Below are 115,343 nucleotides of genomic sequence, written 5' to 3' on the forward strand. Positions count from 1 at the left end.
ACAACAATCAAGCGTCGGAGTCGCCATCGCCGTCGTCATCTGCCGCTGCAACGGAAGCGCCGAGCGGAGAAGCAAAAATTTCCGGCGATTTCGAAATCCAATACTTTGTCGGCGGTTACGGCGATGCGTGGTGGAAAGAAATGATCGGCGAATTCAAGGCGATGTATCCGGATCTGAACATCAAGGAGTCGGCCGGTTCCCAGATTAACGAACAAATGAAACCGCGCTGGATTCAAGGCGACCCGCCGGATGTTGTCTACATCGACGGCGCCGGCTCGAACGAAACGCAGATGGTACAGGACGACCAGCTGATGGACATTACGGACTGGGTGAAGGACGCGCAAAATGTGGATGGCGAAAATCTGGTCAGCAACTTAATCGCGCCTCCGCAAGACTACAACGGTAAAAACTACACTATCCCTTTAGTATTCGGCTCGTGGGGCACCTTCTATGACGCCAAGCTTTTTGAGGACAAAGGCTGGACGGTTCCAACCGATTGGGACAGCTTCCTGGCGACGAGCGAAAAAATTAAAGCGGAGGGCATTAACCCGTACATCCACACGGGCAAATATCCGTACTACATCGTCGGCGGGCTTCTAAACTCCGGATTTGTCTCCGAGAATGGCGATAATGCGCAAATCTTAAAGGATCAAGAAGCGGCCAAAGAAAACTCCTTCAATAATGACGCGGTTAGAAAAACGCTGGAGAAGGTCGTTGAGATGCGCGATAAAGGCCTTATCGATAACGCCTCCTTCGGCATGAACCATACGGATTCCCAAATGCTGTTCCTCCAGCATAAGGACGCGATGATCCCTAACGGGCTCTGGCTGGAGAACGAAATGAGCAAGGACACGCCGGAAGGCTTCAAATTCGGCTTTATTCCTTCCGTGATGCAGAACGCAGGCGGCAAATATGTTGCGATTCCTTATACCAGCAATATCGCTATCGCGAAAAAGGCGAAAAACCCCGAGGCGGCAAAAGCATTTATCGAGTTCATCTTCACGAAAAAAGCGGCCGTTCGCTGGGCTGAGCTGACAGGCGCGCTAATGAACGTAAAGGCCGACCTTGAAACCTCGAGCGCAAGCGATGTTGTAAAAACAGCCATGAATTATTTTAACGGAAGCGACACGATCGTTGCCCCGGTCTTCAAATTGAATGCGGATCTCGAGCAGGCGCAGAATGACGCGACGATCGCGCTTCTCCAAGGTACCATTACCGCGGATGAGTGGATCGACAGGATGGAAAAAGCGGCGGCTAAAGTCCGCGGTTAATGCGACCTCTCAACCTTCTAACAATCAGAGGACGATGCTCCTCTGATTGTTCTTTCAAATCTTAAGGGAGGCATTAAACATGGCTGCGATGACGAAAAAATTAAGGCCCGCAAGCTCTTGGAGGCGGAAGCTGTTTATGGCCAGTTTCCTGCTGCCGACATTCGTGTTATTCTCCGTGTTTACGATTTATCCCCTACTCCGCGGACTCTATCTAAGCTTCTTCGATTGGTCAGGCGGTTCGGAAACGATGAGTTTTATCGGTATGGATAATTACAAAGAGCTTTTCACTGATCCGATCATACCCACTGCGATCGCTAATGATTATTTTCTGATCTTTTGGAAGGTTATCCTCATCCTATTGTTTGCCGTGTTTTTCGCTGTGGCTCTGACGAGGCTGAAGCTGAAAGAATACGGATTTTACCGCGTTGTCTTTTTCCTTCCGAACATCATTTCCGTTGTCGTTATCGGCGTATTATGGAGCTTTATTTATAACCCGAGCTTAGGCTTCCTGAATGCTTTCCTCTCGCTGTTCACCGATACGCCGGTCACGACGAACTGGCTGGGCTCCGCCGGATCCGCGATATGGTCATTGCTTCCTCCAAGCGTATGGGCGGGAATCGGATTTTATATGCTGCTTATTATCGCTTCCATTCTAGCGATTCCGAGTTCCCTGTACGAGGCGGCCAGCATTGACGGGGCGGGGGAATGGAAGCAGTTTACAACCATTACCATGCCTCTCATTTGGGAACAGTTCAAAACATCGGTCATCCATATTACGATTACGACGCTTAACGGTTCTTTTATTATCGTAAAGCTGATGACAGAAGGCGGGCCAGATAATCAAACGCAGGTGCTTGGCTACTACTTGTACCAGATGGGCTTCAAACAGTTCCATATGAGCTACGGCGCGACAATCGGCGTTTTAATATTAATCCTATCCCTGTTGACAACCTTGATTCTGCAAAGAATTCTTCATCGGGAGACAATCGAAATGTAATGAGGTGTACAAATGAATGAGCTGTCAATCAACAGGCCGAGGCGGCGGATCGTTTCGAAAACGATCGTTCGTTTTTTCCTCTTGCTATGGTCTGCGGTTGTCCTATATCCGGTGATATGGACGTTTCTAACTTCTCTGAAGGACAATCAAATGGTTATGCTGGGCAAGCCTTGGGATTTGCCAAGCGCGCTCCGCTTCGAAAACTATTCGAACGTATGGAACCGCGCGCATTTCGGCGATTATTTCTTCAATTCGCTGATCGTTACGGTCGGAAGTATCGCCTTGTCCATGGCGCTCGCCGCCACGACAGCGTATATATTGGCCCGATTCCGGTTTAAGGGAAGAGGCCTCCTCTACTTCGCCTACATCGCCTCGATGATGATCCCGACAACGCTCGGATTGATTCCTTTGTTTTTTTTGCTGAGCGATCTGCAGCTGGACAATACGTTAACGGGGCTCGTTCTCGTTTATTCCGTTGGCACAATCGGAATATTGCCTTTTGCTATTTTTTTCTTAATCGGCTTCTATCAATCGCTGCCCAAGGAACTAGAGGAGGCGGCAACGATAGACGGCTGTACGGATTACGGCATCTTCTTCCGCATCATGCTGCCTTTATCGAAGCCGGGATTAATTACGGTTGGCATTATGAATACGCTGACCGTGTGGAATGAATACATCATGGCTACTGTATTGACCAATAATCCGGAGAAATACACCGTCCCGGTAGGGATCGCCATTATGCAGGCGGAAATGCAATATCGGACCGAATGGGGGCCGCTGTTTGCCGGACTTGCGATTTCAATGCTCCCTGTTATTCTGATGTACATGATTTATCAGAGACAAATTACAGGCGGGCTGACGGCCGGCGCTTTGAAGGGGTGATCGAATAAACGAATAGCGGCGCGGCAGTTCTCCAGTAACCGTCACGCCGCTTATTTGCGGTCAGGCTGTGCTAATAATAGGACGGAAAGGTTGAGATGAAATGTCCAAAAAGACGTTCAGTCTTCTGGCCGGTATCCTCATGTTTACAGGCGTATTCACCGGCTCGGCGGGCGCAACGCAAGGCGCGGTGAATAATGAACCGGCCTCGGCCCCTTACGAAATTTATCCTCTCCCGCAGAACAGCGTTTACAGCGGAGCCGCCTTCACGATAACCGATGAACTAAACGTCGTTATTGAAAGCGCTATCGACGATTATACCGAGGACTTTCTGGCGGACATCTTGCGCGAGAATGCGATCGAAGCAACGGTATCGGCTGCCGTTGTCCAACATAAAACCAATATTCTAATCGGCGTAAAAGATTCCGAGGGCTACGTTGATGCTTACTTTGACGACCAAATCGATTATGACGCCGGCATCTTTGCGAATCAGGATGCATACGTGCTGGAGATTGACGATCAGGAGGAAGCGGCGGACCATATCGCGATTCTAGGCGCGGATACGGATTCCGCTTATTATGCGCTCGCCACGCTCAAAATGATTTTGGATCAGACACCGGACCGCGAGGTTCAAGAAATAAAAATTGAGGATTTCACCGACACCCGTTTCAGAGGCTTCATTGAAGGCTTCTATGGATTTCCGTGGTCGCACGAGGACCGGATAAGTCTTATGCGTTTCGGCGGGACGATAAAGATGAACTCGTATATTTTCGCGCCGAAGGACGACAAGTACCACAACTCGGCGTGGAGAACGCTATATCCTGCGGAGGAGCTCGCCAAAATTAAAGAGCTGGTCGATGTCGGACACGAATCCAAAACGCAGTTCGTATGGGCGATCCATCCCGGCTTTAATATGATCAACTGGAACAATTACGAGGCTGAGCTTGCAACGCTGGTTGCGAAGCTGGAGCAGCTTTACGGCATCGGCGTTCGCCAATTCGGCTTGTTCATGGACGATATAAGCACGTCCCAATCGTTAACGGACAAGGATAAGCATGTCAAGCTTATAACCGACGTGGCGAATTGGGCGGCAAGCAAGGAGGATGTCAGGTCGCTCATCTATTGTCCGCCGTTCTATAACCAAAGCTGGACGGGTGAAGGAGGCAAGCCTTATCTGCAGGCGCTTAGTCAAGTGCCTCAAAATGTAGAGATCATGTGGACGGGCAGAGGCGTCGTCGGAACCGTCAACACGGCCGATATGCAATGGCCGAAGGACGCGCATGGCAGAGATCCTTACGTATGGCTCAATTGGCCGGTTAATGACTACAAAGATTCCAGGCTGATGCTCGGCAAGGGAGAGGTTCTTGTGCCAGGCGCTCATAATATTGCCGGTGTCGTATCGAACCCGATGGGGCACGCCGAGCTGTCCAAAATTGCCTTGTTTGCCGTTGCGGACTACACCTGGAATGTTGATGGCTTTAACGCCGACAAGAGCTGGGCCGATTCCTTCGATTATGTAGCCCCCGAAGCTGCATCAGAGCTTCATGCCATCGCCAATCATCTTAGCGATCCGTCGCCAAGCGGTCATGGTCTTGTCGTTGGAGAGTCGGAGAATATCAAGGAAGAGCTTCAAGCATTTCTTGCCCGGTACGCGAACGGTCAATCGGTAACGGAGGCGGGCCGAACCTTAATCGAAGAGTTCGACCGTGTGCGGGGCGCGATCGAATCCTTCCGGGCGAACAGCCAAAATCCGGCGATGCTGGAGGAAATCGAGCCCTGGCTGGGCAGCCTTGTTTATGTTCTTCAAGCGGATAAATCGGTTGTCTTGTCTGCCATGGCGGTTCAAGCCGGGGAGCTGGACAAAGCGTGGCAGGAGCTGGCTCAAGCGACCAGCGCGATGGCCGCGTCGAAGTCGTTCAAAATTAAAAAGCTGAACGCTCCGGATGTCACCGTCGAAGCAGGCGCGAAGCGTCTCGTTCCGTTCGCGCAGGAACTGCTGAGCAGGCTGGATGCGCAGATTTATTCCTCGATTGATCCGGGCTTTGTCATCCCGACCGCGATAAGCTCTTACGGTTCGGTTAACGGTCTGAACAGAATGGTGGACGGCGACCTAAGCACGATTGTGTATATGCAAATTCTTCAAAAAAATGGCGACTGGTTCGGCGTTGACTTAGGAAAAACCATTCAAGTAAACGACGTTACCATTACGCAGGGGCGTACGGACAGCGATCATGACATTTTCCAACGCGGGATATTGGAGTATTCCGCCGACGGTCAGACATGGACGGCGATTGGAGAGGAAAGATCCGGCTTCAAAATTGCCGTGAAGGAGCTTGAGCTGGAAGCAAGGTACGTTCGATACCGGTTGACCCATGCGGGCGTTCCCGGCGGAAAGCCCGATCTGTGGACCGCTGTCAGGGAATTTACGGTCAATGAGAATAGAGGAAAAGCCAGCGTCTACACGAATGTGCCCGCGCTAAAGGATACGGCCGTTATTTCATCGCCGGTATCGGCAGAGCTAGCGGATATCGGCTCGCTTACTTTGCAGCCTTCGGAATATATAGGCATGAAGCTCCCAGCCATTGAACAGATCGTAGAGATTACGTCGGCAAGCGGGAATGCGAATATCGCTCTGGAATCATCCGAGAATGGCGTAGAATGGACTTCGGTTCCCGCTGCTCAGCCATACAGTAATGCCGCGTATTTCCGGCTCATCAACAAAAGCGATCAGGCGGTTACCTTCGATCTCGGCCGATTGTCGGTGAGGATGAATACGTTCGCTGAGCCGGCCGTTTCGCATAATTACGGAAGCGTCTATCAAGGCAATATCGCGCAAGTTTACAATGCCGATTTGGTCAATAAGGTATGGTTCGGCAGCAACCAAACAGCCGGAAAATACGTGCAGATCGATCTAGGCGGCGTCGTGAACGTACACAACGTTGCCGTCGTCATTAACGACGGCGAAGGCGATTACTTCCGCCGGGGAGACCTTCAGCTGTCGTTGGATGGTCAGAACTGGACCACCATTCACAGCTTCAACAACCCTGGCGACCGAAGCTTGAATTTCCCCGAGCACGAGGTCCCTTATCGTTACAAGCGAGTACAAGTTGATGAAGTCAATGCCAGATATGTCCGGCTCCTTTCAACGGAGACGCATAACGTATGGCTCGCGTTAAACGAAATTATCGTGAACGAAGGGCTCGAACGCCCAGGCGCGGAGAACCCGTCCATTCGCGCGAACCCGCAGGGCGGGGCGGGCAATGAAGGTGTGTATGCGATCGATCGTCGATTATCCACGTTCTACACGCCTGCAGGCGACCCGGCGTCAGGTCAACTGGCCTACAAGCTGTCCAATGAAACGAAGCTGAAAGAAGTCATTATTTTGCAAAGCCCATCCCACATTTCCAATGCGGCGGTATCGGTGAGAGATGCGAACGGCTGGCATCAAGCAGGCGCGTTATCGGAATCGTTTAATCGAATCGATACGTCCGGCTTCGAACATGTGCTTGAGTTAAGGCTGCAGTGGGATGGGGCGGCGAAACCTCAGATTTATGAAATCATTCCCGTGAAGAGAGAGGGCGGTGTCGTCATACCCGAAGGACCGGCCGCAAGCTTAACAGGGGATGAGACCATCGCAGGAGGTCAGGAGTTTGACGTTCGATTCGGAGTCAGAAATGTAGAAGGCCTCGAATATGCGGCTAATATTGTCGTGACTTATGATCCGGATGTCATGTCGTTCGTTTCGGCGGCCGCGCTTCAAACGGGAATACCGATTATCGAGACGGTGTCTGAGACGCCGGGACAACTTCAATTGATTATGGCTTCCGAAGGGGCGAACCATCCCATAACAGGCAACGTCCAGCTGGCGAAGCTGACTTTCCGCGCATTGAACGTGCAGGAGTCTGTGAAAGGGGAAATTGCGGCAGCCCAGACCGTCCTTGGTGACGCGGAAGGTAAAGAAACCGAGCTTGAAGCAGCCGGCTTCCGTATCCACATTACAGCAGCTCCAACGGGCTTGGAGGGAGATGTTAACGGCGACGGCCGCATCTCGATCGGAGATCTTGCGCTTATCGCCGCGAATTACGGCAAAGACGAGAACAGTGCGGATTGGGCGCTGGTGAAGCATTTGGATGTAAAAGCCGACGGCGTGATCGATTTGCTCGATTTGGCGCTGGTAGCGAATGCGATGCTGAAATAAGACTTGAGAGTATCCTGTCGAATGCCGGCAGGGTACTTTTTTGTTTTCCCTTCCATTCCTCGCTAAACAAAAGTCAAATTTATGGGAGATATATAAAATATGTGATCTAATTTCGATGATCCGTTCCAGGAGTCGATGGATTTGATCAAATGGCTCCTTAACGATCCGCATACATTTGGTAACTGTATTTTACTCAGAGGAGGGGTATAGAGTGGTTGTGCGACAAAACCGAAAAGGAGAATGGGGTAAGCTGTCAGCCTTCATGGCCGCGTTTATAGCGCTATGCTGGCTGTTAAGCGCTTCAAATGCAAGCGCCTCAGCGGCAGATGCCGCAACGGATACCGAAGCCGGTCAGGGTAACGGGGCCGGCGGCATCACATTGTCGTCGGCAGGAGGAGTGACCTTAACCAGTATCGCGAACAATGGCGGCAATTACGGATCGAGTACGCTTAATAAGGCGATTGACGGAGACCCGGCCACGCATTGGGAGACAGGCACGCCGAATTCCTCAAGCTTTACTAACACGGTCACCGTGACCTTCGATCAGGTGTACACGTTATCGCGTATGGAGTATCTCGTCCGTCAAGGCGCTTCGTGGAAAGGGTTCCCTCTGCATTATAGGCTGTACGCAAGTCTAACCGACTCGGGCGAAAATTTCATTTTGTTCAAGGAAGACACTTACCTGTCAGCCATCGGCACGACTGTCGAGTTCGAATTCCCCCATACCGATGCCCGCAGAGTCCGCATGGAGTTCGTTCAAGCGAAAGAGAATTGGGCCAGTATCGCGGAAATCTCCTTCCACCAGCCCGATGCCTTCCTCGAAGCATTCAATCAGGTGTTCACGGATAAAACCTACTCCAAACTAACCCCGGCCTACAATAACACATCGTCAATTGAACATTTAATTCTTATGGCTTCAGGCCGTCCCGACGAGAGCAAATATGTGCCAGTTCTGAATGACGCGCTCACTTTGGTCAATCAGCCAGCGGCGTTTGACCATAAGATTTTTACCGCCATACAGCGGGGCAATATTAATCAAGAGGCCAGCCGCGGACAAACGGATGCGAAGCACACGATGGTTCCCACAGGCTACTATGTCACGCCGGGAGAGACGATTCGCGTCTATGTGAAAGCCGACGACAACGGCATTCTGCCACAGCTCGTGTTCGGGCAGGCGCTCACCATAGGGGGCGGTTGGGGCAGCTGGATCAAAATGTACGACTTGGCGCCCGGCATCAATATCATCGAGGCTCCTCCTTTAGCCGTCGATGATACGGACGCAAGCAAGATCAGACCGGCGGCGATCTATTTGCAGAATCAGGCCTATCCGAACCAGCAGCCGTTCGCGCCGCAAATCCGGCTTGCAGGCGGGACGAAGTTCCCGATGTATGTCCATGGAAAAACGAACGTGAACGATTTTATGGCAGAGCTGACGTCATACGTCAATAACGTGGAGAACAATGACCTCTATTTCGATTTTGACGCCATCGTCAACTCGGGACAGCCGCCTAAGTTTTACAACATCATGGAGCTGGTCACCGACAATACCATCACGACCACGAGCGCTAGAGCCGCGCTAGCCGGGCTGAACGAACAGTTTGCGGCAAGCGGGCTGACAATCGCCGATACCGCCGAGACTTGGGAAAGATTCTACCGGGTCATGAACGACTATTCCGGTTATGCGGCCAATGATCCGAATCCTGTTCACCAAACGCCGAACAGCATGCTGATGTCCAGGTTGTTTACGAAGGGCGCTCACGCTTGGGCAGGCGGCGGTATTACGGGATATCAGGCTTACGACGACCTGAATAACGGTCCGCGCACAGGCGGGTTCGCCAAAGAGCTGGTTCAGGCAGCAGGTCCGGGCGGAGGCTGGGGCGAAGCGCATGAATGGGGTCATATTTATGACAACCATGCGATTGAAATCGCGGAGATCACGAACAACATGTATTCCTTGCGCATGGAGCGGGAGTTCGGCATTCCATCAAGGATAGAACGGGAAAACCGCTGGGATACCATTCGAAGGTTCAATGAGGGCGAAGCGGTGGAGCTCGGCGTATTTGAACAGACGGCGATGAACTATCAGCTTGAAATGAAATACGGTTTGAATACGTTATATCCTCAGGTGAACCGGCATTTGCGCGAAGAGTCGTTAAAGGGGACGTTTGCCGGTTTGGACAAATGGCAGACGATGGCTGTCGCGATGAGTCAAGTCACCGGGGTTGATGTTACGCCGCATTACGCGCATTACGGCAAGTCTATGGACCTTCAGAAGGTCCGTGACCTCGTAAGCGGGCTGCCGGTACTGCAGGACAAAACGTGGCTGATAACCGACAAGTCCCGTACGCTTGGTTCATTCGTAAACGGAGCTAAGCCGCAAATGACGTCCGTCGACCGCTTTGATGTAGGCGTACAGCTGACCTTCGGAATTAACGAGCCTCAGAACACCGTGCTCGCCTATGAGATTTACCGAGACGGCGCTCTGCTAGCGATAACCTACGGAACGACTTATGTAGATACGACTGCAGAGCCTAATCAGGTGTATGAATACGAGATTATCGCTTATGACGGCAAAGCCGCTGCTTCACCGAAGAGCGATAAATACCTGCTTCGCGGCAAAGCGGCTTCCATCTTTGCGGCGGACTGGACATTCACGGCTTCGCCGGCCGCGCAATCGGCATTTCCGCTGGCGAGAGCTTTTGACAAAAACACGGGCACCTTCTTTGAATCGCTCAAACAAAGCGGCAGCAAAACCGTTACCATTGATATGAAGAGAGCGTTTTATATTAAAGGTTTTTCTTACGTGGCAAGGCCGTATGATCAGTGGAATGAGGGCATGATGAAGACTTACAATTTCTATGTGAGTCTGGACGGCACGAACTGGACGAAGGTGATCGATAACGGCATGTTGCCGAATCCGAATGCCCGGGGAGAAAACTACAACAATATTAATCTCCCTGCCATCACCAAAGCGAGATACGTCAAGCTGGAGTCCTTGTCCGTCGTGAACGGCACCGCGCTTGCGATAACGGAGCTCTCGATTACGGGCAGCGAGACCTTATTCGACCCGGGCGGCACGTACAAAATTGTATCGAAATCCAGCGGCAAGGCGATCGGCGTGCAGGATGGCGCAACCGGCAACGGCGCGCAGGTGAAGCAGTTTGCTTACACGAACCATGACAGCCTGCATTGGACGGTCGTAGAGAACGCGAACGGCACCTACAAGCTCGTTCATAAGCTGAGCGGCAAGGCGGCGGATGTGTACGGCAGCTCGACGGCAAACGGCGCGAATATTATCCTTTACACCGATTCGGGTTCGGCTAACCAGCAATGGATTATTTCCGCTAATGCGCAGGGCTATTACACCATTACAAGCCAGCATAGCGCCAAAGCGATGGATGTGAACGCCAACTCTATGCAGGACGGAGCGAACATTATTCAGTTCACGCCAAGCGGGGCGAGCAACCAGCAGTGGAGCATCGTGCGGGTGGACTAACGGAATAGAAGCGGCCCGATTAGCCGAAATACGGCTGATCGGGCCCTTTGCAGTCCTTAGCCGATTTCCTCGACAGGTTCATCCAGCACGGCAAGCTGCAGTCTGCGAAGCTCCTGCTTAAGCGATTTGGTGATATCGCCATATGCGTCATAGCCGTACACATTGTTCAGCTCGTACGGATCGAGCTCCAGGTCGAACAGCTCCCACTCAGGCGAACGGTTCTCGTCGATCGAGCCGGAGGTGCCCAGCGCTTCCCCGTAATAGTAAATAAGCTTGTATCGTTCAGTCCGTATGCCGTAATGGGAGTAGACGTTGTGATGCTCGTCTAAATGCATCCAATAGCGGTAATACATGGAGGTGCGCCAATTATCCTGCTTCCCGGCGCCTTCCCAGACCGGCCTCAAGCTTCTGCCCTGCATGTCTTCGGGAACTGGAATGCCGGCGTAATCCAAGAAGGTCACGGGAAAATCGATGTTGAGCGTCATCGCGTCCGTCTTCGAGCCGGCCCGGATGTTGCGCGGGTACCGGACGATAAACGGCATCCGAAGCGATTCCTCATACATGAACCGCTTGTCATACCAGCCGTGATCGCCAAGGAAGAACCCTTGATCGGATGTATAGATGACGATGGTGTCTTCTGCTATGCCATCCTCCTCCAGATAGTCGAGCAGGCGCCCGACGCTTTCGTCGATGGAGGCGACGCAGCGCAGATAATCCTTGATATACCGCTGGTACCTCCATTTTTTCGCGTCAACCGGCGAGAGACCGTCGGGAGGCGAGCCTTTTAGATCAACGGCATCATTCATATGGCTGTCTATACGCATTTTCGCATCGGCTGCGGCTCTGGAGCGCGTGGCGTAATCGTCGTAGAAGGTTTCAGGTTCCGGAATATCCGTATCCTCATAGAGCGATGCATATTTCTCGGCCGGGACCCAAGGTCGGTGCGGGGCTTTATGGTGACACATAAGCAGAAACGGGCGATCCCTGTCTCGCTTGTCCATCCAATCGATCGAGAAGTCTGTAATGACATCGGTCACGTAGCCTTTAAATTGTTTCAGCTCGCCCATTTCGTAGAAGCGGGGATCATAGTATTCCCCTTGGCCGGGTACGACCGTCCAATAATCGAAGCCCGTTGGGTCGGCGTTGCCGCCATGCCCGAGATGCCATTTGCCGATCATCGCGGTCTGGTAGCCGCCTTCTTGCAGCAGCTTAGGAAAAGTCATCTGTCTGCCATCCAGCTCGTCCTCGATCGACTTTACGCCGTTCAGATGATTGTATTTGCCGGTCAAAATGGCCGCCCTGCTTGGCGAGCAAATGGAGTTCGTACAGAAGCAGTTCTCGAACAGCATCCCCTCATTCGCAATGCGGTCCAGCTGAGGCGTCTGGTTAATGCGGCTGCCGTAACAGCCCATGGCGTGCGAAGCATGATCGTCCGACATAATAAACAGGATGTTTGGTTTCCGTTCCGTATGCATAAATCGTTTCACCTCTATTCGAATATAAACGAGACGTTCAACTCGCGGACAAGGCTTGCAATTTCCTTGGTGCGCTTCATTCGGAATTTTTTGAGCAGCGTGTTGATTTGGGACTTGATGGTGACGGGTTCCACCATGCGAAGGCGCGCAATCTCCTCTACTTTGCATCCTCCGAGCAGGAGCTTAATAATTTCGCGCTCGGCCTGCGTAAGCTGGGACAAGATGCCCATAAAGAAAATGAGCTTGCTCTCCGTCTGCTTTAGCCTGGAAAACTCGCTTTTCAGCTTAGACGACATCGAGGAGGAGCCATGCTTCTGTTCAACATAAGCGGATTCAATGCTTCGAATGATTTCTAGGTGCTCGGCAGACTTTACAAGATAGTCTTTGGCGTTGCTTAACGTATAGGCCTTATAAATCGTTTCGTCGTCTTCGTGAACGGTCAAGAAGATAATGCCAAGCTCGGGTTTCAGCAGGGACAATCGGTTCGCGGCTTCGATACCGTCTTGATGCGACTCCATTTCGATATCCATAAGCAAAATGTCCGGATTCGCCCGTAGCGCAAGCTCCACAGCCGCATTGCCGCTAGCCGCGGCGCCGACCCACTCCATATTGGGACGGCTCTCGATCATTTCCGAGAAGTCCTGTCTGAGAATGTCATGATCCTCAGCGACGGCAACCTTTATTGGGCGAGACGCCTGACGGTTAGTCTGCTGCTCTGTATATGGGTAAGTAAACATAAAATGTCGTTCCCTCCCCGAGTTTGCTGTCGAACCGCACATAGCCGAAGTGGGCTTTGACCGTTTGCTGCACGTAGGACAAGCCCAGTCCCCAATTCGTATCCGAATTTTTGCGGGTGTAGAACGGATCGAATAATTGATGGCGCTGGCTTTTGTCGATACCGACCCCGTTATCCTTGATTTGCAAGACGGCATAATGGCCGGCCAGATAACCGTACAAGCTGACATAAGCCGGCCGCGCGAGGCTCTTGTTGTCGCGAACGGCATCGAAGGCATTGGAAAGCAAATTGTATACGGTCTGAACGAGATAAGGGAGATCGGCCAAAATCAGCTGGTCTTTGAACGGCTTGGTCTGAATCAGCGCGCGCTGCTCCGGATCGAGCTTCGTCAGGACCTGCTCGCAAATCAGCTGGAGGCTCGTCGGCCTAAGCCGCATCCGATTCGTCTTGAATGCGCTGTACAGCTCGTCCATCCGCTGCAGGATTTGGTCGTTGCTCGCCGAAAGTCGGTCGATATCATCGCGAATAAGAGACGTTCGTCCAATCCGGCTTGAATCCCGTTCATCGTCATCAGAGGCCGCCGCCAACTGTTTTTTTAAATTCCGAATCAGCACGCGCTGGGCCAGAATCTGGTTTTTGATCCCGTGCGTAAAAACGCGTACGCCCATGTCGCTCTGGCGGATTTTTTTCTCCACCAGCATCTCCGGCTTGCCGATCTGCCCGATCAGCTTGTTGTAACGCCACAGAGAGAAGGCGCCGAATATCGTGACGACGAAGCTTACGCCGATAAGCGCGTACCATTGAATAATCGAAAGGGGGTTGTTGTAGTAGAGAGACCCCATATAGAAATAGGTCGCCGTGATCGCATGGCTGACTTGCAGCGGGGAAAACACGCCGAACAGCAAAAAGATGACGGCCAGGTTGACGACCGTGACGAACACGATCATAAATTTGTTCCGGAGCCACGGCGTTCTCATTCTTCGGAGCTCGCGGGTAAGCAGAGTTAGCAGCGCCAGCTCATGAAGCAAATAGGAGGCCCGCATGATGAATGCCGTACGATGATGGAAGCTGTCGGGCGAATGCTCGGCGAGGCGCGCATAAACGATAGGTTCATAAATCAGATAGCTGGAGAGCGCGAACAGGAATGCCGCGGCATAAACGAACGGCTTGATCCTAGGCTGTATGATTGTGCTTGCGTTGATCACGAACCCGGCTAGAAAAAATAAAAAAACGGCGCGTCCAATCGAAAGAAGACGGCTCATCTCGTCGATCGTGATGGTTGAATACTGGAAAAAACGATGAATATCCGGGTGCAGAAAAAAAATAAATTCCATTTGAAACGGCAGTCCGCCGCTTTTGGCGAAATAGTACATAAATCCGACGATGAGCAGGATGCTGCCGGCAAAGCAGCCGGTTAACCAGGTCGAGGAGGATTTCATGCTGGTTGTAACGAGCAGAATGCCGGTAATCATCATGACGGCTAATATAAATAGAATCATGCTTGCCAGCCCCTTGGAATAGTAACGACGTACCCGTCGCTACTATTCTAGCATAGGTGCATACGCACATTTTTTCGAACTTTTATAAGCCGGATCGGATTATTCCGCGACTTTGCCCATCAAGTCGAAGGTGACATAGCTTTCGACCGGAGCTCCTTTCTCGAGCTTTCCGCTCGATAAGAACAGCTCTTGCTGCTGCTCGTACCATTTTTTTGCGGTACCGTCCGCGAACAGCCCGCGAACCTCCGTGCCCGTCATCCAAACGCCGCTTTCCACCTCTTCCTGAACCGACTCGACAGGCGTTGCATTCAGCTCGGCCACATAGCCTACAACCTCGTCCAGATGCTCGGCGCGGTAGTCCATCGCTTTGTGCAGGCCTTTCAAAAAGCGCACGACTTTGTCTTCATTTTTGTCAAGGTAGTCGGGTGTTACGATCCAGCTGGAAGGGAATACAAATTCCTCGCTGAAGCTTGCGCTGTTCGCAAGCACCGTAATGTTGTCCTTGCCGATTTCTTTTTTGATTTCAGTAGAGTACGGCGCCCAGACGATGACGGCATCCACCTTGTCGGCAATAAACGCGGAGACGGCGCCGGCCATGTCCATATTGACCAGCTTCACGTCGTCGCGGGTCATCCCCTCCTTCTTCAATGCCAGATCCAGCACAATTTCCCCCGAGGTGCCGAGCTGCGTCGCGATCGTTTTGCCTTTCAAATCCTTCACTGCCGCAATCCCGGAATCGGCGCGGACCATCAGCTCCTCGGCTTTGCTCAGCACATCAAGCGAGATGATCTTCACCTTGCCTTCCACCGCAAGGAAGTGCGCGCCGTGCCCGACGTATCCGAGATCGATGTCTCCGGAGATCATGGCGGCAACCTCTGTCGGCCCGCTTGTAAATTTGACAAGCTCGATTTCAATGTTTTGTTCGTTGAAGAAATCCTTTTTCATCCCGGTAATGATAGCGGAGGAGCCTCCCATGTTCGGGTGGTAGGCGATCCGAAGCTTATCCGGCTTAGGCGCATCGGTGGGCTCCGGGCTCAGTGCGGGCGATGCTTCTTCGGTTCCATTCGGCGAAGCGCTTGAGCCGGTGTTTCCGTTATTCCCGCCATTTGAGCTGCCGCAGGCGGTCAGCGCAAGCAGAAGAGTAGAGGCAAGTGCAATCGTGAACCATTTTTTCATTTCGATCCCCTCATTTTTTATTATTTTTTTGCGTCTAAGTACTCTTGATAGACGAGGCTCCAAATATCGTTTTTCAAATCGTTAAACGGTTTGGACATCCGGGTTTCTTGCGTCCGAGGGTGCTTCAAGTCAATGGGAACAATCGCCTTGATTCGCCCGGGTCTGGCGCTCATGACCACAACCCTGCTGGCGAGAAGCACGGCTTCTTCGACATCGTGGGTGATAAAGAAGCAGGTTTTTTGCTCCTGCTCCCAAGTGTTCAGCAATTCCACCTGCAGCTGCGTTCGCGTCTGCGCGTCGAGCGCTCCGAACGGCTCGTCGAGCAGCAGCAGCTGCGGATTGACGGCATAGGCGCGGGCAATCGCGACGCGCTGCTTCATGCCGCCGGAAAGCTCCTTCGGGAAAGCGTTTGCGAAATCCTTTAGTCCAACCGACTCGATATATTTTTCCGCGATGGATCTGCGCTCGCCTTTACCGATACTTTTCAGCTTGAGTCCGAACTCCACGTTCTGTCTCACGGTGAGCCAAGGAAACAGCGCGTATTGCTGGAAGACGACGCCCCGTTCGCTGCTCGGCCCGTGGATGGACGTTCCATCGATACGCACTTCGCCGGAGGTCGGCGCGTCCAGCCCGGCGAGAATGTTGAGAAGCGTTGTTTTGCCGCAGCCCGAAGGACCGACGACACAAATGAATTCGTTATTCGCGATCGTTAAGCTGGTATCATGAAGCGCCACTACTTCTCCGCGCGAGGTTTGAAAAACTTTCCGGATCGCGTCGATTTCTACCTTCGCGTGCTCCGGCTCCGATTGGCCTTGATTTGCTTGTCCCAGCGTGACTATACGCTGCGCACTTCCTGCCATCCCGCCAGCCTCCTCTCCAGGAACAATAAGAGCTTATCAAGCAGAAACCCGATGATGCCGATCATCACAATGCCTAAGATGACGATTTCCATCCGGAAGTACAAGCTTGCTTCCTGAATCATCTGGCCTAGTCCGACTTGAGCGCCCGTCAATTCCGCTGCGATCAGCGTCGTCAGCGCCGCGCTTAATCCAAGCCTCAGCGCGACCAGAATAAACGGGAAGGACGCCGGGATAATGACGTGAAAGAAGATATCCCGGTCCTTGGCTCCAAGCACGCGAGAAGCTTTGATCAGCGTCACGTCAACATTACGCACGCCCTGGTAAATGGAGACGACCATGACGAGAAAAGAGGCGACGAAGATGACGGTTATTTTAGCGCTTTCCCCCACCCCTTGCGCCACGATGACGAGCGGTATGTAAGCGATGGGGGGGATGGTCCTAAGGAATTGAATCCAGGGCTCGACGAGCATGCGGCATACCCTGTACCATCCCATCAAGAAAGCGACCGGAATGGCGATGACCAGCGCAAGCGCGAACCCGCCGAGCACGCGGAATAAGCTTGCATAGATGTGCTCGAGCAGCCTTCCGCTCTTTGCTTCTTGAATGAAGGCGTCGAACGTGTCGACCGGTCCCGCGAATACGGCGCCGGCTTTCGTCATCGATACCAGCTGCCAGACGAGAAGTCCGAGCAGGAAGGAGACGACGAGAAATACTTTCCCGTCGATGCGGTCTATCATCTGTCCGACTCTAGTTGCAGGTTTATTGTCCATGCCACTCCACCTTTGCTGTGATTTAGGGTGTGTTTCTGGTTTCATTGTACGGATTCGCCCAAAGGTAAAATAGTATGAAATTTTTTATAACCTCTCTGCCGCGGCCTTGCTAAACGTACCTATAAGTCTTCATAGAGCGGGCCGATTGCCGATTGCCTGATGGACGGGAAAAGCTCTGCGGTCGCAAAAAAACGCCGATACCGTTCAAGGTATTGGCGTTCATGCTGAAAGCCCGGCGAGGGCCTCTTCTCCAGCTAGATCGATAATCTATTATAGTTTGGCTTCGCTTCGATAGGCGCCTGGGGATTGCCCGGTCATTTTTTTAAATGAATATGAGAAATGATGCTCATTGGCAAAGCCGCAATAAGCTGCGATTTCATGAAGGGTCAAAGCCGACCTTCGCAGGAGCTCCTCCGCATGCTGAATACGCATATGGAGCAAATAGCGGTAAGGCGAAACCCCGAATTGCTGACGGAAGACAGCGGAGAATCGGGAGGGAGACAGCTGCGCGCGGTGCGCCATGTCCGCTAAGGTAAGGGGATCCGACAGGCGGCTTGAAAAATAGGACGTGATCCATTTCAAATCATGCGAACGCGAGTGCGAAGGGGGCGATTCCTTGACGCTCCGATAGTGCCTCAAAAGGACAGCGACGAGCTCGGTTGCCGTGATCTGCGTTTCGAGCCGATCGATGATGTCCGTATGCCCAAAGCCCCCGACCAGCTTCATGATCGCGTCCTTGCATCGCGCGGCTAGAGAAGCGCTCAGCTTCAACGGAATGTGAACGCCGCTCAGATCGTTTAAGCGGGGCTGCATGAAATGGGCGTAGGCCGACAAATCGACCTGGCCCGGCTTTGTCATGAAGCTTTGCTCCCGCCGCTCATTATAGAAAATATCCAGATGGACGTAAGGCGTTATGGTAGGGGAAGCAATGTGAAATTCATGCAGATCATTGGGCTGGAGCACGCAAATATCCCCTGCGCCGAACGAATGCTTAATCCCTTCTGCCGTTACCCATAATTGCCCCTCCTGTATGTAAATGAACAAATAATCGAGTAATCGCCTTTCAGGAAAATGCCACTTGTCGCGGACGGCATATTCGGCATAACGGATATAAGGGAGCAACGGTTGAGTGGGAGAAACGTCCATCGTTTAAGCGTCCTTTCCTTCTTTTGTCTGTCCATTACGGAAGCGCTACCCCCTAGTGTAACGCTCGGCTCGCATAAAAAACAGTCGTTTCTCGCAACATTTCAGCAAGTTTGCGAAAAGAAAATGATTAATCTCACAAGCTATAATGATGTGGAGATTAAACGCTTGGTAAAAATTTATTGTTGATTGGATGATGACGATGCCTTTAATTGACATGCCTCTAGCTGACTTGAATATGTATGAAGGGCGCAACCCGAGGCCGGAGGATTTTGACGCTTATTGGGAAAACGCGCTTGAGGAAATGAGGAAGACGGATCCGGATGTCCAGCTCGTACCTGCCGAATTTCAGCTTCCTTTCGCGGAATGTTACCACCTGTACTTTACGGGGGTGAACGGTGCACGTATTCACGCGAAGTATGCTAGACCGAAATCCTCCGGCGGTCAGCACCCGGCTGTTCTGCTGTTCCACGGCTATAAAGGCTGCAGCGGCGATTGGTCGGAGATGATGATGTATCCGGCTCTCGGTTTCTCGGCTGCATGGCTCGATGTGAGGGGACAAGGCGGAAGGTCGGAGGATACCGGCGGCGTATTCGGCAATACGTTCCGCGGCCACATCATACGGGGGCTTTCGGACGCCGATCCGAGCAAGCTGTTCTTCCGGCAGGTGTTTTTGGATACCGCGCAGCTGGCTGCGATAGTAATGGGGTTCGATGAGGTGGATGCGGGCCGGGTTGGGGCGGCAGGCTGGTCGCAGGGCGGAGCGCTGACGATAGCATGCGCCGCGCTTGAACCGCGGATTCGCAAAGCCGCGGCCGTATACCCGTTTCTAAGCGATTATAAAAGAGTTTGGGAAATGGATTTGTGTAAGGACGAATATTTCGAGCTCCATACCTATTTCCGCTATTTCGACCCGCAGCATAAAAGGGAAGAGGAGATCTTCACGAAGCTCGGCTATATCGACATCCAGCATCTGGCGCCTCGGGTTAAAGCCGATATGCTGGTTGGAGTCGGTCTCATGGACACGATCTGTCCGCCGTCGGCTCAATTCGCTGCTATTAATAAATTGCGGACACCGGTGCAGCTGGAAATTTTTCCGGACTTTGCGCATGAAGCTTTGCCGAGTATGAACGATAAAATTATTCAATTTTTGAGCCGGTTATAGCTCCTAGGGGAAAAAGGTAAAAATACTGCCCCAAAAGTAATAATAGAGGGATTTAGACAAACCGCATTCATGTGTATCCTCTAACTAATGAGTACGGAAATAGAAAGCCCTGCCGATTTCAATTGCGGAAGGGCTTTCCTTCATTTTAGTGGGAGGACGGGATGATATGGCTGAAATCCAAAGAGCTTCGATAATCGAACGTCTTTACTCTATTCTTAGGCGAGTTACGATCAAGCATAGGCTGCTTGCGGCTTTCCTTATCACATCTTTATTGCCGGTCGTTTTTGTCGCGTTTTATTCCTATTCCAAATATACGGAATCCATCAGTCAAAAGCTTAGCGCTTCCACGGAACAAACCTTGTCTGAGCTTTCCCGCAATATGACCAGAGAGATTAACCAATATGCGACATTAAGCGAGTCGATTATCGTGAATGAGGTCATACAGTCCGGCCTGCCTATGTACAATAGCATGTCCGGGAACGATCGCTACCAGTTCCTACTAAATTATCGCGACGCCGTTCGCGGGCAAGTATTCCAAGTCAGCAACGTCTTTAATGTGGTCATTTTTACGAATGACGGCGAGACGGTTTTCGATTTCGGCTATGAATCGTTCCAAAGCGAGAAGCTTTTCCAAATGGTCAAAGAAGCGCCGGATACGCCTGGAAACGCGCATTGGGCTTACCTCAAATCAAATCGGGGAACAAATCTATTGACGCTTAGCAGGGTTATTTATTCGGAACAAAGCTCCAGCGAACAAATAGGTTATCTCATGATTATGGTTGAGGAGAAGGTTTTTTCCCGCAACACCTACCGGCATGTCCATTTGGGAACCGGAAGCCAGATATTTCTTTACAATTCGCAAGGCCTGGTCATCTCCTCGACCTCCTCGGCTATCGAAGCAGGCAAGCCCTACGCCAACAATGCCATATTCAGCAAATTGACTAGCGCTGCAGAACAAAGCTCCTTTTATGCGGAAGTCGGGCGAACAAAATGGCTGGTTACAAGCGACTATGTGCGCTCTGCGGATTGGCGTCTTGTCGGCATGCTCCCGCAGTCGTTTCTCGTATCGGAGATTTCGGAAATGAAAACGGACATTTTTATGATTTGTATCATGACGCTGCTATTCTCCGGACTTATTGCCATGCTGATCTACCTAAGCATTAGCAGCCCCATGCGCAAGCTGCTGCATTACGCCAAGCTGGTCCGCTTGGGCCAGCTTGAGACCAAGCTTGGGCGAACGTATTCGGATGAAATGGGCAAGCTGGCCGAGACAATTGATCAGATGGTTATGCGGCTGAAGGAACTGATTTCCCGGGTCGAAGCGGAGCAGCAAGCCAAACGCGATGCGGAATTAAAAATGCTGCAGGCGCAGATTAACCCGCATTTCTTGTTCAATACGCTAGGCTCGTTGAAGTGGAGCGCGATGATGAGCGGTAATGAAACGGTCTTCAAAGGAATGGAGTCGCTGTCCGAGCTTCTCCGCAACACCATTCTCGAGAAAGACGATTTAATTCCGCTGGAGAAAGAAATTGGAAATCTGCTTCATTACGCCACGATCCAGCGCATCCGATATGGGGATTCGTTTAAGCTTTCATGCCAAATGAGCGACGACCGCCTATTCGGTTATCTCGTCCCGAAATTTATTCTCCAGCCTATCGTAGAAAATTCGATTTTGCATGCGGGCGGAAGTGACGGACGGCGAGTGAAGATTTCTGTGTATGGATATGATGACGGCGTTAACCTGTATATTCGTATCGCGGATGACGGTAAAGGCTTTGATACGAGCAAGGCGTATGCCCGCGGGAATTCGAACGCGAAGCTGTCCGGCATCGGAATAGCCAATGTGAACGAAAGGCTGAGCATCTGCTACGGATCGTCCTACGGGCTTGAAACGCGCAGCAGGGTAGGCGAAGGGACGGAAACGGTCATTACGCTCCCAATCATGATTGAAGAGGGTGGGGAACATGTTTAAAGTCATCATCGTCGATGACGAATTGATCGTCCGCCATGCGGTGAAGACCTTAATTCAGTGGGAGAACAGTCGATTCGAGTATGGAGGATCGGCGCCGAACGGCGTCGGCGCGCTTGAGCTGGTAGAGCGGACGAATCCGGATATCGTCATTACGGATATCAAAATGCCGGAGATGGACGGTCTTTCATTCATTAGACAGTTAATGAAAGCAAGGTTTCAAGGGGAAGTTCTTGTCTTGAGCAATTATAACGATTTTGAGCTGGTGCGTGAGGCGCTCAAGATGGGCGCTCACGACTATTTGCTAAAGCTTACGATGAACACGGAAAGCTTCATGCAGGTGCTGGAAGAAATGGCCGCCAAGCTGGATGAACGAAGAGTATCCGAAACGGTTCTCCCAATTTCGGCTACGCCTGAGCTCGATGGATTTCAAGTGCGGGTGGGCAGGCTTCTGGAGATGGCGGACCAGGGGATAGATACGGATGATGGCCTTATTAATGAACAGCTGGAGGACAGCCTGACGAAGCAGGGCATCTGGTTTTATTCCTTTATCATCCGCGCCCTTGCCGAGCAAACATCGTCAGACCGCCGCCCCGGACTTCCGGATATGCTGGAGAGACTCGCGGACAGCATATGGCCGGACTCCCGTGTAAGGGTCGCTGTTCAGCGTGGTCCGGAGCGAGCTTTGCTGGTCATTGGATGCCAGGCGGGCCAGGCGGTTGCTCCGCCGGAGGAGATGGCGCGCAGGCTAAACAGCTTGGCAGGCATGTATTATAACGTGCCGCTTTTTATCGTATATGCTCAAGCTGCGATCGGAATGGCTGAGCTTGCGGGCGAAATTAAAGCGAGCCGCGATACGGAGGCTCGGCTCATTGGCGCGCCAGAGCGGACTCGCGCCGCTTGTATGCCGAACCGGGACAAGGCTGAGAAGGCGGGACCGCCGAACGCGGTGTATAGGGAAGAAGTCCAAAAGGCGCTGGCCTACTTAGAGGAGCATTATACCGAACGGATTTCTATAGCCGATATCGCGGCTAAGGTCGGGTTATCAGAGCCTTATCTTTGTCAGATATTTAAGGCGGAGACGAATGTCAGCATCATGACGCGGTTAAATGAAATACGGATGGATAAAGCCTATGAGCTGCTCGCTACGGGACAATACCTAGTGAAGCAAGCGGCGCTCGAGGTTGGGATATCAGACCCGTTCTATTTCAACCGTTTATTTAAAAAGCGATTTGGTATTTCGCCGAAAAACGTCATAAAATCCTAGACCCTTTTAAGATCGCCTATCATAAAATCGTACAGGAAAAAATGCGGCTTAAGCGGTGAATGCTGAAGATTGTCCATCATCATCATTGGAATCGTATATGTTCGCTGCAAGCCCTTACATTTTATACTTAGAGCATCAAACGTAAGGGGGTAACAATATGAAGAGAAGTTGGCTAACCGTAATCGCAGTAGTGTTTGTGGTTTCATCGGTTCTTGCGGGATGCAGCGGCAACAACGTTAATAACGGCGGAAACGCGTCACCGGAGCCTTCCGGCAGTCCTGAAACGACCGCCTCTGCCGATCCGACGGGCGGAGGCAAGACCTTCGAGAATATGGAGCTGGAGGTGGCCGTATTCCAGGGCGGTTACGGCCGGGAATACTGGGACGCAGTGGCAGACAGCTTCATGAAGGATTATCCGGGAACGAAAATTAATATTACAGCAAGCCCGCAAATTGCCGAGCTGCTAAGACCGAAGATTGTGGCGGGCAATCCGCCGGATTTTATCTATCTGCCTCAAGGCGGGGACAACCAGCCGATCATTGACGGATTCATTAAAGACAATGGCTTGCTTGAGCTGAATGACGTATTCGAGTCGCAAGGAGAGAATGGAACGCCGATTGCAGACAGCATTCTGCCGGGCGTTCTGGAATCCAAAGCCATGTCTCCTAACGGCGACGGCAAAGTTTTGTTTGCGCCTTATAATTATGGAGTTATGGGGATGTGGTATAACAAAAATCTGTTTGACACCAAAGGCATTACGCTGCCTAAAACATGGGACGAGTTCTTTGCTTTGAACAGCGTCGCCAAAGAGAACGGCCGCGCTTTGTTTACTTACCAAGGCCTGCATCCCGGCTACTTGGAGGAAATCATTATTCCAGCTATCTTCAATGTCGGAGGCAAAGAAGCGCTCGATCAATTCTTTAATTACGACCCCGAATTCTGGAAAAGCGAAACATTCAAGAAGGTGTTCGGTCTATTCGAAAAAATTGCAAATGAGGACAATGCGCTTATGAACGGCACGGTTGCGCTGAATCATACACAGTCGCAGACGGACTTTCTAATGGGTAAGTCGATGTTTATACCGAACGGCAGCTGGTTCGAGGACGAGATGAAGGATGCGCCGCGCGAGGACGGCTTCCAATTCGGATTTTTAGGCGTACCTTCGTTTGACGCCGGGAAGCCGGTGATGGCTCTAACAAGCGTCGAACTGTTTATGATTCCGGCAAAAGCCAAAAATCCCGAGCTCGCGAAGGAATTTTTGAAATACTTGTACACGGAAAAAAGCGTAAAGCTTAACGGTGAAAAAGCCAAAGCCGTTATGGCGGTCAAAGGTGCGCCAGACCTTGTAAAGGAATACATTTCAGCGACAACGTACGAAATCTTTAAAGCGGTTGACGGGGGAATGGAAGCCTTGAACGGCGCGTTTAAGACGCCGGCGCAAGGCAGCAAATTTAATCCGGGCGATGAAGTGTACCAGCCGTTGTCTTCCATTATGAACAAACAAATGACGCTTGAGGAGTATGGCGACAAGCTGTACGAGGTTTATACGAACATTCAGAAGGAGTACCAATAATTCGGGCGAGGGAATCATTCGACCGGCTTGATAGGAAACCTGCCGCGATATGGAGATGTACCGGCAGGTTTTCCTGCTTGATAGAGAAAGGATGGTTACGGCCATGAGTACAAAAATGAAGCGAACCGGATTTATTCTGGCCTGCCTTATTCCGGGACTGGCGCTATTTTCCTTGTTTCGCATCTATCCCACGCTGCAAATTTTCCATAAGTCGTTTTTTATGTGGAGCGCAATCGGGGACGAACCGAAATTTATTGGGTTTAAAAACTTCGTCGATATGTTCCAGGATGAAGTGTTCCTGCTGTCCCTGCGTAACACGGGCATACTGATGCTCATCGTCCCTGTGCTAACGCTAGCCATTGCGCTCATAAACGCGTCGATTCTGTCGAAATCGAAGTTAAGGGAAAGCGGCTTCTATCGTACGGTATTTTTCTTTCCCAGCATCTTGTCATTTGTCGTCATCGCGATCCTATGGTCGTTTATTTATCATCCCAGCATCGGTTTTCTTAATGCCAGTATGGAGCTTATCGGCCTCGACGAATTTGTCATGCCATGGCTGGGGCACGAGAAAACAGTGCTTTGGGCGCTGGCGGTAACGATGGTCTGGCAGGCTGCCGGGTATTACATGGTGATGTATATAGCGGGGATCGACGGCATTTCCCCTGAATATTATGAAGCGGCCAGCTTGGACGGAGCAAGCCGCATTCAACAGTTCTTTTCTATTACAATCCCAATGTTATGGGAGATTATCCGAGTAACGATCATCTTCATTATTAATGGCGTCATCTCCATCAGTTTTATCCTGGTGTCGATCATGACAGCCGGCGGGCCGAACCGGCACTCGGAAGTAGCGATTACTTATTTATACGGTCAGGCATTCAAAAACGGAAATTTCGGTTACGCGATGGCGATCGGCGTAGTCGTCTTTATCATATCCCTCCTGCTGGCTCTGCTGAGCAACCGATTAACGGAAAGGGAGGCGAGCTAGCATGTCAGGTATGCAATTCACAGCAGCGAGCAGCGGCACCGCCCATACGAATACTTCGCTTAAATCGCGGATCGGCAGGCTGCTGCTACGAGTTATTTTGCTTGCGCAATCTCTATTCGTTATTTATCCTCTAGTATGGAATGTATTGGCCTCGTTTAAGACAAATAAAGAGGTTTTGTTGAGCCCATGGTCGCTGCCGGGCTCGCTGAACTGGGATAATTTCGTTCGCGCCTTCACGACAGCCAAAATGGGAGACTACATGTTCAACTCGGTGATGGTTGTGGCGCTCTCGATGGCGATTACGCTTGCGGTTGTTGTGCCAACCGCGTATGTTCTAGCCAGAATGAAGTTTCCCGGAAGAAAATTTCTTACAAACGTTTATATGGCTGGGCTATTTATACAAGGCGTTTATGTCGTCGTGCCGATCTTCCTTGTTATGAATGATCTTCATATGCTGGATAACCGGTTCTGGCTGAGCGCCGTGTATGCCGCAGGAAGCATGGCGTTCTCCGTATATCTTCTGATCGGTTTTTTGAAATCGATTCCGCGCGAATACGAAGAAGCGGCGATGATCGATGGCTGCGGTTATTTCGGCACCTTGTTCCGGATTATCGTTCCTATGGCGCGTCCGGGCATTATCACAGTCGTCATCTTCAGCTTTTTTGATTTCTGGAACGAATACGTGCTGGCGATGACCTTTATCTCCAGCGAGCATAAAAAAACAATTCCTGTCGGCTTGTCGAATCTATTTGAAATTCAACGGTACGCGACGGACTGGGGCTCCCTGTTCGCCGGACTGGTGCTGGTCTTAATTCCGACCATTGTGGTCTACTCCCTCTTGCAGAAGAAACTGACGGAGGGGATGATGCTTGGGGGATTGAAGGGGTGAAATTTTAAAGCAGAAAGGGGAGGCAGCCTGTGTCTCCCCTTTGTTGTCTCCAATTACCCAACTGCACCTTCCCGCTTGCGGAAAAACGATTTCAGCGCATTGTAAACCTCGCCTTTTTCCTTGATGACATAATACATGAAGTTCTGAAGATTAATATGCTTATAGGCTGACATTAAAGTGCTGGAGCGGTTGTATTGGTTCACTTCCCCGTAGCCGAACAGATTGGAGCGCTTGAGCAGCTCCCCGATCAGCTTGACGCAGCGTTCGTTGTCGCTGGTCAGATTGTCGCCGTCCGAGAAGTGGAACGGATAAATATTGTATAGGCTCGGACTGAACCGGCTGTCGATGATTTCCAGCGCCTTCATATAAGCGGAGGAGCAGATCGTGCCGCCGCTTTCGCCGCGCGTAAAAAATTCCTCCTCGCTGACTTCCTTCGCTTCCGTATGATGCGCGATAAACACGATGTCGACCTTCTCGTATTGATGCCGCAGGAAACGGGTCATCCAGAAAAAGAAGCTTCTGGCGACATACTTCTCGAAGGAGCCCATCGAGCCGGACGTATCCATCATGGCGATAATGACCGCGTTCGAATGCGGCTTTACGATCTCTTCCCAAGTCTTGTAGCGCAGATCGTCCGGCGTAATGCCGTGAATGCCGGGGTTGCCGGAGGTCGCGTTGCGGCGCAGGTTTTCGATGATCGTGCGCTTCTTGTCGATGTTGGACATGATTCCTTTTTTGCGAATATCGTTGAACCGGATTTCCTTCGTCTCCAGCTGATCCTTGTCTTTGCGCTTCAGGAACGGAAGCTCCAGCTCTTCGAACAGCATCGTCTCCAGCTCGGCAAGCGAGATTTCCGCTTCGATCACATCGTCGCCCGGCTGGTCGCCGGCCCCTTCGCCTTTGCCGCCTTTTTTGGCTGCCTGCGGGTCTACGCCCAGCACGTCGCCAACCTGGCTGTCTCCGTCTCCTTGGCCCACATGTTTGTTTTTATTGTAATTGTAAACAAAGCGGTATTCATCCAGGCTCCGAATCGGCACTTTAATCACTTGCTTGCCGTCTGACATGACAATGCTTTCTTCGGATACGAGATCCGGCAGGTTTTGTTTGATCGCCTCGCGCACCTTCTGCTGATGCCGGGCTTGATCTTGATATCCTTTGCGATGCAGAGACCAGTCCTCCCGTGAAACAATAAACATGCCTTTGTCCGATGGACGCATTTCGGAGCACCTCCTCGCTTATTTCTTTGTTGTTAATCAATATATTCAAGCGGCGAGCGGTTATGTGAACGAATTGCGTCCAAATCTAGCAGCAAGGTGGATTCTTGCAATCTCCTTCCCGGTTAGATCAGCTGCTTTTGCCTGCTAAGCGACCGATAGAGGAAGCAGGCGGTAATGGAACATAGCAGCGCGCAGAAGCCGATGAAGATGTAGCCGGCCTGCAGGCCGGCGATCAGCCCGCCGCCGCTTTCCGCGCCGTCCGCGAACAACCGTTTGATACCGTCCGTTATGGCGCCGATCGCGAAGTTGCCGAGCACGCTTGCGATGCCCATCATCGTGACGGTGAACGAAATCGCGGTCCCGCTGTTTCCGGCATAGCGGTCCGCAAGCAGCGCCATTACCGTCGGATAGATCGGCGCAATGCCGACGCCCGCCAGCGCGAATAAGAACGCGCCTCCTTCACCGGCGATAACCGCCCCGATCGAGCATAGGCCGGAGAATGCCGAGAAGAGGATGAGAGAGCGCGTATATCCGATACGGTCTGTGACAGGGCCCAGCACGAGACGGGCTGCGGTAAAGCAAACAAAAAAAGCGGATAGCATACCCGAAGACGCTTCCGTGCTCCAGCCGTACGCCTTCTCAAGAAAGTTGACGAGCCAGCCCCCGACGGCGAGCTCGCTGATGACGCCGAACGACAGCACAAGAACGATAAGCCACGCGGAAGTGTCCTTCATGAAGTGGCGAAGCGGGATGCGTTCTTCGCCGCTCGTCTCTTCATTCGGCAGCTTTGCCGCCAAAGCCGGCAGCATTGGGAGCAGCGAAAGCGCCAGCATAAGGGCGTACATCCCCCTCCAGCCGAGCTCGCCGCCAAATAGATTTACGCCCATAAGGGAAGCGGCAATTAGCGGCGCGACCATCGAGCTTAGGCCGTAAAAAAAATGCGCGAGATTCATCATCGTCCCGGTATTGCGCGTGAAGATTCGCGCGGCGAGCAGCGCCAGGGCGATCTCGAGCAATCCGTTGCCGATGTACATAAAGAAATAGGCGGCCGAAAGCGTTGTGTAGGTGGAAGCCCAGTAAATGAACAAGCCGGATAAAGCCATGGAGCCGAAGGAAAGGATCGTCGTCAGCTTCAGGCCAAGCTTCCGGTCCAGCCATCCGGTGAAGCTGCACGCAAGCAAGTAGCCCAGGGAGTTGAAGGCCAGCAGCAGCCCGATCTGAAGCTCATCGAGACCGAGGTCCGATTGCATGCGGGGAAGGGCGGGCCCTTTTACATTTTCGGAGAAGCCGAATACGAGAAAACCGCCGAATACGATCATGAGAAGCAATGCGTAATTCGAGCTTAACTTTTTAAAGGAAAAACGAGACATAGGAACAGGCCTCCTGCAAGGATGAAGTCATTTCGCGCGTAGGCTCCGGCTAACGCCAGCCAAGGCACATGTCTTTTACTCTACAAGGGAACGGCCTCTCTTGCAATGCGTTTTATGGCAATTTATAGGCAGTATAGCGATTCTCTCAGCCTAGGTGATAGAATGAAAGAGAATGATTGCGGCCGCAGCGCCGCATGAGGAGGGGCGAATGTGAAGCTGTTACATACGGCCGATTGGCATTTGGGGAAGCTGGTGCATGGCGTTTATATGACGGAAGACCAGAGGTATGTGCTTGAGCAATTGATAGAGGCTGTCAGGGAGGAGAAGCCTGACGCCGTCATTATAGCGGGAGATTTGTACGATAGAGCCGTTCCGCCGACGGAAGCGGTGGAGCTGCTTGACGAGGTGCTGGAGCGAATCGTCATCGGGCTGGAAACGCCTGTGCTCGCCATATCCGGCAATCATGACAGTCCGGACCGAATTAGCTTTGGAACGCGAATGATGGAGAGCCGCGGCTTATATTTAGTCGGGCAGCTCCGCCCGGAGCTGAAGCCGGTGGCGCTGACGGACGAGCATGGAGAAGTTCATTTTCATCTGATTCCGTACGCGGATCCGGCCGCTGTGCGGCATGTGCTGGAGGATGAGACGATTCGCACTCATGATGACGCGATGCGAGCGATCACGCAAAAAATAGAGTCGCAGATGAATCCGAAGGCTAGGCACGTATTTGTAGGACATGCCTTTGTGACGCCTACAGGGGAAGCCGCGGACAATACGAGCGAATCCGAACGGCCGCTTGCGATTGGCGGAGCGGAGCATGTGCGGGCAGCTTATTTCGATAAGTTCCACTATGCCGCGTTCGGCCATCTGCATCAAGCGCATTTTGTGCGGAACGAGACGATTCGTTACGCAGGCTCGCCGCTGAAATATTCGATTTCGGAAGAGAAGCATCGCAAAGGCTTTTTTATCGTGGAAATGGACGGGCAGGGCGCGGTGTCGGTACATAAAAGGGAGCTCGTCCCAAGACGCGACATGAGACGAATTGAAGTAACGCTGGAGGAGCTGGAGTCGCACGAGGTGAATGAGGACTACGTTTTTGTAACGCTAATAAGCGACCATCCTGTTCTCTTCCCGATGGAGAAGGTGCGCGCTTTCTATCCGAACGCGATGCATGTGGAACGGAGGGCGAAGGAGGCTCGCCGTGCGGAGGGCGCGATGGAAGCGGCGGCTGCCGGCATGCGCCGCAGCGAGACCGATCCTATCGAGCTGTTCGCCGCCTTCTATCAAGAAGTGAAAGGGCAGCCGCTGACAGAGGAAAAGAAGGGGCTGTTTGCCAAGGAATACGGCGCGCTGCTGCAGGAAGCAGGGGGTGACTTATGAGACCGCTTCGATTAACGATGAAGGCGTTCGGACCGTATCGCGATGCCGAAACGATCGATTTCACGAGGCTCGAGGACCGGAGGCTGTTCGTCATTTCCGGCAATACCGGCGCGGGAAAAACAACGATTTTTGACGCGATCTGCTTTGCGATTTACGGCACAGCCAGCGGCGAGGACCGCTCGGACCCGCGTATGCTTCGAAGCCATTTCGCCGATGAAGATACGCATACGTCGGTGGAGCTTGATTTCGCGGTCGGCTCCAAGCGGTACCGCGTGTTTCGTCAAATGAAGCATAGGAAAGGCGGCAACCGCAGCGAAACCGGCGAAAAGACGGAGCTGTACGAGCTGACGGGCGATGAAGCCGTCCCGGCCGTCGACCGCTTCATGACGACGGAAGTCAACGCGAAGCTATTGTCCATTATCGGGCTGACGAAGGAACAGTTCAGTCAAATCGTCATGCTGCCGCAAGGCGAATTCCGCAAGCTGCTCACCTCCGATACCGATAATAAAGAAGAAATATTGCGGCGGATTTTCCGGACGGAGCTGTACGAGAAGCTTGAGCAGCGGTTTCAGAGCCGCAACCGGGAGCTGCAGGAGCGGCTGAAGGAGGCAAGAGCGGGCCTTTCCGCCGTTATGCGCCAAGCGGAGGAAGCGCTGCCTCTGCGCGAGGACAGCGCGCTTGCGGAGACGTTCCGGCAAGAGGTTTACAGCGTAACGCAGGTGCTTGGAGCTTTATCGCAGGAAGTCGATTATTATAAGGCGCGGACGGAGCAGGCCGCACAACAGAAACGGCATTTGGTAAGCGAGCTGGATAAGACGGAGCGCCGGCTCCGCGAGGCTCTCGAGCTCAACGGGAAGTTCGGGGAGCTGGAAGTCAAAAAAACGAAGCTGGCTGCGTACGCGGAGAAGGAAGCGGAGGTTCGGCGGCAGGAGAAAGCGCTCGAGCTGGCATCCAAGGCTGCAATAATTGTTCCGTATGAAGAGCAGGCGATGGAAGCGGCCCGCAGCATGGAGATGAAGCGCGAGCTGCTGGTCAAGCGGGAAGCGGAGCTTCAAGCGGCTGAGGCCGGCTTTGAAGCCGCACGCGCGAAGTACCAGGAGGAAGCGGCGGGCGAAGCGGTGCGGCGGGAGACCGAGCATGAGCTGCTGCGGCTGACGGAGCTGTCGCAGGCGGTGGCCTCCCTGGCTGCCCGGAGCAAAGCCGTAGAACGCCAAATTATGCTGGAGAAGGAAGCCGCCGGGAAGCATGCCGCGATCGAGAGGTCGCTTGCGGAGCGCAAGGAACGGAGAGCACGTTCGCAGACCGAGCTCAAGGCTTCCGAACAGGCCGTTACCCGGCTTCCCGTTAAGTTGGATCAGCTGCGGCAAATCGAGCAGAAGGGCAAAGCGATTAAGAAGCTAATCGAGCTGACAACGGAGCTGGAACGATTCGTTCGCCTGGAGCGTGAGGGCAATGCTGCGCTGGAGAAGGCTGTCAAGGAGCATGACCGCATGGAGCGGCTTTGGCTTGAGGGACAAGCAGGCATGCTGGCTTCCCATCTCGTCGACGGGAAACCTTGTCCGGTATGCGGCAGCGAATCGCATCCGAATAAAGCGCATGGCAGCGAGCAGATCCCGTCCAAGGAAACGCTTCAGCAGTCTAAGGAAGCTTTGACCCATGTCCAGAACGAGCTTATGCAAGTGAAAGCGCAGGCTGCTGCGGCAGCCGCCTCGCAAACGGCGATTTTTGAGGAGCTGGAGGATCTTGGGCTTCCAGCCGGGGACCTCGCTTCGCCGGCTGAGGCGGTTAACGCTTTGCAGGTCAAGCAACGGTTGTTGCGCGAAGAGTGGAAGCTGCTGAAGGAAGAATCGGAACAGCTGCAGCAGACCGCGAAGCGTTATGAAGAGCTTCGGTCGTTACTGGAAAGCGAAGAGAAGGAGCTGGAATCGCTTGAACAGGAGCGCGAGCGGCTTCGCTCGGAGGAGCAGCGTCTGATCGTCGAGCGAACGGCAGCTCAAACCGCTCTCGAGAAGGAGCTAGAGCGGATTCCGGAATCGCTTCGAACGCCGGAAGCATTGGCGAAGAAGCTGGAATCGCAGCGCGCCAGATTTGAACAGCTGGAGCGCTCTTGGAAAGCCGCGCAGGAAATGCTTCAGCAGGCCGACTCCAAGCTGGCGGAGACGAAGGCGTTCGCGCAGCAGGCGAAGGAAGGGCTGGCTGAGGGGGAGAAGCAAAAGGCCTTGTCGGAGCAGCGCCTGCAGCAACAATTAGAGAAATCGGGCTTCCCGAGCTTAGCCGATTATCGCCTGGCCGTTATAAGCGCGGAGGACATGGGGAAAATGTCTGAGGCGATTCATGCTTATCATGCCGAGGTTGCAGGCCTGAAGGAGCGTGTCGCATCGCTTGAGCTTGAGCTCAAAGGGCTGGCTGCAATCGATACGGATCTGCTGCTGGCTGAGCAACATAAGCTGAAGGAGCGCTATGAAGCGGCGGTTGCGAATGAAAGCCTGTCCCGAAGATGCTCCGAGGAAGCGGAGCGGCTGACCGTCACAATCGAACGGTCCGGCGCAATGATGGCCAAGCTTGAGAAGGAGCTGGAGGGCGTTTCTGATCTTTACGCCATGCTCAAGGGCGACAATGACCTCAAAATGTCCTTCGAGCGGTATATTCTCATTGAGTATTTGGAGCAGATCTTATCGATGGCCAACGCCCGTCTGAAGGAGCTGTCGAACGGACAATTCGAGCTGCAGAGAAGCGACAGGCTGGAGGCGAGAGGGAAGCAAAGCGGCTTGGGATTGGACGTTTACGATGCGTATACGGGGCAAAACCGGGACGTAAAATCGTTGTCCGGAGGCGAAAAATTCAACGCTTCGCTATGTCTCGCGCTCGGAATGACGGACGTGATTCAAGCGCATCAGGGCGGCGTTTCGATCGAGATGATGCTGATTGACGAAGGGTTCGGATCCTTGGACGAGGAGTCGCTGCATAAAGCGGTCGCGGCATTAGTCGATCTGCAAAAGGCCGGCCGCATGATCGGCGTCATCTCGCATGTCGGCGAGCTGAAAGAGGCATTCCCGGCCTGCCTGGAAGTGACGAAAACGAAGGAAGGCTTCAGCCGAACCGCAATCGTTCTGAAATAACGCAAAAGGATAAAAAAAGCCTGCCGCGCTCGCGTCATGCGAGGGGCAGGCTACCTGTCCGTCGTTGCCTAACGTTTAAGTTAGCCCAGCGCAAGACCGAGCGCCATAAGAAGGACCAGGCCGAGAATCAGCAGGGCGTTTAGAATAACGCCGATGATGCCAAAAATCTTTTTCCGGTTTTTGATGACGAGGCCGATAATGCCAAGAACTAGCCCGATAATGGAGAGGCCGATCGAAAGCATCATCAGCAGGCCGGCGCCGACAAAGGCGGCAAACTCTTCGCCGCTTCCCGCCAAAATTTCCGATTCAATGTCGGAAGGCGACACATTCATATAGTTAGCAGCAGCTGCGACACTCATAATAATTCCGATAATGAGAGCGAGAATGGAAACGATGGCAAGCACAAAGGAAGCGATGCCTAAGCCTGAATGCTTCAACGGGGCCAGCTGACCGCCGCCAGGGTAACCGGAGACGGGGGTGAAGGCGGGATAGCCTTGGTTGTTTCCGTTTCCTTGCGGATGGTTCTGCTCATTCGGGTTGTACTCATTTGTCATTTATGTACTCTCTCCTTCAATGGTTTGGGAAAATTATACACAATTTCGAAAGGAATGAAAACGATATGTTTCCAAAATATTTTTTAATGGGGGCCGTAAACGCGGCCATTGCCATCGCGCTAGGCGCATTCGGAGCTCACGGATTAGAGGATCGGATAACCGATCATTACTTGGACGTTTTTGAAACCGGCGTGCGTTATCATATGTACGGCGCGCTCGGTCTCATGCTGGTCGCTGTCATGGACAAGCTGATTGGCGGCAGCCGGAAAGCGGCAATCGGCGGAAGGCTGATTTTCGCCGGAACGCTCATTTTCAGCCTTAGCCTTTATATTCTGGCGACTGCGGGAATTACTCAGCTCGGTATGGTAACGCCGATCGGCGGCCTGGCTATGCTGACAGGCTGGGGATTTGTAATTGCTGCCGCGGCAAATGCGATGAAAACAAAGCAATAATGCTGATTTCCGAATATTTTCGACTTGAACCGATAAAATATCAGTCATTTATACGAGCATGCAACAATTTTCCTATGCCAAATTATAGTTTTCGATTATAATGTAGCTAGCTATCACTTGACCGACTTATATAAGGAAGGAAGTTTGTGTGTGGCGAAACGGACCGGTAATTTGGCGGAAACAGGAAAGCAGACCGGAGGCATGTCTCTGCTGAATGCGATTAGCGCAATGATGGCGGCATTATCCGCCATATGGATAGCATTATCCTTTTTGGTCATTTCAGATGAGATGTACCGATGGTCCTCGCTTGCCGTTGCGGCGTCGTTAATGGTTACGGCGGTTATTTTATATGCGAAGCGCCATTCTTCGCAAAGCATTCAGAAATACTATTCCGCAATTGTAGACACGCTTATTCGTTCCGAGGCGATCCCGCTTGCCGTCCTGAACCGGGAGGCTAAGGTTGTGGAGATGAACGAGGCTTCCAGCCGTATGCTGGGATATCAAAGGACGGATATGATCGGCGAGCCGATCATGAGGATGATCGATCCCGGCAGCAGGTCCGAGCTGCAGGATGCTTTGGAGCAGGCGCTGACGGGCGAAACGAATCAACGGAACATTCTCATTACGCACCGCACCGGCTTCCCTCTCGAGCTTGAAGTCGTATGCGCGCCCATGCTTCAGGACGGCGAAGTGATCGGGACGCTGATGATCAGCCAAGATATGAGCGACCGGAAACGAAACGTCGAGCGTATAAGGTATATGGCGTATTACGATGATATGACCGGCTTGCCGAATCGAACCTTGTTCCAGATGAAGCTGACGGAAAGCTTGTCGAGAGCCAAGGAAGAGGACAGGCTGGTAGGCATCTGCTATCTCGATCTCGACCGTTTCAAGCTCGTGAACGCGTCCTTCGGCCGGGAGTTCGGCGATATGCTACTGATGCAGGTGGCGGAGCGGCTTAACAGAGGCTTGTCCGAAAATGATTTTGCAGCCCGAATGGAAGGCGATGAGTTCGCTTTGCTGCTTAACTCGATCCGTTCGGAAGAGGAACTGATGGAGCGATCCAGACAAATTATGAAATCGATCGAAGAGCCCTATGAGCTCAAAGGATTTCCGATACATATTACGGCCAGCATTGGCTTAGTCACGAACAATAACGAGCAGGACGACGGTTACACGCTATTTAAAAAAGCGGATATGGCGCTGGTGAAAGCGAAGGAAGGCGGCAAAAACGAATGCCTTCTCTATTCCGATACGTGGAGCAATTCCTCGTTCGAGAGGCTGAAGCTGCAGCATGAAATGTACAGAGCGATCCAGCGCAGCGAATTCGTGCTTCATTATCAGCCGCAATATGATCTAGTCAGCGGACGGATGGTAGGCGTCGAAGCGCTTGTGCGGTGGAAGCATCCTGTACGAGGGCTGCTGTCGCCGAATACGTTTATTCCGCTAGCTGAGGAGAGCGGCATGATCGTGCAGATCGGGGATTGGGTGCTGGAGGAAGCGTGCCGGCAGAATAAAGCTTGGCAGGATGCGGGGCTCCCTCCTATGCCGGTATCCGTCAACCTGTCGATCAGACAATTTCTCCAGCACGATCTTGCGAGCCGGATAGCGGAGGTGCTCGAGAAGACCGGACTTGAACCGAAGTATCTGGAGCTGGAAATAACGGAATCGATGACGATTGATCTAAGTCATGTCTCCCGCTGCTTGCTGGCCATTACGGATCTTGGCGTCGGCATCAGCGTTGACGATTTCGGGACAGGCTACAGCTCGTTCCATTATTTGAAGAACTTCCCGATTGACCGTTTGAAAATCGACCGTTCCTTCGTTCGGGATATTCAGCAGGATCCGAGCGATGCCGAAATCGTCGCCGCTATTATCGCGATGGCGCATAACTTAAATATTCAAGTCATTGCCGAAGGCGTGGAAACGGAAGAACAAATGGAGTTTCTGCGGAAGCATCGGTGCGATGAAATGCAAGGCTATTTCTGGAGCCCGCCGGTATCCAGCGAGAACATCGAGCAAATGCTCAAAAAAGCAGGTTAAGCAAGAAAAAGAAACGGTTAAGAGGGCGTTATCAGCCTTCCAAACCGTTTCTTTAGCTTCATACAATAAAATCCTCGATTTCATTCAGCCGGAACGTATAGACCTGCTTCTCATCCACATGGTAGACCGTGACGATCTGTTCCTTCTCATCCATGTTAATAATTCGGCATGGAATATTGATCGTGTTGCCAAAACCTTTGTTCACGATTAGACGAATGAGCGAATTTTTCTTTATAAAACCGCGAATTTGCTCCACGCCCGCGCTTTCCATAGCATTGTTAGGGGGTGTAGCAGGCTTTGCCGGCTTTTCATCGGATAGCGGAAATTTTATTTTACTGGAGGATTTTTCAATCCTCTCCTCGATTATTCTCCCTAACTGCATGCCGGATACAATCCGGTAATCCGTCCATTCGCAGCGATTCATTTCTTTAATGAGCTTCTCGAGGGCCGTTGTATGATGTCGCTCTTCCACCATGATTTCCACTTGAAAGATGAAGGTGTTTGGCTTCTTGTCCGGTTCTTTTGTCATATTTTTACCTCCATCGTAAATCTGATGTAAATAATATAACACTAATTCCTAGCACTATGTAGACCCAAAAATGATCAAACGCCCGCACCGTTTGCAATTAGCCGAATATACTGGATTTGCGGTTCTTTTGCCGCTTATTCTCGTGCCTGAGGAGGTGGATGCGACATGATGCGGATCGTCCCATTCGTACTGGATAGCGGAGATACCGTGATTGGCGTAGAGGTTAAGCTGCCGAAGACGACATTACTTTCTATTTCGACGGATCGCGGGTACATTATGTGCGGCGCGCTCGACGTATCGCTGTTGAATGAACGCCTGCGCGACCGGGAGATTATCGCCGGACGGGCTGTAGGCGTACGAACATTGGAGGAGCTGATGGAGGCGCCTTTAGAGTCCGTAACGCATAAGGCGGAATCGCTTGGTATCGTTGCGGGAATGAAGGGCTCCGAGGCTTTGCGCCTTATGGTATAGATCCTAAGCTGGATAGCCTGCGCTAAATATCGGGATCTAGGTGAAAACATAACGGTCGGAATTAAAGAAGGCCATCCTGGCGGTCACTTGTGTGACGTGCAGGACGGCCGTTTTTTTAATTCTCGAACAGCTTGCGCAAATTCTCTTCGAACGGCGCTTGCACGATTCCTTTTTCCGTAATGATCGCTGTTACATATTCATGCGGGGTTACGTCGAAGGCAGGATTAAAGACTTTAACCCCTTGAGGGGCCGTCCGTTTGCCGAAGCCTTCCGTAATTTCTTCGGCGCCGCGTTCCTCGATCGGAATATCCGCCCCGGTCGGCGTCTCCAGGTCGATCGTCGAAAGCGGGCAAGCCACGTAAAACGGGATGCCATGCGCTTTCGCGAGAACAGCGACGCTGTAGGTGCCGATTTTATTGGCGACGTCGCCGTTGGCCGCCACCCGGTCCGTTCCGACAATGACGGCGTCTACCCAGCCTTTGGACATCACCATGCCGGCCATATTGTCACAAATAAGCGTAACGTCTACGCCCGCTTGCTGCAGCTCGAATGCCGTCAGACGGGCGCCTTGGAGAACAGGACGCGTCTCATCGGCAAATACGCGGAGCTGAATGCCTTGCTCCTTCGCCAAATAAAACGGAGCCAAGGCGGTTCCGTACTTCGCCGTTGCGAGCCCGCCTGCGTTGCAATGGGTAAGTACGCCCATTCCATCTTTGAATAAAGTCAGCGCATGCTCGCCAATCAGGCGGTTTGTTTCCTCGTCCTCGCTTTGGATAGCGATCGCTTCCCGCATCAAGGCTTCTTTGCATTGATCCAGCGATAAGCCCTCGCCTGCAAATCGCGCAGCCGCCGCCTTCATCCGGTCGAGCGCCCAGAACAGGTTGACAGCCGTCGGACGCGACGTCGCCAAGTAGTCGGCTTCCTTCTGCACGGCCGCATTCCACTCTTCCATCGAGGCGGCCGAACGGCTGCCAAGGACAACGCCATATGCCGCGGCGATGCCGATGGCGGGAGCCCCGCGCACTTTCAAATGACGGATCGCCTCCCATACGTCCTGTGCAGTCGTCAATGGCAAATATACAATTTCCTCCGGCAGCAGCCGTTGGTCAAGCAGATCCAGCTTGTCTCCTGTCCAGATGACAGATTGAAGGCCTGCGTAGTTTTCAGACATGGTTTGTTCCTCTTTTCTATGATGCTTTCCCGTTATTTGCTTGCAGCCTTTACCTCTTCTATCAACTGCTCGATCGAAGCCGCGTTTCGGTTCAGCTTAATCAAGCGGGTGCCGATCTCGAGCGCCAGGCGTTGGGCGCGCTCGCGCTTCGCGTCGTCCGGAATGCGGTCGATGTCCGCCACGTGGGAGAGGCCGACGATGCGTCTTACGATTTTGCAGCCGGCAAAACCGATCGTATCCTGAAGGAGTCTTCTCATATAAAAGTCTTGATAGCCGGGCGCGCTGTTAGCAAGCCGGTCGATCCCATGCTCATTCCATAAAGCGCGGAACTTCTCTTCGAATTGCTTCCACGTATCGACGATCGTATTGAGCAGGTATTGACGGAAGTCGCTCCGCGCAAGGTCGTCAGCGCTCCAATGCTCTTGTCCCGCATAGTTCAAAAGCAGATTGGCGATTACAGCGCCGACATCGAAGCCCATCGGTCCGTAGAAGGCGAACTCCGGATCGATTACTTTTGTCGATTCCGGCGTGGCGAATACGCTGCCGGTATGCAAATCGCCATGCAGAAGCGCCTGTGCGTTTGTTAAAAACTTATCGCGGAGAAGCGCGACCTCGAAATGCAGCTCGCCGTCGCGCGTCAGCGCATCCGCGGCGTCCGCGATTGCGGGAGAAATATTGTTATTCGGCGTAACCGTATACGGATCGTCGAAAATGAGGTCTTCCGTAATTTTGCACAGCTCCGGGTTAATGAACGTTTTCACTTGAAGCTTCTTCTCCTGCTGATTCATACCGAGATCAGAGGTGAAGAATAAGGTGCGGGCCATAAAAGTCGAGATATGATCCGCGAACAGCGGGTAACGAGTGCCGCCGATCAGTCCATGCCTCATAATGACATGGTCGCTCAGGTCTTCCATGACCGTCAGGGCAAGCTCCTTGTCGTATTTGTAAACGACGGGCACAAGGCCGGGGGCCAGCTTGCCTTCAAGGATAAGCTTCTCGCTTTCGATGCGGGCGCGGTCCAGCGTAAGGGGCCATGACTCGCCGACGACTTTGGCGTAAGGCAGCGCTTGCTTCATTATAAGGCTCTTGCCGCTTACGGAGTCCGTAATGTGGAAGACGAGGTTCAGGTTGCCGTCGCCGATCTCCTTACAGGAGAGCGAGGCGCCGGCGGGGAAGAAGCCATCGATGCTTTGCGCGATCTCAATCGCTTCTTGTTCCGTTAAAGGATGATAGGAAGACATGGTTCTTGCACCTCCGTTAATTCTCTATTCGTTCAGACACCATGCCTACTAGTATAATGGATATTATTTCGCCATGGAATACCTTGATGTTTCATCATTGACTTCGCGGGCTCTTTTTTTCAAAATAGAGAGAAGATATCGGGGGCCGATTCGCCGGCCTGCAGGATGGAGGGGAACAGATGTCAGAACAGGTCGAACGCCAGGCGGTCGCGCTGAAGGAATGGGCGGTGTCGGTCAAAGCTCTTCAAGAAGGGAAGCAGATTATCGTCATGCGCAAAGGCGGGATCGTCGAGGAGACGCGGGAATTCGAGCTGATCAGCCAAAGCTTCTACTTAATGCCCGCTTACGAGCATCAAAAAAAGGAGCTATTAAAGGAAGCGTTCCGGGATGCGTTAGACGAGACGCTTACGGAATGGTCGCCGGATATGCCGAAGGTGAAGCTGACTGCTTATGCCATAGCGGAGCGGGATATCGAGATCAACGATCAAGAGACGCTCGACAAGCTTCGCGATTTACATATTTGGACCGATACGTTTGCGGAGGAACGGCTGAAATGGAAACGCAAAAAGCCGCTTCATGTGCTTCTCTTGCGAGTGTATGAGCTGGAGGAGCCGGTGTACGCGCCGATGCGTCCCGCTTATAACGGATGCAAATCATGGGTAAGACTAGAGGACGAGGTCGAACATCCGCCGATGCGTCCCGTCATGAGCGACGAGGCGTTCAAGCGGGAAACGGAGCGTATTTTGTCGGCTCTTTCCGGGCAATGACGAAATATCGAGGCGGAGGAAGCCGTTATGCCCCCGCTGCATTGATTTATAACAAAAGTTATATTAAAATAATTATTGAGAATCATTGAGAATCAATAATTTTGGATGAAGTAAACCAACCTTGGAGGGATCAGTATAACATGGCAACACATTTTGTCATCGACGGCCTTAAAGCCGAGATCGAAGGAAAAGAAATTTTGAAAGGCATTAACCTTGAAATTAAAGGCGGGGAAATCCATGCGATCATGGGTCCTAACGGTACGGGTAAAAGTACGCTTGCATCCGCGCTGATGGGACATCCTAAATATGAAGTAACCGGCGGAAGCGCGACGCTGGACGGCGAAGATCTGCTGGAGATGGAAACTGACGAGAGAGCACGCGCAGGCTTGTTCCTTGCTATGCAATACCCAAGCGAAATTCCTGGCGTGACTAACTCCGACTTCCTGCGCAGCGCTATTAACGCGCGCCGTGAGGAAGGCAACGAAATTTCTCTGATCAAATTCATCCGCCAAATGGAAGGCAAGATGAAAGAGCTTGAAATGAATCCGGAGTTCGCGCACCGTTACTTGAACGAAGGCTTCTCCGGCGGCGAGAAGAAGCGTAACGAAATTCTTCAAATGATGCTGCTGGATCCAAAAATCGTTGTGCTTGACGAAATTGACTCCGGACTTGACATCGATGCTCTTCGTATCGTTGCGAACGGCGTGAACGCGATGCGCTCCGAAGAACGCGGTTTTCTGATTATTACACACTATCAGCGTTTGCTTAATTATATTACTCCGGATTTCGTTCACGTGATGATGCAAGGACGCATTGTGAAGTCCGGCGGTCCTGAGCTTGCGCAGCGCCTGGAGAACGAAGGTTATGACTGGGTGAAGGAAGAACTTGGCATCGTAGACGAAACGGTCGGCCAGGCTTAATCGGAGAAGGGGGATTACGAAATGAGCACACAACTTACCACTCCGACCGACCGCGGCTCCGCAGAGACGCTCGCGCGCGGCAAGGGCGAGCCGGAATGGCTCGTGGCGCTTCGCGGCGAAGCGGCTGAACTGGCCGGAACGATCGCGTGGCCGAAGCCGGAGAAGGTTCGCATCGAACGTTGGAATTTGACGGCTGTCGGCGCGTACGAGAAGCCTGCGGCTGCATCCGCGCTGACTGAGCTTCCTGCGAATGTGCAGGAGCTTGTAGCGGAAGGTACGGAGAACTTATTGATTCAACGCAATTCCGGCGTTGTTTGGCAGCAGCTTTCTGACGAGCTGAAGAATAAAGGCGTTATTTTCACCGATTTGGAGACAGCATGCAGAGAGCACAGCGATCTGGTGAAGCCTTATTTGTTCCAAGCCGTTAAAATGGATGAAGATAAGCTTACGGCGCTTAATGCCGCGCTATGGAACGGCGGCGTGTTCGTCTACGTTCCGAAAAATGTAGAAGTCGAATTGCCGCTGCAGGCGATTATGTATAACGATAACGCAAGCGCGACATTTGCTCCGCATATCTTGCTCGTTGCGGACACGAACAGCCGCGTAACTTACGTAGACTGCGTCGTATCCGACAAATCGAAGGTAGACGGCGAGTTCGTGCATCCTTCCATCGTGGAAGTGTTCGTGAAGCCGGGAGCGCTTGTCCGTTACGGCACCGTTCATTCCTTGGCGCAAGGCGGCGTCGATATGACCCTCCGCCGCGCCGTTGTCGAGAATGACGGCCGCGTGGAATGGATCGTCGGCGACTTGAACGAAGGCCACACGCTTTCCGACACGAAGTCGGTTATGCAGGGCCAAGGCTCTACTTCCGACGTGAAGGTCATCAGCGTAGGCACGAACGCGCAGCAGATGAGCTTGACGACGCGCGCGGTTCACTTCGGAAAGAGCTCGGACAGCAACATGATTACCCGCGCTGTAATGAAGGACACGGCGTCGGCAATCATTAACGGCATTACGAAGATCGAACATGGCGCTACGAAAGCGAACGGCGTTCAGACGGAAAGAGTTCTGATGCTGAGCCCGAAAGCGCGCGGCGACGCAAACCCGATTCTGCTGATCGACGAGGACGACGTTACGGCGGGCCACGCAGCCAGCGTAGGGCAAGTGAACCCGGAGCAGGTATACTACCTGATGGCAAGAGGAATAAGCAGACAGGACGCTGAACGTTTAATTATTCATGGTTTCTTAGCTCCGGTCGTATCCGAAATTTCGGTCGAAGCGGTGCGGAACCAGTTGCAGCGCCTGCTCGAAAGGAAGCTTGAAGGATGAATATAAATGCGATACGGGAGCAATTCCCGATATTGCATCAAGAGGTGAACGGGCATCCGCTCGTTTACTTGGATAGCGCGGCGTCTTCCCAGAAGCCGCGTTCCGTCATTGATGCGGTCAAACGTTACTATGAGCTGGATAACGCAAATGTGCATCGGGGCGTTCATACGCTTGGTTCCCGGGCGACAGACGCTTACGAAGGCGCTCGGGCGAAGGTTGCCGCATTTTTGAACGCGGAGACGCCGGAGCAAATTATTTTCACAAGAGGCACGACTACAGCGCTTAACCTGGTCGCATCCGGCTATGCGAGAGCGGTCTGCAAAGAAGGCGATGAGATTGTCATTACGCCCATGGAGCATCACAGCAATCTGATCCCTTGGCAGCAAGCCGCCAAAGCGACGGGCGCAACGCTGAAATACATCCCTCTGCAGCCGGATGGAACGATCTCTTTAGAGGATGCGGAGAAGACGATTACGCCGAATACAAAAGTTGTCGCGATGACTTACGTATCGAACGTGCTTGGCGTTGTGAATCCGATTAAGGATGTAGCCGCTATTGCGCACCGCTATGGTGCGGTCATGGTTGTCGATGGCGCGCAGAGCACGCCTCACAAGCGGGTAGACGTACAAGATCTGGGAGCGGATTTCTACGCGTTCTCTGGACATAAAATGTGCGGGCCTACCGGCATCGGCGCCCTGTATGGGAAGAAGGAACTGTTAAACGGCATGGAGCCGATCGAATACGGCGGCGAGATGATTGACTTCGTTGAATTGTATGATTCAACCTGGAAGGAGATCCCTTACCGGTTCGAAGGCGGAACGCCAATGATCGCAGGCGCTGTTGGACTCGGGGCAGCGATCGATTTCCTGGAAAGCATCGGCATGGATGAGATTGAGCGGCATGAGCGCAAGCTTTCGGCATATGCTTACGATAAACTGTCTTCCATTGAAGGCATCGAAATCTACGGTCCGAAGGAAAATCGCGTAGGTCTCGTGACATTCAATCTGGAAGAGGTGCATCCGCATGACGTGGCCACGGTGCTGGATTCCAAAGGCATCGCCATCAGAGCGGGGCATCATTGCTGCCAGCCGCTGATGCGGTGGTTGAACGTATCGGCAACGGCGAGAGCCAGCTTCTATTTATACAATACCGAAGAGGACATCGACAGATTATCGGACGCCCTAATTCAAACAAAGGAGTTCTTCGGTCATGCAATTGGATGATTTGTATCGCAGAGTCATAATGGATCATTATAAAAATCCTCGCAACCGCGGCACTCTGGACGAAGATGCGGTGACGATCAACCTGAACAATCCAACCTGCGGGGATCGTATTTCCCTGCAGCTGCAGGTGGAAGACGGCAAGGTGATCGACGCCAAGTTTACGGGCGAAGGCTGTTCCATCAGCATGAGCTCCGCGTCCATGATGACCGAAGCGATCAAAGGCCAGTCCTTTGAGTCAGCGCTCAACATGGCGGAGAAGTTCTCCTCGCTGATGAAAGGCGAAGAAGTCGAGTTCGAGGAGCTTGAAGATATTGAAGCCTTGTCCGGCGTCAATAAATTCCCTGCGCGGATCAAATGCGCGACACTGGCGTGGAATGCGCTGCGCAAAGGGATCGAAAATCAGTAAGCATAACGAGAAGGAGTGAGACTGCAATGGCAAAATCTATGCCGGAAATGGAAGAGTATAAATACGGCTTCCGCGATGAACATAAAGCTATTTTCCAGTCGGGTAAAGGCCTGACGCCGGAAATCGTGCGCACGATCTCCGAAATGAAGAACGAGCCGGAGTGGATGCTGGAATTCCGCTTGAAGTCTCTGGAGCAATTCAACAAAATGCCAATGCCTCGTTGGGGCGGCGACCTGGACGATCTGGATTTCGACGATATCCAGTACTACGTTAAGCCTTCGGAAAAGCAAGGCAAGACATGGGAAGAGGTTCCACAAGAAATTAAGGAAACATTCGACAAGCTGGGTATTCCTGAGGCTGAACAGAAGTTCCTTGCCGGCGTATCGGCGCAGTACGAGTCTGAGGTTGTATACCACAGCATGCAAGAAGATCTTGCGAAGCAAGGCGTTATCTTCACCGATACGGATACAGCGCTTCGTGAATATCCGGAATTGATGAAGGAATACTTCGGCACGATTATCCCGCCGAATGACAACAAATTTGCTGCGTTGAACAGCGCCGTATGGTCGGGCGGAAGCTTCATCTACGTACCGAAGGGCGTACAGTGCGAAATTCCGCTGCAAGCGTATTTCCGGATCAACTCCGAAAACATGGGCCAATTCGAGCGTACGCTTATTATCGCGGACGAAGGCAGCTCCGTGCACTACGTAGAAGGCTGTACAGCGCCGATCTACAGCACGAACTCGCTTCACAGCGCGGTCGTAGAAATTTTGTGCAAAAAGGATTCCCGCGTTCGTTATACGACGATTCAGAACTGGGCGCCGAACATTTACAACCTCGTAACGAAGCGTGCGGTAGCCGATGAAAACGCAACGATGGAATGGATCGACGGCAACATCGGTTCCAAGCTGACGATGAAATATCCAGCTGTCGTGCTGCGCGGACGCGGCGCAAAAGGCATGGTATTGTCCATCGCCGTTGCGGGCAAAGGCCAGCATCAAGACGCAGGCGCGAAGATGACGCATTTGGCGCCTGACACGAGCTCGACCATCGTTTCCAAATCGATCTCCAAGCACGGCGGTAAAGTCACCTACCGCGGTCTCGCTTCCTTCGGACGCAATTCCGACGGCGCAAAAGCGAACATCAAGTGCGATACGCTCATTTTGGATAACGAGTCGACATCGGATACGATTCCTTATAACGAAATCCTGAACGATAACATCACGCTCGAGCATGAGGCGACTGTATCGAAGGTTTCCGAGGATCAGCTGTTCTATCTGATGAGCCGCGGTCTGACGGAAGACGAAGCGACTCAAATGATCGTAATGGGCTTTATCGAGCCGTTTACGAAGGAGCTTCCGATGGAATATGCCGTTGAGATGAACCGTCTCATCAAGTTCGAGATGGAAGGCTCTATCGGCTAATCGAAAATTTATACCTGCGAACCCTTAGACATTGACTAAGGGTTCGTTTTTTTATCCGATGAACTCGGCATTTCTAGGCCATAAAGCTACGAGCTCTTTAGGGAGAATAGCGGCAGAAGGCAAACTTGAAGGTAAGGCATAAGAGGAGCATAAAAGCCCCGTCTACACTCCTCAAAGAAGAGGTTAGACGGGGCCTTCGGCTTATGTATGGATGATTACATGTAGACATGCGTAATTTCGAAATCGCGTTCGATCGTAAGGTCGATAAACGTGTCTTCGATTTGAATAAGCGGGCGGAAAAACTCAGTGGGATGCGTCATAACGATAATGCCGACTTCATCGGTATTCAGACGAACGCGTTTCCCGATAAAATTCGGGATCATATGCTTGATGAAGGTATGAGTCGTGACGGGATCAAGCTCGCTAAAGCTAAGGCGATGAAGCTCCCTGAGCACATATAGCAAATCGCGTTCCTTCTGATAGACGCGCGCGGAAATCATCGCGCTGTAAATATCGACGACAGCAATGATTTTTGAAATCGGATGAATCTGGTCTCCGCTCAGCCCGTTTGGATATCCGCTGCCGTCCAATCGTTCGTGATGCTGGAGCGCTCCAATGGCCAAAGACTCATCGCCAAACGAATCAAGAATGATGTGATAGCCTAGCTCCGCGTGACGTTTGACCTCATCGAACTCCTCTTTGGTCAGCTTGCTTGGCTTATTTAGAATCGTGTCGCTTATTTTGCTTTTGCCAATGTCGTGCAAAAAGCCGGCTTTCCCGATTCTCGTGGATTCTTCCTGGGAATAATTCATCCAAGTCGCCAAGTAATAGGAAAGCATACCGACCTGAACCGAATGCTGGTAGGTATAATTGTCTTCGGAATTCAACAGAAGCAGCATAGACACAACATCTCGTTCCAGCTGAAGATTTTTGATCAGCGGATTTATGGCTTCCGCTACCTGATCCGTGTCAATTTTGCCGGTTGCTTCTGCTGAGGAAAAAAACGTTTCGAAGCTTTTTACAGCGCTTTCATATAGCGGTTTTACATTGGGAAGCCATTTAGGGTTTACGATGGATTCCAAGGTCCGTCCGTTATGAGCTGCCGGCGTTGATAGCTGACGTTCTTCAATGTCCACGAAATCGATGTGATGTTGGAGCAAACGGGATATTTCAGATTTGTACAGCTTCGTTCCTTTGGAAAGCACATGAAGCCCGTAGTCATTAAAGACATCGCTGCTTAATTTGTCCCCGTCCAATATATCCGTAACATGAATCCGCATAGAGACACCTCAGAATTTGGTAGATTCAATACTTACAACCTAATCATATCGTTACTAATCCTACGAGTGAAACCTCTTTCATAATAGTAACAATCAACACTCGAAATGGCAATATGAGGGTGTAATAAAAATGACTAAATACCTAATAATTCGGCATAAATCGACCTTGCTTTTGCCGGATCCTCCGTCCCTTGAACGATAGCCCGGCCGTCACGGAATAACACAAAAGTTATATCGTTTGACAGAAAGATCTTCAGAAGATAGGCGTTTCGGCTTATTCGGCCGGCAGTCGTCAACTGAGCGGCAATAGCCTCGAGATCGAGATTCGTCGGCTTTGTGCCGGGCGTTAAATGAACGGAATCGCGTCCGCACAACGCCACAGCGACGGTTTCCTGCTCGGTATGGTCCAGAAAAGCATAATGGCGCTTTGAGCAGGCGGGGCAATCTTCTCGTCTTGCATGAGACATTTGCAAGGGAAGCCAGGTATGGTTCCATAGATCGACTTGGAATAACGTGCGGTGAAGCGCATTTGCGTTGCCGGAGAGCAGCTTTAGGGCTTCCGCAGCCTGCACGGAGGCTATCACGTCGATAATTGGAGAGATGACGCCTGCCGTCTCGCAAGTATCCGTCGTGCCTGGAGGAGGCGGCTCCGGAAATAAGCAGCGGTAACATGGCGTTTCGCCGGGAATGAACGTCATCGTCATGCCGGACGCGCCCACGGCTCCCCCATATATCCAAGGAATGTTATGCTTCAAGCTGTAGTCGTTCATGAGATAGCGAACCGAGAAATTATCCGATCCGTCTAAAATAAGATCAACCTCCGCAAGCAGCTCCTCCGCGTTTGCGGCCGTTAAATCCGCGGCGACCGGCTCAATCTGGATCGAGCTGTTCATCGCGCGAAGCCGAAGCGCGGCGGCCTCCGCTTTGGGAAGCAGCTCGGCAGCGTCTTGCTCGGTATAAAGCATTTGGCGCTGCAAATTGCTCCATTCAATAACGTCACGATCAATGACGCGCACGTAACCGACGCCTGCCCGCACCAGATGCTGCGAGAGCACGGAGCCGAGCGCTCCTAGTCCAACGATTGCGACTCGGCTAGCGCCAAGAGAGGCCTGGCCCTCCTTGCCTATACGGGCAAATCGGACCTGCCTGGAATATCTGTCATGGTTGTTCGGTTCATGTTGACTCATAAGGACAACTCCTCAAATGTTTTGCGAATGCAAAACATACTTCGAAAGCATAAGCTCAAATGTTTTGCGAATGCAAAACATACTTCGATAGCATAGCTCCAAGCTTTTCAATGGCGTTCATTCAGCCGGGAGCGGGGCAATCGGATTCCAGGGGCCTTTCTGATGACCTTTCCACTCCGAGCCGTCATCCCAAATCTCCTTCTTCCAAATCGGAACGATCTGCTTGAGGCGTTCAATGGCGTAACGGCTCGCTTCGTAGCAGCTTTCTCGATGCGGGGCAGAGACCGCGATAACGACGCTTGTTTCGGCTAGTCCGACGGTGCCGATGCGGTGCGTAATCGCGCAGAGGGCGCCCGGCCACCGGCTGTCAATCTCCTCTCCGATCTGACGCATCATTGCGACAGCCATCGGCTCGTAGGCTTCATATTCCAGATGCACGGTCCGCTGTCCCTGCGTCCACTCCCGCGTTGTCCCGACAAAGGCGATGGACGCGCCGTGCTCCTTCACGATTACCTTGCGCAGCACCTCGTCGGCCGTGATCGGCTGGGAAGTAATCACGTACCGGTCATCGGCCGGCTTTTCTGTCACCGCAGTTTCATCTTCTCCGCCGGATACGGGAGGCAGCAGGGCGAGCTCATCGTCCGCGCGCAGCAGCTGGCCATCCGGAGCGTAAGCGTGATTGCGCGCCACAAACGAGATCGCGAGCAAACCGGCATGTTCCGGAAAGGCTTCAGCAAGCAGCGATTTCAGCTCCTTGACGGTGAGCGTCTCCTGCGCCGATTCCAGCGTCATTTCACTCCGGCCGAACCTTTCCTGCAGGCCGGCGAACAGCTTAATTGTCCACTTCATAGTCATGTTAGATAACCTTTCATATCAATAGATATCTGCTCAGTCTAGAATACCATAAGTTGAAAAAAAATGTTATGCTAGGAGATACGATAGAAGGGGGGACCGCGATATGGAAACGTTAACGGACCGATTCGGCCGAGTCCACAATTATCTTAGAATTTCCGTCACCGACCGATGCAATTTAAGATGCGTTTATTGCATGCCGGAGGAAGGCGTCGCGTTTACGGAATCCTCCAATCTGCTGACATACGATCAGATTGTCGAGGTTGTGGAGACGGGAGCGGCTTTGGGTATTACCAAGCTTCGGATTACGGGCGGCGAACCGCTTGTCAGACCGAATCTGGACCAATTGATCGCCAGGCTGGCGGCCATTCCCGGGATTGACGATATCGCGCTTACCACAAACGGTGTATTCCTCGCCAAACAGGCGAAGGCGCTTAAGGCTGCGGGACTTAACCGCGTGAATATAAGTCTGGATACGCTTGATCCGGCCAGGTTCGCTTTTGTGGCGAGGAGGAACGAGCTGCGGCGCGTCATGGAAGGTATTGAAGAGGCGGCCAAAGTGGGCTTCCATCCCATTAAGCTGAATTGCGTGCTGTTAAAAGGCGTCAATGAAGACGAGATCGCCCAGTTTCTTAAAATGGCTTACGAGCATCCGATTCATGTTCGATTTATCGAATATATGCCGATCGGTCATGCGGACGACAACTGGCGGAGGATGTATCTGCCGCTGTCGCGCGTGCTGGAAATTGCCAAGGAGCAGCATTATGCCATCTCGAGAAGAGATAACGTGAAAGGCAATGGTCCGTCAGAGGATTGGGAAATGGAAGGCGGCGCCGGTTCTTTTGGCTTAATCCATCCGATCAGCGACCACTTCTGCAAAAATTGCAACCGGCTGCGGTTAACGGCAGACGGCAACTTAAAGCCATGCCTGTATTGGGTAGATGAGCTGAATGTAAAAAACGCTTTTGGCGATCCTGAGGCTATGAGAAGCTTACTCGCCAAAGCGATGGACATTAAACCGGAAAATCATGAGATGGCCGCCAAGCTTGCTGACGGGACGCTGACGCATGTGCCGACAGACCGCCGCATGTCGCAAATCGGAGGTTAGCTTGGGGTTATAGGAGGCGTATGCAAGATGCCGGATTCCATCCAAACTCAAGTAGTGCTGCTGCACAGCAATGATATTCACAGCCGGCTGGAGAACGCGGCCCGCATCTCGACGATCATCGCCGAGGAGAGAAGGGTGTGGGGGAGCGGCCGGGTACTGGCCGTCGATTGCGGAGACCATATGGACCGCATGCGTATGGAGTCTGAAGGGAGCGGGGGCAAGGTTAATCTCGCATTGATCCGGGAAGCCGGCTATGAGGCGATCACGCTCGGCAACAATGAAGGACTTACTTGCTCGGCTGATATGCTTGAGGAGCTGTTTGGACCGCCTGCTCCATTTGCGATTGTATGCGCGAATATGACGGTAAGCGCGACCGGTACTCGGCCCGATTGGATGCTGCCGAGCGTAGTGCTCCGGAAAAACGGACTTTCGATCGGATTAATCGGGGCAACCGCGAATTTTTTTGAGTTTTATTCGCTGCTGGGCTGGACGACAATCGAGCCGCTTGCGGCGATTCGAGAGCAGGTTGAGCAAATTCGGGAACGGTGCGACGTTGTTGTCGTCATGTCTCATCTCGGAATTAATCTGGACCGCCAAATGGCGGAGGATATCGAGGGCATCGATCTTATCGTCGGAGGACATACGCATCATCTGCTGGAAGAGCCCATTGTAATCGGGAATACGACGGTATGTGCGGCAGGCAAGTTCGGCGATTTTGTGGGACGGGTGGAGATCGGTCTGGACCCTTCTACAGGCAAACCGCATTTTCGGGCCAGCTGCATTCCCACTGCGGCGTACCCCGAGCGTCCGGAGGCCGAGTCGATCATCCGTTCTTACCGGCAATCCGCGCAGCATGTGCTAAGCCGCATCGTGGCCCGCTTAAGCGAGCCGCTGTCTGCAAGGCCTGACCGGGAATCGCCGCTGGCGAACTTGCTGGCCGCCGGGCTGCGCCGGTGGACGGGGGCTGAGATCGGATTGGTGAATGCGGGGCAGCTGCTCGGCGGCTTAGCGGAGGGGGCGGTTACGGCAGGCGAGCTTCATTCGCTGTGCCCTTCCCCTATAAACCCTTGCCGTATGGTCATTGCCGGGATTCATCTTCGCACAGCGCTGGAGCAATCGCTGCTTGAAGAGTTTATCGGCAAGCCGATTAAGGGGTTCGGCTTCCGGGGCGAAGTGCTCGGCATGTTAGCGGTGGATGGCATGACGATATCATTCGACAGCAATCGAGCGCCGATGAAGCGGCTTGTCGAAGTGAAGGTGAATGGCGAAAGTCTTCAGGACAACCGGCTTTACACCGTAGGCTCGATAGATATGTTCAGCTTCCGCGCAGGCTACGAATCGCTTGCGAACGCGGAAAGCTATCAATTTTATTTGCCTGAATTTATTCGGGACATCATTGCGCATGAGTTGACGAACGAAGCGGCGGTACGCGCCAGCAGAACGCAAAACTGGCTGCCTGCTCGCTGACGCATATTGAAGACTTTGAAATAAATTGCCACAATCTGTCGAAAAAAGCGGAATAAATGGTTGCAGTGAATTGCATTTTCACGTAAATTAAATTTACAGGCGGTTTACTCCGATAATATAGTATAGACATTCTCAGGGGAGGACCGAGAAAATGCGTTTGCTGCCCATTCGGCAATGCGAGCCCGGCATGAAACTTGCAAAAAAAATATTTTCGTCGGACGGCATTGTTCTGCTTGGCGACAACCAGGAGCTCACGGCTCGCCTGATCTCCAGATTGGAACAATGCGGCGTCCAATATGTATACATAGCCGACCGGCGGACGGATGATGTGAATGCGCCGTCCCTTATTTCGGAAGAGACCTTCCGAATGGCGATTAAGGAAATCCGCACGAGCTTTCGGGAGCTTATGGGACGTCCAAATAACAGGAAGGGCGTTACGTATCCGTTCATCGCGCAGCCCTTCCGCAATATGATGAATTCGATTATCGACGAGCTGTCGAGCCAGCAGGAAGCCGTGATCATGCTGATGAACATGGGAACGGTGGACCATTATTTGTACCAGCATTCCTTGAACGTAGGGGTCTATACGACGCTGCTCGGCATATCCCGCGGGTATTCCAGGGATGAAGTGGTCACGCTCGGAATGGGCGCTCTGCTGCATGATGTCGGCAAAACGCAGATTGCAATGGAAATTCTGCAAAAGCCGGACGGGCTGACAAGCGAAGAGTACCAGCTGATGAAAAATCATACCTGGCTCGGATACGAGCTGTTGAAGGATGAGCCGAATTTGCCGCTGCTGGTTGCTCATTGCGCGCTGCAGCATCATGAGCGTATGGACGGCAGCGGATATCCGAGGGGAGTCCGCGGAAATGAAATTCACGATTACGCGAAGCTGATCGGTCTTGTAGATTCCTACGACGCGATGACGACCAACCGCGTATACCGCTCGCCGATTCTGCCGCACGACGCGATGGAGCGGCTGTATGCGGGTTCTGGTACTTTATATGATCAAAGCATGCTGGAGCTGTTCCGGGATAAGGTCGCGATCTACCCAATCGGAATCAGCGTGAAGCTGAATACGGGCGAAAAAGGCGTAGTTGTCGATATGAACCATTCTTACCCGCAACGTCCGATTGTGCGCATTTTGTATAACGAGGCCGGGGAAGAGCTGAAATCGCCTTACGAGATCGACTTATCCAAACGATTAACCGTTATGATTGAAGCTGTGAACGAGGAAGAGCATGAAGCCCAGCTGATTTCGGGTATGTAACGGAGCCGCAAGGCTCCTTTTTGTATTGCTCCGGGACGGCGGTTTTATTTGCTTCCGGCTTCTTCTGACATTACAATGAAAGAGACCGTTATTACGAGATTATGAAGTCAGGTGCTGAATGAAATGAACATACTAGAAACAAAAAACGATAGGCTGGGATTCGAGGCCGGATTGCCGCATAAGCTGGCTCCGTTAACGCCTCAGAACGATCCGTGGGATCCGATCCGCTCCCTTCGCCAATACGGCGGTCACCGGCTGACAAGCGTGGAGATGACCGTAACGAACCTGTGCAATATGCGCTGCGAGCATTGCGCCGTCGGGGATACGCTTACGCTGTCGGAACCGGATAAAATCCCGCTGAGCGATATGCTGCGCAGGCTCGATGAGGTCGAGCATTTGGAGACGATCAGCATTACGGGCGGCGAGCCTACATTCTCCGCGCGCACGGTGAAGGAGTATATGGTGCCTTTGCTTAAGTACGCCCGCAGCAGAGGGGTCCGTTCCCAGATCAATTCGAACGTTACGCTCCCTTATGACAGATACGAGCAGCTTGCTCCTTATTTGGACGTTATGCATATCTCGTTTAATTACACGGACGCGGATGATTTCCATGCGATCGGCTTTGCCAAGTCCGGGCACAGCGTGTCGCGCGATGCGGCGGCAAAGCTATATGAACGGATGATCGAGAACGCCCGCCGGCTCAGCGAAGCGGGAGTCCTTGTGTCCGCCGAGTCGATGATCAATTACCGCACCATTCACAAAATCGAGCAGATTCACCGCCTGATCGTCGAAATGGGCTGTAAACGCCACGAGGTGCATCCGATGTACCCGAGCTCCTTCGCCAAGGATTTGCCGGTCATCAGCAAAGAGCAGATGAGAGAAGCGATCGAGCGGCTGCTCGACCATCGCGATCCAAATATATGGATGCTGTTCGGCACGCTGCCGTTCTACCATTGCAGCGACGATGAGCGTGAGCGCAAGCTGCTTTCGCGTCTTGCCTCCGAGCCGAACGTGACGGTGCGGAACGACCCGGACGGCCGCAACAGGCTGAATGTCAACTTGTTCTCGGGAGACGTGTTCGTAACGGATTTTTCGGATGTGCCCGCTTTCGGGAATATTGCGGAGTCCAAGCTGGACGATTTGTTCGAGAGATGGCTGACGCATCCGCTTGCGCAAAGCGTCAACTGCCATTGTCCGGCAGCATCCTGCTGCGGTCCGAACCTGCTTGTCAAGGATATGTATTACAAAGATGTGAATTTCCACATGAGAAGCGCCAAGCTCGAATAGAAGTAGAGAGAGGAGGGAAACCGCATGTCCGTTCGCACGATTGTTATGATTGCAGTAGGACTGCTCCTTATTTATTTGCTGTTTACGGTTGGGGCGCCGTTCCTGCTTGCGCTTATCGTCGCTATCTTTTTGGAGCCGCTTAACGGATTTTTGATGAAGCGGCTGCGGGTCAACCGCCTCGTCGCCGCCGTTATCTCCTGCACGTTATTTACCGTCATTTTCATCGGCTTAATCGTGCTTCTCGGTATAAAAATTATTGCCGAGCTGATCGCCTTCCTGCAGAAGGTGCCGCAATATTTCGAGAATGCGAACAGCTTCGTCGACCAGCTGCTCGTCGACGCGAGGGGGCTTTACCAGAACCTTCCGCCCGACGCTGTCGAGACGCTCGAAGGATATCTGCTGAAGCTGACGGGAACGATCACAACGATGGTCGGCAAGCTGTCGTCATCCGTTGTCGCGTTTGCGTCTACGCTGCCGGGCGTCTTTATTTTCCTGATCGTATTTTTCGTCGCGGTCTATATGTTCAGCTTCAGCCTTAACACGATGAAGGCGTCCTTCCTATCCTTGTTCGACGAATCGTCGCGGGATCAAGTCGATCAGATGCTGAACAACTTACGAAAGTCGATCTTCGGATTTTTGCGTTCGCAGCTCATTTTGAGCGCGCTCACGTATGTCATTTCGTTGATCGGGCTACTCGTCCTCGATATTAAGTTCGCGATGGCGATCGCCCTGCTGATCGTTGTCGTCGATATTTTGCCGATACTTGGCACAGGCTCCGTCCTTGTTCCATGGGCGAGCTATCTCATTCTTACCGGAGATTTGTATACGGGCATCGGGCTGCTTGTGCTTTTCCTGTTCATTACGGTGTTCCGCCGGATTATCGAGCCGAAAATACTCGGCGATTCCGTCGGCATCGGCGCGCTTTCGGCGCTTATCAGCTTGTATGTCGGCTTTAAGCTGGTCGGCGTAATCGGGGTATTTATCGGCCCGCTTATCGTCATCATCTATATGGCCGCGAGACAGGCGGGGCTGTTCCAGCATAAAATCAAATTGCAATAGTACGATTTTCAGCACCGATAAGGTTGACAGGTGTTGCCAGAACGAAGTATAGTCAAACAAGGAAATCCACTAGGGGCGCCGCAAGGCTGAGATAAAGCAGATGCTTTGGTCCCTTTGAACCTGATCTGGGTCATGCCAGCGTAGGAAAGTGGGACAATCGGCTGTTCGAGCCGTGCGTTGAAGTCCAACGGAAACGTTCGAACTAGTTGCCGAATATAACGTTCGCTGCACGTTGCGCGCGGATGTATGGCCGCTGCCGGAATGCCGGCTAGCCGTCATATATCGATGCGCGGAAGGCGCGAGCTTAACCCTTTCTCATATGTCTGCGTATGCCTCCAGGTGGAATTCCAATTCCATTTAGGAGGTTTTTTTATGTTGACAACACCATTGCCAGGAAGCCAAAAAGTGTACGTGACGGGATCGGACCCTTCGATTCGGGTGCCGATGCGGGAAATCGCGCTGACGCCCAGCCAAGGGCGGAACGGAGAGGAGCTGCCGAACGAGCCGGTACGGGTATATGACGCAAGCGGTCCTTACACGGATACGGCCTACATAGCGGATGTGCGCGCCGGCCTGCCGAAGCTGCGCGAGAAGTGGATTCTGGAACGCGGCGATGTTGAGCGTTACGAGGGTCGCGCGGTGAAGCCGGAGGATAACGGGTTCTCGTCGGAGGAGAGGGCGAAAGAGAAGGGGGCGGAGCTGTTCCCGAATGTTCCCCTTACGCCGCTTCGCGCGAAGGAGGGCCGCAATGTGACCCAGCTTCATTACGCGCGAAAAGGGATCGTAACCCCTGAGATGGAGTTTATCGCAATCCGTGAAGGCATGTCCCCTGAATTCGTCAGGGACGAGGTGGCGGCGGGGCGCGCGATTATCCCGGCCAATATTAATCATCCGGAAATCGAGCCGATGATTATCGGCCGCGCGTTCCACGTCAAGATTAACGCCAACATCGGCAATTCAGCCGTCGCGTCCTCAATCGAAGAGGAAGTGGAAAAAATGACATGGGCGACGCGCTGGGGCGCCGATACGATTATGGATTTGTCGACCGGGAAGAACATTCATACGACGCGCGAGTGGATCGTTCGCAATTCCCCAGTGCCGGTCGGCACGGTTCCGATCTACCAAGCGCTTGAGAAGGTGAACGGCAAAGCCGAGGATTTGAGCTGGGAAGTATTCCGGGACACGCTGATCGAGCAGGCGGAGCAGGGCGTGGATTATTTTACGATTCATGCGGGCGTGCTGCTTCGTTATATTCCGCTTACGGCGAAACGGGTAACAGGCATTGTGTCCAGGGGCGGCTCGATTATGGCGGCTTGGTGTCTCGCTCATCATAAGGAAAATTTTTTATATACGCATTTTGAAGAGATTTGCGAAATTATGAAGCGTTATGACGTTTCCTTCTCGCTTGGCGACGGGCTGCGCCCGGGCTCTATCGCCGACGCTAACGACGAAGCGCAGTTTGCCGAGCTCAAGACGCTTGGCGAGCTGACGAAGATCGCCTGGAAGCATGATGTGCAGGTGATGATCGAAGGGCCCGGCCACGTGCCGATGCATTTGATCAAAGAAAATATGGACCGCCAGCTGGAGGAGTGTGACGAAGCGCCTTTCTATACGCTCGGGCCGCTGACAACCGATATCGCGCCGGGTTATGACCATATTACGTCGGCGATCGGCGCGGCGATGATCGGCTGGTTCGGAACGGCGATGCTCTGCTATGTAACGCCGAAGGAGCATCTCGGCCTGCCGAACAAGGAAGACGTGAAGGAAGGGGTTATCACTTATAAAATCGCGGCGCATGCGGCGGACCTCGCGAAAGGCCATCCGCGGGCGAAGGTTCGGGATGACGCCTTGTCCAAAGCGCGGTTCGAATTCCGCTGGCGCGATCAGTTCCATCTCAGCCTGGACCCCGAGCGAGCGATGGCGTATCACGATGAGACGCTGCCGGCGGAAGCGGCAAAGTCGGCGCATTTCTGTTCGATGTGCGGACCGAAGTTCTGCTCGATGCGCATAACGCAGGATATCCGGGAATATGCGGCGAAGAACGGGCTTGAAACCGAGGAAGCGATTGAAGCCGGCATGAAGGAAAAGGCGGAAGCGTTCAAAGCGGCGGGAAGCTCGATTTATGCTTAATCATACGGCCGAACGATTTGCCGACCGGTATTCGAGGCAGATCCGCTTCGCGCCGATTGGTCAAGAGGGTCAAAGAAAGCTGCTGAACAGTACGGCGCTGATCGTTGGCTGCGGCGCGCTTGGGGCGTCGCTCGCCCAGCATTTGACGAGAGCCGGCGTAGGGCGGCTGCGCATTGCGGACCGGGATTACGTGGAGCCGAGCAATTTGCAGAGGCAGGTGCTGTTCCATGAGGCGGACGCGCTCGCCGCGCTGCCGAAGGCGGTCGCGGCCGCGGAGAAGCTGAGGGGAATGAACAGCGGTATTCATATCGACGCGTTTGTAACGGATGTGAATCGTCATACGCTAGGTCCCCTCATCGAAGGGGCGGACATCGTCCTGGACGGAACGGATAACGCGGCGACGCGGCTGCTGCTCAGCGACGCGTGCTACGAACGGGGGATTCCATTCATTTATGGCGGGGTTACAGGCGCGGAAGGAATGAGCGCCGTCCTCGTTCCCGGCGAGACGGCATGTTTGCGCTGCTTGATCGGAGATGAGGAGGCGGGCGGAGACGGGGAGAGCTGCGACACGGCCGGCGTCTTATCCGCCGCGGTCGAATTTACCGCTTCCTTGCAAGCGATTGAATCGGTCAAATATTTGACCGGCAACCGGTCTGCGCTGCGCGGGAGCTGGGTTGCCGCCGACCTATGGCGGTTCTCGCTGCGGGAGCTGCAGCTGCCGAAGCCGAGCGAAAGCTGCAGCCACTGCGGGACCACCCCGGCAGAAACAAGCATCCATGTCGGCGGACCGTCTTATCCGGTCACGCTATGCGGACGGGATACGGTGCAAGTGACGCTGGATGAGCCGCTCGAGCTTGACCGGATGCGGGAATGGTTCAGCAGGCTTGGCTGCGAAGTGGTGTCCAACCGTTATTTGATGAAGGCGATGCTGTCTCCCGATCACCGGTTTGTATTGTTTCCGGACGGCAGAATTCTCGTGCAAGGTACAAGCGATCCGGAAGAAGCGATGCGGCTGTGCCGGCGTCTGCTGCCTGCGGGAGCGCTGAGGTAGAGGAGGATATATCAATGCCATTGAAACACAATTGGCGGGATTTTCAGCTGTATGTCATTACGGCAGGCGGCTGCCATCCCGGACGAGAGCTCGTTCATGTGATGGAAGAAACGCTGAAAGGCGGCGCAGGCATGCTGCAGCTGCGCAACAAGACGGGCAGCCGGCAGGAGGTGCTCCGGGAAGCCAAAGAGCTGCGAGCATTAACGAGAGCGTATGATGTCCCTTTTATTGTGAACGATTACCCCGATATCGCGCTCGAGGTCGACGCGGACGGCGTTCACCTCGGGCAGGACGATCAGGCGATCGAAGAAGCGAGAAGGCTGCTCGGCCAAGATAAAATCATCGGCATATCCACGCACAGCTTGGAGCAAGGGCTGGCTGCGGAACGCGCAGGGGCCGATTATATTGGCGTCGGTCCCGTATTTCCGACGAACACGAAGCCGGGCAGAGCGGCTGTCACGACATCGTATGTTTCGGAAGCGGCGCGGCACATCCGCATCCCGTTTGTCGCAATAGGCGGCATTACCTTGGATAACGTCGGCGAAGTGCTTGCGGCCGGCGCCCGGAAAATATGCGCCGTATCGGCGATCGTCGGGAGCGAGGATCCGGCGCGCGTATGCCGCTCTTTCCTTGAGGCTATTCGATCCGCCGAGGCCGGCGGACATGCGATCCGGATCCGGCTCAACGGCAAAGAGACAACAACTTCGGCGGGCAATGTAGCGGAGCTGGTCGAGCAGCTGGGCCAAGGGAACAAGCGGCTGGTTGCAGAGGTGAACGGTATGATGATTCAGCGTTCCGATTGGACGTCCGCTGCGCTAACGCCCGGCGCGCGAGTGGAGCTTATACAATTTGTGGGAGGAGGCTGACGGCTATGCTGGTGCATGATGCAACGGCCCAAACTAGCGATACGCTGGTCATTGGGGGCGTACCGCTGAATTCCCGTTTTTTGTTCGGGACGGGGAGATTTCCGAGTCCGGCAATCTTCCAGCAGGCGCTGGAGGCGTCAAAGGCGGAGGTCATTACCTTTGCCGTTCGGAGAGTCGATCTCGACCATGCCGAGGACGACTCGATTCTTCAGCATGTTCAAGACCGAAAGCTGATTTATTTGCCGAACACCTCGGGTGCGAGAACGGCGGACGAAGCGGTTCGGATCGCTAGATTAGCAAAAGCCGCGGGACTGGGAAACTGGGTTAAAATCGAAATAAGCGGAAGCCCCGTTACGCTGCTGCCCGATCCGATCGAAACGTTGAAGGCGACGGAACAGCTGGTGAAGGAAGGCTTTACGGCCCTCCCGTATACGTCGGATGACCCGATATTGTGCAAGAGGCTGGAGGAAGCCGGAGCAGCGGCTGTTATGCCGGGAGCATCGCCAATCGGTACGGGGCTCGGATTGCTCAATCCTTACAACCTTTCGCTCATTATCGAATCGGCGAACGTCCCCGTTATCGTGGACGCGGGCATCGGTTCGCCGAAGGACGCGGCGGAAGCGATGGAGCTGGGGGCTGCGGCGATTCTCGCGAATACGCCTGTGGCCAAAGCGAGAAATCCGGTCGCGATGGCGAAAGCTTTTGCATTGGCGATTGAAGCGGGGAGGCTGGCGCATGCGGCAGGACGAATTCCGAAGAAGCGTTACGCTTCGGCCAGCAGCGACTTGGCCGGTTCTTTGTTCGGGGAGCCTCAATCGGACAACGGCGGGGGAATCGGGTAATGCCGCAAAACGTGCTTATATTAGGCGGCGGCATCATCGGCTTGTCCTGCGCGTTTGAGGCTGCTAGAAGAGGCTACCGCGTGCGGCTCGTCGAGCCGGGGCGGCTTGGCGGGCAGGCTTCCGGCGCAGCCGCGGGCATGCTGGCCCCGTATTCGGAAAATACGGAGCAGCCGGATGAATTTTTCCAGCTTTGTCTGCGCAGCCTGCGTCTATTTCCGGAATGGATCCGCGACGTGGAGGAAGCTTCGGGTTTAAAAGCCGATTGGGTACAAAGCGGAAGCTTGAACGTCTTCCGTCATGAGGCGGATTTGCTGCCGGCCGAATCCAGAATGCGGTGGCACAACGCGTGGGGAGCAAAGGAAGAGCTGGTAACGGGCGCCGCGCTTCGCGGTCTGGAGCCGCGTCTATCGTCGGATGCGGCCTTTGCCGTCTATTCGCCGGAAGAAAGTCATGTCTACGCGCCGGGACTTGTCGCGGCGCTCGAGACGGCATGCGGAAAGATGGGGATCGATCTCATCGATCATGCCGGCGAAATGCTGTCGATGGAGATCCATTCGGGCGGCGGGGCTTCGGTCTTTATGGCGAATCTGCCGGGAGCCCTCCGCGCTGACCGCCTCGTCATTTGCTCCGGCGCCTGGACGGGACAATTCGAACGGTGGCTCGGCATCGCCATCCCGATACATCCGATCCGCGGTCAAATCTGCTCCTACGAGGGACAGCTGGAAGAGCTCAGGCATATGGTGTTTTCCAGTCAAGCGTATTGGGTCGGCAAGCGCATAGGCCGAATCGTCTGCGGCGCTTCGGAGGACGTAGCCGGGTTCGATACGAGCGTAACGGAGCGGGGGATTGAGCGGCTGCTGCGCGCCAGCAAGCAATGGTTCCCCATGCTTGCCGAGAGGGAGACCGCCCATCGCTGGGCAGGGTTAAGACCTGCAACGGCAGACGGGCTTCCCCTTATCGGGCCGGTTAGGGGCAATCCGGCCATTCTGATGGCTGCAGGCCATTACCGTAACGGCGTCTTATTAAGTCCGGCCACGGCAAAACTCACTGCCGACATGCTGGACGGACTGACCGGCGGTCAATCCGCGTCGGTTTTTTCTCCTGAACGATTTACTCTTGTGCCGAGATAGATGTCCAATCTTTCACGCTTCGTTCTCATATACTACCAACAATGAGGGACGTAAGAGAATGAACAACGTGGAGGGAACGAGATGATCGCGCATATCCCCGACGAGGATTTGCTTCCTAAAGAGGAAATCGTACTGCGTATTAGTCAGGCATTGGAGCAAAAGCTTCCTTTTTGCATGGTTCGCATTGGAGACGGTGAAAACTTCGTATTGGCTCAGGACTCTGTCTATACGATGGAGCATACGCTGGGGCAGCTTTGGGTAAAGGTAGCCAATCAAGGCAGGAAGGGGATCCGGTTTCCGAATATTCCGTTCCGCGACCAAATGGTAGAAGCGATCCGCGAGGCCGATATCGTCGGCGTACTGGCTAAAAATGATAAGGAGATTCGCGCCCATCCGACGCATAAGCGGCATTTGACCAATCAAATTTTTGATTATTTCCAGCTGGAGCCGAAAGCGCTGTGCAACGCGACGGTAAACCGCGAGCTGCTCTACCATAAGCCGTTCTGGGAAATGCTTCGGGAGCGGGAGGCGAGAGTCGCGCTGGTATCGCGATGGGCCGGCAGCGCCAAGCAGCGGTTAATTCGACCGCCTTACAACTTAAAGGTCGCCTTCTCCTTGCCATTCGAACGCAACCAAATGATGGAAGAGACGCTGAATTTTTTGGGTGAGCACAAGGATGAATACGATATCGTGCTGGCCTCCTGCGGTGTGAATGCCGTGGTGCTGTCGCATCAAGTGAAAAAACGTTTTGACAAAATCGGGATCGATTTCGGCATCGCTTCTCAAATTATTTCGTCCGTCAAATTATAAATCGCTATGAACAAAAAAACGATCTGAACGCATAAAGCGTCATTCAGATCGTTTTTTTGTTGCGCATGAAGAGCATTCCGCAACTAAATGGTCCAGCGCATGATCACGCCAGCTTGCGTTAACCCGCCGCCGAACCCGTGCATCAGCAGCGTATCGCCGGCCTTCACGCGGCCGTCCTTGACGGCATCGTCTAGCGCAAGCGGAATCGAAGCGGCCGATGTGTTGCCGTAGCGGCTTATGCTGGAGAGCGCCTGCTCCTCCCGAAAGCCGATTCGCTCGCATAACGCGTCGATAATCCGCTGATTGGCGTTATGCGGGATAAACCAGCTAATATCGCTCGGCTTCATACCGGCTATGTCAAGCAGCTTGCTTACGCCTTCGGATACCTGACTTAACGCCCAACGGTACACTTCTCTTCCATTCTGCACAAGCTTACGGTGATCCAAAATGCCGTATTCGCCGATCGTAGCGGATAAATTGCTTAAATAAACGTGGTGACCGCCGCTGCCGTCCGTATCCGAATATGCCGCCAGCATGCTGCCGGCGCCATCTTCAGCGGGCTCCAAGAGAACGGCGCCTGCTCCGTCGCCGAATAGAATGCAGGTCGTCCGATCTGTGTAATCGGTAATTTTTGTAAGAGCGTCCGCGCCAACGATAAGAATTTTCCGGTACATGCCGCTAAGGAGCAGACTGTTTCCGAGCTGCAGGCCCGCGGTAAAGCCCGCGCATGCCGCCTGAAGGTCGATCGCTCCGCAGCTTTTGATTCCAAATCTGGCTTGCGTAAGCGCGGACATACTAGGGAATATGGTGTCCGGAGTCGAGGTTGCGACAATGATATAATCAACATCCTGCAGGGTTACGCCATACCTCTCCACCATGTCGTCGATGGCTCCCGCGATCAGATCGGACGTAAATTCATGCTCGGCTGCGGCCCGGCGTTCCCGGATGCCGGTGCGCTGCACAATCCATTCGTCGCTTGTCTCCACTAGCGTCTCCAGATATTCATTCGTTATCCTTCTCTCGGGCACATAAGTGCCGATTGCCGTAATGACCGAATTGGATTTCAGTGCAGGTTGAACCGAATGATTCTCCATAAGAATGACACCTCGCTTTTCATATTTAGTACCAGATACTAATACTTGATACCAATAGTACTGAATGTGCTGGCAAAAGTCAATCGGAGATAGGTGGTGTCATATCAGTCTGGGAAAATGATTGCAGCAATGATGTAGATGAGCTAAAAATAATAATAATAATACGGAATCGCTATGTGAGAATCCGCCATTTTGATATTGAATGCGCTGCCCTTTTAGGACATCGATATCTGCCCTTTCGTACATTTGACCGCGGTGGACATAGCGGTACAATGATAATGACCGGATTACAGAAAAGGGGCTGAAGATGAAAGTAAACGAATTGCAATCCGAAAGACGTCTTTTTCATCAGAGCGGAGCAATATCCGATTCAAGAATTCCGCTTTTGATCTGGATTACGATCGATTTCGCCGTATCCATGTTTATGCTGCTGAGCGAAGACAACGATTACTGGATCAGGATCTTCTTTTTTACAGGCTTATTTGTTCTTCACGCTTCCTTATATTGGCACTCACCCGCGATGGTCGTGAAGAGGGCTTGGCTGTATTTCATAATGCAAGCTTCTATTATTTATACGGCTTCTGTTCTGGTTCCGGAAAGCGCACCGGCGGTGTTGATCGGATTATTTCCCGTATTGATCGGACAATGCGTCGGCGTTTATGATCAGAAAAAGAAATTAATCGCCGTCATGCTGGGCTGTTACGGTCTGGTGTGGTGTTCGGTATTCGTAACGGGCTGGATAGAGTCGGCCGTTGTTCTCATTCCGTTATTCGTCTTGATGAATGTGGTTGTCGTATCGTATGGCGTCCTGTTCTTTCGACAGGTTCACGCAAGACTTCGCACGCAAAGCTTTTTTGAGGAATTGGAGAGGACCCATCGCAAGGTTGAGGAACTAACCCTGGCGAACGAAAGACAGAGAATGGCTCGCGATTTACACGATACACTGGCGCAGGGACTCGCCGGATTATTGATGCAATTAGAAGCGGCGGATGCGTATTTGGATAAGGCGAACCCCGCGCGGGCGCAGGAAATCGTCAATAAAGCGATGGAGCGAGCAAGAACTACCCTGAGCGAGGCCAGGATGGCTATTGATGACTTACGGCTTAACGGAGGCGCCGATTCTCACTTTGCCGACCTCGTCCGAAATACGGTAGACAAGCTGACTGCCGGTACTCCTGTTGCAGTAACGCTGCACGCTCCGGAGGATTTGTCGTTGTCGGGCTACGTTATGGAGCATTGTCTCCATGTGATTGGAGAGTGCATCGCGAATACGGTCAAGCATGCGAATGCTTCAAGTATGCAGATAACAATAGAACAAGAGATATCATCAGGAAGCCTGCTGCTCCGCATACAAGACAACGGAATCGGCTTTAATACCGAAACTATAGGCAGGCTCGCCGGGCATTACGGTCTTGTCGGTATTAAGGAACGTGTCCGTCTTCTGGGGGGAATGCTTGACATTCACAGCGAGCCGGAAGCGGGTACGACGATCGAAATAAAGGTTCCTGGGAAAGAAGGAGTCATTACATGACAAAACAGATTTTGATCGTAGACGATCATCTGCTCGTTCGCGAAGGCTTAAGACTTATTATTGAAAGCAACGATGCCTACCAGATTGCGGGCGAGGCTGAGAACGGCGAGGAAGCGCTGCGGCTAGTGGATCAGCTGCAGCCGGATCTTATTCTAATGGATTTGAACATGCCCGTCATGACAGGACTCGAAACGATGAAGAGGCTGCGGGACAAAAAGATCGAAATACCGGTTGTCATCTTGACGACTTACAACGAGGATGACTACATGATGCAGGGACTGGCGCTCGGTGCAAAGGGCTATTTGCTGAAGGATGCCAGCAGGGCAACGCTGTTTCATACATTGGAATCCGCTTTGCGGGGAGAGACATTGCTGCAGCCTGATGTCGTTGAAAAGGTATTTGCCTCGCGGCAGGCGCCGGTACAAGCCTCAAAAAGCGGGCTTCCGGACTTGTCCGAAAAAGAGAAGCTTGTGTTGCAGGCTGCAGCGCGTGGATACCGAAGCAAAGAAATTGCATTCGATTTGGGCATTTCCGAGCGTACCGTAAAAGCCCATCTAACCAGCATTTACAATAAATTAGGCGTTGATTCTCGTCCTGGGGCGGTTGCCATGGCCATAGAGCATGGGCTGATCCATCTTTAGAAATAATAAAAGGTCGTGCATGATGAGGCTGCCCGATCGTACATAAGGGGGGGCCCTTATGTACGATTTTTTTATAGGCGGAAGACGTTACAATGAGGGCATACTCGCTAAGAAAGCAGGGATCTCATCATGGCAAAATTGCTGTACCGCACCGGAGAGCGGATCTATCTCCATAAATTCAAGACGCTAGCCGCAAGTCTTATCGCATTGGTTATTGCCGCTGCGCTTGTACTTGGCTTAGGCGCCTCGTTTACGGGTGACATGTCCATTCCCGGAACGAAATCGGAGCTGGCTATGAAGGTGCTGAACGAGGAATTTCCTTCGCTGGAGAACTCGAACAACGGAAATATTCAAATGGTGTTTAAAGCGCCGGAAGGTGAAACGTTGGAGAGTGAAACCGTTCGGCAATCGCTACAGCAATTATTAGCTAAACTCAGCAGTGACGCCGACGTAGCGTCGATCGCCGGACCGTACGATAACCAGTCTTTGAGCGCGAACAAGGAGATCGGATACGCAACGATCACTTATAAGCTTGATGCAGGCGAGGTAGCAGAGACGTCGCTGGAGAAGGTGGAGGCTGCTGCTGAGGAAGCGCGTGCCTTGGGCATTCAGGCGGAGTTCTCCGGCAATATCGGTTCGCCGATTCCCGAGATCGGCGGTCTCTCCGAAGTCGTCGGAATCGTGGTCGCGTTCTTGATTTTGGCTTATACGTTCAGGTCGTTTCTAGTTGCAGGATTGCCGATTTTAACTGCCGTCATCGGACTGGGCATAGGGATTTTGCTGGTGCTGATCGGGACGAACATCATGGAAATGTCTTCTGTCTCGATTACGCTTGCGGTAATGCTGGGATTGGCAGTCGGAATCGATTATGCGTTATTTATAATATCGAGGCATCGCCAAAGCCTGGCGGAAGGAAAAAGCGTTCAGCAATCGATTGCGATCGCTAACGCGACTGCGGGAAGCTCTGTTCTGTTCGCCGGCCTGACAGTCATCATCGCGCTGCTGGGCCTGGCGGTTGTCCGCATTCCGTTTCTGACCACGATGGGCATTGCGGCTGCGATTACTGTCGCTGCGGCGATTGCTATCGCGATCGTGCTAGTGCCGGCCATGCTTGCCATTGTGGGGGAGAAGGCAAGACCGAAATCAAAAAAAGCGGGTTCAAGAGGCGAAAAATCCAAGTCCACTAACCGGTGGGGAAAAACCGTCGTCAAATACCCGCTGCCGATAGCGGTCGCGGCAATCATGCTGCTCGTACTCATCAGTTTGCCCGCACTGAAGCTGGAAACGGGGCTGCCGGATAATGGCTTGAAATCGGAAGAAACAACGGAAAGACGCGCATACGATTTGCTTGCCGAAGCGTATGGTCCCGGCTATCACGCTCCGCTTGTTGTCGTTGTCAAAGCAGAACCTGCAGCGGGCGGCGCCGCGACAGGCGATCGAATTGGCGACGCCGTCAAGGGGCTGGGGGCTATTGATAATATCGCGACGATAACCGAACCTATCCTGAATCAATCCGGAGATACGGCCATCGTTAATGTTATTCCCGGAACAGGTCCGCACAATAGTAAAACAAAAGACCTTGTGCAAAATATTCGGGAATATGCGGGTACGATAGCGGAAGCCGGCTCGGTTGAGTTGATGGTAACCGGAATGACTGCGGTTAATATCGATATTTCGGATAAGTTGAACGAGGCACTGCCTCAATTTGCGTTACTCATCGTTGGACTAGCTTTTATTCTTCTTGGTATCGTGTTCCGTTCCATATGGATCCCGATTAAGGCGGTGCTTGGTTATCTCTTGACGCTGACCGCGACGCTAGGTTTTATTGTTTTTGTTGTCCAAGAGGGCCATTTGGCAAGCTTCTTCGGCATCCCGGAAGCAGGACCGGTTCTCAGCTTTTTACCGGTACTAACCGCGGGAATCCTATTTGGACTCGCAATGGATTATGAGGTGTTCCTCGTTAGCCGGATGAAGGAAGAGTATTCGCGAACCGGCGACGGTCGGAAGGCTGTGCTCGCCGGGATGGCAAATAGCGGCAGCGTCGTAAGCGCGGCGGGCCTTATTATGGTCGTTGTATTCGCGAGTTTCATCTTTGTCGAGGATACGATGATTAAATCGATGGGGCTTGCGCTGGCATTCGGTATTTTTGTTGACGCCTTTATCGTGCGCATGATGATTGTACCTGCCATAATGACTCTAATGCCTCGCGCAGCCTGGTATTTCCCCCGCTGGCTCAATCGCATCACGCCGAAAATCGACGTTGAAGGTGAATCGATCCATAAGGTGCAGCAGGCAGCGGAAGCCCCTAAATAGGGCTTCGGCATTAGCATGGTATGATGAAGGTATTATTAGACTGTCTCAAGCTCCGCTTTCAATATTTTTGGAACGATCAATTTCAAACTCTGATGGGCGGCATCGTTCGGACCTTGAAGGCTTAAGTTCCATTGGAAATAATCTGTATATCCAAGGGGGCGAGTAAAAGCCGATATTAAACAAACATTTATAGCAAAGGTTCAGAAATGCTTTAGTTAAGAATCAACATTTTCAACGTAAGTACATTTTATGATACTTTAATCAACACACTCCCAGATTTGACGATATTATCAAGGGAACTCGACTTCACGGCAGGATCGCTATGGCCGATTACGACACCTTCTATGAAAAAAACTGCAGTTAACTATACGAGGAGCTGTCGCATTTATGCGGCAGCTCTACGTGGTTTATGGCGGTCATGACTTGTTCCGATATTCCTGAGGCGTGCTACCATAATGCCTCTTAAAGATCTTTATGAAATGAGGAGCCGCGAGGAAACCGAGCTCGGAGCTGATTTCGGCAATTTTCATTTCCGTGTTTTGAAGCAGATACGCCGCGCGTTCCATCCGAATCCGGTAGAGAAGATCGCCAATGGTTTCGCCCGTGGCGCTCTTGTATACTTTAGACAAATAGACTGGATGCAAGCCTACGTGATCGGCGACGGTCTGCAGCGATATGCCTTCGGCAAGATGTCCCTGTATATAGGTTCTAACCTTGGACGCGATCTGTTGGTGCGAATCCTCCAACTGTTTCGATGCTATCGCTTTTAGTGAAACTATGATTTTGTCCGCCCATTCGAAAATGCGCTGTCTGGACAGCTGGCTCTTCTTGCGCAGAAGCAAATCGAATTCTTCGCCGAGGGTCTCCTCGATTGGCAGCCCTTCGGAAGCCATGATGGTCGTAAAGGAAGAGGACAAATAGAGAAATACGGCGAGCAGATGATCACGGGAGGGCTCGGTGGACGGATCGTCCAGCACCAGCATTTTGCTGATCTTGACTGCCGCTTCATCCCAGCTCCCCGACTGCAGCAATACCGGAAGCAGCGGCGGCTCATACAATTGGATGACGTTTGAATCTTCGGGCTGGACGGGATTGTCTTCAACCGTGATGAAATAGCTTTTATTTTTCCCGACGTTTCGATTGATTGCGGCTACAGAGGCTTGATAAGAATCCGCTACTTCTGAAGGGAATGTGCCGATTTTGCTTAAACAAACGGATAATGAGCCTTTTAAATATTTGTGCACGTGATTCTGAAGCTTTATCGCGTAGGAATCCGCCCGGACAAGCCCATCAGCAGCTCTGCTTTTGATTAGAAAGACCAAGTAGCCTTGCTCGGTGACGCAATGCCACAGCTCGAACAGCTCTTCGAATACTTCTTCCGCAATGTTGCTGACGGCGTATTCAAGCAAGGAGAGGGAGTGCAAGTCGTATCCGGAAAAATCCTCTTCCAGCCGAACGACCATCATCAAGTACGGGTCACCTAATCGGAAGGAAACGTCAATCATGTCGAGCCGCTCCTCCAGCCATTTCGGTTCAATCGGCTTGTTCTGAAGCAAGTCGCTCAGCAGTTGGTTCCGCAGCAACGGCATATTGGCATGAAGAGTATGTTTGATCCGTTGATAGGAGCTGATCTCCGCCCATTCTTCTTCAATATCGACAATCGCTTTGCGCACCGCGTCAATTAACTCTCCAATGTCCACGGGCTTCAGCAGGTAGCCAAGCGTCTGGTGTCGAATCGCTTTCTGGGCGTACTCGAATTCATCGTGCCCGGACAAAATGATGCTGCGGAATTTGCTCGACAGACTGCGCATATGCCCGATAAGCTCGAGTCCATCCATTTCCGGCATGCGTATATCGGTAATCATGATATCGATCGGCACCTTCTCCGCAATCTGCAGCGCTTCCTCTGCCGAGTAGGCAAGATGGACTTCCTCAATGCCATGCTCTTCCCAGGGGATCGTAAGCGCTAAGCTTTCGACAACCGACGCTTCGTCATCCACGATTAATAAATGATACATAAAGAATCCTCCTAATCGATGCTTCTTGGCCAATATAACTGGATGCGAAGTCCGCCGAGTTCGCTTGAACCAATCTCCATCCCGGCTGGCTGCTCGAAATAAATGCTCATTCGCTGTCGTATATTCCACAAAGCGCAGCCCATCGACTCGTCTAGCGGATGTTCGATTCGCCCCAGCAATTCTAATATATCAGTCTCTGTCATGCCTTTCCCGTCATCCTCCACGATAATCCGGAAGCGGGAGCTCTCCTCTACGCCGGTAATGCGTATGCAGGATGCATGCCGTTTCTGCTCAATTCCGTGAATAACTCCATTCTCTGCCAGCGGTTGAACGAGAAGCTTCGGAACTCGCAGCTGCTTCATAGATTCAGGGACGTTGATTTCGTAGCGAAGCCGATTCATTCTCAAGCATTGGATTTTTAAATAATTTTCTACAACGCCAAGCTCTTTCTCAAGCGTCGTAACAGGTTCGTCCAGCCTCGTGGTGTACCTGAAGTACTCCGCCAAATTTTTGGTCATGGCCGTTACGGCTTCCTCGTTGCCCAAGCGGGTCATATTGTCGATGAAGAACAGGCAGTTATAGAGGAAATGCGGGTTGATCTGCGCCTGCAGCTGCTTGACCATGGCTTCCCGCGAAACGATTTTCTCCTTGTACACCTTATCGATCAAATCCCCAATCTGCTCGGCCATATCGTTGAAGCTTTCATATAAAATATCAAATTCGTTCCGGCTAGATTTATGAATCCGGAACGAGAAATCCCCATGCTTGAGCTGCCGTACGCCTTTAAGCAATGTTACGATCGGCACTTGTACTTTCCGGTAGAGGAAAAGAAGGGTTGCGACTCCCCCGAGAAAAATCATGACGCTGCCGATATAGAAAAAGATTTGCGTTCTTTTGATCGGCTGCAAGGCTTGATCCAGCGGGACGCAGTCGATCATATACCAGCCTATCGACTCGGCCTTCATGAACGTCGCCATATAATCGGTGCCGCCGACCGTTATCGTTTCCGTTCCTTCTGTTCTCCCCTCTAGGATTGGAACAAGGGCTTTTATCATGTTGTCCTTTTCATTTATTTCTTGTGCCGCAGTCGAGATGACAGGTTGGTCCGGATGATAAAAAAAAGAATACTTGCCGTCGACATTGGAGCCTACAAGCAGGCCTTGCAAGTTGCCCTTCGGGAACGTAACCCGAATCGTATAGCCGTCCAAGCTTCGATCATAAACAAACCGCTCGCCCGTAGAATCGAGCTCCCATTCGTAATTGCTCCCTCCACTAGGAAGGGACTCTTGAATCTTTGTCGTCCCGATCCACTTCCCCATCAGCTCGGAGTAGATGGAGATCTTATTGTCCCACCCTCTCGAGAAGCTTTGCAGCCCTATTTTATCGGCTAGGTCGAGCTGCAGCTGGACCTGATCATAAGTGTCCATCAGATGAACGGACGAGAGCAATCCGACCTTGGAGTCGGTCTCCAGCGTCATGGCGAGCATGCTAAGCTGTTCGACATTGTGGTCAAGATTATTGATTAAGAACCGGATCCGGTTCAAATTGTTCATTTGAATATCTTCTCGGACGGTTGCCAGGCTGGTGTTGACCGTATAAGTATACATGGTCATAACGGTCAGAATTGAAATCAGCGTAACCAATAGCATGCCGATGAAGGTGCGATATTGTTTGAACATGGCGATTAGTCCTTTGCGGTGTTTTGTCTTTTCATTGTAGGCGTCGTGCCCCCCCTATTACAATGTGCGAAAGCGCCAAATCACTGAAATCTTAAGATCGCGATATTCATGTTTGGATTCCGTTATTTCGAACCGGTAATCCCAGGACGTACAATTAGCACAAGAAAACGATTTCAAGTAGGAGGCCCTTATGCAGACTGTCATTCAACAAGAAACGATTAAGAAGAAGAGGGAGAGGATTGTACGAAGAAGGGACAGCTGGCACTTGTACCTTATGATCCTTCCTGCCATTGTGCTTACTCTACTATTTGTTTATGTGCCGATGGGCGGCATTGTCATGGCGTTTCAGGAATACAAGCCCTACCTCGGCATTACCGGTTCCAAATGGGTTGGACTGGATCAGTTCGTATTTTTGTTCGAATATCCCGACAGCTCTCAAGTGATATGGAACACGCTTCGAATTGCTGTACTCAAGCTTTTTTTTGGTACGATCGCCACTCTAACGTTTGCCTTGCTTATTAACGAAGTGCGCAAGAAGTGGGTTCGCAATTCGGTTCAGACCTTTGTATTCCTGCCCCATTTTTTGTCGTGGGTCGTACTTGGCGGCATCTTCATCGAACTGCTGGATCCGAAGAACGGACTCGTGAATCAACTGCTGGGCGCACTGGGCTTCGAATCGATCTTCTTTCTGGGCGATAACAATTGGTTTCTCGTGACGGTTGTCGGCACGGAAGTATGGAAGGAATTCGGCTATGGATCAATTATATTTTTAGCGGCTTTAGCGGGAATAAACCCAGCGCTTTACGAAGCAGCCCAGCTTGACGGGGCCAACAAATGGAAACAAATGTGGCATATTACATTGCCGTCGCTTGTCCCTACCATCGTTGTATGCCTCACTTTGTCACTCAGTCAGGTGTTAAATGCAGGCTTCGATCAAATTTTCAACCTTTACAATCCTCTCGTCTATGCGAAAGGAGACATCATCGACACGTTCGTTTATCGCATTGGTTTAATCGGGGGGAATTACAGCTTCGGTACGGCTATCGGACTGTTTAAGTCGGTTGTGGGTCTGATCCTGATCGTAGGCGGATACCGGCTTGCCTATAAAGTCGCCGGATACAAAATATTTTAAGGAGAGAACATCATGCAGCCCATTCCTGTCTCGGAACGTTGGTTCCATATTGTTAACAACGCGTTTATGCTATTTCTTGCGGCGATTTGCGTGCTGCCGCTTATTCATGTCGTATCGATTTCGTTAAGCTCGAGTCCGGCAGTAGCTTCAAACAGTGTGACGTTTTGGCCGATCGGACTTAATTTTTACTCATACGAGAAGGCGCTGGAGGACGATCAGCTCATCCGATCCGTCTGGATATCCGTGCAGCGAACCGCATTGAGCTTGGGGCTGGGGCTTCTTGTCAATTGCCTGGCCGCCTACGTTCTGTCCAAGGGAGGCGGTAGAGATGGAATTGCGGGCTACAAAGGGATCGTTGGATTTTTCATCGTGGCGATGCTCTTTAATGGAGGAATGATTCCTACTTATTTGCTCGTTACAAAGCTTGGACTGTACAATTCGATATGGGCTCTCGTTCTTCCGAGCGTCGTCAACGTCTTTTATTTGATCTTGATTATGAACTTCTTCAAGGCGCTGCCGAAGGAGCTGGAAGAGGCGGCGTTCATGGACGGAGCAAATCATTGGCAGGTGTTTTATCGCTTGTTCCTGCCTCTTTCGCTTCCCGTATTGGCCACCGTAGGTTTATTCCTTGTTGTAATGGAATGGAACGAATGGCTAATGGGCCAAATCTATATGAAAGCGGACAATGTGCCGTTAAGCACGTTCCTTAAATCAATTATAGCTGTTCCCGTCATTGATGCTTCCAATGCAGCCGATGCGGCGAAAATGAACAACCGGTCGATCAGTTCTGCCCAAATTTTGATTGGAGCGCTGCCAATCTTGCTTATGTATCCTGTTCTCCAACGGTTTTTCACGAAAGGAATTGTCATCGGCGCGGTTAAAGAATAAAAAGAAGAATTTGTCTAAAGTTAAGATTGAGTTATCCGAAGTTTAAGATGCGCTATATCGGTGAAATGTATACGCTTTTATACTAGGCATTGTAAGGGAAAACAGGCATGAATAACAGGAGGGGTTCCGAAATGGGGAAAAAGAGAAGGTTGTTTACCGTATCACTTGCCACTTTATTGTTATTGACTTCGCTAACGGCATGCAGCGGCGGGAACGGCAATAACAAAGAGAATGAAGACGGAGATGGCAAAGCAACCGAATCCAAGCTTAACATCGTGAACGGCAAGATCGAACCGACGGTAACGATAACGATGGTACGAGGCGAAGATCCTACCGCTACCTTCAAAAACGGAGAGACTTATGAGAACAACGTACACACTCGCTGGGCGGAGGAGACGCTTGGCGTGAAGCTCGAAACCTTGTGGTCTTCGCCGACGGCGGATACTTCTTATGACACGAAGCTGAAGCTTATGTTGTCCTCCGGCGAAAAATTGCCGGATCTGTTCGTATCGACTCAGTCCAATACGACAAATATGTTTATCGAATCCGGCAAGCTGCTTGACGTAGAGGAAGCCTTCGAGAAATATGCTTCCGATACATGGAAGGCAGCGATGGCGGAAGTGCCGGAAGCTTGGCATCCCTTCATAAAGGACGGGAAAAAATTCGCGATCCCGATCCTGCGGCCTACGATGGGCACGCAATCCCCATTATGGATTAGACAGGATTGGCTGGACAAGCTGAACCTGAAAGCTCCGACAACTCTGGAAGAATTGGAAACGGTCATGGATGCGTTCGTGAACCAGGATCCCGACGGAAACGGAAAGAAGGATACCGTTGCCCTTGAATTCGGCATGAAGGATCAATTCATCGGTTATCCGATAGGAGACGCTTCGTGGATTTTCGGATTATTCGGAGCCATTCCTGACCGGTGGTACCCCGGAGAAGACGGCAAGCTTGAATTCGGTTCCGTACGGCCGGAGATCAAGACGGCTCTGGCGAAGATCAGCGAGTGGAAGGCAAAAGGATATATCGCGGAAGATATCGCGCTTCATGATTTCAATAAGGTGACGGAGAACGTTGCATCCGGCAAGGTCGGAATGCTGGGCGGCGAGCATTGGCTGATGGTGTATCCGGGCTCACTGATGCTGGCTACGAATCCAACGGCGATGTACGCGCCGTATCCACTTCCGCAAGGGCTGGATGGCAACAACATGAGAACGATAGCAACTCCGTATACAGGCTCTATTCTCATTAACAAGGATATTTCCGAAGAAGCGCTGCAGGCTTTCTTCCATTATCAGAACGCGTTGTATGAATCATATAACAGCGAAGATCCGTTCCTCTTCAAAGGCTTCCAGGAAGGGTATGATTATCTAACCAAGGACGGGTCTGTCATCTATGACCAAAATCAAATCCCAGGCGGCAAGACGGCGACCATGAAATATACGATTTCGGGGGCGCAGACAGTTTATCAGTCGAAGCTGCTGGAGGCTTCACTTAAACGCGCCAAGGAAGAAGAGCTGACGAACCAAGAACTCTCGGCGTTCGCAACCTCTGGCATCGTGTCGATCGATAACAGTAATCCGTTAGAGGTCATCGGCAATAAGGCTTTGCTTGTTATTTCTACGCAGTCTGAGTTCGATGTTCCCGAATATTTCCAAGGTCCCGCGACATCTACGATGACTTCCCGGAACGAATTGCTGAAGAAGATGCAGATGGATACGTTCACGGAAATCATCTACGGCAAGCAGAACGCAGATGCCTTCGATTCTTTCGTGGAAAAATGGAAATCGTCCGGCGGAGACGACATTACGAAAGAAGTGAACGAATGGTACGATTCCGTTAAACAATAAGGCATTGGACGAAGCGGCTTCGGGCGAGCACCGAAGCCGCTTTTGTCGTACGCCATGATAAGGAATTGGCACTATTCCACATATCGATCACTTGTACTGTTTGTTATGTTAATGTCAAATTCGCAAATAGGATGGTGAGTTTTGAATATGTACAGAGTGGAACCATTTAAATCTCCGGAGAACCGGTATCGTCCCAAGATGAGATGGTGGCTGCCCGGGGCTTATATGGAGAATGATGAAATTAAAAGAGAGATCGAATGGCTTGCGAACGCGGGTTACGGAGGCGCCGAAATCATACACTTCTTCGGCATACCGACGGAAGACGTCGAGCCCGAACATTATGTTCGATATGGATTCGGATCCGACGAGTGGAACGACCGGATGAAGGCAGCGCTGGAGACAGCCATTCCGCTTGGATTCCAGCTGGATTTCACGATTGGTCCGCTATGGCCGATCGCCACGCCAGCCGTTATGGACAGAGAGGATGAGCGTTGCGTCCATGGACTCCACTTCGGGACCAAAATGATTATTGGAGCGTACCGCGGTACGCTTCCGGAATCCGGGACGATCGACGGTGAGCGCCCGCGCAAACTGGTCGCGGTTACGGCTGCTCGCCTGCACAAAGGAGCTGAGACAGTCGGCAAGGTGGCGACGCTCGACCTTGAATCGGCGATTGATTTGATGAAAGAAGGACTTGTCGATGTCATGACTGAGCGGGTTGCCTGGACTCCTCCCGATGGGGAGGAGTGGTGCCTCTTCGCCTTCTGGAGCCAGACGAACGGTCAGATGAACAATTCCATAGGCGCTCCGGTCATCGATCATTTCACGAAGGCCGCAGCTGAGGCCATTACCGGCTTCTGGGATGAACGCTTGCTTGGAGATCCGCATCTGAGGATGCTGTACGAGAAGAATGCCGGCTGCCTATTCTGCGACTCCATCGAGCTGAACGCAACGATGCTTGGAGGCATGTATGGCGCGCAGCCGCTGGCGGTCTCGATCTGGACGCCTGAGCTTCTGGACGAATTTCGAGAACGGAGAGGTTATGATCTTACGCCGTATTTGCCGTCTATCTTCATCAAAGGACTTTATCAATTAAGCGTTCGGAATGCGGACGATGACGCAGAGTTCGACTTCGAGGACCGATCGTCTAACCGGCGGATCCGCAACGATTTCTATCTCACGCTGACGGAGATGTTCCGCGACAATCACGTGCGAGTGATAAGAGAGTGGGCCAACCGTCACAACATGCGGCTTCGTTATCAAACGTACGGGCTGCCGACGGAATTGACGAATGGCTTGCTTGAAGTAGACATTCCCGAAACCGAATCGCTTGGTTTCAAAGACAGCACGGACGGTTATCGCCTGCAATCGGGCGCGGTCCATATGTTAAATCGGGAACTGTACTCTATTGAAGTAGGAGCAGTATTGGGCCTCGGGTATAAGCAGACTTGGACGGGCAAGGAGTATGGGCTGCTGTGGCAGCTGCATCGGGGATTTGCGTCCGGTGTTAATCAGGCGGTATTGCACGGCATGTCGTACGAAACGACATCGGCTTCTGGGCACTTCCGGGATCTGTTCAAATGGCCGGGCATGTCCTTAATGGGATCCATGTTCTCCAACGAGTGGGGAGCTCGCCAACCAATCTCCCTGCACTCGAGGGGGATCACCGATTATATCGCACGCAATCAGTTTGTCCTTCGAATGGGCAAGGCCAAGGTGGATCTGGCCATTTACCGTTATCATATCGACGGCATCCATTATGACATCCAAACCGAACCCACCGTATATGAGCAAGCCGGTTACTCCTACGATTATGTAAGTCCTTCCCTGCTAAGCTTAGAGACAGCTAAAGCAGGCTCGTTCGACGGAAAGCCCGTGCTGGACGCAGACGGACCTGCTTACAAAGCCATAGTCATAGATACTCGCGTTCAATCGGAAGGTAGTATGCGCTTCTCCCCTTACATGCCGCTTGAAATGGCGGTTCGGCTGTTGAAATACGCCGAGGCAGGTCTTCCTATCGTTCTTGTTGGAGAGGGAGCCTCAGGGATTGTATCCTTTAACGGGGATCGCAGCCTCATGGAGCAGGCGGATGATGAGCTTCGGCAGAAACTCGATCGCTTGCGCGTGATGCCGAGCGTTCGTCATGTGCAGAATCAAGAGGACGTAATAGAGGCGCTCCATCAACTGTCGGTTTTGCCGGCAGGCAGGACGATCGCGAAATCGCCACTCATCACACTCCGCCGATATGACCAAGGGGACAATTATTATTATGTTTACAATTCGAGTCTTGAGTTCGAGTTTTCAGGCGAAATCATTGTCTGCGGCAAAGGAAGGGCTTACGTGCTGAACGCCTGGGACGGTACGGTTTATTCTCTGCAAGCCGGGTCTACAGCTGACGGTGAAATGATCATTCCGCTTCGGCTGGCTGCGAACGAATCGGCATTGGTTCTCGTTACCCCGCATGACATGAGTGAGTGCGTAGTCAAGCACAAGGATACGCCGATCCATAATCCCAATATCCTTCAACTAGATAATTGGACGTTAACGGTCGACTGCTGGACTCCTGGTTCCGTTCCGTTCGAGACGAAGATCGAGAGGATCAGGCTTGAGCTTAGCGAGGGTCTCAAGGATTGGACGGACATTCCGCAGCTTGTGAACAAGTCCGGTATAGGCCGCTACCAGACATCTTTTGTACTGTCCGAGTCCGACGACCGCATATCGGAGGCCGTATTACAGATCGGGCAATTAAGCGATACGTTCCGGATTCAGGTGAATGGAACTCCAATTCAAGCGGTTAACCAAATCGATCGTCGCGTGCGAATCGGGAAATGGCTGAAGACCGGTGTCAATCTCATCGAGATCGAGGTCGCGACGACGTTAAACAACGCTCTAAGACCGTCGGACCCTCATCGGCAGCCGCAGCCTCACGGTCTAGTTGGTCCGGTTCAGCTTGTTTTGTAGCAGATTGGAGGTCGGCTGAGCCGGCCTCCTTTTTTCATTCCAACCGTTAGCTGACATCCGCATACCACAAGTTAAGATCGAATTATTCCATCTTTAGATCGCGTTATATCTCTCCATGGGTAGGTCCGATAAACTTGAAGCATGACCATCGTGGGAGGCGGTTACATGGAGAGAGAATTATCGAATAAAGCGTTAGCCGGGGACGCGTTAGGCCAGTTTTCTTTAAACATTGCAACAGGCTTGCTCGGTATCATTACGTATTATTACACGGATATTGTCGGCGTGTCGGCCGGACTTGTCGGCACGATTATGCTGCTGACGAAAGTGCTTGACGCTCTCGCAGATATCGGCATGGGCGTGCTCGTTGATCGCACCCGATCGAGACACGGACAAGCAAGGCCCTGGCTTCTTTGGATGACGGTTCCTTTATTCGCTTCGATCTTGCTGCTCTTTTGCGTGCCCGATATGAGTTCTTCGGCGAAAATCGCTTACGCGGTAGCGACCAACCTCGTCTTTTTTATTTTCGTTCTCACGCCGATATCCATTCCCTATCTAAGCTTAATGGCGCTAACGACGAAAAGTCCTCTGGACCGATCCCTCATGGGGTTATATCGTGCGGGGTTCGGTTATTTGGCGGGAATGGTCGTGGCAATCGGGTTCGTTCCGATTGTCAACGCCATGGGCGGAGGGCGTTCGGAATGGACCTTGCTGGCTGCAGTGTTCGGAGCGATTGCCGCGGCGGGTATCTATATTGCCTTCCGTTCGACGAAGGAGAAGTACAGTACGATCCAGATGAAGGAGTCCGGCGAAGTTCAGAAGACGCTTCCGTTCCGTACAGGCATCAAGCTGTTATTCTCGAATCGGTATTGGTTGATTGTGGTATCGGCGGGGCTGCTCGCCAATATTTTGTTCGCAAGCTCCGCGACAAGCGGCATGTATTATGCCAAATACATTTGGGGCGATGTAAATCTGGTCAGCATTATGGGCGGAATCGGTTTGATTCCGGTTCTTGTGGTATTCCTGTTGTCCGGACCGGTCATGAAACGTTTAGGCAAAAGAAATACGGCGGTTCTCGGACTGGGAATCGGCTTATTGGGGCTTCTGATTCGTCTGATCGATCCGAATAGCATCCCGATAGGTCTCGTGGGATCATTGATTCAAGCCTTCGGGATGATTCCGCTCATGGTTGTTCTCTCCCCCATGACGGCCGACACGATCGAATACGGAGAATGGAAGCATGGTCAACGCATCGTCGGTTTGACGAATAGCGTGAACGGCTTCGGAGGCAAGATCGGCACGGCACTCGGCACGGCGTTGATCGGTTGGCTGCTGGCATGGGGCCATTACCAGGAAGGGGCCGCCGTACAGCCTGAATCGGCCAAACAAATGATTATTGCCTTTAATATTTATGTCCCGATTGTCATTTATATAGGGATTGGAGTCTTGCTTATGTTCTTCTCGCTGGAAAAACAGTACACAAAAATTCTTGACGATCTTGAGAACAAGAAAGAACAAATCGGATAACGGCTTAAGGGGGGCTTGCAATGGGAGATAGGAAAGCTTATTTGATTATGGCTCTCATTCTGGAAGGACGTGGCCCGTGCACAATTGGACCCATGAACATTCAGGCGGCGCGAGGGGAGCTGTACGTCATTCCTTTCAATGAGGCAGATGCTTCCTTCATTAGCGGAGACGAAGGGGGTTCGGGACTTCGAGTGGACCATTGCGCTTTCCGTGCAGATGACTTGGGGATGGCTGCCCCGCTGCTCCCGATGAAATGGCGCATCGAAGAGGCTTATCTGGAAGAGATGCATACGCTGCTCCACGAGATAGCCGGAGCGTCGATTAAACCTTCGGACTCTTGCTCGGAAAACCGGTTGTCTGCGTGGACGCGTTTTATGGACTTTCTGTTATCCAGACCCGGACATGCCGAGCTGCAGACGTTCGAGCAGGATGAGACCCCGATCAGGCAAGCTCTCCATTTTATGGGGTATCGTTTTATGCACCCGATTTCCATAGCTGAGATTAGCAAGCGTGTAGCGATGAGTACCCGCCATTTCCAGCGTACGTTTAAATCGATTACGGGAAAAACCTATATTCAGATGCTGCAGGAGATCCGTATTCGTCATAGCTGCGGCCTGCTTCGATTTTCCCGCTTAAGCGTCCAATCGATCGCGGAGGCCGTCGGCATTTATGACATGAATTACTTTTACCGGTTATTCCGCAGCTATTGCGGCATGACGCCTGCTGCTTTCAGGCATCGCTATCATAAGCTCGAGGCCTGAGGATTGGCACGATAGCACATAGTATGGCGAGTCTGTATTTTGATATTTTTGAGTTAAGGAAGAAAGGCAATGGAACAAAATCAGAGAGGAAGATTCCAATGAAAATCTCCCGTTTAAGAACGAATCGGATGGTGAGTCCGCTGGGCTTCACATTAGGTAAACCTCAATTGTCTTATGTCGTGTCGGAAACCGAAGCCAAGAAGCAGGCTGCCGCCCGTGTTGAAGTCGCTTTGGATGCAATCTTCTCGAATGTCGTGTTCGACAGCGGTAAAAGAGAAGATATCGACAGCCTCGCCTTTGAGCTCCCGATCCAGCTGGAGCCGCGGACGCGCTATTATTGGCGGGTGGAGGCATGGGCGGACAATGGCGACCATGCCCGAAGCGAAGCGGCATGGTTCGAGACCGCGAAGATGGACGAGCCTTGGAAAGCGGAATGGATCGTACCCGAGCTTGACCGCGATGTTCATCCGGTTCTAGGCCGTACGTTCGAGCTAACCGGTGCCATCCGTTCGGCGCGCGCTTATGTTTGCGGTCTTGGCCTGTACGAGATGACGATAAACGGAGCCAAGGCCGGAGATGAATATTTCGCCCCTCACTTTAACGCCTATCAGAAGTGGCTGCAGTATCAGACCTACGATGTGACGGAATTGCTGAAGCAAGGCACGAACCAGGTAGAGGTTAGTCTCGGTAACGGTTTGTACAAAGGCCGGTTTGGATTTAGCGGCCACACAGCAGAAATATATGGCAATGAATTCGCGCTTTTGTGCGAGATTGTCGTCGAATATGCAGACGGATCGAGCGTTGTCATCCCTTCCGATAAGACATGGTCCGCGAAGCGAAGTCGTGTCATGGACGGCAACTTGTATGACGGGGAGACTTACGACGCCACCTTCGAATCGGCGGAGACATTCCCTGTACGTAAAGGCGAGCTCGGCTACGAGCGACTAATGGCGCGTCTAAGCCTGCCGGTCGTTGTTAAGGACGAGCTGAAGCCTCTCGAGGTTATTCGAACGCCCGCTGGCGAGACGGTGCTGGATATGGGACAGAACATGGTAGGGTGGATCCGCTTCCAAACGAGTGCGCCAAGAGGTACAGTCATAAGGCTTCAACATGGAGAGGTGCTGCAGGAAGGCAATTTCTATCGGGATAACTTGCGAACGGCGAAGGCGGAGTACGTGTATACGGCCGACGGCCGGGAGCGGGAGGTCCGTCCGTTCTTCACCTTCTTCGGTTTCCGTTACGTCAAGGTCGAAGGCTGGCCAGGCGAGCTGAATCCCGACGATTTCACGGGTTGCGTGCTTTATTCGGATCTAGAGGAGATTGGAAGCTTCGAGACAAGCGATCCGCTTGTCAACCGGCTATTCCAGAACGCTTTGTGGGGGCAGAAAGGAAATTTCCTGGACGTGCCGACGGATTGCCCGCAGCGCGACGAACGAATGGGCTGGACAGGCGATGCACAGGTTTTCTCCGGGACGGCATGCTTCAATATGGATTCGTTCGCGTTCTTCCGCAAGTATGGATACGATATGGCGCGCGAACAGGAAGATCGCGGCGGAATGGTACCGATGGTCGTTCCCGCGACGAACGTACAGGGCGGCGGCTCCAGCGCTTGGGCGGACGCGGCGACCATCATTCCATGGAATGTTTACCTCCATTACGGCGACCGATCGATTCTGGAGCAGCAGTTCGACAGCATGAAAGCATGGGCCGATTATATCATCAAAGCGGACGAGGAAGCCGGAGGTAGGCGGCTCTGGACGACCGGCTTCCACTTCGGCGATTGGCTTGCTCTGGACGGCAGCAATCCGGATTCCCCGATGGGCGGCACGGATACGGACTTTATCGCTTCCGCCTACTACCGCTACTCCACTCAGTTGACGGCGAAAGCCGCCAAGGTATTGGGAAGAAACGATCTGGCCGCTTACTACGAACGGATATCCGAGGAAGTGAAGTCGGCTATCGAGGACGAGTTTTTCAGCAAAAACGGTCGTTTGGCGCTGGATACGCAGACCGCATACGCCGTGGCCTTGTTCATGGATCTCGTGCCGGGGGCTTATCGGCAGAGAGTGGTCGAAGCGCTGCGCAAGCGGCTCAAGCTTGACCGCAATCATCTGAAAACCGGATTCGTCGGCACGCCTTATCTGAATCTTGTCCTGTCCGCTCAAGGCTGCAATGATCTTGCTTACACTCTGCTGCTGAACGACGATTATCCGAGCTGGCTCTATGCCGTCAAGCTGGGGGCGACGACGATCTGGGAACGCTGGAATTCCATCATGCCGGACGGATCGATTAGCAGTACGGGCATGAATTCGCTTAATCACTATGCTTACGGCGCTATAGCGGAATGGATGTACCGCGTCGTCGCGGGCATCAACCCTACCGAAGAAGCTCCGGGCTTCCGCCGGGCGGAGCTGGCCCCGCAGCCCGATTTCCGCTTGAGGTCGGCCAAGGCCGGCGTGGAGACCGCGTCCGGTTTGTACAGGAGCGAATGGTCTTTCGATGATGAGGGGAATCTCGCATTCCGGTTCGAAATTCCGTTCAACGCATCGGCAACCGTCCGATTGCCGCGGGCTGATGCGGCGACGATCACGCTTAACGGCGATTCGATCGCAGCAAACGGAGTTTCGAGCCTTCAGATGGGAGAAGACGTCAGGCTGGAGCTGGACGCAGGCAGCTACGACATCCGCTACACCCCGACGAGGAGCTATATCAAGCGCTTCAGTACGTATTCTCCGCTTGTCGAGCTCTTATATAACGTACAGGCTAAAACATTGATTGCCAGCTTGCTTCCGCATGGCATGGAGCTTAATCCGGATACGCTCGGAGCCTCGATTGGCGACGCGTCGCTGCGGGACTTAGCCGCTTATTATCCGATGGAAGCGAGCATGCTCGACGAGCTGGACGCCAAGCTTAAAGCCATTCCGGTCTAACCAGATACGAGCGAGGAGAGAACTCAAATGCGGATATCGACTCTTGATCTAACCAATGATGGCGTCACTCTGACCGCTTATGTGCTCGACGCGTCGAATGAAATGCCGAATGCTCGAACTAGACCAGCCGTTCTTATCTTTCCCGGCGGAGCCTACCGCGCATGCTCAGACCGGGAAGCGGAGCCGGTAGCCATGTCCTTCCTTGCCGAAGGCTACCATGCCTTCGTGCTCCGTTATTCGCTGAATGGGAATGCCGCTTTCCCAAAACCGTTGAACGATGCGGAGGAAGCTCTCGAACTGATACGCATGCGCAGCGAAGAATGGCATGTCGATCCCGAGAAGGTTGCCGTTTGCGGTTTCTCTGCAGGCGGACATCTGGCCGCGGCGCTTGGAACGATGGGCAGAGTCCGCCCGAATGCCATGATATTGGGTTATCCATGCATTGTGGCTTCGATGGGAGACATACTTCCCGCTCCAATTCCCGGAGTAGACGAGGCCGTCGATTCACTGACGCCGCCGGCCTATATTTTCCACACATACGAGGATACGCTTGTCCCCGTTGGTAACGCTTTGGCCATGGCAGCCGCGATGGATCGGGAGAGACGGCCGTTTGAACTGCATATATTCCAGAACGGAGCGCACGGCTTATCGCTATCCAGACCCGTCACTTCAGGCGGTATGCGTTCTCTGTCGGATCCGGACGCGGCCAAGTGGTTCGGCTTATGCGTGGCCTGGCTTCGCAACCAATTCGGAGAGTTTGCTGCCGATCGCGACTCCGTCCTGCTGAGCGAGACTGTCGCGGAATACAGCGTCGATATTCAATTGGGTGTCTTATGGAAAAACGACGCATGCAGAAAGCTAGTGCTCGGGAAGTTGCCTATGCTGGAAGAGAGTCCTCAGTTGAAGGATGCGATGGGCGTTCCCCTTAGAACCATTATTGAATTCGGCGGCGGCTTATTAACGAACGAAGATGTACTCGATCTAGATCAACAGTTGAAGGAGATTCAAGTCATTTCATAACGTGTAACGGAGGATCATATGACCACAGAACGAATAAAAGAAATCGTTGCAGCCATGACGCTGGAGGAAAAGGCAAGTCTTTGCTCGGGAGAAAACTTCTGGACAACGAAAGCGATCGAGCGTCTGGGGATACCTTCGATCCTGATGACCGACGGCCCGCATGGCTTGCGCAAGCAAGCCGGCGAAGCTGATCACCTGGGACTGAACGAAAGCGCGCCGGCTACCTGCTTCCCGACCGCTGCGGGGATGGCCAGCTCCTGGGACCGAGAACTCTTACGCAAGGTGGGGGAGGCGCTTGGCAAGGAAAGTCAGGCAGAGGGCGTAGGGATCCTGCTCGGACCCGGCGCCAATATTAAGCGTTCGCCGCTCTGCGGCAGGAACTTCGAATACTTTTCGGAAGATCCTTATTTAACAGGGGAGCTGGCGGCCGCGCATATCGAAGGCGTGCAAAGCCAAGGCGTCGGAACGTCGCTCAAACATTTCGCCGTCAACAATCAGGAGCATCGGCGGATGACCACGGATGCCGTGGTCGACGAACGTACGCTCAGGGAAATTTATTTGACCGGCTTCGAGATCGCGGTCAAGAAGTCGCAGCCATGGACCGTCATGTCGGCCTACAACCGCTTGAACGGCACCTATTGCTCCGAAAACGAAACGCTGCTGACCTCCATTCTGAAAGAAGAATGGGGACATGAGGGAATCGTCGTCTCGGACTGGGGCGCTGTGAATGAGGCCGCTGCAAGCGTGGCAGCAGGCATGGAACTGGAGATGCCATCGAGCCATGGTATTGGCGAGAGGAAAATCATAGCGGCGGTAGAAAGCGGAGAGCTGTCCGCCCAGGCGCTCGACCGGGCGGTTGAGCGTCTATTGAACGTCATATTCAAAGTCGTGGATAACCGGAGAGAAGGTGCCGTCTATGACAAGGAAGCTCATCACCGGCTTGCCCGCGAAATCGCCCGGGAATCGATGGTACTGCTTAAGAACGACGATGATCTTCTCCCACTCAGCCCTTCGGGCAAGCTGGCGATTATCGGAGCGATGGCCGAGCAAGTCCGCTATCAAGGCGGCGGCAGCTCCCACATTAACCCGACGAGACTCGACAGTATACGGGACGAGATCGGGAAGTCCGCGGGCGGCGCTGCGATCCGGTATTCGCAAGGCTACTGGCTGGAGAGCGATGCCGGCGACGAAGCGCTGCTAAACGAGGCGAAGCAGGCGGCTGCTGAGGCCGATACGGCGGTATTGTTCGTCGGCTTGCCAGACCGATACGAATCGGAGGGCTACGATCGCACGCACTTGAACCTGCCTGCCAATCAGATCGAGCTTATCGAACAGATCGCCTCCGTTCAGCCGAATATCGTCGTTGTCCTGAGCAATGGCGCGCCTGTCGTCATGCCATGGCTGGGCAAAGCGAAGGCCGTTCTCGAGGCTTACTTGGGCGGTCAAGCGTTAGGCGGGGCGATCGCCGACCTGTTGTTCGGCGAGGCGAACCCTTCGGGCAAGCTGGCGGAGACATTCCCGCAGAGTCTGGGACACACTCCGTCGCATCCGTTCTTTCCGGGCGAAGGCGACCGGACCGAATACCGCGAAGGGTTGTTCGTCGGCTATCGGTATTACGACGCGAAGGATATCGAGCCCTTGTTCCCGTTCGGTCACGGCCTCAGCTATACGACATTCGAGTACTCCGGCCTTCAGCTGGATCGAAGCGAGATAACCGACCGCGAGACCACACAAGTGAGCGTAACCGTGAAGAATACGGGGCAGCGCTTTGGGAAGGAGATCGTGCAGCTCTATATTAAGAGCCGGAACGGGAGTGTCATTCGACCGGAGAAAGAGCTCAAAGGCTTCGCGAAAGTCTCGCTGGAGCCTGGTGAAGAGAAAATCGTTCATTTCACCTTGGACAAGAGAAGTTTCGCCTATTACGACACGGCTTTGAAGGATTGGCATGTGGAGACGGGTGAATACGAAGTAGCCGTCGGAGGCTCGTCTCGCGCAATTATGCTAAGCGAGGTCGTGAAGGTGCGGTCTACGACGGACATCGTGCCAAGCTTTCATCGCAACACGACGCTGGGTGAGCTGATGGCGAACCCGAAGACGGCGCCCATTCTTGCCCAGCTGCAAGGCATGGCTCCTGAATCGGCGGCGCCATCGGATGCCGTCTCCGAAGAAATGATGGGCGCGATGATGAAATATATGCCGCTAAGGGCCTTGCTTGCATTCGCCGGCGGACAGATGACGGAGGAGACGCTCGGCTACTTGCTGAAGCAGCTCAATGAGGCAGTTCAGGTAGAAGGAGAACTTCCGGAATCGAGAGGAGAGGAATGGAATGTTTAACGAAAACTCGAAATTAGGCGATCTTCTGGCAGACGCGAAGGCTGCGGCCGTACTGGAAAAGCATCTGCCGGGCATATCGACGAATCCTATGGCCAGCATGGGAAAAGGGTTGTCGATGAAGCAGCTGTCGGCCATTCCGCAGGCGAATATGTCCGAAGAGCTGATTCGCGCAATCGCGGCCGACTTGGCGCTTCTTAACGGACAGGCCGATGAGACTGCCGAAGCAGCTGGTGAGACAATAACCGCCGTATCTCCTCCGAAAGCTTTATTTTCGGCTCCCGGCGAGTCCGTAGCCATCGTAACGGGAGCGGGAGGCGGTATAGGACGAGCCTCGTCGCTTAAGCTGGCAGAGGCAGGTTTCAAGGTGGTCGTCGTTGATTATAACGCGGCAACCGGCGAGGAGACGCTGCGACTAGTCCGCGAGCAAGGCGGGGAGGGGCTGTTCGTGCAAGCAGACGTATCGAAGAACGAGGACGTCGAACGGTACGTGGGAGCGGCGGTCGAAGCATACGGCCGGATCGATGCCTTCGTGAACAATGCCGGCGTCCTGCAGAAGTTCTCTTTGCTGGAGAACATCGAGCTCTCCGAATACGAACGAATTATGAGCGTGAACGTCCGGGGCGCGTTCTTGGGCCTTAAACATGTCCTGAAGGTAATGGCCAGACAAGGCTATGGTTCGATCATCAATACGGCTTCGACCGCCGGTCTTCGCGCCGAACACAGCATGGCGGTCTATACCGCAAGCAAACATGCGGTAATCGGATTGACGAAGGCCGCCGCGATCGAATACGTGAAGAAAGGCGTTAGAGTCAATGCAATTTGTCCGGGCGGCGTAGACACGCCGCTTACGCAAGCCGTTCCCGCGATGATGCAGGACAGCGGCTATATGCCCGAGGAGTTCCCGAACATGCGAATGGGCCGTTTCGCCGACCCTTCCGAGCTCGCGGAGATGGTCGTATTTCTGGCAAACGGCAAATCCAGCTACATGACGGGCTCCATCGTCGCGGTCGACGGCGGACTGACGCTTTAGTCGCATGGAAAAGCGTGAGAGCAGGGCTCTTCCTCCCTGGCTCCCACGCTTTTTGTTTTTTCCTGCCTATGTAGTTCGCTCGTCCCGAGAACTTAGCGGTCTTGTAATGGTGGAGCATGGTCTTGCCAATTCCATTCGTTATTCCGCACGAACAAACTAAGCGCCTGTTCGTGCGGCAATTCCAAACGGCGAAAGGTTAGAATTTCTTGCGCAAGCTCCATGCATTTTTGTGTCGTCGGCTTGTCAAGAAGATTGCGTGCCATGCTAACGAACCGCTCCGGTTTCTCCGGGGCATTCTGAACGGCGCTCATCATCTTTTTGTGGCATGGGAACAGAATGCGGTTATGCGCAAGAATAATACGGCTGCCGAATAATACGAGGTTGCTGGCGACATGTGTCAGCAAATAGAGATTATCATCCTTGGCGGCCTCTCCTGCAAAATAATAGGCGTACAACATGACTTGGGCTTGGAAATCCCTGATGTTCTCGATCCGGTTTCCCTCGGGATAAACGGGAATTTGTTCGATCAGCTTGTCTAAATCGGCCACTTTGGAATACACGGCCTTGGAACCGATAAACGAAGCGCGCGTCGGTTCGCTCCCTTTGACAGCGGCCTGCTCTAAAAAACGTAAATTAACGGTTTTTACGTCGATATAACCGCCTTCATAGTCGCATGAATTATGATCGGTGTAAGACAGGGTCCCCGATAGCATTCGGGCTTCGAAGTCCTCCAGGTGGTTAAAGTCGGCTATGTGCATTCATGCCATTTCCGCTCGTCATTTGGGCCATTCTTGTTTACGGGGCGGCAATCGTCATGCAAGCGGTGGCGAGTGCATTTGATTGGGTGATATTTCTGATTTTTTTCGGAATTATTGCGCTGCTGATCTCGACAGGCTGGCATACGGCGGATGCATCATGAAGGCTTCTGGTACGATTCACATGGCGGCGTTTCCCAAGTTGACAGATCGTCTTCGTGAAGTATATGTGTGTGCGTGGGATGACGGTGAGAGAACATTCGTTTCAAGCGAATTTACTTGGAAACGGATTTGTCCATGGAGAAAGATGGCTGAGGACGGCTTGACCACCTGGATGGAAGATACGGTAAGCCAGAGAAGCGACGCGATGCATGGGGATCCGTGCCGATCTATCTATGAATATGCCGCGGCTATCCAATCAATCATTCCGAGGATCCGACTGTCATTCCGTTCATCGTCGGTACGCGCGGAAACGAAGACATCAGACATTTAAATTCAATGATATATGAGTTGACGAAACAGCTGGGAGGTTGAAGATATCGATTTTTACAGGAAGCTGAGCGATGATAATGGGGACTTAAAGTTAGAGGACGGTATAAATTTAAGCATCGAGGGGTATGTCACGGTTACGTGTACACCGTTAGATCGAAGGGTTAGCAATCGGGGCGTACGGTGGCGTGAAATCATACACCTTCTTCGCCATTCCGACGGCGCTTGTTGATCTAACGGACGATACGGGAAATCAATGCCGGGACGCCGACGTTCTCCGGCGATTTGTAACATAAATATTTTATATTATTTAGTTTCAGATTATTCATGATCTTAAGCTGTGATGTTACGGAAGTAAGCCATAAAAATGAATGAATAATTATGCATCGACTAAAAGAGGATATTATGAAAATTGGGCATGGTGATATGTTGTGATAGATTAACCAAAATTAACAAATGTGAAAACTATGCGATCTACATCAAGCCCCGTTTTATCAATAATTTTGACATCACCCAGGGCGAATAGCCCCCGATTCAAAAGCAAACCCTAAAAACGGTTCATGAATTGCATCATAAAGGAGGTAGGAACTTGTTCATGCGCAATAAATGGGCTTTGCTGTCTGCCGGCGTGCTGCTGGGAACGATGCTGACCGGCTGCGGAATGGAGAATCAGGGGGATCTCGGCAATAAAAATTTAAAAACAAACCAGGTGCGGTATGACGCCTTCGGCAATATTGCCCGGGATAAACGATTCGCGAACGATATGATGAATGAACGTAACCGAGTATCCGGCAATCAAGCTCATAATAATAATTTGGTTGGTTCTCATAAAAATTATCGATTGGAAATGAGTAGTGAAGCCGCGGACCGCATTAAAACGATTGGTCAAGTACGGGCGTCTTATGTGATGCTCGCGGACAAAAATGCTTACGTCGCCGTATCACTACATGACACGGGCAACCAAGGCAATGCGAAAATGATGAGCCGCACGAACATGGGCTTCCTCGGAAGGGACGGAGCCGCTGCCGGCAAACGGATGAGCAGCCTCTCCACCGGGGAAGAGAAGCTCAGCGAAGAGCTGAAGGCCCAAATCGCAGGCGTTGTCAAAGACATGTATCCGCAGATCGGACATATTTACATTTCGGCCAATCCCGAATTCGTCGGCCGGATGAATGCCTATATGAATGACGCGGTGCTTGGTTATCCGGTTCAAAATTATGTCATGGAGTTTAACGCGATGGTTGAGAGGGTATTTCCCGCAGCCAAAACGAATTATGCGGGCGATGGCATTATTCAATCCACGACAACGCATCGAAGACATCGTCTATTCGAATAGTATTTCAGGCCAAGGGCTGATCTCTTTAGGAGGTCAGCCCTTTCCTGTGCCGGGGACAATTCGTCCATTCCATAAGGGGCAACTCGTCATATAGTATTCTAGCTTTTTCAAAAATTGGCTGGAAAGAAGGCGAGATATTTTCTCATGACCGAACAGTTGCAAAAAGACGCGAATGAGTATAAGACAGTGGCCGTCCTAGGGCTTGGATATGTCGGCCTTCCGCTCGCGTTGCTGCTCGTCAGCAAGGGGTTTCGCGTCCTTGGAATCGATCCTGACGGTTCCAAGATAGAAATGCTTCACCGGGGCATAAGCTATAACCATGAAATCGAGCATGATAAAATCAAGGAAGCGATCGGGTCGGACCGATTCCTCCCTACAAGCCAGCATAGCGCGATCAAGGCCGCGGATTCCATAATCATCTGCGTACCGACACCGCTTACGGACTATGGGACTCCTGATCTCAGTTATTTGACGGCAGCCGCGTCCCAGGTTGCGGAGCAGCTCAAAGAAGGACAACTTGTTGTGCTCGAAAGCTCGACCTATCCCGGTACAACGCGCGAGGTCCTTCTGCCGCTTCTCGAAAGATCGGGCTTAAAAGTGGGAAAACAATTTTATGTCGCCTATTCGCCCGAACGCGTCGATCCCGGAAATCAGAAGTATCCGCTTGAGCTCATTCCTAAGATCGTCAGCGGCGTTACCCCTGAGTGTCTGGAGCGGATTTCCCAGTTATATGGCGAGGTCTTCCCCCAAATTCACCCCGTCTCATCGACGGACACGGCGGAAATGTCAAAAATATTGGAGAATGCCCATCGGCTGGTTAACATTTCGTTCATTAACGAAATCGCGATGATCTGCGATAAGCTGGGCTTGGATGTATGGGAAGTGATCGATGCGGCCGCGACGAAGCCGTTTGGTTTTACCCCCTATTATCCCGGTCCCGGTATCGGCGGGCATTGCATTCCGGTAGACCCCTCTTATCTGCTATGGAAAGTGAAGCAATACGGGATGAACGCTGAATTTATCGGCTTATCCAACGCGGTAAACCATAAAATGCCGCTCTATGTTGCCCAGCAGGTACGACATGCGCTTCTTCCAAAATCGCTGTCAAGCGCCAGCATTCTCATTTACGGAGCAGCCTATAAGCGGGATATCGCCGACTATCGGGAATCGGCTTCCATCGATATTATAAGGCTGCTTCGGCTGGAAGGCGCAAACGTCTATTATCATGATCCTTACATTCCCAAGCTGAAGCTCGGAGATTCCTTGCTGTACAGCTCGGAGCTTACGCCGGAGCTGCTTGCAAGCATGGATGCCGTCGTCATCGCGACCGATCATAGCGGCATACCGCTCACGATGTTGACCGAGCATGCGCGGCTGATCTACGACACGAGGAACGTGCTCCGCCATCAGCCTGCCGGCAGCGGAAAAGCGAAAATCGTAAGGCTCGGCGCAGGTGGAGCTGGAGACTATGAAAATATGTAAGCTGATCCGGCGGCACTCCTTCCTGGACGTACGAGTGTTTCAGAAGGAGGCGCGCAGTTTGGCGGCGTTAGGCCATGAAGTTGTCGTGATGGCGCCAAGATTCGACGGCAGACTTCTGGATGTGAACCGGTCGCCTCTGCGCAATACGGAGTTCAAGCCCGAAGCTTTTATGCATCATGGCGTTCATGTGGTGACCTACCGGGCCCGAATCGCGCCCCCCAATCCGAAAGCTATGCTGCAGGATATTTATGGCGGAACGCTTCATTATCGACTGGATGCGCTAATGGATAAGGCGATCGGAATTGGCGCCGATGTCTATCACGCGCATGAGCCGGAAACGTTATACGAGGCCGTTCAGGCCAAACGGGCGCTGCGGAAGCAGGGGAAAGACGTGAAGGTCGTGTTCGACGCGCATGAACTGGAAGCCGACACCTCACTTCTGCGGGCGCTCATGCAGGAGACGGACCGGCTGATCACCGTGTCCGACAGCATCGCGTCCATCTATGCGAGCCGTTACCCGCAGGTGCCGGTCACCCTAATCTATAACTCGCCAAGGCTTGGCGCTGACCCTTCGAAAGAAGCCGCGCCCCCTCCGTTTTCCGCGGAACGCCCTTTTACAATCGGCTATGAGGGCCAGATTACGAGGGAGAAGGGCAATCCCTATAGAATGCTGGATATTTTGAATAAAATGACGGATGCGGGGCTGCATGTCCGCTTCAAAATATTGGGGAAAATTATGATCACCGTAAACTCGGAGCGGATGAATCTCGAAAGGCAATTTAAAGCCGATCCTCGAATTGAGTACGGATGGGCTTCTTATGACAGCTTAGGCGAGCAATGGAACGACGTCGACGCCGGCTTCATCTATTTCAAGCTGAACACCCCCAACCGGAAGTACGCGCTGCCGAACAAATTATTCAGCCTGATGAACAGCGGCGTTCCGATTGTCGTCAATGACGCGCCGGCTATGGGTGCGGTTATTAACAAGGCGGAGTGCGGGATCGTCATTCCGAATCCATTGCCTTCGGCTGACGCGTACGCGGAGCAATTCGCGAAGCTGTATCACGACCGGGAGCTTCTTGCTGCGATGGGCCGCCGCGCGAGGGCGGTTATGCAGGAAGAATATGGATGGGAACGGATGGAAGAGCGGCTTAAGACGTTATATGAGGGGCTAAGTTGAAGATGTAATGGCAGTGCTCAGGATCGGTCCTGGCTCTGCCATTTTTTTTCGGGGAAAGTACGGGAGAAACGGCTATGTAAGAGAGTCATCCCTGAGCCCCTTATATCGGACGGTCGGGATGACTGACTTCCTGCTTACAAGCTTTCCGCGAATGTCTCGATATGCTCGCACATGCTATCCGCGGAACGCCCGTCTCCGAATATCGGAGGATGGCGGTCAGGGACGCCAATGGACGCGTAAGCCTCAAGAATGGAGCGGTCATCCGCTGCGGCAAGGCGGTTCCAGCCGTGCTTCACGGTCTCTACCCATTCCGTCTCGCCCCGTATCGTCAAGCAGGGAACCTTGAGCATATATGCCTCCTTTTGAAGGCCTCCGGAGTCGGTTAACACAACAGCCGCGCTGCCTGTCAGGTTCAGCATGTCCAAGTAGGGGAGCGGCTCCGTTACTTTCAGATTCGGAGCATGCAAGAGCGGCTCCAGCCCCCACTGCTGAATGAAATGCCGCGCCCGCGGATGCAAAGGCAGCACCACAGGCAAGTCCAGCTGCGCCAACGCTTTCAGAATCTGCTCCATCGCTTTCGGCGAATCCGTGTTTTCCTTGCGGTGGATCGTGGCCGCGCAATAGGCGCGCGGAGACAAGCCGAGCCGTTCAAGGACGCGGGATTTCTCCTGCGCGACAGGGAAATAAGTGAGAACGGCATCATACATAATATCGCCGACCTTATGCACGCCTCTTTCAATGCCTTCGCGCTTTAAGTTCGTTACCGCTTCGTCAGTCGGACAAAACAGCAGCGAGGACAGATGATCTGCCATAATACGGTTAATCTCCTCCGGCATTTGCCGGTTAAAGCTGCGCAACCCCGCCTCGACATGGACGATCGGGATGGAAAGCTTGGCTGCGGCGAGAGCGCCGGCCAACGTGGAATTGGTATCGCCGTACACAAGCGCGAGCGTTGGCTTCTCCCCTAGCAGAACCGCTTCAATGCCCTCCAGCATTTTGGCGGTCTGAACGCCATGAGAGCCGGAACCGGCGCCAAGATGGTAATCCGGCTTCGGCAGCTCCAGCTCCTCGAAAAAAACCTCCGATAACAGCGGATCGTAATGCTGGCCCGTATGAACGAGTATTTCGCGATGATGCTTCCGCAGCGCCTTGCTTAGGGGCGCCGCCTTGACGAACTGAGGACGGGCGCCGACGACTGTAACGATTTTCAAACCATCATCTTCTCCTTTCCCTATCTAGTAGCGTATTCCGGTCCGGGGCGGATTGAACGCTCCATTCGACCAGCAATCCGTCCATTTTGTCTCGGAGTCTCGCATTCGTCCATAGCAATCTAGAGATTTGCACATATATTGAAGAGCAGACGGTGCGTCGAAGCTGATAGACCAGATAGGATAGGAGGCATGTTATGAATGCTGTTCGAGTCGCGATAATCGGATGCGGGAAAATCGCAGAGAAGCATATTGCCTCTTTGACAGAGCTTGGAGGCGAAGCGGCGTTAGCCGGATTGTACGACCTGAACGCGGAGCGGCTAAAAAGCTTTACGGAATCCGTACGCAAGACGGCGTTTCCGGACGTCGCCGGGTTCGCTTCGGTAGAAGAGCTGCTTGCGCATTCAGGTGCCGACTTGGTCGTCGTCGCCTCCAGCAGCGACTCCCACGCGTCACTTGCGCTGCAAGCGCTGCGCGCGGGTAAGCATGTGCTGGCGGAGAAGCCGCTCGCTCTGTCGATGGAGGAAGCGAGGGAAGTCATCGACGAGGCGGCGGGCAGAGGATTGGTGGCAGCCGTCTCGTTTCAGGCGAGGTATTTGCCCCAGATGCTGGCGGTTAAGCAAGCGGCGGAGCAAGGAAGGTTCGGCGCGATCGGGCATGGCGTCGTGTCGATGCGCTGGAGGAGGCCGCTGGACTACTATAAGGAAAGTCCTTGGCGGGAGTCCTGGAGCAAAGGCGGCGGGCTGTTCATGAATCAATGCATTCATTATATTGATTTGCTGCAGTGGATTTTGGGCCCGGTTCGTTCGGTCTATGCGCGCGCGTCAGCGTCCGGGCAGGACATTGGCGTCGAAAATACAGGCGCGGCGGTGTTAACGTTCAAAAACGGAGCGATCGGCATGATCGAAGCTTCGACCCATGTGTATCCGAGCTCGCTCGGCACCTCGTTAGGCGTGTTCGGGGAGAGGGGCTCCGTGCTGCTTGGAGGAGCTTTGCTGGACGACATTTCGGTTTGGAAATTCGAAGCCTCATCGGAGGCGGATCGAGAAATCCCTCAGCCTCAGGCGGGCGGCATTTCCCATACGCCGTTGTACCGTGATTTAATAAGCGCCATTCGTACGGGAAGCGTTCCGCTCACGGCGGCAGAATCCTCGCTTGCGACGCATGAAATCGTGCTGGCCCTATACCGGTCAATCGCAAGCGGGAAAACCGTGGAGCTGCCTCTGCAGACATTTTCTATGAGCAAGATGGCTTGGATGGAGTGACGAATATGAATATCCCATTAATTGATTTGCACGCGCAATACGGCGAGCTGAAGCAGGAAATCGGGAAAGCGATGGAACGGGTGCTGGAAAGCGGCGTCTATATTGGCGGTCCGGAGGTTGAAGCGCTGGAGAAGGAGATCGCGGCGCTAACCGGCGCCCGATTCGCAATTTCCGTCGCCAACGGAACCGATGCTTTAACGCTGGCGCTCGAAGCCGCCGGAATTGGCTCGGGAGACGAAGTTATTACGACGGCGTTTACGTTCTTCGCCACAGCGGAAGCGATCGTCCGCTGCGGGGCGGTGCCCGTGTTCGCCGACATCGATCCGGACACCTTCAATTTGAACCCGGACGAGGTGGAAGCGAAGGTAACGGCGCGGACGAAAGCGATATTGCCGGTTCATATATTTGGCCAGCCCGCCGATATGGACGCGCTCCAGCTGATCGCCGAAAGACATAATCTGCTCATTATCGAAGACGCTTGCCAGGCGATCGGCGCGTCCTACAAAGGACGGCCCGTCGGCTCCATCGGCGATGTGGGCTGCATCTCGTTTTTTCCGACCAAAAATTTAGGCGGATACGGCGACGGCGGCATCGTCGTGACGAACAATGAAGAGCTGGCGGACCGAATCCGGCTGCTGTGCCATCATGGCAGCAGGCGGAAGTATTACCATGAAGCGGTCGGCTACAACAGCAGGCTGGATGCCCTTCAGGCGGCCATGCTCCGGGTCAAGCTTACAAAGCTGACGGAATGGAACGACAGGCGCCGGGCGGCGGCGGCCTATTACGATGAACAGCTGCGCGGACTGCCGCTTGCTCCTCCCGCCGTCTCCGGCGACGTCCGTCATGTCTATCATTTGTATGTCACGCTGAGCAAGGACCGGAATCGGCTGGCGCTGGAGCTTAAGCGCCACGGCATTTCGACCGGGCATTATTATCCGTGTCCGCTGCACCTGCAGCAAGCGCTCAGCAATTTGGGCTACAAACGGGGCGATCTGAAGGTTACGGAGCTTGCATGCAGCCGTTCCTTTGCCTTGCCGATGTCGCCGCATCTTACGAGGGAGCAGCAGGACTATATCGTCGACAAACTGAGACGGTACGCGAAAGGTTGAGAGCCATGAGCATGGAAGAAAAAATCAGCATCGGGCAGCATACGGTGATCGGCAGCGGCGTAACGATTGGCGAAGGAGCCGTGATCGGGAATCACGTCGTGATTTATGACGGAACGATCATCGGCAAATTCGCGCGAATCCATGACCGCGCCGTCATCGGCAAGCTTCCGATGAAGGCGGTCAATTCGGCGGCCACGATCGCGGGCAGCTCTCTTCCCCCGGCGGAGATCGGGGAAGGCGCCATCATTGGAACAGGCGCTGTCATTTACCGCGGCGCGCGTCTTGGCAAGCATGTATTCGCGGCGGATCTGGCGACGATTCGGGAGCGGGTGGAAATCGGGGATAAGACGATCGTCGGCCGCGGCGCCGCGATTGAAAACGACTGCAGCATAGGCGCGAACTGCAAGCTCGAAACGAACAGCTATATTTGCGCGTTCTCGATGCTGGAGGACGATGTGTTTATCGCACCTTGCGTTGTGACGAGCAACGACAATTATATGGCCCGGACGGAAGCGCGTTTCGGCGCGTTCAAAGGCGTAACGGTGAGGAGAGGCGGAAGAATTGGAGCGAACGCGGTTATTTTGCCGGGCAGGGTTATCGAGCCCGACGGCGTTGTGGCCGCCGGCAGCGTCGTAACACGAGACGTGCCGCCGCGAACGATTGTAGCGGGCAACCCCGCGCGCAAGCTGCGCGATGTTCCGCCCGAGCAGTGGCTGGAGAATCAAATGCGGCGCGGGGGAGGGGAAGGATGAACGGACGGCTTAAGGTGCTCATTTTGACCAAAAAATTCGCCGACAAGATGCCGAAGCATCAGCATAAGTACGATATGATAACGGCGATCGAAGCGGAAGCCGACGTCCGGTACTGGCATCAAGACGGGCATATTGATGATATTCTCGGCGCGCTCGACTTTACGCCGGATTTCATTTTTCATTATGATATCGAGTGGCATCACGCGTTCGCTCCCAAAATTTCAGGGCTTCCTTCCGTCTCGATCCCGACCGGCTGTTACGTGCTGGACGTTCATTACGCGCCGCAAATCCGCAAAGCATATTTCAACAAAACTGGAAAGCCCGATTTAATTTTTTCGGCCAGCAAATATCCGTTCCTCAAAGCGTTTCCCGACTGCGAGTCGCGTTTTGTGTGGCTGCCATTCGGCATCAACCCTGAGATTATTAAAGATTACGGGCTGCCGAAAAAATACCGGTATTCGCTGGCCGGATTGCTCGATCCGAGATATCCCTTCCGGCAAGAGGCGCTGAATCAGATGAAAGGGGAGGAAGGCTTCGTCCATTTCTCGCATCCCGGACATACGACGCCGCAAAGACCGGGCTTGTTCATTAATGAGAAATACGCATCCGCGCTTAACCAATCGATGATGTCGTTCACCTGCGGAAGCAAGCTGCAAATTCCGGTCGCCAAGTTTTTTGAACTGCCGGGCTGCCGTACGCTGATGCTGGCGGAGAGCAACCGGGACATCGAGGAGCTGGGGTTCCGGGACGGGGTAAATTTTGTCGCGTGCACGAAGGACAATTTGAAAGCTAAGGCGCTGCACTACGCGAATGAAGCGGAGGAGCGGGAAGCAATCACACAGGCCGGCTATGCGTTTATTCATCAGCAGCATACGAATGAGGTGCGGGCGAAGCAATTCGTCGATACGGTCAAAAGGTATATCGCCTCGAAATAAAAAGCTGTTCTTTCATGGCGCGTCGCGCTGTGAAAGAACAGCTTCTATGTTGTATTCATCTTTTCAGCCTGTTTAAGGTGTCGGCGCTCTTCACTAGAAGCAGGTCGTTGCAGGAAGGGTCCTCCGCGAAATAGGCGTTGGCCTGCTCGAGGTAGGGAGCCTTTATTTCTGTCAGCTTGCCGGCATGGCCAATCGCGTAAAGGCGGAAGCGCTCGCCGAGAAATTGCAGATACGCTCCGATATCCACTCCTTTATCCTTCAGATAGCTCATATTGAACTCTATGCAGCCGGCCGCTTCCCTGCATTCCTCAAGCAGTCTGCTCATGCCGCGCAGCACCTGCCATTCATAGCCTTCAACGTCGAGCTTGAACAGCAAGGTTTTGTCTTGCGCTTCGCTGCTGCCGATTAAGCTGTCGACGGTCACGCTTGGAACTTTCACTTCTTCAAACGCTTTATCTCCTAAATGATAAGCGGAGGAGTCGCCGGAACGGGCCGTGTCGATGTAAAAGGTAACCGAATCGCGGTTTTGGTCGGAAGCGATCGCATGGACATACCGGAATTGCTTGCTGTTCGGATGCTCCCTCAAGGAGCGGAGCAAGTATGGGCGCAGCGAATCGTTTGCGTCAATGACCGTGATGGGCGCATGCGCGGGGTACACGGCGGATAAGACGATTTCGCCATAGTTGACGCCGGCGTCGATTACGAGATCCGGCTTCAGTCTGGAGGCAAGCGCCCTCCATATATACACGACCCGCGGCTGCGATCGGCCTTTATACTTGATCAGGCTTGCGCCCTTCAAATCGGCGGCATTCACATATAGCGAATGTTTGGTGCCTAAAATTGTTATTTTGTGCATGTCATATTTCCCTCCAATAAGGTGCCAAGCAGCATGATAAATCATTGTATGGCTTGTTCGGAAACGCCGTAACGGCCGAACCAGCGGAATTTTTTGTAAAGAACGTTGACCGCCATAGAGGCATTAGATAAATTGGAGGTAAGTTTGTGTTATCATAGGGAAGTACTTATTAATGGATAAAGAAGGGAACGTTGATAAAGATGGGCAAAGGCTTTCCCCGTATATTCGTCATGCTGCTCCTGCTCTTCTTGCTTCTGCCGGGCATGAAAGGTTATGCAGCCGGCAATCTCCTCGTAAACGGAAATTTCGAGGAATCCGAGAACGGAATGCCAAGCGGCTGGACGATCGAAGCTTGGGTGAAGGACGAGGGGGTAACGGATTACGGCGTAGACCGGGAAGTCGCTTATTCCGGGGAACAGTCAGCGGTTATACATAGCGCGAGCGACAACCATGCCAGACTCGTGCAGGAAATTCAGGTTAAGCCGAATATGACGTACCGGTTCTCCGGTTACGTGAAGACGGAAGGGCTGAAAGAGAGCGCATCAGGCGCGCATTTGTACATAGACGGCTCAGCGCTTTATTACCCTCAGTTCCATGATACGAACGGCGAGTGGGCGTATTTGGAGTTTTACGGCAAAACGGGCGCTGGTCAGAAGAAAATTTTGTTTGGAGCTAGTCTTGGAGGCTATGGCAGCGTTAATTCGGGACAGGCATGGTTCGATGATTTATCGGTTGAAGAAGTGTCCGCCGCGCCGGAAGGCGTAGAGGTGTTTTCGCTTGAACCGACCAGCGTCGGAGGCTCCGCTGAAGCCGAAGAGCCGGTAAAGGTATCGATTCTAAGCACGCTTATTTACGCTGCTATATTTTCTCTGCTCTATGCGTTCGCGCATGCGAAGCTGTTCCGTGACCGCGGCTGGCTGGAGCGCCCGGGAAGAAGAGGGGCGGCGCTGCTTGCGGTCAGCTTTGCGGCCGCGCTTGCTTTACGAGTCTATATCGCGGCCGGTCACGGCGGATATGAGAATGATGTGGCCTTGTTTATTTTTTGGTCCGATCAAGTCGTCCGCGAAGGCATAGCCGGATTTTATCACTCCGGGATCTTCGTTGATTACCCGCCGGGATATATTTATGTCTTATTTGTGCTTGGTCACTTGAAGGATTGGTTCGGGATCGTCTCCGGCTCCTCCGCGGAGCTGCTGCTTTACAAGCTGCCGGCGATCGCTGCCGACTTAGGCGCGGCGGCTGTGCTGTACAGGGCCGCCCGCAACAAGCTTGGGGCGCCCGTCGCGATTGGCCTTGCGCTGCTGTGGCTGTTCAATCCTGCCGCGATCTTGGATTCGGCGGCTTGGGGTCAAGTCGATGCGGTGTTCGCGCTGACGCTGGTCCTTGCGGTTAGCGGCATGGCGGAGAAGCGCTTCGGCAGAGCATCCGTCTGGTATGCGGTCGCAGCGTTAATTAAGCCGCAGGCGTTCATCTTTATGCCGGTGCTGCTCATCGCGCTGTTGGTCAGCAGGAAGTGGAAGGATCTCGCGGTAAGCGCGTACTACGGCTTCGCGACGTTTATTTTGCTGGCTCTGCCTTATTTCTGGGGAAGCGGCGGCTTAAAGGGACTATACGAGCTGTATAAAGGAACGTTATCCTCTTATCCGTACGCGACGCTTAACGCCTTTAACGTCTACGCGCTGAACGGGGCTAACTGGAAGCCGCTGACGGATAAGTGGCTGTTTTTGAGCTACGGGCAATGGGGCAATTTGTTCATCCTCGTTGCGGTTGCGCTTGCCGTCTTAATCGGTCTTAGGGGCAGAAAGCGGGAGCCTGCCGACCGTTCCTTCTTTATTGCGATGATCTTGATCTCGGTCGTTTTCCTGTTCGTAACCAAAATGCACGAACGGTATATGTTTCCGATTCTGCTGTTAAGCCTGTTCGCCTTCCTTCAATCGTTGGACCGCAGGCTGCTGCATTTGTTCTATGGATTTACGATTACGAACTTCGTCAATATGAGCTATGTGCTCGCCTTCAGCAAAACGACGACGGATGTGCCGGAGGACGGTATCGTCCTGCTTGGTTCCATCATTAATATCGCTTTGTTCCTCTATATGCTGTATGTCGGGCATGACCGATACGTTAACGGGCGTTTGCTCGCGCTCGAGCCGCTTCAAGAGGGAGATAAGCGAAGGATAGATGAGCAGACGCTGTCCGGCTTTAAGGCGGAGCATCCCGAAACGGAAGGAGACAAGGGGAAACATAAGCTCCGGCGCAAGGACTGGATCTGGATGGGAAGCTTGACGGCCGTTTACGCCATCGTCGCGCTCGTCAATCTCGGCTCGATGAAAGCTCCGGATACCGTGTGGCAGCCGGCGCAATCAGGCCAAAGCTTCTATATCGATCTCGGCGAAGTGAAGACGCTGGACCGGGTCACCAGCTTCGGCGGCGTCGGCACGGGGAAGTATAAGCTGGAGTTTGCGGCGGAGCCGGGCCAGTGGGGCAATGCGCTTGAGGTGGACAGCAACCACGTTGCCGTATTTGCTTGGTCGGTTCATCCGGCTGCGCTCGACGCGAGATATATCAAGCTTACGGCAACGCAGACGGGCTTCTCGATCCACGAAATGGCGGTATTCGAAGCGGGCAGCAAAGAGCCGCTGCCTATAGAGGCTGTGAATAACGAAGAAGCGGGCGAGCCTAAGCGCGGAGCCGTGTCGAACCTGTTCGACGAGCAGGAGCTAGCCCAGTACGAGCATAGCTTTATGAAGGGCAGCTATTTCGATGAAATTTATCATGCGCGTACGGCTTATGAGCATATCGAAGGCATCGTAGCCTATGAAAATACGCATCCGCCGCTTGGCAAGCTGATCATTGCGATCGGCATTAAGCTTTTTGGCTTAAGCCCCTTCGGCTGGCGCGTATCCGGCGCGGTTCTAGGCATTTTGATGGTGCCGATCATTTATATGACCGCGAGAAGACTGTTCGGACGGACGGCTTACGCCGCGCTTGCCGCGGGACTTCTGGCTGTCGACTTTATGCATTTTACGCAGACGCGAATCTCTACGATCGATGTGTATGGCGTATTTTTCATTATGCTGATGTTCCATTTCATGAACAAGTATGTGTCGCTCAGCTTCTATAAGACGAAGCTGCTTGCAACGCTGCTGCCGCTTGGCCTAGCCGGTCTGTTTTTTGGCCTTGGCGTCGCGTCGAAATGGATCGTGCTTTACGGCGGGGCGGGGCTGGCCGTGATGCTGGGCATTTCCTTATGGGACCGGTATAAAGAATATGCGGCTGCGAAGCGGATGCTAAGGCGGTCTGACGGCTTGGAGCCGTTCGACGCCGCCGCGTTGGCGAGGATGACAAAGGTTTTTCCTCGGTATACGATCGCGACGCTGGCTTCATGTTTACTCTTTTACATCGTCGTCCCTGGCGCCATTTACGCCTTATCTAACATTCCGGTGCTGAGGGTCATGGAAGGCGGCTACACGTTCAAGGCGCTAGTCGATTATCAGGTGCATATGTACGAGTACCACAGCAATCTGGTCTCCTCGCATCCCTTCTCGTCTTCCTGGTGGGAGTGGCCATTCATGAAGCGGCCGGTCTGGTATTATTCCGGGGACGGCTTGGTTGGCGGGCTGAAGTCCACCATCGTGGCGATGGGCAACCCGATCATTTGGTGGCTCGGCATCTTCATGATGCTGGCAACGATTTGGCTCAGCGTCAAACGAAGAGATAAGCACGTCTATATGGTATGGATCGCGTTCCTTGCGCAATATGTGCCATGGATGCTCGTGCCGCGCGAGACTTTCCTGTATCATTATTTTGCGATGGTGCCTTTCCTTATCTTAAGCATCGTCTATGTTTTCAAAGCGATCGAAGAGAAATATCCGCAGTATGTTAAGATTCGGATTGTCTTCGCGGCCGCGGCCGCGGCGATGTTCGTCTTGTTTTATCCGGCGTTATCCGGTCTGACCGTGCCGAAGTGGTATGTCGATGTGCTGCTTCGCTGGTTCCCGAGCTGGGTGTTCTAATTCACATTAAAAGGAGCTTTATCCATGAACCCAAACGGTGTCGATTATAGTGTCATCGTTCCAATGTATAACGAAGAGGAAGTCATTGAGCATACGTATAAACGGCTGAAGGCCGTCATGGATACGGCGGGGAGGCCGTATGAGCTGATCTTCGTCAACGACGGCAGCAAGGACCGTTCCGCCGAGCTGATCCGGTCGTTCGGCGACAACGATCCGAATGTGCGGCTTATCGATTTCTCCCGCAATTTCGGCCATCAAATCGCGATATCCGCAGGGATGGATTACGCGCAAGGCGACGCGATCGTTGTGATCGACGCCGACCTTCAGGATCCGCCGGAGGTGATCCTTCAAATGATCGCCAAATGGAAGGAGGGCTACGAGGTTGTATACGGCCGGCGGCTCAAGCGGAAGGGGGAGACGGTCTTTAAGAAGGTGACCGCGCTTGCCTTCTACAGGCTGCTCAAAAGCATGACGAATGTCGATATTCCGCTCGACACCGGCGATTTCCGCCTCATTGACCGCAAGGTCTGCGACGTGCTTCGAAGCTTGAAGGAGAAAAACCGGTTCGTGCGGGGCTTGATCAGCTGGATCGGCTTCAGGCAGACGAGCGTCGAGTACGTGCGCGAGGAGCGGTTCGCCGGCGAGACGAAATACCCGCTGAAGAAGATGATCAGCTTTGCGCTGGACGGCATTACGAGCTTCTCGTATAAGCCGCTTAAGATCGCCAGCTACTTAGGCTTTACTTTGTCGATCGGGAGCTTTCTTTATCTGCTGATCGTCATCTTCCAACGCCTGTTTACGGAGACGACGGTTACCGGCTGGACAACCATCGTCGCCTTGAACCTCCTGTTCAACGGCATCATTCTGATACTGCTCGGCGTGATCGGCGAATATATTGGCCGTATCTACGACGAATCGAAGAACAGGCCGCTGTACATCGTACGGGAGGCCCGCGGCTTCCTGGGAGAAGAGGGGGAACATGAACAGAATGGTCCAAAGCCGCAGCGTTTGGAGCCGGAGAGTCAGCATGTCTGAAGCATTGACAACTGAGCGGCGCGCTTCGCTTAAACAATTTTTCGTATTCTGTATCATTGGCGGACTCAATACGCTCATCGATATGGGCGTCTTTATGCTTCTGGTCCTCGTGGACGTTCATTATGCGCTTGCCCAGACAGCGGCGTACTGCGCGGGCATGGCGAACAGCTACCTGATGAACAGAGCGTTTACATTCCGGGCGGCATCCGTTCGAATGAAGGACGAATGGCGGAGAGGGCTTCGGTTCCTCGCATGGAACGCCGCGATGCTCGGCTTGTCCGTCCTGCTGCTGGCGCTGGCGGCGGAATGGCTTCAATTAAGGGAGTGGATCGCCAAAATCATCGTGACGTTATTGATTGTTCCTTTGAATTTTTACGGCAGTAAAAAATGGGTTTTCACTGCGAAGCATCAAGCAGAGTTAGGAGGAGGGAATTGAAGAAAGCGGCAGCATATGGTCTCATTGTCATTGGCATATTGATTATTTTATATCCGAAGGCCAGCGAGTGGTACGACAAGCGGCAGGAGGAGAAGCTGCTTGCGGCCTGGGAGGAGAGCTTGATGAACGAGACGGCGGAGGAGGAAGCCGTGGAGCAGTATGAGGGGCTGACCAATCTGTTCGCGGAGGAAGCCGGCGGCTTGCAGTCGCCATCCGCGTCGTCTCCCGCCCTAGGGCCGTCACAGCTGCCTTCGCCATCGGCTTCCGGGACGGAGGAGCAGCCTAAGCTGAACGCAATCGCCACGATCAGCATTCCGAGCATCGACCTTAAGCTTCCTGTGCTGGAAGGCGCGACGGAGAAAAATATGAAGGTTGCGGCCGTTCATTTGAAGGAGACGGCGCCGATTGGCGAGATCGGCAACGCCGCCATTGCCGCGCACCGCATGCGGATCAAAGGAAGGCTGTTCAATCGGCTGGACGAGGTGGAGGTCGGCGATAAAATAACCGTCAAAACGAAAGAAGACACCTTTACCTACACCGTCTATAAAATTTCGATTGTGGAGCCGACGGACGTGTCGGTTCTCAATTACAATAACACGGACAGAAGGCTGACGCTCATTACGTGCGATCCTTTGATCAATCCAACCCACCGCCTCATCGTGCATGCGGAAATGTCGGAATAAAATGCAGTTCTAGAGCGCCCATTTTATGCATATACAGCACCATCCACTCGCCCCCTTCATATGATAAGTTGACTGTATCCCTTGCCCTTGTTACACCATAAAAACCCGAGCAAGGAGGGGTGACAAACTTTGAAGGGAAGCGACCATAAAAGCAAGTTTTTATTGACTCATCGTGAACGAGAGGTATTCGAGCTGTTGGTACAGGACAAAACGACAAGAGATATCGCGCAGCAATTATTCATCAGCGAGAAAACCGTTCGCAACCATATTTCGAATGTCATGCAAAAATTGAATGTCAAAGGTCGTTCGCAAGCGGTTGTCGAGCTGATTAAGCTTGGGGAGTTACAAATCTAACATAACAAGGTCTCTCCATTCTCGTTTGTCAGGGCGAATAGCCCTTTCTACATTGCAAATCCTTGAAGGCAGCATAGCGATATGCTGCTTTTTTGTTTTGGCTGCTTTTATTCAAAAAGTTGGTCGGTATGTCACCGATGCGGCGCAACTAACTCTATCAATTCCTCGTCTATACTTTCGGCACCCTTTCTACTAGAAAGGGCATGGGAAGGAGAGAGAGGATGAGAGGGAAAAAAATTGCGGTCGTCGTACTGGCGTTATTTACGTTGTTCGCGAGCCAGGCGTTCGCCTATGAAGCGCAGCTGAAGCCTTATAAGGATGTCGGGGACGATTATGCCAAGGAAGCCATTTATACCTTGTCCGCGCTCGGCATTATTGACGGGTACGAGGATTTGACCTATAGACCGGCCGGGAGCCTGTCGCGCGAAGCGTTCGTGAAGCTGCTCGTCGCTTCATCTCAAATGGAATTGGATACCGGGCGTTTGCCAAATGACGTTGCTAAGGATCGCTGGTCCGCCCCGTACATATCGGCCGCCTATGAGAACGGATGGCTTACGGGCCTGCTAGATTCAGAAGACAAGCTGAATCCGGCTCAGACGATTACTAGACAAGAAGTCGCGATGCTGATCGGAACTTCGCAGCTGCAGGCGCTGGACGAGGAAGCGAAAGAGAGCTGGCTGTCCGCGGAGTGGGAGGAAGAGCGGGATAACCGTCAATTCAAAGACGCGGGAGCCATCGAAGAGAGCATGCAGCCGTATGTGTATTACGCGGTGCGTCTCGGCATCATGGAAGGCGACCCGACCGGGTTCAAACCAAAGGATTCGCTGAACCGGAAGCAGGCGGCTGCCGTTATTTACCGGCTGCTCGACAGCCGCATCTCCGGACAGAAGACGGATTTTACCGGCTATTACGCGCTTGGGTCTTATCCCGCCATTAAACAAGTCGATAAGATGTCCCATGTAATCTACGGCTGGGCGAATTTGCAATACGGCGGGGCGGGCAGCGCCGCATCGCTGAATACGAGCACAACGGAGTACAAGGTTCCCGCCGGATACGGAGAAGCTCTTGATGCAGCCGATCAGGCCGGCGCTTCGAAAGAGCTGATGGTGTTTTATAACAACGCGAATTTGAAGGAGTTTTTGAAGGATCAACCGGCTCAAGAGGCTTTTATCGAATCGCTGCTTGCCACGCTGAATGACCCGGCGTACTCGTTTAATGGGGTACATCTCGATTTCGAAGGGCTGAAGGAGGCGGAAAGCGCGCCGGATTTTGTTAGCTTTTTGCGTGAGCTGGAGGAGCAGTTGGGCGAGTACACTTTGTCCGTAGCGGTTCCGCCTGTCGAATACTATAAAGGCTATGATTTGAAGGCGATCGGTGAGCTTGCGGATACGGTCGTCCTGATGGCTTATGATTTCACGCACAGCGAAAGCTTCCTGCCTTCGGCTCCGCTGCCGCTCGTGAATGAAACGGTGCAAACCGCGCTGCAATCGATCCCGAAGGAGAAGCTTGTGCTTGGCGTTTCGAAGCAGGCGAACCAGTGGATTACCGATACGAACGGCGTAACGGGGAAGGTCTTCAGACCGACGATAGCGGACGTGGAGAAAAGGCTCGCTTCGGCTGGCGTAGAGGCGACTTGGTCCGTGCCGTTTCTGCTGAAGAAGCTGGAGTTCCAAGATGAGCGGGGCAAACACCTGATTTACTACGAGGATACACAAAGCATAGAGAAAAAAATCTGGCTGGCCAAATACTACGGTTTGAAGGGCGTGTCCCTCTGGTACATGGGGAACTACACCGCTTCGGACTGGGAGCTTGTCGAGAAGCACGCGTCGAACTAGCGTACTTCTGCTAGATATCCAATATGAGAGAAACCTGTCGCTTAGGCGGCAGGTTTTTTTGTTGTTTTAACCAAATTGCGCCGTTCATCGCAAATGGTTGCGTTCGACAAGTGTACTGGGCTGTGTTTCGGATGAGAGCATGGAGAAGGAGGGGAGTGAGGCGTGTGGCGGGAGTTTGTGCGAAAAATCGTACAAAACGGGGCGTGAGTGAGGAGTGTGGGGGGGTTTTGTACGAAAAATCGTACAAAACGGGGCTGATGTGCGGTGTACGGCCGGAGTTTGTACGAAAAATCGTACAAAAGGTAGCTGGTGTGAGGTATGCGGGGGAGTTTTGCACGAAAAATCGTACAAAACGGGGCTGATGTGCGGTGTACGGCCGGAGTTTGTACGAAAAATCGTACAAAAGGTAGCTGATATAAGGTATGCGGCGGGAGTTTGTAAGAAAAATCGTATAAAAGGGGCAGAGAGTGAGGAAATCGGCGGGGTTTTGTACGAAGAATCGTACAAAAGGTAGCTGATGTGAGGTATGCGACGGGTTTTTGTACGAAAAATCGTACAAGAGGGCAAGTGTGAGGAGAGCGGCCGTCGGCGTGGGGTAAACGGGGCTGATATGAGGTGCGTGACGGGGCTTTTGTACGAAAAATCGTACAAAAGGGGGCTGGTGTATGGTGCGCGGCCGGAGTTTGTACGAAAAATCGTACAAAAGGTAGCTGATATAAGGTTGCGGCGGGAGTTTGTACGAAAAATCGTACAAAAAAGGGGGAAAGTAGGGTGCACGGCGGGAGTTTGTACGAAAAATCGTACAAAAGGGGGCGTGAGTGAGGAGTGTGGTGGGGTTTTGTACGAAAAATCGTACAAAACGGGGCTGGTGTGCGGTGCGCGACAGGGTTTTGTACGTAAAATCGTACAAAAGGGAGTGAGAGCGAAGAGAGCGGGCGTCGGCGGGGGGAAACGGGGCTGATGTGCGCTGCATGACGACGGGGGCTTTGTACGAAACATCGTACAAAAGAGAGCGAGTGTGTGGAGAGCGGGCGTCGGCGGGGGTAAACGGGGCTGATGTGCTGTGCGCGGCGGGAAGTTTGGGCGAAATCGTGTAAAAGTATCATTTTTGCTATAAAAACTTCATGCCGTTCTATAAACAATCGTGTCTCCGTTATATCGTTTCGGCGGAGCAGCTTCGATAAAATGAACACTAACAAAGAGGTCGGGTTGATCGAGTCGGCCATGAACGCATTAGGAGGAAGAGTATGTCGGAAGCAGCGACAAGAAAAACAATCGCCGGACCGTCCCCGCAGAGCCGTCCGCGCAAGAAGAGCGCTCTCCATAGGCTCTGGAAGCAGATGGACGTCCAGCTGATGGTCTGGCCGGGCATTTTACTGATTTTTGTATTTTCTTACATACCGATGTACGGCGTACTGACGGCCTTTATGGATTACAACATTTTTACGGCGCATCGTATCTTTGAAAATCCATGGGTCGGGTTTAAGCATTTTGAAGCGTTTTTTGACGCGCCGAACTTTTGGCAAATTATGAGGAACACGGTCGTCATCAGCCTGCTGAAGTTCGTCATCGGCTTTCCGGCACCGATTATATTGGCGCTAATGCTGAATGAAGTACGCCATATGGTGTTTAAGCGGGTCGTTCAGACGATCACGTATTTGCCGCATTTTATGTCCTGGGTTATCGTGGGCGGGCTTGTCATGTCCTTGCTTTCGGCGGATAACGGGAGCGTAAACATCCTGCTAAAAGGCGTTGGGGCGATCGACGAACCGATCAACTTCTTGTCCATCAAAGATTATTTTTGGACGATTCTGATTTCCACGAACGTGTGGAAAGAGATCGGCTTCAGCTCGATTGTATATTTGGCGGCGATTGCGGGCGTGGATCAGCATATGTACGAGGCAGCCGACATCGACGGGGCCAGCAAGTTTAAACAAATTTATTTGATCACGCTGCCGAGCATTATGCCGGTCATTATCATCTTTATGGTGCTCGCGATGGGCAACCTGCTGAACGCCGGCTTCGAGGATATTCTGATCATTGCGGAAAATCCGCTGCTGCGGCCGGTTGCGGATGTGATCGACGTGTACGTCTACCGGATCGGGCTTCAAAACCAAAAATATTCCTTTGCGGTGGCGGTCGGTTTGTTCAAGGCGGTCATCAGCGTCGGCTTGCTGACGATGGCGAACTATTTGGCCCGAAGAGCGGGCAGCAGCTTGTGGTAGCACATTATTGATGGAGAGGATCGGTAGGCAATGAGATGGAAGAGACTCGCTTTCGGAGACCGGGTTATGGTCGTCATGATATACAGCTTTCTGATCTTGTTAAGCTTTACGGCGTTGTACCCGTTCTGGAACGCGCTGGTCGTATCCTTGAATGTCGGGATCGATACGGCGAAGGGCGGCATTACGGTATGGCCCCGTGCCTTTACGCTGGACAACTACAAAATCGTCACGAATGACGACAATCTGCTGAACGCCTTCCTTATTTCGATTTACCGTACGGTCGCAGGAACAGTGTTGGCGATTTTTATGACCGCGCTGCTCGCTTACGGGATGACGAAAACGTATTTGATGGGCCGTCAAGGCTATATGGTGTTCTTTGTTTTCACGATGTATTTCGGCGGCGGTCTTATTCCGACGTTCCTGCTGATCCGATCGCTCGGACTCTTCGATAGTTTTCTAGTCTATATTATCCCTTCGCTGATCAGCGTGTGGAATATGATCATTTTCCGGACTTTTTTCAAAGGGCTGCCGGCCGGTCTCGAAGAGTCGGCGCAAATCGACGGCTGCAGCAATTGGGGCGTGTTTTTCCGGATCATTCTGCCGCTGTCGGGACCGATTCTCGCCACGCTCGGACTATTTACGGCCGTCGCGCACTGGAACGACTGGTTTGTGCCGAGCATCTACATCTTGAACGAGGATCTGCTGCCGGTGCAAACCGTGCTTAGAAGGCTGCTTAACGCCAACATCAGAGATTTATCCGGGCTTGATTCCGGCTCGCTGTCCCGGATTCAAAACTCTCAGCAGTTTACGACGCGGTCCCTTGTCAGCGCCACGATGATGGTGGTTTCATTGCCAATCATTCTGGTTTACCCCTTTCTGCAAAAGTACTTCGTAAAAGGCGTCATGATCGGCTCATTGAAGGAGTAGTCCTTCCCGGCACCGGTTTAAGGCGGTTACCGCCGCTTTGAACATAAATATCCAATTTTTGAAAGGGGTTAACGCAATGAGAAAAAGAAAGCCGCTGCTGCTGATCGTATCGGCAGTGCTGCTGCTGACGACCGTGCTGGCGGCGTGCAGCAATTCGAACACGAATAACTCGCAAGAGTCGCCATCGCCGTCCAGCGCTTCGGCAACGCCCGGCAATACGGGGGGCGATACGAAACCGGTTAGCGACACATGGGTTTTTGGCTCGGAGCCGCTGGAGTTTTCGTTATATTTCCACTATGGCTGGGTCGACTACAAAGGAATGGACGACTACCCGGCAACCAAATGGCTGAAAGAAAACAAACAGCTTAATATTACGCCGATACAAGCAAACGGCAGCCACAGCGAAAAAATGACGACCATGATCTCGGGCAATATGCTTCCGGACGTCATTTGGGGGAACCGCTTCGATGCGGACATCGACAGGCTGTACGAAGCGGGGCAGCTCGTCGCGTTCGACGAGTACTTGGAAAAATACCCGAACCTGCTGAAATGGGCAGGCAAAGAAAAGCTGGATCTGCTTCGTTCGCCGGACGGCAAGCTGTATAAATTCCCGAACTGGTACACGAATTCCTCGACGAATACGGCGGGCTACGCCATCAACAAAAAAATATACCGCGAGCTTGGTTCTCCGAAGCTGGAGACGCTTGACGATTTGTACGCGTACCTCGTGAAAGTAAAAGAGAAATACGGCGATCAAGTCATTCCGTTCGAAACGGACCGGGCGGAGGACGGTCAAGGCGTCGCTATCCTGTATACGGCATTTAAGGAAGGCGCTTTGTACGACTCGCTCGGCAAGCAGCTGCTTGCCGTACCTAACGGCGATAAGCTGACCTCGGTCTTCACGGATCCGACCTTCCGCGAATCGCAGAAGTTCGTGAACAAGCTGTACAGAGAAAAGCTGATGACGCAGGACGCGTTCACGCAAACGGACGATATGGTGCTCGAGAAGCTGATGACGGGCCGCGTCGCGGTATATGCCAGCGCCAACGTTACGGACAAAGCGAACAAGGCGCATCTCGAGCTTAGCAAAACCAATCCGGAGGACGGATACTTCGTCACCTGGCCGTTCCATAAAGCGGGCCTCGATAAAAATAAAATCCATCCGGGCGGCAACGACCGTCTAGGCTGGAACGTGGCGGTCATTACGAAAGCGGCCAAAGATCCGGAGAAAATATTCGCGTTCCTGGATTGGTACACCAGCCCAGAGGGCATGAACCTTCAATTTTTCGGACCGGAAGGGAAGAACTGGAAGGGATTTGACGAAAACGGCTATCCGATCTTTACGGAGCAAGCCGACCCGGCCGAGATTGCGCAGATTCAAACGGACAACCTCGACATTATGCTTGTAGGCAACGCGGCTTACATCGACCCTGCGAAAATCAGCTTCGAGAAAACGCTGCCTGAAGAGAAGAAAAACTGGCAGGCGAAATACCAAAGCGAGGTGACTTGGCCATCCGGCGTCGACATTACCGAATATAAAAACTTGACGCCTCCGGCAGACAGCGAGCTTGGCACGACCCAGCAGCACGTCGAAAATCTGTTCCTTCAAGTATTCGCGGAAACGACGCAAGCGAAAAGCGAAGCGGATATCGATAAGATTCTCGACCAGGCGGAGAAGGACGCGCAGTCGTACGGTTACAACAAGCTTCTGGAATGGCGCACGGAGCAGTGGCAGGAAAAACGTAAAATTCTTGGATTGGAATAATCAAATATCGATTTTACGCGCATCATGGCGGATTCGGAGGAATCCGTCATGATGTCTATCTGTTTATGCAAGGATTTGAGCTGTTCATGCAATTATTTGTTTATATTTGTATATCGTTTCTGACCGATTTGGTATGATTAGAGCAATATGCTTGTAACTGCCAATTTGAGGGGGCGTCCGTCCGTGAACCGAATAAGAGAGAAGTTCCTGCCGCTTATCTTGTCCGCGTGTGTCCTATTGCTAATGCCTAGCTGCAGTAACGAGGCTGCTTCGATCCAGAGAGAAACAACAAAGCCGGATATACCGGCCATAACTGCGCAAGAGACGGAGGATCCGAGCCGATTGTTCGAGCTTGGCCAAGAGCCGCTGCATCTCACCTTCTATGGCCACTACAGCTACTATACGATGCCGCAATGGGGGGCGGATCCTTCATCCCGCTGGATTCGCGACCGTTTCAACATCCATATCGAGGCGATTAATGCCGACGGCAACGCCAAGCTTAAGCTCCAGAAGCTGATTGCCGGCAACCAGCTCCCCGATATTATTTGGGGCGACCGGGATTCCGACCTCGAGAGGATGCGCGAGCACGGCATGCTCGTTCCGTTGAACGATTATATCGACAAATACCCGAATTTGAAGCATTGGGCCGGCGAGCGGATCTTGGATTTGCTGCGTTCGCCCGACGGCAATATCTACTATTTTCCCAACTATTACACGAACCGTCCTTACGGCAACGCAGGTTATGTCATCAACGAACGGATCTACAAAGAGTTAGGCTCGCCGGCGCTGGATACGACCGACGATCTTTATGCTTATTTAAAGCAGGTGAAGGAGCGGTATCCGGATGTCATTCCTTTCGAAACGGGGCAAGCCAAGGAAGGCAACGGAATCGATCAGCTTTTTTCGGCGTTTAAAGAAAACAACTACAGCTTTACGCGTTATTTCGCGGTGGCAAACGGCGACCGGATGACCTCGATTTATAAGGATGAGGGCTTCCGGGAGTCGGCCCTTTTTGTGGCGAAGCTGATGCGGGAAGGGTTAATGACGCCTGACGGGATGACGCAGACGGAGGACCAAGTAAGCGAGAAGCTGATGAACGGGAAAGTGGCTGTCTACGCAAGCGCCGATCCGATCCGGCTGGCGATGGTCGCCGACGCGGAGCTTCGCAAGCGAGACCCGGATAACGGGTACAGGTTCATCGATCCGATCTACAAGGCGGGGCTGGACCGGACCAAGATTTATCCCGGGTCCTACAACATTCTCGGCTGGAATGTGGCCGCCATTACGACGAGCGCCAAAAACCCGGAAGCGATATTTGCGATGCTGGATTGGATGACGGGACCGGAGGGCTCCGCCGTTCAGATGTGGGGACCGCCAGGTGCGGACGGCTATTGGAACGGGTTCGCCGAGGACGGAATAACGCCGTTATTTACGTCCAAATACGGCACTGACCCGGACGGATTAGCTGAAATTCAGTCGCTCTCGGGGGACATGATCTGGGTGGGCAACACGGTCTATTTGGACCGGACAAAAAGTGAATACGAGATGACGCTGCCGCCCGAACAGCGGAACTGGGCAACGTACTGGCAGCAGACCGTTACGTGGAAATCTCAAGGAGACGCGACTCCGTTTATTAATATTAGGCCGGCTCCGAATACGGAAGAAGGCGGCATTATGAAGACCGCAAAAGAAATTTGGCTGAAAGCGAGAGCGGACGCGATGTTCGGCACGACGGACGAGGAAGTGCTTGCGGTGCTGGACCAAGCGCATGAAGATTCGATGGCAGCGGGCTTTCAGCTCTATTTGGATTATATAACGGCCAGGTGGCAGGAGAACCGGCGTGTTTTATCGCAAAACTAAGACGGCAATCGGGGCGAAGGAGAGACGGTCATGTACAACGTGTTATTGGTCGATGATGAAGAGCTGGACTTGGAAGGGATGAAACGGTTTATTCCTTGGTCGGAGCTCGGGATGGTCGTAAAGGGGAGCGTCAACAATGCCTTGTCGGCTTGCGAAGTAATTGAACAGCATTCGATTGATATTTTGGTCAGCGACGTGAATATGCCTTACATGTCCGGACTTGAGCTTGCGCGAATCGCGCTTCAGCGCAGACCGGGGATGCGCATTATATTCGTCAGCGGCTATCAGGAGTTCAGCTATGTGCAGCAGGCGCTGTCGCTGAAGGCGTACAGCTACGTGCTGAAGCCGATGGATGACAGCGAGCTGATCGCGTCCCTTATGAAGGTGAAACGGGATTTGGACGAAGAGCAGAAGCGGCGCGAGGTGGAGGAAGCGTATCAGCAGATGATTCCAATGGCCAAAAACGAGCTGCTGCAGCGGCTATTCGAAGGAGAAGATCCGTCGGACCGCGAATTCAGGGCGTCTTTGAACAAGTCGCATGAGCTGCATTTGGTCAGCTGGCCGGCGCAAGCCGTCGTCATCGAGCTTGATGCGATGCCTGGAACCGGTCCTTCCTACGATTCGCAGCACGAGCTGTCCCGTCTCTTTCATCAGCAGTTTCACGAGGCCATCCGGCCGTACGGAGCCATTCCGTACTGCAAGCTTAATCCGCAGCGGATCGCGATGATTGTGGACGCGGAGGACATCGACGCGAAGCTCGCGGCGATCATTACAGCCGCTCAGCGTAAGCTTCCCGTTACGTTGACGGCAGGGCTAGGCGCCCCGGTT

The 115,343-nt window shown here is 52.8% G+C and carries 86 protein-coding genes and 1 riboswitch (2 of these 87 running past the window's edge); of the genes, 64 read left to right on the forward strand and 22 right to left on the reverse strand.

Annotation, left to right across the window (positions count from 1 at the left end):
- The 5 genes from D3P08_RS13000 to D3P08_RS13020 all read left to right on the forward strand — a co-directional run.
- Positions 1 to 1,271, forward strand: the 3' portion of a protein-coding gene (locus D3P08_RS13000) for an extracellular solute-binding protein (protein ID WP_119600122.1). The gene continues 94 nt to the left of window position 1, outside the view; 1,271 of the gene's 1,365 nt are visible here — the last part of the coding sequence; its start codon lies beyond the left edge, outside the window; the stop codon is at positions 1,269 to 1,271.
- A gap of 79 nt (positions 1,272 to 1,350) precedes the next feature.
- A complete protein-coding gene (locus D3P08_RS13005; RefSeq protein WP_119600123.1) occupies positions 1,351 to 2,268 on the forward strand; it encodes a carbohydrate ABC transporter permease in 918 nt (305 codons plus the stop codon).
- Positions 2,269 to 2,280: 12 nt separating this feature from the next.
- Positions 2,281 to 3,150 carry a carbohydrate ABC transporter permease gene (locus D3P08_RS13010; RefSeq protein WP_119600124.1) on the forward strand — a complete coding sequence of 290 codons (870 nt, stop codon included), beginning with the start codon at positions 2,281 to 2,283 and terminating at the stop codon, positions 3,148 to 3,150.
- A 100-nt stretch (positions 3,151 to 3,250) separates the two neighbouring features.
- Entirely contained in the window at positions 3,251 to 7,345 is a 4,095-nt protein-coding gene (locus D3P08_RS13015; protein ID WP_162848461.1) for a beta-N-acetylglucosaminidase domain-containing protein, read from the forward strand.
- A 211-nt stretch (positions 7,346 to 7,556) separates the two neighbouring features.
- Complete coding sequence (locus D3P08_RS13020; protein WP_119600125.1) at positions 7,557 to 10,841, forward strand: discoidin domain-containing protein; 3,285 nt, start codon at positions 7,557 to 7,559, stop codon at positions 10,839 to 10,841.
- Between the two features lie 56 nt (positions 10,842 to 10,897).
- Here D3P08_RS13020 and D3P08_RS13025 read toward each other — a convergent pair whose 3' ends face one another.
- The 7 genes from D3P08_RS13025 to D3P08_RS13055 all read right to left on the reverse strand — a co-directional run bounded on the left by D3P08_RS13025 (position 10,898) and on the right by D3P08_RS13055 (position 18,503).
- On the reverse strand, positions 10,898 to 12,316 hold the full coding sequence (locus D3P08_RS13025; RefSeq protein ID WP_119600126.1) for a sulfatase family protein: 1,419 nt from the start codon (positions 12,314 to 12,316) through the stop codon (positions 10,898 to 10,900).
- Between the two features lie 14 nt (positions 12,317 to 12,330).
- Positions 12,331 to 13,053: a response regulator transcription factor gene (locus D3P08_RS13030; RefSeq protein ID WP_162848462.1), complete on the reverse strand. Its 723-nt coding sequence runs from the start codon at positions 13,051 to 13,053 to the stop codon at positions 12,331 to 12,333.
- Positions 13,019 to 14,551, reverse strand: a complete 1,533-nt coding sequence (locus D3P08_RS13035; protein WP_119600128.1) for an ATP-binding protein — start codon at positions 14,549 to 14,551, stop codon at positions 13,019 to 13,021. Before D3P08_RS13035 ends, D3P08_RS13030 begins: the two co-directional genes overlap by 35 nt.
- 99 nt (positions 14,552 to 14,650) lie before the next feature.
- Entirely contained in the window at positions 14,651 to 15,727 is a 1,077-nt protein-coding gene (locus tag D3P08_RS13040) for an ABC transporter substrate-binding protein (RefSeq protein ID WP_119600129.1), read from the reverse strand.
- 20 nt (positions 15,728 to 15,747) lie between these two features.
- A complete protein-coding gene (locus tag D3P08_RS13045; RefSeq protein WP_119600130.1) occupies positions 15,748 to 16,587 on the reverse strand; it encodes an ABC transporter ATP-binding protein in 840 nt (279 codons plus the stop codon).
- Positions 16,563 to 17,357, reverse strand: coding sequence for an ABC transporter permease (locus tag D3P08_RS13050; protein ID WP_206098957.1), 795 nt, complete (start codon positions 17,355 to 17,357; stop codon positions 16,563 to 16,565). The genes D3P08_RS13045 and D3P08_RS13050 overlap by 25 nt, the downstream gene beginning before the upstream one ends.
- A 270-nt stretch (positions 17,358 to 17,627) precedes the next feature.
- Complete coding sequence (locus tag D3P08_RS13055; RefSeq protein ID WP_119600132.1) at positions 17,628 to 18,503, reverse strand: AraC family transcriptional regulator; 876 nt, start codon at positions 18,501 to 18,503, stop codon at positions 17,628 to 17,630.
- A gap of 199 nt (positions 18,504 to 18,702) precedes the next feature.
- Between D3P08_RS13055 and D3P08_RS13060 the strand changes: the two genes are divergently transcribed.
- From D3P08_RS13060 to D3P08_RS13085, 6 genes are all read left to right on the forward strand, one after another.
- Positions 18,703 to 19,665, forward strand: coding sequence for an acetylxylan esterase (locus tag D3P08_RS13060; RefSeq protein WP_119600228.1), 963 nt, complete (start codon positions 18,703 to 18,705; stop codon positions 19,663 to 19,665).
- Between the two features lie 166 nt (positions 19,666 to 19,831).
- Positions 19,832 to 21,637 (forward strand): cache domain-containing sensor histidine kinase, encoded by a 1,806-nt coding sequence (locus tag D3P08_RS13065; RefSeq protein ID WP_119600133.1) that lies wholly within the window; start codon positions 19,832 to 19,834, stop codon positions 21,635 to 21,637.
- Complete coding sequence (locus D3P08_RS13070) at positions 21,630 to 22,901, forward strand: response regulator (protein WP_119600134.1); 1,272 nt, start codon at positions 21,630 to 21,632, stop codon at positions 22,899 to 22,901. Before D3P08_RS13065 ends, D3P08_RS13070 begins: the two co-directional genes overlap by 8 nt.
- Positions 22,902 to 23,058: 157 nt before the next feature.
- Positions 23,059 to 24,474, forward strand: a complete 1,416-nt coding sequence (locus D3P08_RS13075) for a carbohydrate ABC transporter substrate-binding protein (RefSeq protein ID WP_119600135.1) — start codon at positions 23,059 to 23,061, stop codon at positions 24,472 to 24,474.
- 103 nt (positions 24,475 to 24,577) lie between these two features.
- Positions 24,578 to 25,462 (forward strand): carbohydrate ABC transporter permease, encoded by an 885-nt coding sequence (locus D3P08_RS13080; protein ID WP_119600229.1) that lies wholly within the window; start codon positions 24,578 to 24,580, stop codon positions 25,460 to 25,462.
- A gap of 1 nt (position 25,463) precedes the next feature.
- The gene (locus tag D3P08_RS13085) at positions 25,464 to 26,351 is read left to right on the forward strand and encodes a carbohydrate ABC transporter permease (protein WP_240647490.1); all 888 of its coding nucleotides are present in this window, start codon (positions 25,464 to 25,466) and stop codon (positions 26,349 to 26,351) included.
- A 53-nt stretch (positions 26,352 to 26,404) separates the two neighbouring features.
- Here D3P08_RS13085 and yhbH read toward each other — a convergent pair whose 3' ends face one another.
- Positions 26,405 to 27,568, reverse strand: a complete 1,164-nt coding sequence (gene yhbH, locus D3P08_RS13090) for a sporulation protein YhbH (RefSeq protein WP_206098958.1) — start codon at positions 27,566 to 27,568, stop codon at positions 26,405 to 26,407.
- A 122-nt stretch (positions 27,569 to 27,690) separates the two neighbouring features.
- Complete coding sequence (locus tag D3P08_RS13095) at positions 27,691 to 28,938, reverse strand: MFS transporter (RefSeq protein ID WP_119600136.1); 1,248 nt, start codon at positions 28,936 to 28,938, stop codon at positions 27,691 to 27,693.
- Positions 28,939 to 29,148: 210 nt separating this feature from the next.
- Between D3P08_RS13095 and D3P08_RS13100 the strand changes: the two genes are divergently transcribed.
- Together D3P08_RS13100 and D3P08_RS28130 are read left to right on the forward strand one after the other, a co-directional pair.
- On the forward strand, positions 29,149 to 30,318 hold the full coding sequence (locus D3P08_RS13100; RefSeq protein ID WP_119600137.1) for an exonuclease SbcCD subunit D: 1,170 nt from the start codon (positions 29,149 to 29,151) through the stop codon (positions 30,316 to 30,318).
- On the forward strand, positions 30,315 to 33,437 hold the full coding sequence (locus D3P08_RS28130; RefSeq protein ID WP_119600138.1) for an AAA family ATPase: 3,123 nt from the start codon (positions 30,315 to 30,317) through the stop codon (positions 33,435 to 33,437). The genes D3P08_RS13100 and D3P08_RS28130 overlap by 4 nt, the downstream gene beginning before the upstream one ends.
- A gap of 80 nt (positions 33,438 to 33,517) precedes the next feature.
- Here the strand turns inward: D3P08_RS28130 and D3P08_RS13110 are convergent, their stop codons facing one another.
- Positions 33,518 to 33,991 carry a hypothetical protein gene (locus D3P08_RS13110; RefSeq protein WP_119600139.1) on the reverse strand — a complete coding sequence of 158 codons (474 nt, stop codon included), beginning with the start codon at positions 33,989 to 33,991 and terminating at the stop codon, positions 33,518 to 33,520.
- Between the two features lie 65 nt (positions 33,992 to 34,056).
- Between D3P08_RS13110 and D3P08_RS13115 the strand changes: the two genes are divergently transcribed.
- Both D3P08_RS13115 and D3P08_RS13120 read left to right on the forward strand, forming a co-directional pair.
- A complete protein-coding gene (locus D3P08_RS13115; protein WP_119600140.1) occupies positions 34,057 to 34,443 on the forward strand; it encodes a DUF423 domain-containing protein in 387 nt (128 codons plus the stop codon).
- Between the two features lie 150 nt (positions 34,444 to 34,593).
- Positions 34,594 to 36,486, forward strand: coding sequence for a putative bifunctional diguanylate cyclase/phosphodiesterase (locus tag D3P08_RS13120; RefSeq protein ID WP_240647491.1), 1,893 nt, complete (start codon positions 34,594 to 34,596; stop codon positions 36,484 to 36,486).
- A 58-nt stretch (positions 36,487 to 36,544) separates the two neighbouring features.
- Here D3P08_RS13120 and D3P08_RS13125 read toward each other — a convergent pair whose 3' ends face one another.
- Positions 36,545 to 37,015 (reverse strand): hypothetical protein, encoded by a 471-nt coding sequence (locus D3P08_RS13125; RefSeq protein ID WP_119600141.1) that lies wholly within the window; start codon positions 37,013 to 37,015, stop codon positions 36,545 to 36,547.
- 165 nt (positions 37,016 to 37,180) lie between these two features.
- On the opposite strand from D3P08_RS13125, the gene D3P08_RS13130 reads away from it, so the two are divergent.
- Positions 37,181 to 37,486: a YunC family protein gene (locus D3P08_RS13130; RefSeq protein WP_119600142.1), complete on the forward strand. Its 306-nt coding sequence runs from the start codon at positions 37,181 to 37,183 to the stop codon at positions 37,484 to 37,486.
- Between the two features lie 115 nt (positions 37,487 to 37,601).
- Here the strand turns inward: D3P08_RS13130 and mtnA are convergent, their stop codons facing one another.
- Both mtnA and mtnK read right to left on the reverse strand, forming a co-directional pair.
- Complete coding sequence (mtnA, locus tag D3P08_RS13135; protein WP_119600143.1) at positions 37,602 to 38,657, reverse strand: S-methyl-5-thioribose-1-phosphate isomerase; 1,056 nt, start codon at positions 38,655 to 38,657, stop codon at positions 37,602 to 37,604.
- Between the two features lie 32 nt (positions 38,658 to 38,689).
- On the reverse strand, positions 38,690 to 39,898 hold the full coding sequence (gene mtnK, locus D3P08_RS13140) for an S-methyl-5-thioribose kinase (protein WP_119600144.1): 1,209 nt from the start codon (positions 39,896 to 39,898) through the stop codon (positions 38,690 to 38,692).
- Positions 39,899 to 40,077: 179 nt separating this feature from the next.
- Between mtnK and D3P08_RS13145 the strand changes: the two genes are divergently transcribed.
- The 6 genes from D3P08_RS13145 to sufB all read left to right on the forward strand — a co-directional run bounded on the left by D3P08_RS13145 (position 40,078) and on the right by sufB (position 45,967).
- Positions 40,078 to 40,665: a DUF1802 family protein gene (locus D3P08_RS13145; protein WP_119600145.1), complete on the forward strand. Its 588-nt coding sequence runs from the start codon at positions 40,078 to 40,080 to the stop codon at positions 40,663 to 40,665.
- A gap of 140 nt (positions 40,666 to 40,805) precedes the next feature.
- A complete protein-coding gene (gene sufC, locus D3P08_RS13150) occupies positions 40,806 to 41,585 on the forward strand; it encodes a Fe-S cluster assembly ATPase SufC (protein WP_119600146.1) in 780 nt (259 codons plus the stop codon).
- A gap of 21 nt (positions 41,586 to 41,606) precedes the next feature.
- Positions 41,607 to 42,914, forward strand: a complete 1,308-nt coding sequence (gene sufD, locus D3P08_RS13155; protein ID WP_119600147.1) for a Fe-S cluster assembly protein SufD — start codon at positions 41,607 to 41,609, stop codon at positions 42,912 to 42,914.
- Positions 42,911 to 44,137, forward strand: coding sequence for a cysteine desulfurase (locus tag D3P08_RS13160; RefSeq protein ID WP_119600148.1), 1,227 nt, complete (start codon positions 42,911 to 42,913; stop codon positions 44,135 to 44,137). The genes sufD and D3P08_RS13160 overlap by 4 nt, the downstream gene beginning before the upstream one ends.
- Positions 44,124 to 44,543 carry a Fe-S cluster assembly sulfur transfer protein SufU gene (gene sufU, locus D3P08_RS13165; RefSeq protein WP_119600149.1) on the forward strand — a complete coding sequence of 140 codons (420 nt, stop codon included), beginning with the start codon at positions 44,124 to 44,126 and terminating at the stop codon, positions 44,541 to 44,543. Before D3P08_RS13160 ends, sufU begins: the two co-directional genes overlap by 14 nt.
- A 26-nt stretch (positions 44,544 to 44,569) precedes the next feature.
- Positions 44,570 to 45,967, forward strand: coding sequence for a Fe-S cluster assembly protein SufB (gene sufB, locus D3P08_RS13170; protein ID WP_119600150.1), 1,398 nt, complete (start codon positions 44,570 to 44,572; stop codon positions 45,965 to 45,967).
- A gap of 215 nt (positions 45,968 to 46,182) precedes the next feature.
- Here sufB and D3P08_RS13175 read toward each other — a convergent pair whose 3' ends face one another.
- The 3 genes from D3P08_RS13175 to D3P08_RS13185 all read right to left on the reverse strand — a co-directional run bounded on the left by D3P08_RS13175 (position 46,183) and on the right by D3P08_RS13185 (position 49,283).
- Positions 46,183 to 47,247 carry an HD-GYP domain-containing protein gene (locus D3P08_RS13175; RefSeq protein ID WP_119600151.1) on the reverse strand — a complete coding sequence of 355 codons (1,065 nt, stop codon included), beginning with the start codon at positions 47,245 to 47,247 and terminating at the stop codon, positions 46,183 to 46,185.
- A gap of 134 nt (positions 47,248 to 47,381) precedes the next feature.
- A complete protein-coding gene (locus D3P08_RS13180) occupies positions 47,382 to 48,434 on the reverse strand; it encodes a ThiF family adenylyltransferase (RefSeq protein WP_119600152.1) in 1,053 nt (350 codons plus the stop codon).
- A gap of 117 nt (positions 48,435 to 48,551) precedes the next feature.
- Entirely contained in the window at positions 48,552 to 49,283 is a 732-nt protein-coding gene (locus D3P08_RS13185) for a molybdenum cofactor biosynthesis protein (protein ID WP_119600233.1), read from the reverse strand.
- A gap of 109 nt (positions 49,284 to 49,392) precedes the next feature.
- On the opposite strand from D3P08_RS13185, the gene moaA reads away from it, so the two are divergent.
- From moaA to D3P08_RS13240, 11 genes are all read left to right on the forward strand, one after another.
- Positions 49,393 to 50,394 carry a GTP 3',8-cyclase MoaA gene (gene moaA, locus D3P08_RS13190; protein WP_119600153.1) on the forward strand — a complete coding sequence of 334 codons (1,002 nt, stop codon included), beginning with the start codon at positions 49,393 to 49,395 and terminating at the stop codon, positions 50,392 to 50,394.
- 27 nt (positions 50,395 to 50,421) lie between these two features.
- Positions 50,422 to 51,861, forward strand: a complete 1,440-nt coding sequence (locus D3P08_RS13195) for a bifunctional metallophosphatase/5'-nucleotidase (protein ID WP_119600154.1) — start codon at positions 50,422 to 50,424, stop codon at positions 51,859 to 51,861.
- Between the two features lie 151 nt (positions 51,862 to 52,012).
- Positions 52,013 to 53,131, forward strand: coding sequence for an HD-GYP domain-containing protein (locus D3P08_RS13200; RefSeq protein ID WP_119600155.1), 1,119 nt, complete (start codon positions 52,013 to 52,015; stop codon positions 53,129 to 53,131).
- 123 nt (positions 53,132 to 53,254) lie between these two features.
- Positions 53,255 to 54,418 (forward strand): radical SAM/CxCxxxxC motif protein YfkAB, encoded by a 1,164-nt coding sequence (yfkAB, locus tag D3P08_RS13205; protein WP_119600156.1) that lies wholly within the window; start codon positions 53,255 to 53,257, stop codon positions 54,416 to 54,418.
- 24 nt (positions 54,419 to 54,442) lie between these two features.
- A complete protein-coding gene (gene ytvI / locus D3P08_RS13210) occupies positions 54,443 to 55,477 on the forward strand; it encodes a sporulation integral membrane protein YtvI (protein WP_119600157.1) in 1,035 nt (344 codons plus the stop codon).
- A gap of 61 nt (positions 55,478 to 55,538) precedes the next feature.
- Positions 55,539 to 55,641, forward strand: a riboswitch (TPP riboswitch).
- Positions 55,642 to 55,849: 208 nt separating this feature from the next.
- Entirely contained in the window at positions 55,850 to 57,607 is a 1,758-nt protein-coding gene (gene thiC, locus D3P08_RS13215; protein WP_119600158.1) for a phosphomethylpyrimidine synthase ThiC, read from the forward strand.
- Complete coding sequence (locus D3P08_RS13220; protein WP_119600159.1) at positions 57,600 to 58,658, forward strand: ThiF family adenylyltransferase; 1,059 nt, start codon at positions 57,600 to 57,602, stop codon at positions 58,656 to 58,658. Before thiC ends, D3P08_RS13220 begins: the two co-directional genes overlap by 8 nt.
- Positions 58,659 to 58,672: 14 nt before the next feature.
- Positions 58,673 to 59,524 carry a thiamine phosphate synthase gene (thiE, locus tag D3P08_RS13225; RefSeq protein ID WP_119600160.1) on the forward strand — a complete coding sequence of 284 codons (852 nt, stop codon included), beginning with the start codon at positions 58,673 to 58,675 and terminating at the stop codon, positions 59,522 to 59,524.
- 5 nt (positions 59,525 to 59,529) lie between these two features.
- Entirely contained in the window at positions 59,530 to 60,366 is an 837-nt protein-coding gene (locus D3P08_RS13230; RefSeq protein ID WP_119600161.1) for a thiazole synthase, read from the forward strand.
- Entirely contained in the window at positions 60,366 to 61,496 is a 1,131-nt protein-coding gene (gene thiO / locus D3P08_RS13235; RefSeq protein ID WP_119600162.1) for a glycine oxidase ThiO, read from the forward strand. Before D3P08_RS13230 ends, thiO begins: the two co-directional genes overlap by 1 nt.
- 81 nt (positions 61,497 to 61,577) lie before the next feature.
- Positions 61,578 to 62,306 (forward strand): GT-D fold domain-containing glycosyltransferase, encoded by a 729-nt coding sequence (locus tag D3P08_RS13240; RefSeq protein WP_119600163.1) that lies wholly within the window; start codon positions 61,578 to 61,580, stop codon positions 62,304 to 62,306.
- Between the two features lie 83 nt (positions 62,307 to 62,389).
- On the opposite strand, the gene D3P08_RS13245 is transcribed toward D3P08_RS13240, so the two are convergent.
- Positions 62,390 to 63,400: a ketoacyl-ACP synthase III gene (locus tag D3P08_RS13245; RefSeq protein WP_206098959.1), complete on the reverse strand. Its 1,011-nt coding sequence runs from the start codon at positions 63,398 to 63,400 to the stop codon at positions 62,390 to 62,392.
- Between the two features lie 307 nt (positions 63,401 to 63,707).
- Between D3P08_RS13245 and D3P08_RS13250 the strand changes: the two genes are divergently transcribed.
- The 3 genes from D3P08_RS13250 to D3P08_RS13260 all read left to right on the forward strand — a co-directional run bounded on the left by D3P08_RS13250 (position 63,708) and on the right by D3P08_RS13260 (position 67,885).
- Positions 63,708 to 64,931 carry a sensor histidine kinase gene (locus D3P08_RS13250; protein ID WP_119600164.1) on the forward strand — a complete coding sequence of 408 codons (1,224 nt, stop codon included), beginning with the start codon at positions 63,708 to 63,710 and terminating at the stop codon, positions 64,929 to 64,931.
- Complete coding sequence (locus D3P08_RS13255) at positions 64,928 to 65,572, forward strand: response regulator (RefSeq protein WP_119600165.1); 645 nt, start codon at positions 64,928 to 64,930, stop codon at positions 65,570 to 65,572. Before D3P08_RS13250 ends, D3P08_RS13255 begins: the two co-directional genes overlap by 4 nt.
- Before the next feature lie 129 nt (positions 65,573 to 65,701).
- Complete coding sequence (locus tag D3P08_RS13260; RefSeq protein WP_119600166.1) at positions 65,702 to 67,885, forward strand: MMPL family transporter; 2,184 nt, start codon at positions 65,702 to 65,704, stop codon at positions 67,883 to 67,885.
- Between the two features lie 416 nt (positions 67,886 to 68,301).
- On the opposite strand, the gene D3P08_RS13265 is transcribed toward D3P08_RS13260, so the two are convergent.
- Together D3P08_RS13265 and D3P08_RS13270 are read right to left on the reverse strand one after the other, a co-directional pair.
- The gene (locus D3P08_RS13265) at positions 68,302 to 69,903 is read right to left on the reverse strand and encodes a response regulator (protein ID WP_119600167.1); all 1,602 of its coding nucleotides are present in this window, start codon (positions 69,901 to 69,903) and stop codon (positions 68,302 to 68,304) included.
- An 11-nt stretch (positions 69,904 to 69,914) separates the two neighbouring features.
- A complete protein-coding gene (locus tag D3P08_RS13270; RefSeq protein ID WP_119600168.1) occupies positions 69,915 to 71,582 on the reverse strand; it encodes a histidine kinase in 1,668 nt (555 codons plus the stop codon).
- Positions 71,583 to 71,856: 274 nt separating this feature from the next.
- Between D3P08_RS13270 and D3P08_RS13275 the strand changes: the two genes are divergently transcribed.
- The 10 genes from D3P08_RS13275 (at position 71,857) to D3P08_RS13320 (ending at position 88,015) form a co-directional block, all read left to right on the forward strand.
- Positions 71,857 to 72,714 carry an ABC transporter permease gene (locus tag D3P08_RS13275; protein ID WP_420819035.1) on the forward strand — a complete coding sequence of 286 codons (858 nt, stop codon included), beginning with the start codon at positions 71,857 to 71,859 and terminating at the stop codon, positions 72,712 to 72,714.
- A gap of 12 nt (positions 72,715 to 72,726) precedes the next feature.
- On the forward strand, positions 72,727 to 73,602 hold the full coding sequence (locus D3P08_RS13280; protein ID WP_119600170.1) for a carbohydrate ABC transporter permease: 876 nt from the start codon (positions 72,727 to 72,729) through the stop codon (positions 73,600 to 73,602).
- A 131-nt stretch (positions 73,603 to 73,733) separates the two neighbouring features.
- Positions 73,734 to 75,455, forward strand: coding sequence for an extracellular solute-binding protein (locus tag D3P08_RS13285; RefSeq protein ID WP_162848463.1), 1,722 nt, complete (start codon positions 73,734 to 73,736; stop codon positions 75,453 to 75,455).
- A gap of 147 nt (positions 75,456 to 75,602) precedes the next feature.
- Entirely contained in the window at positions 75,603 to 78,416 is a 2,814-nt protein-coding gene (locus D3P08_RS13290; protein ID WP_240647498.1) for a glycosyl hydrolase, read from the forward strand.
- A 165-nt stretch (positions 78,417 to 78,581) separates the two neighbouring features.
- Positions 78,582 to 79,940: an MFS transporter gene (locus tag D3P08_RS13295; RefSeq protein WP_162848464.1), complete on the forward strand. Its 1,359-nt coding sequence runs from the start codon at positions 78,582 to 78,584 to the stop codon at positions 79,938 to 79,940.
- A gap of 20 nt (positions 79,941 to 79,960) precedes the next feature.
- Entirely contained in the window at positions 79,961 to 80,701 is a 741-nt protein-coding gene (locus tag D3P08_RS13300; protein WP_119600174.1) for a helix-turn-helix domain-containing protein, read from the forward strand.
- A gap of 98 nt (positions 80,702 to 80,799) precedes the next feature.
- Positions 80,800 to 83,631, forward strand: a complete 2,832-nt coding sequence (locus D3P08_RS13305; protein WP_162848465.1) for an alpha-L-rhamnosidase — start codon at positions 80,800 to 80,802, stop codon at positions 83,629 to 83,631.
- A 27-nt stretch (positions 83,632 to 83,658) separates the two neighbouring features.
- Positions 83,659 to 84,651 carry an alpha/beta hydrolase gene (locus tag D3P08_RS13310; protein WP_119600176.1) on the forward strand — a complete coding sequence of 331 codons (993 nt, stop codon included), beginning with the start codon at positions 83,659 to 83,661 and terminating at the stop codon, positions 84,649 to 84,651.
- Positions 84,652 to 84,669: 18 nt separating this feature from the next.
- Positions 84,670 to 86,985: a beta-glucosidase gene (locus D3P08_RS13315; RefSeq protein ID WP_119600177.1), complete on the forward strand. Its 2,316-nt coding sequence runs from the start codon at positions 84,670 to 84,672 to the stop codon at positions 86,983 to 86,985.
- 238 nt (positions 86,986 to 87,223) lie between these two features.
- On the forward strand, positions 87,224 to 88,015 hold the full coding sequence (locus D3P08_RS13320; RefSeq protein WP_240647499.1) for an SDR family NAD(P)-dependent oxidoreductase: 792 nt from the start codon (positions 87,224 to 87,226) through the stop codon (positions 88,013 to 88,015).
- Positions 88,016 to 88,107: 92 nt separating this feature from the next.
- Here the strand turns inward: D3P08_RS13320 and D3P08_RS13325 are convergent, their stop codons facing one another.
- Positions 88,108 to 88,728, reverse strand: a complete 621-nt coding sequence (locus D3P08_RS13325) for a hypothetical protein (RefSeq protein ID WP_119600178.1) — start codon at positions 88,726 to 88,728, stop codon at positions 88,108 to 88,110.
- 1,126 nt (positions 88,729 to 89,854) lie between these two features.
- Here D3P08_RS13325 and D3P08_RS13335 point away from each other — a divergent pair.
- The 3 genes from D3P08_RS13335 (at position 89,855) to D3P08_RS13345 (ending at position 93,257) form a co-directional block, all read left to right on the forward strand.
- Positions 89,855 to 90,595 (forward strand): YhcN/YlaJ family sporulation lipoprotein, encoded by a 741-nt coding sequence (locus D3P08_RS13335; RefSeq protein WP_147381805.1) that lies wholly within the window; start codon positions 89,855 to 89,857, stop codon positions 90,593 to 90,595.
- Positions 90,596 to 90,739: 144 nt separating this feature from the next.
- Positions 90,740 to 92,077, forward strand: coding sequence for a nucleotide sugar dehydrogenase (locus D3P08_RS13340; RefSeq protein WP_119600181.1), 1,338 nt, complete (start codon positions 90,740 to 90,742; stop codon positions 92,075 to 92,077).
- Positions 92,064 to 93,257: a glycosyltransferase gene (locus D3P08_RS13345; protein WP_119600182.1), complete on the forward strand. Its 1,194-nt coding sequence runs from the start codon at positions 92,064 to 92,066 to the stop codon at positions 93,255 to 93,257. The genes D3P08_RS13340 and D3P08_RS13345 overlap by 14 nt, the downstream gene beginning before the upstream one ends.
- A 134-nt stretch (positions 93,258 to 93,391) precedes the next feature.
- Here the strand turns inward: D3P08_RS13345 and wecB are convergent, their stop codons facing one another.
- Entirely contained in the window at positions 93,392 to 94,468 is a 1,077-nt protein-coding gene (gene wecB / locus D3P08_RS13350; protein WP_119600183.1) for a non-hydrolyzing UDP-N-acetylglucosamine 2-epimerase, read from the reverse strand.
- A gap of 194 nt (positions 94,469 to 94,662) precedes the next feature.
- Here wecB and D3P08_RS13355 point away from each other — a divergent pair, with 194 nt between their 5' ends.
- Genes D3P08_RS13355 through D3P08_RS13370 form a run of 4 tightly spaced genes read left to right on the forward strand, consistent with a single transcriptional unit; the run spans position 94,663 to position 98,526 of the window.
- Positions 94,663 to 95,730, forward strand: coding sequence for a Gfo/Idh/MocA family protein (locus tag D3P08_RS13355; RefSeq protein ID WP_119600184.1), 1,068 nt, complete (start codon positions 94,663 to 94,665; stop codon positions 95,728 to 95,730).
- 5 nt (positions 95,731 to 95,735) lie between these two features.
- Positions 95,736 to 96,839 (forward strand): DegT/DnrJ/EryC1/StrS family aminotransferase, encoded by a 1,104-nt coding sequence (locus tag D3P08_RS13360; protein WP_119600185.1) that lies wholly within the window; start codon positions 95,736 to 95,738, stop codon positions 96,837 to 96,839.
- A gap of 11 nt (positions 96,840 to 96,850) precedes the next feature.
- Positions 96,851 to 97,591 carry an N-acetyltransferase gene (locus D3P08_RS13365; protein ID WP_119600236.1) on the forward strand — a complete coding sequence of 247 codons (741 nt, stop codon included), beginning with the start codon at positions 96,851 to 96,853 and terminating at the stop codon, positions 97,589 to 97,591.
- Positions 97,588 to 98,526, forward strand: coding sequence for a glycosyltransferase family protein (locus tag D3P08_RS13370; RefSeq protein ID WP_119600186.1), 939 nt, complete (start codon positions 97,588 to 97,590; stop codon positions 98,524 to 98,526). Before D3P08_RS13365 ends, D3P08_RS13370 begins: the two co-directional genes overlap by 4 nt.
- 55 nt (positions 98,527 to 98,581) lie before the next feature.
- Here D3P08_RS13370 and D3P08_RS13375 read toward each other — a convergent pair whose 3' ends face one another.
- Positions 98,582 to 99,382 carry an FkbM family methyltransferase gene (locus tag D3P08_RS13375; protein ID WP_162848466.1) on the reverse strand — a complete coding sequence of 267 codons (801 nt, stop codon included), beginning with the start codon at positions 99,380 to 99,382 and terminating at the stop codon, positions 98,582 to 98,584.
- 200 nt (positions 99,383 to 99,582) lie between these two features.
- Between D3P08_RS13375 and D3P08_RS13380 the strand changes: the two genes are divergently transcribed.
- From D3P08_RS13380 to D3P08_RS13435, 11 genes are all read left to right on the forward strand, one after another.
- Positions 99,583 to 103,395, forward strand: a complete 3,813-nt coding sequence (locus D3P08_RS13380; RefSeq protein ID WP_119600188.1) for a phospholipid carrier-dependent glycosyltransferase — start codon at positions 99,583 to 99,585, stop codon at positions 103,393 to 103,395.
- 24 nt (positions 103,396 to 103,419) lie between these two features.
- On the forward strand, positions 103,420 to 104,430 hold the full coding sequence (locus D3P08_RS13385) for a glycosyltransferase family 2 protein (RefSeq protein WP_119600189.1): 1,011 nt from the start codon (positions 103,420 to 103,422) through the stop codon (positions 104,428 to 104,430).
- A complete protein-coding gene (locus tag D3P08_RS13390; protein ID WP_162848467.1) occupies positions 104,423 to 104,866 on the forward strand; it encodes a GtrA family protein in 444 nt (147 codons plus the stop codon). Before D3P08_RS13385 ends, D3P08_RS13390 begins: the two co-directional genes overlap by 8 nt.
- On the forward strand, positions 104,863 to 105,549 hold the full coding sequence (locus D3P08_RS13395; protein WP_240647493.1) for a class D sortase: 687 nt from the start codon (positions 104,863 to 104,865) through the stop codon (positions 105,547 to 105,549). Before D3P08_RS13390 ends, D3P08_RS13395 begins: the two co-directional genes overlap by 4 nt.
- 129 nt (positions 105,550 to 105,678) lie before the next feature.
- Positions 105,679 to 105,903: a helix-turn-helix domain-containing protein gene (locus D3P08_RS13400; RefSeq protein WP_006040330.1), complete on the forward strand. Its 225-nt coding sequence runs from the start codon at positions 105,679 to 105,681 to the stop codon at positions 105,901 to 105,903.
- 221 nt (positions 105,904 to 106,124) lie between these two features.
- Positions 106,125 to 107,738 carry a glycosyl hydrolase family 18 protein gene (locus tag D3P08_RS13405; protein ID WP_119600192.1) on the forward strand — a complete coding sequence of 538 codons (1,614 nt, stop codon included), beginning with the start codon at positions 106,125 to 106,127 and terminating at the stop codon, positions 107,736 to 107,738.
- A gap of 1,340 nt (positions 107,739 to 109,078) precedes the next feature.
- On the forward strand, positions 109,079 to 109,963 hold the full coding sequence (locus D3P08_RS13415) for an ABC transporter permease (protein ID WP_420819036.1): 885 nt from the start codon (positions 109,079 to 109,081) through the stop codon (positions 109,961 to 109,963).
- Between the two features lie 30 nt (positions 109,964 to 109,993).
- Positions 109,994 to 110,890, forward strand: coding sequence for a carbohydrate ABC transporter permease (locus D3P08_RS13420; RefSeq protein ID WP_119600195.1), 897 nt, complete (start codon positions 109,994 to 109,996; stop codon positions 110,888 to 110,890).
- 76 nt (positions 110,891 to 110,966) lie between these two features.
- The gene (locus tag D3P08_RS13425; protein WP_119600196.1) at positions 110,967 to 112,655 is read left to right on the forward strand and encodes an extracellular solute-binding protein; all 1,689 of its coding nucleotides are present in this window, start codon (positions 110,967 to 110,969) and stop codon (positions 112,653 to 112,655) included.
- A 243-nt stretch (positions 112,656 to 112,898) separates the two neighbouring features.
- Positions 112,899 to 114,515, forward strand: a complete 1,617-nt coding sequence (locus tag D3P08_RS13430; RefSeq protein ID WP_119600237.1) for an extracellular solute-binding protein — start codon at positions 112,899 to 112,901, stop codon at positions 114,513 to 114,515.
- 30 nt (positions 114,516 to 114,545) lie between these two features.
- Positions 114,546 to 115,343: the 5' portion of a response regulator gene (locus D3P08_RS13435; RefSeq protein WP_119600197.1), read on the forward strand. 780 nt of this gene lie beyond the right edge of the window; the window shows 798 of its 1,578 coding nt (coding positions 1–798); its start codon is at positions 114,546 to 114,548; its stop codon lies beyond the right edge, outside the window.

The organism is Paenibacillus nanensis (assembly GCF_003583765.1).
Classification (GTDB): Bacteria; Bacillota; Bacilli; order Paenibacillales; family Paenibacillaceae; genus Pristimantibacillus; species Pristimantibacillus nanensis.

Bases quoted from the DNA above. Each gene is read 5' to 3' on its own strand.
- D3P08_RS13005 (WP_119600123.1), top strand. From the start codon at position 1,351: ATGGCTGCGATGACGAAAAAATTAAGGCCCGCAAGCTCTTGGAGGCGG.
- D3P08_RS13010 (WP_119600124.1), top strand. From the start codon at position 2,281: ATGAATGAGCTGTCAATCAACAGGCCGAGGCGGCGGATCGTTTCGAAA.
- D3P08_RS13015 (WP_162848461.1), top strand. From the start codon at position 3,251: ATGTCCAAAAAGACGTTCAGTCTTCTGGCCGGTATCCTCATGTTTACA.
- D3P08_RS13025 (WP_119600126.1), bottom strand. From the start codon at position 12,316: ATGCATACGGAACGGAAACCAAACATCCTGTTTATTATGTCGGACGAT.
- D3P08_RS13030 (WP_162848462.1), bottom strand. From the start codon at position 13,053: ATGTTTACTTACCCATATACAGAGCAGCAGACTAACCGTCAGGCGTCT.
- D3P08_RS13035 (WP_119600128.1), bottom strand. From the start codon at position 14,551: ATGATTCTATTTATATTAGCCGTCATGATGATTACCGGCATTCTGCTC.
- D3P08_RS13040 (WP_119600129.1), bottom strand. From the start codon at position 15,727: ATGAAAAAATGGTTCACGATTGCACTTGCCTCTACTCTTCTGCTTGCG.
- D3P08_RS13045 (WP_119600130.1), bottom strand. From the start codon at position 16,587: ATGGCAGGAAGTGCGCAGCGTATAGTCACGCTGGGACAAGCAAATCAA.
- D3P08_RS13050 (WP_206098957.1), bottom strand. From the start codon at position 17,357: ATGGACAATAAACCTGCAACTAGAGTCGGACAGATGATAGACCGCATC.
- D3P08_RS13055 (WP_119600132.1), bottom strand. From the start codon at position 18,503: ATGGACGTTTCTCCCACTCAACCGTTGCTCCCTTATATCCGTTATGCC.
- D3P08_RS13060 (WP_119600228.1), top strand. From the start codon at position 18,703: ATGCCTTTAATTGACATGCCTCTAGCTGACTTGAATATGTATGAAGGG.
- D3P08_RS13065 (WP_119600133.1), top strand. From the start codon at position 19,832: ATGGCTGAAATCCAAAGAGCTTCGATAATCGAACGTCTTTACTCTATT.
- D3P08_RS13070 (WP_119600134.1), top strand. From the start codon at position 21,630: ATGTTTAAAGTCATCATCGTCGATGACGAATTGATCGTCCGCCATGCG.
- D3P08_RS13075 (WP_119600135.1), top strand. From the start codon at position 23,059: ATGAAGAGAAGTTGGCTAACCGTAATCGCAGTAGTGTTTGTGGTTTCA.
- D3P08_RS13080 (WP_119600229.1), top strand. From the start codon at position 24,578: ATGAGTACAAAAATGAAGCGAACCGGATTTATTCTGGCCTGCCTTATT.
- D3P08_RS13085 (WP_240647490.1), top strand. From the start codon at position 25,464: ATGTCAGGTATGCAATTCACAGCAGCGAGCAGCGGCACCGCCCATACG.
- yhbH (WP_206098958.1), bottom strand. From the start codon at position 27,568: ATGCGTCCATCGGACAAAGGCATGTTTATTGTTTCACGGGAGGACTGG.
- D3P08_RS13095 (WP_119600136.1), bottom strand. From the start codon at position 28,938: ATGTCTCGTTTTTCCTTTAAAAAGTTAAGCTCGAATTACGCATTGCTT.
- D3P08_RS28130 (WP_119600138.1), top strand. From the start codon at position 30,315: ATGAGACCGCTTCGATTAACGATGAAGGCGTTCGGACCGTATCGCGAT.
- D3P08_RS13110 (WP_119600139.1), bottom strand. From the start codon at position 33,991: ATGACAAATGAGTACAACCCGAATGAGCAGAACCATCCGCAAGGAAAC.
- D3P08_RS13115 (WP_119600140.1), top strand. From the start codon at position 34,057: ATGTTTCCAAAATATTTTTTAATGGGGGCCGTAAACGCGGCCATTGCC.
- D3P08_RS13125 (WP_119600141.1), bottom strand. From the start codon at position 37,015: ATGACAAAAGAACCGGACAAGAAGCCAAACACCTTCATCTTTCAAGTG.
- D3P08_RS13130 (WP_119600142.1), top strand. From the start codon at position 37,181: ATGATGCGGATCGTCCCATTCGTACTGGATAGCGGAGATACCGTGATT.
- mtnA (WP_119600143.1), bottom strand. From the start codon at position 38,657: ATGTCTGAAAACTACGCAGGCCTTCAATCTGTCATCTGGACAGGAGAC.
- mtnK (WP_119600144.1), bottom strand. From the start codon at position 39,898: ATGTCTTCCTATCATCCTTTAACGGAACAAGAAGCGATTGAGATCGCG.
- D3P08_RS13145 (WP_119600145.1), top strand. From the start codon at position 40,078: ATGTCAGAACAGGTCGAACGCCAGGCGGTCGCGCTGAAGGAATGGGCG.
- sufC (WP_119600146.1), top strand. From the start codon at position 40,806: ATGGCAACACATTTTGTCATCGACGGCCTTAAAGCCGAGATCGAAGGA.
- sufD (WP_119600147.1), top strand. From the start codon at position 41,607: ATGAGCACACAACTTACCACTCCGACCGACCGCGGCTCCGCAGAGACG.
- D3P08_RS13160 (WP_119600148.1), top strand. From the start codon at position 42,911: ATGAATATAAATGCGATACGGGAGCAATTCCCGATATTGCATCAAGAG.
- sufU (WP_119600149.1), top strand. From the start codon at position 44,124: ATGCAATTGGATGATTTGTATCGCAGAGTCATAATGGATCATTATAAA.
- sufB (WP_119600150.1), top strand. From the start codon at position 44,570: ATGGCAAAATCTATGCCGGAAATGGAAGAGTATAAATACGGCTTCCGC.
- D3P08_RS13175 (WP_119600151.1), bottom strand. From the start codon at position 47,247: ATGCGGATTCATGTTACGGATATATTGGACGGGGACAAATTAAGCAGC.
- D3P08_RS13180 (WP_119600152.1), bottom strand. From the start codon at position 48,434: ATGAGTCAACATGAACCGAACAACCATGACAGATATTCCAGGCAGGTC.
- D3P08_RS13185 (WP_119600233.1), bottom strand. From the start codon at position 49,283: ATGAAGTGGACAATTAAGCTGTTCGCCGGCCTGCAGGAAAGGTTCGGC.
- moaA (WP_119600153.1), top strand. From the start codon at position 49,393: ATGGAAACGTTAACGGACCGATTCGGCCGAGTCCACAATTATCTTAGA.
- D3P08_RS13195 (WP_119600154.1), top strand. From the start codon at position 50,422: ATGCCGGATTCCATCCAAACTCAAGTAGTGCTGCTGCACAGCAATGAT.
- D3P08_RS13200 (WP_119600155.1), top strand. From the start codon at position 52,013: ATGCGTTTGCTGCCCATTCGGCAATGCGAGCCCGGCATGAAACTTGCA.
- yfkAB (WP_119600156.1), top strand. From the start codon at position 53,255: ATGAACATACTAGAAACAAAAAACGATAGGCTGGGATTCGAGGCCGGA.
- ytvI (WP_119600157.1), top strand. From the start codon at position 54,443: ATGTCCGTTCGCACGATTGTTATGATTGCAGTAGGACTGCTCCTTATT.
- thiC (WP_119600158.1), top strand. From the start codon at position 55,850: ATGTTGACAACACCATTGCCAGGAAGCCAAAAAGTGTACGTGACGGGA.
- D3P08_RS13220 (WP_119600159.1), top strand. From the start codon at position 57,600: ATGCTTAATCATACGGCCGAACGATTTGCCGACCGGTATTCGAGGCAG.
- thiE (WP_119600160.1), top strand. From the start codon at position 58,673: ATGCCATTGAAACACAATTGGCGGGATTTTCAGCTGTATGTCATTACG.
- D3P08_RS13230 (WP_119600161.1), top strand. From the start codon at position 59,530: ATGCTGGTGCATGATGCAACGGCCCAAACTAGCGATACGCTGGTCATT.
- thiO (WP_119600162.1), top strand. From the start codon at position 60,366: ATGCCGCAAAACGTGCTTATATTAGGCGGCGGCATCATCGGCTTGTCC.
- D3P08_RS13240 (WP_119600163.1), top strand. From the start codon at position 61,578: ATGATCGCGCATATCCCCGACGAGGATTTGCTTCCTAAAGAGGAAATC.
- D3P08_RS13245 (WP_206098959.1), bottom strand. From the start codon at position 63,400: ATGGAGAATCATTCGGTTCAACCTGCACTGAAATCCAATTCGGTCATT.
- D3P08_RS13250 (WP_119600164.1), top strand. From the start codon at position 63,708: ATGAAAGTAAACGAATTGCAATCCGAAAGACGTCTTTTTCATCAGAGC.
- D3P08_RS13255 (WP_119600165.1), top strand. From the start codon at position 64,928: ATGACAAAACAGATTTTGATCGTAGACGATCATCTGCTCGTTCGCGAA.
- D3P08_RS13260 (WP_119600166.1), top strand. From the start codon at position 65,702: ATGGCAAAATTGCTGTACCGCACCGGAGAGCGGATCTATCTCCATAAA.
- D3P08_RS13265 (WP_119600167.1), bottom strand. From the start codon at position 69,903: ATGTATCATTTATTAATCGTGGATGACGAAGCGTCGGTTGTCGAAAGC.
- D3P08_RS13270 (WP_119600168.1), bottom strand. From the start codon at position 71,582: ATGTTCAAACAATATCGCACCTTCATCGGCATGCTATTGGTTACGCTG.
- D3P08_RS13275 (WP_420819035.1), top strand. From the start codon at position 71,857: ATGATCCTTCCTGCCATTGTGCTTACTCTACTATTTGTTTATGTGCCG.
- D3P08_RS13280 (WP_119600170.1), top strand. From the start codon at position 72,727: ATGCAGCCCATTCCTGTCTCGGAACGTTGGTTCCATATTGTTAACAAC.
- D3P08_RS13285 (WP_162848463.1), top strand. From the start codon at position 73,734: ATGGGGAAAAAGAGAAGGTTGTTTACCGTATCACTTGCCACTTTATTG.
- D3P08_RS13290 (WP_240647498.1), top strand. From the start codon at position 75,603: ATGTACAGAGTGGAACCATTTAAATCTCCGGAGAACCGGTATCGTCCC.
- D3P08_RS13295 (WP_162848464.1), top strand. From the start codon at position 78,582: ATGGAGAGAGAATTATCGAATAAAGCGTTAGCCGGGGACGCGTTAGGC.
- D3P08_RS13300 (WP_119600174.1), top strand. From the start codon at position 79,961: ATGGGAGATAGGAAAGCTTATTTGATTATGGCTCTCATTCTGGAAGGA.
- D3P08_RS13305 (WP_162848465.1), top strand. From the start codon at position 80,800: ATGAAAATCTCCCGTTTAAGAACGAATCGGATGGTGAGTCCGCTGGGC.
- D3P08_RS13310 (WP_119600176.1), top strand. From the start codon at position 83,659: ATGCGGATATCGACTCTTGATCTAACCAATGATGGCGTCACTCTGACC.
- D3P08_RS13315 (WP_119600177.1), top strand. From the start codon at position 84,670: ATGACCACAGAACGAATAAAAGAAATCGTTGCAGCCATGACGCTGGAG.
- D3P08_RS13325 (WP_119600178.1), bottom strand. From the start codon at position 88,728: ATGCTATCGGGGACCCTGTCTTACACCGATCATAATTCATGCGACTAT.
- D3P08_RS13335 (WP_147381805.1), top strand. From the start codon at position 89,855: ATGCGCAATAAATGGGCTTTGCTGTCTGCCGGCGTGCTGCTGGGAACG.
- D3P08_RS13340 (WP_119600181.1), top strand. From the start codon at position 90,740: ATGACCGAACAGTTGCAAAAAGACGCGAATGAGTATAAGACAGTGGCC.
- D3P08_RS13345 (WP_119600182.1), top strand. From the start codon at position 92,064: ATGAAAATATGTAAGCTGATCCGGCGGCACTCCTTCCTGGACGTACGA.
- D3P08_RS13355 (WP_119600184.1), top strand. From the start codon at position 94,663: ATGAATGCTGTTCGAGTCGCGATAATCGGATGCGGGAAAATCGCAGAG.
- D3P08_RS13360 (WP_119600185.1), top strand. From the start codon at position 95,736: ATGAATATCCCATTAATTGATTTGCACGCGCAATACGGCGAGCTGAAG.
- D3P08_RS13365 (WP_119600236.1), top strand. From the start codon at position 96,851: ATGGAAGAAAAAATCAGCATCGGGCAGCATACGGTGATCGGCAGCGGC.
- D3P08_RS13370 (WP_119600186.1), top strand. From the start codon at position 97,588: ATGAACGGACGGCTTAAGGTGCTCATTTTGACCAAAAAATTCGCCGAC.
- D3P08_RS13375 (WP_162848466.1), bottom strand. From the start codon at position 99,382: ATGCACAAAATAACAATTTTAGGCACCAAACATTCGCTATATGTGAAT.
- D3P08_RS13380 (WP_119600188.1), top strand. From the start codon at position 99,583: ATGGGCAAAGGCTTTCCCCGTATATTCGTCATGCTGCTCCTGCTCTTC.
- D3P08_RS13385 (WP_119600189.1), top strand. From the start codon at position 103,420: ATGAACCCAAACGGTGTCGATTATAGTGTCATCGTTCCAATGTATAAC.
- D3P08_RS13390 (WP_162848467.1), top strand. From the start codon at position 104,423: ATGTCTGAAGCATTGACAACTGAGCGGCGCGCTTCGCTTAAACAATTT.
- D3P08_RS13405 (WP_119600192.1), top strand. From the start codon at position 106,125: ATGAGAGGGAAAAAAATTGCGGTCGTCGTACTGGCGTTATTTACGTTG.
- D3P08_RS13415 (WP_420819036.1), top strand. From the start codon at position 109,079: ATGGACGTCCAGCTGATGGTCTGGCCGGGCATTTTACTGATTTTTGTA.
- D3P08_RS13420 (WP_119600195.1), top strand. From the start codon at position 109,994: ATGAGATGGAAGAGACTCGCTTTCGGAGACCGGGTTATGGTCGTCATG.
- D3P08_RS13425 (WP_119600196.1), top strand. From the start codon at position 110,967: ATGAGAAAAAGAAAGCCGCTGCTGCTGATCGTATCGGCAGTGCTGCTG.
- D3P08_RS13430 (WP_119600237.1), top strand. From the start codon at position 112,899: ATGCCTAGCTGCAGTAACGAGGCTGCTTCGATCCAGAGAGAAACAACA.